90 protein-coding genes, 2 pseudogenes and 2 riboswitches (2 of these 94 running past the window's edge) are annotated in these 115,343 nt (G+C 42.4%); of the genes and pseudogenes, 32 read left to right on the forward strand and 60 right to left on the reverse strand.

Features of this window, described 5'->3' with window-relative positions; all coding sequences use genetic code 11:
* The 3 genes in view from pxpB to QUD85_RS14795 are tightly spaced (each overlapping or abutting the next) and all read right to left on the reverse strand, a layout consistent with a single transcriptional unit that may run on beyond the window.
* Nucleotides 1-483, reverse strand: partial view of a 5-oxoprolinase subunit PxpB gene (pxpB, locus tag QUD85_RS14785; protein ID WP_093328732.1) — the 5' portion only. 237 nt of this gene lie to the left of the window's left edge; the window shows 483 of its 720 coding nt (coding positions 1-483); it begins with the start codon at nucleotides 481-483; its stop codon lies beyond the left edge, outside the window.
* Nucleotides 474-1,199 carry a 5-oxoprolinase subunit PxpA gene (locus tag QUD85_RS14790; RefSeq protein ID WP_093328733.1) on the reverse strand — a complete coding sequence of 242 codons (726 nt, stop codon included), beginning with the start codon at nucleotides 1,197-1,199 and terminating at the stop codon, nucleotides 474-476. Before QUD85_RS14790 ends, pxpB begins: the two co-directional genes overlap by 10 nt.
* Nucleotides 1,196-1,987, reverse strand: coding sequence for a putative hydro-lyase (locus QUD85_RS14795; RefSeq protein WP_093328735.1), 792 nt, complete (start codon nucleotides 1,985-1,987; stop codon nucleotides 1,196-1,198). Before QUD85_RS14795 ends, QUD85_RS14790 begins: the two co-directional genes overlap by 4 nt.
* Before the next feature lie 177 nt (nucleotides 1,988-2,164).
* Between QUD85_RS14795 and QUD85_RS14800 the strand changes: the two genes are divergently transcribed.
* Entirely contained in the window at nucleotides 2,165-3,016 is an 852-nt protein-coding gene (locus QUD85_RS14800; RefSeq protein WP_093328736.1) for a MurR/RpiR family transcriptional regulator, read from the forward strand.
* Nucleotides 3,017-3,028: 12 nt separating this feature from the next.
* On the opposite strand, the gene QUD85_RS14805 is transcribed toward QUD85_RS14800, so the two are convergent.
* The 4 genes and pseudogenes from QUD85_RS14805 to QUD85_RS14820 form a co-directional block, all read right to left on the reverse strand.
* On the reverse strand, nucleotides 3,029-4,192 hold the full coding sequence (locus tag QUD85_RS14805; RefSeq protein ID WP_093328737.1) for an exo-beta-N-acetylmuramidase NamZ family protein: 1,164 nt from the start codon (nucleotides 4,190-4,192) through the stop codon (nucleotides 3,029-3,031).
* Nucleotides 4,189-5,097 carry an N-acetylmuramic acid 6-phosphate etherase gene (gene murQ / locus QUD85_RS14810; RefSeq protein WP_407705101.1) on the reverse strand — a complete coding sequence of 303 codons (909 nt, stop codon included), beginning with the start codon at nucleotides 5,095-5,097 and terminating at the stop codon, nucleotides 4,189-4,191. The genes QUD85_RS14805 and murQ overlap by 4 nt, the downstream gene beginning before the upstream one ends.
* Before the next feature lie 183 nt (nucleotides 5,098-5,280).
* Nucleotides 5,281-6,036 (reverse strand): annotated as a pseudogene (locus QUD85_RS14815) (BadF/BadG/BcrA/BcrD ATPase family protein); the annotation flags it as partial.
* The gene (locus QUD85_RS14820; RefSeq protein WP_093328739.1) at nucleotides 6,033-7,622 is read right to left on the reverse strand and encodes a sodium:solute symporter; all 1,590 of its coding nucleotides are present in this window, start codon (nucleotides 7,620-7,622) and stop codon (nucleotides 6,033-6,035) included. The gene QUD85_RS14820 and the pseudogene QUD85_RS14815, both read right to left, overlap by 4 nt.
* 94 nt (nucleotides 7,623-7,716) lie before the next feature.
* On the opposite strand from QUD85_RS14820, the gene QUD85_RS14825 reads away from it, so the two are divergent.
* The 7 genes from QUD85_RS14825 (at nucleotide 7,717) to QUD85_RS14855 (ending at nucleotide 17,348) form a co-directional block, all read left to right on the forward strand.
* A complete protein-coding gene (locus tag QUD85_RS14825) occupies nucleotides 7,717-9,585 on the forward strand; it encodes a glycoside hydrolase family 3 N-terminal domain-containing protein (protein ID WP_245732088.1) in 1,869 nt (622 codons plus the stop codon).
* Nucleotides 9,585-10,778: an acyltransferase family protein gene (locus QUD85_RS14830; RefSeq protein WP_093328740.1), complete on the forward strand. Its 1,194-nt coding sequence runs from the start codon at nucleotides 9,585-9,587 to the stop codon at nucleotides 10,776-10,778. The genes QUD85_RS14825 and QUD85_RS14830 overlap by 1 nt, the downstream gene beginning before the upstream one ends.
* Nucleotides 10,779-10,780: 2 nt before the next feature.
* Complete coding sequence (locus tag QUD85_RS14835; protein WP_245732089.1) at nucleotides 10,781-13,666, forward strand: FAD-binding and (Fe-S)-binding domain-containing protein; 2,886 nt, start codon at nucleotides 10,781-10,783, stop codon at nucleotides 13,664-13,666.
* A 74-nt stretch (nucleotides 13,667-13,740) separates the two neighbouring features.
* Nucleotides 13,741-14,619, forward strand: a complete 879-nt coding sequence (locus tag QUD85_RS14840) for an N-acetylmuramoyl-L-alanine amidase (protein WP_218139586.1) — start codon at nucleotides 13,741-13,743, stop codon at nucleotides 14,617-14,619.
* Nucleotides 14,620-14,687: 68 nt separating this feature from the next.
* Nucleotides 14,688-15,602, forward strand: coding sequence for a YeeE/YedE thiosulfate transporter family protein (locus QUD85_RS14845; RefSeq protein WP_093328743.1), 915 nt, complete (start codon nucleotides 14,688-14,690; stop codon nucleotides 15,600-15,602).
* Nucleotides 15,603-15,740: 138 nt separating this feature from the next.
* Complete coding sequence (locus QUD85_RS14850; protein ID WP_093328745.1) at nucleotides 15,741-16,154, forward strand: MerC domain-containing protein; 414 nt, start codon at nucleotides 15,741-15,743, stop codon at nucleotides 16,152-16,154.
* Nucleotides 16,155-16,197: 43 nt separating this feature from the next.
* A protein-coding gene (locus QUD85_RS14855) for an IS3 family transposase (RefSeq protein WP_286218627.1) occupies nucleotides 16,198-17,348 on the forward strand; the annotation gives its coding sequence in 2 pieces (ribosomal slippage) (nucleotides 16,198-16,432 and nucleotides 16,432-17,348; 1,152 coding nt in all).
* 256 nt (nucleotides 17,349-17,604) lie between these two features.
* Here QUD85_RS14855 and QUD85_RS14860 read toward each other — a convergent pair.
* Nucleotides 17,605-18,789, reverse strand: coding sequence for a BaiN/RdsA family NAD(P)/FAD-dependent oxidoreductase (locus QUD85_RS14860; protein ID WP_093330556.1), 1,185 nt, complete (start codon nucleotides 18,787-18,789; stop codon nucleotides 17,605-17,607).
* Nucleotides 18,790-18,987: 198 nt separating this feature from the next.
* Between QUD85_RS14860 and QUD85_RS14865 the strand changes: the two genes are divergently transcribed.
* Nucleotides 18,988-20,469 carry a DUF4397 domain-containing protein gene (locus tag QUD85_RS14865; protein ID WP_093330559.1) on the forward strand — a complete coding sequence of 494 codons (1,482 nt, stop codon included), beginning with the start codon at nucleotides 18,988-18,990 and terminating at the stop codon, nucleotides 20,467-20,469.
* Nucleotides 20,470-20,765: 296 nt separating this feature from the next.
* On the opposite strand, the gene ftnA is transcribed toward QUD85_RS14865, so the two are convergent.
* From ftnA to QUD85_RS14910, 9 genes and pseudogenes are all read right to left on the reverse strand, one after another.
* The gene (gene ftnA, locus QUD85_RS14870; protein WP_093330562.1) at nucleotides 20,766-21,293 is read right to left on the reverse strand and encodes a non-heme ferritin; all 528 of its coding nucleotides are present in this window, start codon (nucleotides 21,291-21,293) and stop codon (nucleotides 20,766-20,768) included.
* Nucleotides 21,294-21,427: 134 nt separating this feature from the next.
* Entirely contained in the window at nucleotides 21,428-21,709 is a 282-nt protein-coding gene (locus QUD85_RS14875; RefSeq protein ID WP_093330564.1) for a hypothetical protein, read from the reverse strand.
* A gap of 17 nt (nucleotides 21,710-21,726) precedes the next feature.
* The gene (locus QUD85_RS14880) at nucleotides 21,727-22,200 is read right to left on the reverse strand and encodes a peroxiredoxin (RefSeq protein WP_093330567.1); all 474 of its coding nucleotides are present in this window, start codon (nucleotides 22,198-22,200) and stop codon (nucleotides 21,727-21,729) included.
* A 117-nt stretch (nucleotides 22,201-22,317) separates the two neighbouring features.
* Nucleotides 22,318-23,604: a S8 family peptidase gene (locus QUD85_RS14885; RefSeq protein ID WP_245732125.1), complete on the reverse strand. Its 1,287-nt coding sequence runs from the start codon at nucleotides 23,602-23,604 to the stop codon at nucleotides 22,318-22,320.
* 425 nt (nucleotides 23,605-24,029) lie between these two features.
* Nucleotides 24,030-24,689, reverse strand: a pseudogene (locus QUD85_RS14890) (class I SAM-dependent methyltransferase); the annotation flags it as partial.
* A 190-nt stretch (nucleotides 24,690-24,879) separates the two neighbouring features.
* Nucleotides 24,880-27,003, reverse strand: a complete 2,124-nt coding sequence (locus tag QUD85_RS14895; protein ID WP_093330572.1) for a winged helix-turn-helix domain-containing protein — start codon at nucleotides 27,001-27,003, stop codon at nucleotides 24,880-24,882.
* 131 nt (nucleotides 27,004-27,134) lie between these two features.
* The gene (locus QUD85_RS14900) at nucleotides 27,135-31,295 is read right to left on the reverse strand and encodes a S8 family serine peptidase (RefSeq protein ID WP_093330575.1); all 4,161 of its coding nucleotides are present in this window, start codon (nucleotides 31,293-31,295) and stop codon (nucleotides 27,135-27,137) included.
* A 36-nt stretch (nucleotides 31,296-31,331) separates the two neighbouring features.
* Nucleotides 31,332-35,066 carry a S8 family serine peptidase gene (locus QUD85_RS14905; RefSeq protein WP_093330577.1) on the reverse strand — a complete coding sequence of 1,245 codons (3,735 nt, stop codon included), beginning with the start codon at nucleotides 35,064-35,066 and terminating at the stop codon, nucleotides 31,332-31,334.
* Between the two features lie 354 nt (nucleotides 35,067-35,420).
* A complete protein-coding gene (locus tag QUD85_RS14910) occupies nucleotides 35,421-46,376 on the reverse strand; it encodes a PKD domain-containing protein (RefSeq protein ID WP_286219615.1) in 10,956 nt (3,651 codons plus the stop codon).
* 240 nt (nucleotides 46,377-46,616) lie between these two features.
* Between QUD85_RS14910 and QUD85_RS14915 the strand changes: the two genes are divergently transcribed.
* Nucleotides 46,617-47,273 (forward strand): OmpA family protein, encoded by a 657-nt coding sequence (locus tag QUD85_RS14915; RefSeq protein WP_093330581.1) that lies wholly within the window; start codon nucleotides 46,617-46,619, stop codon nucleotides 47,271-47,273.
* A gap of 42 nt (nucleotides 47,274-47,315) precedes the next feature.
* Here the strand turns inward: QUD85_RS14915 and glmS are convergent, their stop codons facing one another.
* Nucleotides 47,316-49,148 (reverse strand): glutamine--fructose-6-phosphate transaminase (isomerizing), encoded by a 1,833-nt coding sequence (gene glmS, locus QUD85_RS14920; RefSeq protein ID WP_093330584.1) that lies wholly within the window; start codon nucleotides 49,146-49,148, stop codon nucleotides 47,316-47,318.
* A gap of 13 nt (nucleotides 49,149-49,161) precedes the next feature.
* A complete protein-coding gene (locus QUD85_RS14925) occupies nucleotides 49,162-49,923 on the reverse strand; it encodes a DeoR/GlpR family DNA-binding transcription regulator (protein WP_093330586.1) in 762 nt (253 codons plus the stop codon).
* 202 nt (nucleotides 49,924-50,125) lie between these two features.
* Here QUD85_RS14925 and QUD85_RS14930 point away from each other — a divergent pair, with 202 nt between their 5' ends.
* Nucleotides 50,126-50,587 (forward strand): ASCH domain-containing protein, encoded by a 462-nt coding sequence (locus tag QUD85_RS14930; RefSeq protein WP_218139601.1) that lies wholly within the window; start codon nucleotides 50,126-50,128, stop codon nucleotides 50,585-50,587.
* A gap of 34 nt (nucleotides 50,588-50,621) precedes the next feature.
* Here the strand turns inward: QUD85_RS14930 and QUD85_RS14935 are convergent, their stop codons facing one another.
* From QUD85_RS14935 to QUD85_RS15000, 14 genes are all read right to left on the reverse strand, one after another.
* Nucleotides 50,622-51,860 (reverse strand): hypothetical protein, encoded by a 1,239-nt coding sequence (locus QUD85_RS14935; RefSeq protein ID WP_093330591.1) that lies wholly within the window; start codon nucleotides 51,858-51,860, stop codon nucleotides 50,622-50,624.
* Between the two features lie 9 nt (nucleotides 51,861-51,869).
* Nucleotides 51,870-52,487, reverse strand: coding sequence for a CC0125/CC1285 family lipoprotein (locus QUD85_RS14940; protein WP_143047957.1), 618 nt, complete (start codon nucleotides 52,485-52,487; stop codon nucleotides 51,870-51,872).
* 106 nt (nucleotides 52,488-52,593) lie between these two features.
* A complete protein-coding gene (locus QUD85_RS14945) occupies nucleotides 52,594-53,802 on the reverse strand; it encodes an Nramp family divalent metal transporter (protein ID WP_093330596.1) in 1,209 nt (402 codons plus the stop codon).
* Nucleotides 53,803-53,842: 40 nt separating this feature from the next.
* Entirely contained in the window at nucleotides 53,843-55,201 is a 1,359-nt protein-coding gene (glmU, locus tag QUD85_RS14950) for a bifunctional UDP-N-acetylglucosamine diphosphorylase/glucosamine-1-phosphate N-acetyltransferase GlmU (RefSeq protein WP_093330598.1), read from the reverse strand.
* A gap of 237 nt (nucleotides 55,202-55,438) precedes the next feature.
* The gene (locus tag QUD85_RS14955; protein ID WP_093330600.1) at nucleotides 55,439-56,848 is read right to left on the reverse strand and encodes an SPFH domain-containing protein; all 1,410 of its coding nucleotides are present in this window, start codon (nucleotides 56,846-56,848) and stop codon (nucleotides 55,439-55,441) included.
* 645 nt (nucleotides 56,849-57,493) lie between these two features.
* Complete coding sequence (locus tag QUD85_RS14960; RefSeq protein WP_093330605.1) at nucleotides 57,494-59,329, reverse strand: TonB-dependent receptor domain-containing protein; 1,836 nt, start codon at nucleotides 59,327-59,329, stop codon at nucleotides 57,494-57,496.
* A gap of 45 nt (nucleotides 59,330-59,374) precedes the next feature.
* Nucleotides 59,375-59,501: riboswitch (cobalamin riboswitch) on the reverse strand.
* Nucleotides 59,484-60,332: a cobalamin-binding protein gene (locus QUD85_RS14965; protein ID WP_177168912.1), complete on the reverse strand. Its 849-nt coding sequence runs from the start codon at nucleotides 60,330-60,332 to the stop codon at nucleotides 59,484-59,486. (Overlaps the previous riboswitch by 18 nt.)
* Nucleotides 60,332-60,934: a cob(I)yrinic acid a,c-diamide adenosyltransferase gene (gene cobO, locus QUD85_RS14970; RefSeq protein WP_093330608.1), complete on the reverse strand. Its 603-nt coding sequence runs from the start codon at nucleotides 60,932-60,934 to the stop codon at nucleotides 60,332-60,334. Before cobO ends, QUD85_RS14965 begins: the two co-directional genes overlap by 1 nt.
* A complete protein-coding gene (locus QUD85_RS14975) occupies nucleotides 60,903-62,402 on the reverse strand; it encodes a cobyric acid synthase (RefSeq protein ID WP_093330611.1) in 1,500 nt (499 codons plus the stop codon). Before QUD85_RS14975 ends, cobO begins: the two co-directional genes overlap by 32 nt.
* Nucleotides 62,399-63,400, reverse strand: coding sequence for a FecCD family ABC transporter permease (locus tag QUD85_RS14980; RefSeq protein ID WP_245732126.1), 1,002 nt, complete (start codon nucleotides 63,398-63,400; stop codon nucleotides 62,399-62,401). Before QUD85_RS14980 ends, QUD85_RS14975 begins: the two co-directional genes overlap by 4 nt.
* Nucleotides 63,375-64,169: an ABC transporter ATP-binding protein gene (locus tag QUD85_RS14985; RefSeq protein WP_177168913.1), complete on the reverse strand. Its 795-nt coding sequence runs from the start codon at nucleotides 64,167-64,169 to the stop codon at nucleotides 63,375-63,377. Before QUD85_RS14985 ends, QUD85_RS14980 begins: the two co-directional genes overlap by 26 nt.
* Before the next feature lie 88 nt (nucleotides 64,170-64,257).
* Nucleotides 64,258-64,368: riboswitch (cobalamin riboswitch) on the reverse strand.
* Nucleotides 64,369-64,421: 53 nt separating this feature from the next.
* Complete coding sequence (locus QUD85_RS14990) at nucleotides 64,422-65,012, reverse strand: hypothetical protein (RefSeq protein WP_407705081.1); 591 nt, start codon at nucleotides 65,010-65,012, stop codon at nucleotides 64,422-64,424.
* A gap of 577 nt (nucleotides 65,013-65,589) precedes the next feature.
* Nucleotides 65,590-65,979, reverse strand: a complete 390-nt coding sequence (locus QUD85_RS14995; protein WP_143047958.1) for a hypothetical protein — start codon at nucleotides 65,977-65,979, stop codon at nucleotides 65,590-65,592.
* 617 nt (nucleotides 65,980-66,596) lie between these two features.
* Complete coding sequence (locus QUD85_RS15000) at nucleotides 66,597-67,088, reverse strand: VOC family protein (protein WP_093330625.1); 492 nt, start codon at nucleotides 67,086-67,088, stop codon at nucleotides 66,597-66,599.
* 124 nt (nucleotides 67,089-67,212) lie between these two features.
* Here QUD85_RS15000 and QUD85_RS15005 point away from each other — a divergent pair, with 124 nt between their 5' ends.
* Nucleotides 67,213-68,100 carry a LysR family transcriptional regulator gene (locus QUD85_RS15005; RefSeq protein ID WP_093330627.1) on the forward strand — a complete coding sequence of 296 codons (888 nt, stop codon included), beginning with the start codon at nucleotides 67,213-67,215 and terminating at the stop codon, nucleotides 68,098-68,100.
* A gap of 175 nt (nucleotides 68,101-68,275) precedes the next feature.
* Here QUD85_RS15005 and QUD85_RS15010 read toward each other — a convergent pair whose 3' ends face one another.
* Complete coding sequence (locus QUD85_RS15010) at nucleotides 68,276-69,202, reverse strand: LysR family transcriptional regulator (RefSeq protein WP_177168914.1); 927 nt, start codon at nucleotides 69,200-69,202, stop codon at nucleotides 68,276-68,278.
* Nucleotides 69,203-69,312: 110 nt separating this feature from the next.
* Between QUD85_RS15010 and QUD85_RS15015 the strand changes: the two genes are divergently transcribed.
* Entirely contained in the window at nucleotides 69,313-70,311 is a 999-nt protein-coding gene (locus QUD85_RS15015) for a DUF1254 domain-containing protein (RefSeq protein WP_093330632.1), read from the forward strand.
* Nucleotides 70,312-70,347: 36 nt separating this feature from the next.
* A complete protein-coding gene (locus QUD85_RS15020; RefSeq protein WP_093330860.1) occupies nucleotides 70,348-71,865 on the forward strand; it encodes a DUF1254 domain-containing protein in 1,518 nt (505 codons plus the stop codon).
* A 271-nt stretch (nucleotides 71,866-72,136) separates the two neighbouring features.
* On the opposite strand, the gene QUD85_RS15025 is transcribed toward QUD85_RS15020, so the two are convergent.
* Complete coding sequence (locus tag QUD85_RS15025; protein WP_093330635.1) at nucleotides 72,137-72,340, reverse strand: hypothetical protein; 204 nt, start codon at nucleotides 72,338-72,340, stop codon at nucleotides 72,137-72,139.
* 18 nt (nucleotides 72,341-72,358) lie between these two features.
* Nucleotides 72,359-73,048 (reverse strand): pirin family protein, encoded by a 690-nt coding sequence (locus tag QUD85_RS15030; RefSeq protein ID WP_093330638.1) that lies wholly within the window; start codon nucleotides 73,046-73,048, stop codon nucleotides 72,359-72,361.
* 112 nt (nucleotides 73,049-73,160) lie between these two features.
* Here QUD85_RS15030 and QUD85_RS15035 point away from each other — a divergent pair, with 112 nt between their 5' ends.
* From QUD85_RS15035 to QUD85_RS15045, 3 genes are all read left to right on the forward strand, one after another.
* Entirely contained in the window at nucleotides 73,161-74,063 is a 903-nt protein-coding gene (locus QUD85_RS15035; RefSeq protein ID WP_245732127.1) for a LysR family transcriptional regulator, read from the forward strand.
* A gap of 31 nt (nucleotides 74,064-74,094) precedes the next feature.
* Nucleotides 74,095-74,673, forward strand: coding sequence for a TetR/AcrR family transcriptional regulator (locus QUD85_RS15040; RefSeq protein WP_093330644.1), 579 nt, complete (start codon nucleotides 74,095-74,097; stop codon nucleotides 74,671-74,673).
* 76 nt (nucleotides 74,674-74,749) lie between these two features.
* Nucleotides 74,750-75,517: an alpha/beta fold hydrolase gene (locus tag QUD85_RS15045; protein WP_093330646.1), complete on the forward strand. Its 768-nt coding sequence runs from the start codon at nucleotides 74,750-74,752 to the stop codon at nucleotides 75,515-75,517.
* Between the two features lie 54 nt (nucleotides 75,518-75,571).
* Here QUD85_RS15045 and QUD85_RS15050 read toward each other — a convergent pair whose 3' ends face one another.
* Nucleotides 75,572-77,062, reverse strand: a complete 1,491-nt coding sequence (locus QUD85_RS15050) for a hypothetical protein (RefSeq protein WP_093330649.1) — start codon at nucleotides 77,060-77,062, stop codon at nucleotides 75,572-75,574.
* Nucleotides 77,063-77,253: 191 nt separating this feature from the next.
* Nucleotides 77,254-79,980 carry a DNA polymerase I gene (gene polA / locus QUD85_RS15055; protein WP_093330651.1) on the reverse strand — a complete coding sequence of 909 codons (2,727 nt, stop codon included), beginning with the start codon at nucleotides 79,978-79,980 and terminating at the stop codon, nucleotides 77,254-77,256.
* A gap of 550 nt (nucleotides 79,981-80,530) precedes the next feature.
* On the opposite strand from polA, the gene QUD85_RS15060 reads away from it, so the two are divergent.
* Genes QUD85_RS15060 through QUD85_RS15070 form a run of 3 tightly spaced genes read left to right on the forward strand, consistent with a single transcriptional unit; the run spans nucleotide 80,531 to nucleotide 82,017 of the window.
* Entirely contained in the window at nucleotides 80,531-80,917 is a 387-nt protein-coding gene (locus tag QUD85_RS15060) for a GFA family protein (protein WP_093330654.1), read from the forward strand.
* 3 nt (nucleotides 80,918-80,920) lie between these two features.
* Nucleotides 80,921-81,307 carry a DUF3224 domain-containing protein gene (locus QUD85_RS15065; protein ID WP_093330657.1) on the forward strand — a complete coding sequence of 129 codons (387 nt, stop codon included), beginning with the start codon at nucleotides 80,921-80,923 and terminating at the stop codon, nucleotides 81,305-81,307.
* A 38-nt stretch (nucleotides 81,308-81,345) separates the two neighbouring features.
* Nucleotides 81,346-82,017 carry a hypothetical protein gene (locus QUD85_RS15070; protein ID WP_093330659.1) on the forward strand — a complete coding sequence of 224 codons (672 nt, stop codon included), beginning with the start codon at nucleotides 81,346-81,348 and terminating at the stop codon, nucleotides 82,015-82,017.
* Between the two features lie 7 nt (nucleotides 82,018-82,024).
* On the opposite strand, the gene QUD85_RS15075 is transcribed toward QUD85_RS15070, so the two are convergent.
* Both QUD85_RS15075 and gorA read right to left on the reverse strand, forming a co-directional pair.
* Nucleotides 82,025-82,579: a cytochrome b gene (locus tag QUD85_RS15075; protein WP_093330661.1), complete on the reverse strand. Its 555-nt coding sequence runs from the start codon at nucleotides 82,577-82,579 to the stop codon at nucleotides 82,025-82,027.
* Nucleotides 82,580-82,677: 98 nt separating this feature from the next.
* On the reverse strand, nucleotides 82,678-84,033 hold the full coding sequence (gorA, locus tag QUD85_RS15080; RefSeq protein ID WP_093330664.1) for a glutathione-disulfide reductase: 1,356 nt from the start codon (nucleotides 84,031-84,033) through the stop codon (nucleotides 82,678-82,680).
* 184 nt (nucleotides 84,034-84,217) lie between these two features.
* On the opposite strand from gorA, the gene prlC reads away from it, so the two are divergent.
* From prlC to QUD85_RS15115, 7 genes are all read left to right on the forward strand, one after another.
* Nucleotides 84,218-86,260, forward strand: a complete 2,043-nt coding sequence (gene prlC / locus QUD85_RS15085; RefSeq protein WP_093330666.1) for an oligopeptidase A — start codon at nucleotides 84,218-84,220, stop codon at nucleotides 86,258-86,260.
* A gap of 45 nt (nucleotides 86,261-86,305) precedes the next feature.
* Nucleotides 86,306-86,998 carry a DNA-3-methyladenine glycosylase I gene (locus QUD85_RS15090; protein WP_093330669.1) on the forward strand — a complete coding sequence of 231 codons (693 nt, stop codon included), beginning with the start codon at nucleotides 86,306-86,308 and terminating at the stop codon, nucleotides 86,996-86,998.
* Between the two features lie 252 nt (nucleotides 86,999-87,250).
* A complete protein-coding gene (locus QUD85_RS15095) occupies nucleotides 87,251-88,498 on the forward strand; it encodes an HlyD family secretion protein (protein ID WP_093330672.1) in 1,248 nt (415 codons plus the stop codon).
* A gap of 416 nt (nucleotides 88,499-88,914) precedes the next feature.
* Nucleotides 88,915-89,136, forward strand: a complete 222-nt coding sequence (locus QUD85_RS15100) for a hypothetical protein (RefSeq protein ID WP_093330674.1) — start codon at nucleotides 88,915-88,917, stop codon at nucleotides 89,134-89,136.
* A gap of 519 nt (nucleotides 89,137-89,655) precedes the next feature.
* The gene (locus QUD85_RS15105) at nucleotides 89,656-91,791 is read left to right on the forward strand and encodes a peptidase domain-containing ABC transporter (protein WP_093330683.1); all 2,136 of its coding nucleotides are present in this window, start codon (nucleotides 89,656-89,658) and stop codon (nucleotides 91,789-91,791) included.
* Between the two features lie 162 nt (nucleotides 91,792-91,953).
* Nucleotides 91,954-92,196 (forward strand): type II toxin-antitoxin system ParD family antitoxin, encoded by a 243-nt coding sequence (locus QUD85_RS15110; protein WP_093330862.1) that lies wholly within the window; start codon nucleotides 91,954-91,956, stop codon nucleotides 92,194-92,196.
* The gene (locus QUD85_RS15115; RefSeq protein ID WP_093330687.1) at nucleotides 92,193-92,492 is read left to right on the forward strand and encodes a type II toxin-antitoxin system RelE/ParE family toxin; all 300 of its coding nucleotides are present in this window, start codon (nucleotides 92,193-92,195) and stop codon (nucleotides 92,490-92,492) included. The genes QUD85_RS15110 and QUD85_RS15115 overlap by 4 nt, the downstream gene beginning before the upstream one ends.
* 112 nt (nucleotides 92,493-92,604) lie before the next feature.
* Here QUD85_RS15115 and QUD85_RS15120 read toward each other — a convergent pair whose 3' ends face one another.
* Nucleotides 92,605-93,009, reverse strand: a complete 405-nt coding sequence (locus tag QUD85_RS15120; protein ID WP_093330689.1) for an acyl-CoA thioesterase — start codon at nucleotides 93,007-93,009, stop codon at nucleotides 92,605-92,607.
* Nucleotides 93,010-93,212: 203 nt separating this feature from the next.
* Here QUD85_RS15120 and QUD85_RS15125 point away from each other — a divergent pair, with 203 nt between their 5' ends.
* The 4 genes from QUD85_RS15125 to QUD85_RS15140 are packed head-to-tail and all read left to right on the forward strand — an operon-like array spanning nucleotide 93,213 to nucleotide 97,893.
* Entirely contained in the window at nucleotides 93,213-94,607 is a 1,395-nt protein-coding gene (locus QUD85_RS15125; RefSeq protein WP_093330693.1) for a TolC family protein, read from the forward strand.
* On the forward strand, nucleotides 94,607-95,581 hold the full coding sequence (locus QUD85_RS15130) for an HlyD family secretion protein (protein WP_093330696.1): 975 nt from the start codon (nucleotides 94,607-94,609) through the stop codon (nucleotides 95,579-95,581). Before QUD85_RS15125 ends, QUD85_RS15130 begins: the two co-directional genes overlap by 1 nt.
* A gap of 12 nt (nucleotides 95,582-95,593) precedes the next feature.
* Nucleotides 95,594-96,748, forward strand: coding sequence for an ABC transporter permease (locus tag QUD85_RS15135; protein WP_093330698.1), 1,155 nt, complete (start codon nucleotides 95,594-95,596; stop codon nucleotides 96,746-96,748).
* Nucleotides 96,742-97,893 (forward strand): ABC transporter permease, encoded by a 1,152-nt coding sequence (locus QUD85_RS15140; RefSeq protein ID WP_093330700.1) that lies wholly within the window; start codon nucleotides 96,742-96,744, stop codon nucleotides 97,891-97,893. Before QUD85_RS15135 ends, QUD85_RS15140 begins: the two co-directional genes overlap by 7 nt.
* Nucleotides 97,894-97,899: 6 nt before the next feature.
* Here QUD85_RS15140 and QUD85_RS15145 read toward each other — a convergent pair whose 3' ends face one another.
* The 18 genes from QUD85_RS15145 to QUD85_RS15230 all read right to left on the reverse strand — a co-directional run bounded on the left by QUD85_RS15145 (nucleotide 97,900) and on the right by QUD85_RS15230 (nucleotide 113,779).
* Entirely contained in the window at nucleotides 97,900-98,256 is a 357-nt protein-coding gene (locus QUD85_RS15145; RefSeq protein ID WP_093330704.1) for a VOC family protein, read from the reverse strand.
* Nucleotides 98,257-98,264: 8 nt separating this feature from the next.
* Nucleotides 98,265-98,630 (reverse strand): hypothetical protein, encoded by a 366-nt coding sequence (locus QUD85_RS15150; RefSeq protein ID WP_093330706.1) that lies wholly within the window; start codon nucleotides 98,628-98,630, stop codon nucleotides 98,265-98,267.
* A gap of 39 nt (nucleotides 98,631-98,669) precedes the next feature.
* Nucleotides 98,670-99,512 carry a MaoC/PaaZ C-terminal domain-containing protein gene (locus QUD85_RS15155; protein ID WP_093330709.1) on the reverse strand — a complete coding sequence of 281 codons (843 nt, stop codon included), beginning with the start codon at nucleotides 99,510-99,512 and terminating at the stop codon, nucleotides 98,670-98,672.
* A gap of 88 nt (nucleotides 99,513-99,600) precedes the next feature.
* A complete protein-coding gene (gene pgi, locus QUD85_RS15160; protein ID WP_093330711.1) occupies nucleotides 99,601-101,223 on the reverse strand; it encodes a glucose-6-phosphate isomerase in 1,623 nt (540 codons plus the stop codon).
* 214 nt (nucleotides 101,224-101,437) lie between these two features.
* Entirely contained in the window at nucleotides 101,438-101,860 is a 423-nt protein-coding gene (locus QUD85_RS15165) for a F0F1 ATP synthase subunit epsilon (protein WP_093330714.1), read from the reverse strand.
* Between the two features lie 30 nt (nucleotides 101,861-101,890).
* On the reverse strand, nucleotides 101,891-103,276 hold the full coding sequence (gene atpD, locus QUD85_RS15170) for a F0F1 ATP synthase subunit beta (RefSeq protein ID WP_093330717.1): 1,386 nt from the start codon (nucleotides 103,274-103,276) through the stop codon (nucleotides 101,891-101,893).
* 31 nt (nucleotides 103,277-103,307) lie between these two features.
* Complete coding sequence (gene atpG / locus QUD85_RS15175) at nucleotides 103,308-104,168, reverse strand: F0F1 ATP synthase subunit gamma (protein ID WP_093330719.1); 861 nt, start codon at nucleotides 104,166-104,168, stop codon at nucleotides 103,308-103,310.
* A 29-nt stretch (nucleotides 104,169-104,197) separates the two neighbouring features.
* Entirely contained in the window at nucleotides 104,198-105,739 is a 1,542-nt protein-coding gene (atpA, locus tag QUD85_RS15180; RefSeq protein ID WP_093330722.1) for a F0F1 ATP synthase subunit alpha, read from the reverse strand.
* Nucleotides 105,740-105,753: 14 nt separating this feature from the next.
* A complete protein-coding gene (atpH, locus tag QUD85_RS15185) occupies nucleotides 105,754-106,287 on the reverse strand; it encodes a F0F1 ATP synthase subunit delta (RefSeq protein ID WP_093330725.1) in 534 nt (177 codons plus the stop codon).
* Nucleotides 106,288-106,301: 14 nt separating this feature from the next.
* Nucleotides 106,302-106,772: a F0F1 ATP synthase subunit B gene (gene atpF, locus QUD85_RS15190; RefSeq protein WP_093330727.1), complete on the reverse strand. Its 471-nt coding sequence runs from the start codon at nucleotides 106,770-106,772 to the stop codon at nucleotides 106,302-106,304.
* Between the two features lie 48 nt (nucleotides 106,773-106,820).
* Nucleotides 106,821-107,042, reverse strand: coding sequence for a F0F1 ATP synthase subunit C (atpE, locus tag QUD85_RS15195; protein ID WP_089153031.1), 222 nt, complete (start codon nucleotides 107,040-107,042; stop codon nucleotides 106,821-106,823).
* 69 nt (nucleotides 107,043-107,111) lie between these two features.
* On the reverse strand, nucleotides 107,112-107,942 hold the full coding sequence (atpB, locus tag QUD85_RS15200; protein ID WP_093330734.1) for a F0F1 ATP synthase subunit A: 831 nt from the start codon (nucleotides 107,940-107,942) through the stop codon (nucleotides 107,112-107,114).
* A 21-nt stretch (nucleotides 107,943-107,963) separates the two neighbouring features.
* Nucleotides 107,964-108,353 (reverse strand): ATP synthase subunit I, encoded by a 390-nt coding sequence (locus tag QUD85_RS15205; RefSeq protein ID WP_177168916.1) that lies wholly within the window; start codon nucleotides 108,351-108,353, stop codon nucleotides 107,964-107,966.
* 263 nt (nucleotides 108,354-108,616) lie between these two features.
* Nucleotides 108,617-109,498: a ParB/RepB/Spo0J family partition protein gene (locus tag QUD85_RS15210; protein ID WP_093330739.1), complete on the reverse strand. Its 882-nt coding sequence runs from the start codon at nucleotides 109,496-109,498 to the stop codon at nucleotides 108,617-108,619.
* Nucleotides 109,499-109,524: 26 nt separating this feature from the next.
* Complete coding sequence (locus QUD85_RS15215) at nucleotides 109,525-110,310, reverse strand: ParA family protein (RefSeq protein WP_093330743.1); 786 nt, start codon at nucleotides 110,308-110,310, stop codon at nucleotides 109,525-109,527.
* A 53-nt stretch (nucleotides 110,311-110,363) separates the two neighbouring features.
* Nucleotides 110,364-110,993 (reverse strand): 16S rRNA (guanine(527)-N(7))-methyltransferase RsmG, encoded by a 630-nt coding sequence (gene rsmG / locus QUD85_RS15220; protein WP_093330746.1) that lies wholly within the window; start codon nucleotides 110,991-110,993, stop codon nucleotides 110,364-110,366.
* A 56-nt stretch (nucleotides 110,994-111,049) separates the two neighbouring features.
* Entirely contained in the window at nucleotides 111,050-112,939 is a 1,890-nt protein-coding gene (gene mnmG / locus QUD85_RS15225; protein WP_093330750.1) for a tRNA uridine-5-carboxymethylaminomethyl(34) synthesis enzyme MnmG, read from the reverse strand.
* Nucleotides 112,940-113,335: 396 nt separating this feature from the next.
* Nucleotides 113,336-113,779: a flavodoxin domain-containing protein gene (locus QUD85_RS15230; protein ID WP_245732128.1), complete on the reverse strand. Its 444-nt coding sequence runs from the start codon at nucleotides 113,777-113,779 to the stop codon at nucleotides 113,336-113,338.
* Nucleotides 113,780-113,906: 127 nt separating this feature from the next.
* On the opposite strand from QUD85_RS15230, the gene QUD85_RS15235 reads away from it, so the two are divergent.
* Nucleotides 113,907-114,407 (forward strand): prepilin-type N-terminal cleavage/methylation domain-containing protein, encoded by a 501-nt coding sequence (locus QUD85_RS15235; protein ID WP_093330755.1) that lies wholly within the window; start codon nucleotides 113,907-113,909, stop codon nucleotides 114,405-114,407.
* A 282-nt stretch (nucleotides 114,408-114,689) separates the two neighbouring features.
* On the opposite strand, the gene mnmE is transcribed toward QUD85_RS15235, so the two are convergent.
* On the reverse strand, nucleotides 114,690-115,343 hold the final stretch of the coding sequence (mnmE, locus tag QUD85_RS15240; RefSeq protein WP_177168917.1) for a tRNA uridine-5-carboxymethylaminomethyl(34) synthesis GTPase MnmE. Its footprint extends 729 nt past the window's final position; 654 of the gene's 1,383 nt are visible here — the last part of the coding sequence; the start codon falls outside the window, past its right edge; it ends in the stop codon at nucleotides 114,690-114,692.

Below are 115,343 nucleotides of genomic sequence, written 5' to 3' on the forward strand. Positions count from 1 at the left end.
TGCTAATCTTGCCATCGCAATTCGTTCGTCCACTTCACCTAAAAACGCGAAGCCTGGTGCAAAACCAATGGCATAAACTGCGTAACTTTGTTGGCTATGCAGTGCTATGACTTGTTCAATAGATAATTGTGCATGCTCAGCGATGCGCGCTAAATCAGGTGCAACCTGAGCATCATAATAAACAGGCAAAGTAATAATTTTACGCTCATCACTTTTTGTTGATTGCTTGTCGTCGAAACTAGCCGCAATACATTTACTGACAGCAAAATGATCAGTGAGCAACGGATCGTAAGTCACCATTAGCGAACAATAAGAGGGGACCAAATCGACTAACGCATTACCTAACTGTTGTTTGAGGTAGTGGGCTGTCTCGATAATGGCGACTGAATCAACTTGGGCTAAAGACTCTCCAAAATATATGATTAGCGAGTTTTCGCCGGCAATCGACACTTTTAGCTGGCCTTTCGCTGATTTTAACCACATAAAGCCTTAATCTCTTTAACTATTGCAATAGCCTGCTCGTTATCGCCATGTACACAAACTGTATCTGCTTGTATGTGGATAGTTTTACCACTATCCGAGGTGACGCTGCCGTCTTTAACCAATTGCTCTACCTGCGCCAACATAGCGACTTTATCTAGTACTGCACCCGACTGACTGCGCGGGGTTAACAACCCTTCATCTGTGTAACGTCTGTCTGCAAATGCTTCAAACAACAAAGATATTCCATAGCTACTTGCTTCATTTGTTAAGTATTCGCTGTCTGCTGTTGCCAATACCATTAACTTGAGCGGTCTATGGTACTTAGCTAACGCCTTATAGATGGCTTTTCGAGTCGATTCCTGTCGCATCATATCGTTGTACAATGCGCCATGCGGTTTAACATAGTCAATGGAGAGCTCGATGCTCTGTGCCATGCCATCAATCGCGGCTATTTGATACAGCACAAAGTCTTCGATTTCTTGTTCGCTACACTGCATTGATCGTCGACCGAAGCCAACCAAATCGGGGTAACTGGGATGCGCACCAACTGCAAGTCCATGCTGCTTAGCAAGCATCAAGGTTTTCATCATGGTAGAAGGATCGCCAGCATGAAAGCCACAAGCGATGTTGGCCATATCGATATGTGGCATTACCTGTTCGTCCAAACCCATTTTCCATGAGCCAAAGCTTTCGCCTAAATCGCAGTTTAATTTCATATTGTTGCAACCCTTAACGCGGAGTTTTTCAAGTCTGTCACCAACATATACCCTGGACTATGAGTAATGCAACTGCTTGGTTTAGCTGCCATTATCGCCATTTGTGGGGTAACGCCACACGCCCAAAATACCGGTACTTCGCCCTCTTTAATTGTTACGGCATCACCAAAATCAGGCTCATTAATGTGTGCAATACCGAGCGCTTTTGGGTCGCCAATATGAACCGGCTCTCCATGTACCCGCGGAAATTGCTTACATATTTCGACGGCACGTTCAGCATTTTCAAGCGTCATTGGACGCATACTTACCACAAGTGGACCGCTAAATGGGCCCACCGACTCGCAAGCCCTGTTGGTGATGAACATTGGTACATTTTTGTTTTCACTAATATTGCGAATCTCGATACCTTCTTCGAGTAACGCTTCTTCAAATGAAAATGAACAACCTAACAAGAAACTGACATAGTCCTGTTGCCATATAGCCCTGATGTCGGACAGTTCTTCTACAAACTGACCGTCAATAAAGTGTTTGTATTTTGGAATGTCTGTGCGAATATCAACATCAGTACCAAGTGCGGTTAGCGCGTATTCGCCTGCTTCAGACGCTTTGTATATTAGAGGACACGCCTGAGAGTTTTTATCACAAAATACCTCAAAATCGTCTGCATATTGAACCGGTAGTATCACCAAGTTACATTGAACATATCCGGGTGCTTGCCCTGACGTATTCTCGTTAAACTTGTTTTGCTTTATTGCTGCACGCAATAACGACGGATCTTGAAAAAGCATTGTTTACTTGGAGATTTTTGACAAAATGTAGCTCAATATTACATCAATATTGTTCAGTTAGCATTAGCTTGGCGATTTATTTATTACATGATTACTCGTTAATATTGGAATTAATAATTCCATAAGTATCATTTAACTGCTAACATTATCCCATCAATCACATTCTAGGTAGGCGCTGTGTCTGTCCTCGTTAAAATAAGAACAATTAAAGATTCGCTCACTAACAATGAAACAAAGATCGCTGATTTTGCATTGCGCTCGCCTCAGATGATCAAGGACTTGTCGTCTCAAAAACTAGGTGTGTTAGTTGGCGTTAGCCAATCAAGTATTGTCAAATTTACACAGAAGCTTGGCTACAAAGGCTATACCGATTTTAAATTTGCATTAGTTGAAGCGGCCAATCAACAAAGCGATGAAGTCCCGCTTCATGGTGATATCACCACCAGTGATTCATTTTCACAGCTCAACAAAAAGTTACTAGCGAATAAAGTTAAAGCGCTTAATGAAACCTCTGGTTTGAATGAAGCAGATAAGCTTGAACACGCGATAAAAACCATATTGTCTGCCAAACGTATTTTAGTTGCAGGTATCGGTGCATCGGGGTTAGTCGCCAAAGACTTTAGTCATAAATTGCAAAAAATTGGTAAACCTGCCTTTGCCGAGCCAAGTGGTCATATCCAACTAGCAGGCGTTGCTACTTTTGGTGAAGATGATTTAGTGATTTGTCTCAGTGAATCTGGTACTACACCAGATATTGTGGCTGCAGCAGAACTTGCTAAGAAAGTTGGCGCCAATGTAATTTCTATTACCCGTTATAGCGAAAACCCTTTGATAAAATCTGCGGATGTTGCACTTTATACAGTTGCTGAGTCATCTTCTATGAGGCTCTCTTCGATAGTAGCGCGTACCAGCCAAGAGTTTGTTATTGATTTGCTGTTTATTGGGCTAACTCAGACTTCTCGTAAATCGAGAAAGTATGTTGAACAATCCAACCAAGCTGTAGAACAATTTGTAAAACGAAAGAAGTAACAAACTTAGGACTTAACGATATAGTAAGTACTTGTTTCTCATTTGTTTAAATTTAGACAAGCCAGGCTGCCAGCTTGCTTTAATTTGTGCTTCGCTTTCGCCGCTTTCTATCGCTTTGCGGAGTTTATCTGTGCCCGCCAACTTGTCAAAAAAGTCCGGCATGCTAAAAAAGGTCAACTGTTTTTGCTGAAATGCTTGATGCCAACGAATAAGCGGCGCAAGCTGCAAGCCACGCATGGATGAATGGCGTAAATCTTCACCATACAATGTTTTGCCTTCAAGTTTGGGATATTTAGCTGCACCGGCTATAGATCGCGGCGTAAAACTAAAGTCACCCACATAGGCGCTATCATGACCGATTACTTGAAAAGGAAAATCTGTACCTCTGCCTATACTGACAGGCGTTCCTTCAAAGAAGCAAAGCGATGGATAAAGTGCGATTGCTTGGTCATTCGGCAAATTAGGGCTCGGTTTAATGGGCAAAGAATAAGGCATTTCGCGCTGATAATGCTGCATCGCGACCGTATGAAGCCGCAGTGGCTTTTCAGCCTGTAGCCACTTTTCACCAACAATCATGTTGGCGATTTCCGCTACCGTCATGCCGTGTAAAACAGGGATCGGGTGCATGCCAACAAAAGACTTAAAGGCTTCTTCTCTTATTGGACCGTCAACAAAAGTGCCATTAGGATTAGGCCGGTCAAGCACCATAAACGCCACGCCATTTTCAGCAGCTGCTTCCATCATGTAGTGCATCGAGCTGATATAGGTATAAAACCTCAAACCGACATCTTGAATATCAAAGATAACGATATCCATCTGTGCCATAACCTCGGCGCTCGGTTTCTTTTGCTTACCATAAATAGATACGATCGGGATGCCTGTTTTCGCATCCATAGAAGAATCTACTTTTGCGCCAGCATCATGATCGCCCCTAAAGCCATGTTCTGGCGCAAAAATTGTCGTGACATTAACCTGATGCGCCAACAATACGTCAACTAAATGGCGGTTACCTATTACAGACGTTTGATTAACCAATAAGCCTACACGTTTGTTTTTTAACAAAGGTAGGTAACGTTGGATTTGCTCAGCGCCTGTTTGTATCTTTTGGGAAGAAGGGTGCTGAGCATACGCAAGGCACGAGAGAAAAATGGTAAAAAATACGACGCTTAATCTCATTTTTGACAACTTTCGACCGCAGCCCTTAGAAAGCCTTGATGCGTTTCTAATAGCGCTTTTCCATGCGTTGGTTCAACGCCGGTTAAGATATGCAGTATCGCTAATTTCGCTTGATAATCGGTTAGCTCTAACGCTTGCTTAGCAGTTGCTTCGTTGCAATCTGTCGCTTGCATAACGATGCGAATCGCTCTGGCGTATAACTTTTCGTTGCTCGCGTTTACATCGACCATCAAGTTTCCGTAACTTTTTCCGCAACGAATCATGCTGGTTGTAGTGATCATGTTTAGCACCAGTTTCTGCGCTGTACCAGATTTTAATCTGGTAGAGCCGGTTAGCACTTCTGGCCCAACAAGTGGAGCGATACTAATGTCAGCATGTTTGGTGATTTCACTACCAGGGTTACAAGTAACCGCAACTGTTGCACTACCTACGTCACGCGCATAGTCTAGGGCACCGATAACATAAGGGGTGCGACCACTTGCAGCAATCCCCACAAGCACGTCATCTTTACAAAAGTTTATTGCTTTAAGATCGTTAACGCCAAGGAGCTCATTATCTTCAGCCCCTTCAACCGCTTTGCAAATTGCTTGGTGTCCACCAGCAATCAAACCAACCACTTGCTCGGAAGGCACACTAAAAGTAGGCGGACACTCGACAGCGTCTAAAATACCTAAACGACCACTAGTGCCTGCACCTATGTATATCAGTCGCGCACCTTTTTTGAACGCTGTTACTACATGCTCCACCGCCTGTTCGATTTCAGGTAAGCACTTTTCAACAGCCAAGGGGACTAATTTGTCTTCAGCATTTATTTTAGCTAACACATCTTTGGCGCTCATCAAATCGAGCCCCATGGTTTGCGCATTGCGTTCTTCAGACACCATATGATCGAGCTGTTTTAACAGCTCAGAAGTGCCTTGAACGTTGGTTTTGTCTTGTTTGGTAGCCACAATGCGTTGCTTTTCTTTGTTCAATTCTTCAACCTTTCTTTGTGCGAGCAAGCACGCTCCGTCTAGTGAGCTGCCTACAGGCAATAAACATTTGTCTTGAATCGCTTTCGATAAATACGGCAAGGTTGGTTGTGCTAACCCGCCCATCAAGACGATAGGCAGCTGCTCTGCCTGGTGTGTTAATTCAATTAATTTTTCTACGTCTGCTGCATGTTGCCGCACCAATGCCAATGCGACATTGCACCGAGGCGCTAACTTAAACACAACTTCAGCAAGCTCAGCAAAGTTAAATGGCTTAGCATTTCCTAGCCAATTAAGTATTGCCTCTTTGTCATTGCCTAATTTGTCTAGCAGAGCGCCGGTGAGTAAACTGTTTTGTTGCTGCAGATTATCAAGCTCGTCTTGAACCACTTTAACGGCATTAAAGCCAAGCTTAGCGCCGCCACCATCATCGCCAACAGGGAACCCCCAGCCACCAACAATATGCGTTTTGCCTGACGAATCCAAATATGCGCCAACAGAACCGGTACCAATAGCCACAACAGCGACAGGGCGACCATGGTTTGCGCCATACAATGACGTTGTCGCATCACTGACAATATCGAGTGCGGCAAAGGGAAAATCATTAAAAGCTCGTCGCAATTTATGCGCTTGCGACTTATTGCCAGCGCCTGCAATGCCCATAACAACAACCAAATCGCTACTTTTGCACTGCTCGATCGCCAGCAAATCGTCAATTATTTCTTTAATCGTTGCAACTGCGCCGTCAAAGTCATTGGTTAATGAGCTCGCGCCTTTGCGATCTTCAATGCGTTTGCCAGAGACTAGATGATGTAGGCACGCAATCGTTTTAGTGCCACCACCATCGATGCCTAAGATATATTGCGCGCTCATGAAACTGGTACCAATTTAGACGCTTGATTGGTTTCTATACTCGAACCTAGCATACATACTATCCAACCAACGAACGCACCTATACACAACTGATAGGTAAAGCCAAGATTAATCTGATAAGCCTGCGGCATTAAAGCTTCTTGAACATATGGTTGAAAGAAAAGCGTTACCGCAAAGCCACTAATTAATGCCCAAGTTACCGAGCGACTATTACCGCGTTGACTAAACACAGCAGTGAAGAAAACACCCAATAGTCCACTATATGAAAATACCATTACGCTCAGTGCAAACGCCAACAATGGCATGTCACTATACTGCTGCCAATAGAAACATAATACCGCCATACTCGCCAAAGCAAATGCGACCAGTACCATACTCACTTGCCCTGCCTTAACAAAGTGGCTTTCTGAATGCGCCAAACCCTGCTTTTTCGTCCATGGTTTATACAAATCCATCACCAAGACAGAGGACATAGAGTTCAAACCTGAATTTAGTGTCGATAGCGCCGCTGCTATCACACCTATTGTCACAAAACCTTTAATACCCGCTGGAATTTCATTGAGCACGTAAAACATAAACACTGTGACGTTTTCACCCGAGAAAACAGGTACGCTGCCATCGGCAGACATGCCAGCCATTAGGTCAGGTCTTTGGAAATAAATGTAAAGCAGTGAGCCTATTGCGATAAACAGCGCCATGACAGGAATCACAAGCACAACAGACATTAGCATTGCCTTGCTACCTTCTTTTGCTGATTTGCAAGTAAGCACGCGTTGCGTCATATCTTGGTCTAATCCAAACGCTGCAATATTAAGTAGCACAAAACCTGTTAATGCAGACCAAAAGGTAAAAACACCGTTTGCTGTAAAATCGAGATCAAAATTCAATAAGGTTAGTTTTGACGCGCCGCCATCGTCAGGCTGTTGCAGCGCAGTTACTACCGTCGAAAAATCTGCTGGAATGGTAATAATCAAACAATAAAGCACTAGTACAGCAGCACTCACATAGACTATACACTGCAGCACATCACTAAAAATAACGGTTCTTATGCCGCCAATAACTGAATAGATAAGGCCAATAAATGCTAAAAGTACAGTGGCTAACACAACATGATTAGCCGCGATGTCGTTAAATATGATCATAGAAACGGCGATTGCCGCCATATAAAGGCGAGCGCCGCTGGCAAAAACGCGACCGAATAGATAAAGCAAACCAGCACGCTTTTTCGCCGCTTCACCAAATCGCACAGCCAGTAATTCGTAAACAGTGGTCACCTTATGCTGATAAAACCTTGGCATTAAAAACGTCGCTACAAAAAAAGCAGCGATAAAAGCGCCTATATTGGTGACCAGATAGGAAAAGTCGCCTCGATAGCCCTGATCTGGCCCACCTAAAAAGGTTGCAGCCGATTGCGATGTCGCCAACACAGAAACCGCAACAACCCACACGGGCATCGTGTTGCCACCCAAGAAATAGTCTTGCGTATTCGCAGATTTTTTGCGATTAAAATACCAACCTGTTATCGCCAGAATACTCAGGTAAATAGCGAATACTAACCAGTCAGCGAAAGCAAAATGATTGACCATGACTTAATAATTCATAATAATGATGTAGATAAGAATATATAATTCCTTTAGTATAATCAAACGAATAATAAATAATCTTTAGGTAAAGCTTTCCATGCGCAATACAATGCCAGTTTATGCTGTTTTTTCGATTCTTGTTAGCTTGCTTATCCTTGGTTGCAACACTGCAGCTGAGCAACAAGAAAAAGCAGCTTTGCGTGCTGCGCTTGCTCAAAAGATAGCGCTCGATTTTCGCTACTATTGTAAAACTACACCTGCAAAAAACCAGCGCTGCACTATGCCGCTTACCGAACTGCCAGAAGAATTGGCAGATATGATCTCGCGCACAAATTTAGGGGGCGTGATCTTGTTTGCAGAAAACCTCGTGGATATTCCACAAATGGTGAAACTTAATTATCAACTGCAATCTGCTGCCCTAGCTTCTTCAAGTAAACAACCTCTATTTATTACCGTTGATCAAGAAGGTGGGCGAGTAGCACGCGTGCCAAGGCATCTTTCAACCCCTTTTATAGGCTCAATGGGTATCGGCGCAACGTATAAAGCGCACGATGTCGCCTATGCACAAAAAACGGGTACCGTGATAGGACAAGAACTGCATGCGTTAGGATTTAGTGTAAACCATGCGCCAAATGTTGATGTGAATGTAAATCCAGACAACCCTGTGATTAACGTGCGCTCTTTCGGTGAAGATGCAAAGATTGTCTCTATACTTGGCAATGCCCAGCTAATAGCCATGCAACAACAAGGCATTATTGGCACGTTAAAACATTTCCCTGGGCATGGTGACACGCATGTGGATAGTCATACCGGTCTACCTAGAGTGGAGCATACAAAGGAACAGATTAAAGCCGTTGACCTAGCGCCTTTTGCCTATGCAATAAAACAAGGTAATGCCCATATCATCATGACAGCTCACATTCAATACCCAGCATTAGACTCTTCTACCTTTGTTGCCAAGTCGGGAAAAACCATGATTAAGCCAGCCACGATGTCAAAAACCATTTTGACTGATTTGTTGCGCAATGACATGGGGTTTAACGGGCTAATTATCACCGATGCGCTTGATATGGCAGGGATAAGTGAGTTTTTTACGCCTGAACAAGCAGTATTAGAGACGTTTAAAGCGGGCAGTGATATTGCCTTGATGCCGATCGCGATCCGCTCGCCAACAGACATTACACGTTTCGATCAGTTATTAGATTCATTAGTTGATCATGTAGTTGCAGGTGAGCTTGAACCACAGCACATTTTACAATCAGTGAATCGTATCAATTCACTCAAGCAATCTTTCAATATTGCCGCTTGGCATCAAAATCCTTTAGATACGCTAACAGCAAAAGCGACTCAGACATTAGCCAATGATAATCATAAAGCACTAGAGCAAGCGTTAGCGGATGATGCATTAGTGGTCTACAAAGGAGCGGAGCGTATTGTGAAAACAGACCGCGCGCTGATGCTGGTGATGCCCGATAAAACCAAATGTAATGCATTAGAAACCGCTTTAAAGGCGCAGCGCACATGGCAAAAGCTGACTTGTACAACGCTCTATGAAGTTAATGAAAATCAATCGACTGACACGTTTAGTGAATTTGATTCTTTACTGATTGCTTCTATTTCACCTAACCAAAGCGCAGCTGAACTTGGCGGTATGGAAGACTTAAAATATTTAAAAGAAATTAATATGCCGTTAGCACAAAAGCAAACCAAGATCGCTCAGCTGCTCAGGCAGGCCAAAGCGGCTGGAAAGGAAACCCTTTTTGTGAGCCTAAGAGCGCCTTATGAAATGACACACTACGCCGAGAATGCAGATATTCTTATTGCAACGTTTGGCTACAATGCTCACACAGAGCTTGACAGTAAAGGCAATTTAACGGCTTACGGTTTGTCTTACAGCGCGCTCGCGCGATTGCTCAGTGGTGACATCATTGCTAGCGGCTCCTCACCAGTAACGGTAGCGCAATAATGTGGTCTGCATATGTTGAAACAATAAAGAGCAACATTAATCCTAGTCGTTTACTTGCGTTAGATGTGCTGCGCGGCATAACGATTACGGCGATGATATTGGTCAACAATCCTGGTAGTTGGGGCCACATTTATGCGCCGCTGCAGCATGCAAAATGGCATGGCTATACGCCGACAGACCTTATCTTCCCGTTTTTCATCTTTATCGTCGGTATCTCTATTCATATTGTGGTGAATCGAGAACTTGCCATAGGGTCAAGCAAAACGGCTTTATTCAAGCATGCCTGCATTAGAGCGCTGAAACTGTTTACCTTAGGTTTATTCTTAGCGCTCTTTTATTACAACTTTCAGCAAAGTGATTTCGATTGGTGGCAGCAACAAGTAACGCAGATACGCATCATGGGGGTGCTGCAACGCATTGCGCTGGTTTACCTGTTAACCGTATTGATTGTGATGTGGCTAAGCCAGCGCTCGACGTATCTACTCACAGCCGCGATATTGTTATTGTATTGGGCGATGCTAGCATGGGTACCCTATAGCGATGCGACCGGACTCACCTACGTTGGCGAACTTGAGTTTGGCAATAATTTTTCTGCTTTCATCGACCATATGGTGCTGACGCCAGCACACGTTTACTATCCCGAAGCTACACCTTTTGCCTTTGATCCTGAGGGGCTGCTAAGTACCTTGCCTGCCATAGCAACCTGCTTATTTGGTGTGTTTGCAGGAAAATTACTGACCGAAAAACGCTATTCAACCAGCACAAAAGCATGGTACTCGATGATAGTTGGTATCGCTTTGTTAGCGCTAGGTTATATTTGGTCATTACACTTTCCTTTTAATAAACCGTTGTGGACGTCGAGTTATGTCTTAATGAGTGCAGGTTGGGCATTTTTAAGTTTAGCTATTCTGACCTATATTATTGATATAAAGCGCTATCAAAATTGGAGCTTGCCGTTTGTGGTGTTTGGCGCCAATGCAATTTTCTTTTTTATGTTTTCGGGTGTCGTCGCGCGCATTCTGGTGATGATACCTGTTGGCGATAGCCAGCTTAAGGCTTGGTTGTTTAACCATTATTTTGCGCCGCTTTTTGGTAACCTAAATGGTTCCTTGGCCTTTGCGCTCTGTTTTTTACTAGTGTCTTATGGCGTTATGCACTACCTATACGTTCGAAAAATCTTCTTTAAGGTATAACTGTGAGCGAATCTATTTCTCCATCTATCACCCGTTTTGTGCAGTTGTTGCGACCGCAGTTTAACGCTGATGCATTAATCACTGACTATAGTCGACGTTTCGCCTATGGCACCGACGCCAGCTTCTATCGAATGGTGCCAAAACTTATCGTGGTTGTAGATGACATAGCGCAAATGCAATTCTTGTTGCGTTGCGCCTATGTGTGTCATGTTCCCGTGACCTTTCGTGCGGCTGGCACCAGCTTATCAGGGCAAGCAATTACCGATTCTGTACTTATTTTACTGTCTGACAATTGGCAAGATTTATCGGTCAGTGAAGAAGGCAATACGGTTAAGTTACAGCCAAATATTATCGGCGCGAGTGCCAATAGAGCGTTGGCCCCTTACGCTAAAAAAATAGGCCCCGATCCCGCATCTATTAATAGTTGTAAAATCGGCGGTATTGTTGCTAACAATGCCTCTGGTATGTGTTGCGGCGTAAAGCACAACAGTTACCATACGGTTAAGGATATGACCATTGTCTTTGCAGACGGTAGCCTATTAGATACCAGTAATATAGAAAGTATTGGTCAGTTCAAACATCAACATAAAGCACTTGTAGCATCGATAGAAGCGCTTGCACAGCAAGTCAAACACGATAAAGCGTTGAGTCAGCTGATTAGTCATAAATATCGCCTGAAAAACACTACGGGTTACGGCATTAATGCCCTGCGCGATTTTAGTGATGGTATCGACATTATTAAGCATCTATTAGTGGGCAGTGAAGGTACGCTTGGTTTTATTGCCGACGTAACTTATCACACTGTTGATGACCCGCAGCACAAGGCTACCGGGTTGTTTGTGTTTAACGATATTGAAGCCGCTTGTGCACAGATCCCTAAACTTGCGGCGTTCGATGTTAATGCCGTTGAATTATTAGATAAGCGCTCTCTTATGGCGGTTAAGCATCACCACATAATGCCAGAGAATATTGAGGCATTGGCGGAAGATGGCGCAGCCCTGCTAATTGAACTCAGTGGCGACAATGCCAAGCAATTAAAACAAGTTATTGGCGAAGTGAATGCACTGTTTGATATCAATAAATCAGCACTGTTTGAAACCATCGCCTTTACCACAGATCCACAGTTGTACCAGCAATTATGGAATATTCGTAAAGGGACATTTCCTGCCGTTGGTGCAAACCGCGCATCAGATACAACCGTCATTATTGAAGACGTATCGTTTCCTTTAGCGGATCTCGCTGCTGGTGTTAAAGCCTTACATCAATTGTTTGATCAGTTTGGATATAGTGAAGCCCTTATTTTTGGGCATGCTCTCGTTGGCAACTTGCACTTTGTGTTTACTCAACGCTTTGACAGTGACGCGGAGATACAGCGGTACGATCAATTTATGCACGCCGTCGCTCAAGTGGTGGCTAAACAGTTCGGTGGTGCGCTAAAAGCGGAACACGGTACTGGTCGAAATATGGCGCCGTTTGTTGCATTTGAGTGGGGGGAACAGGCCTATCAGTTGATGAAAGAAATCAAACAAACCTTTGATCCAACCGATATTCTAAATCCAGGCGTGATTATCAATTCCAACGCAAACGCGCATATTGAGCACCTTAAACTGTTGCCAAAAGCACACGATATTATCGATAAGTGTATTGAATGTGGCTTTTGTGAATCCGTATGTCCTTCACGCGGGTATACGCTAACACCGCGTCAGCGTATCACTGTTTGGCGCCAAATTGTCTGGCTTGAAACCCAAATAAATCTTCATGATTCACAACATCCAAATTTCTCGCAGTGGCAAACCGAGCTTGATGCTTTATCAAAAGACTATGACTTCCTAGCGATAGATAGCTGCGCAGCTACCGGGCTTTGTGGACTTGAATGCCCTGTAGGTATCAATACAGGGGAGTTTGTTAAAACCATGCGCAGTGAAGTTTTTGCGCAAAAATCGGCGTCTCGATTTGTTTCAAAACAAGTCGCCAACCACTTTGAAGGCACATCAACCATTGCACGCTTTGGGCTAAATACGCTTGGTGTCGCTAAGTCAATCTTGCCCGAAAGCGCGATAGCTGCGACACAAAATGCACTTTCTTCTATTACAGGCAATATCGTTCCTCAATATCATAGTGCATTGCCCAGCGGCGCAAGTCGTTATGCAGCAATACGAGAGGCTAACGGAGAAAACACCGTAGTGTACTTTCCCTCGTGTGCCGGCCGTATTTTTGGTCCTGATCAAGGAGCACAAGACCAACGTTCAATCCAAGCTGCTGTAATCTCGGTGTTAAATAAAGCCGGTTACTCTGTGATTGTGCCTGAGCAATCTGCCAAACATTGTTGTTCAATGCCTTGGTCAAGCAAAGGCGATAAAGAAACGGCTGACAAAGTTGCCGCCGATACCTCACTGATGCTTTTACAGGCAAGCGAACATGGCAAGTTACCCATTATTACCGACGCAAGCCCATGTGCATTGCAATTTGAGCAAAGTGGAGCGATAGAAGTTATAGAATTGTCTGCATTTTTATCAACGCATGTCGTCGATAAATTAGAGATTAATACAGTAGAAGACAGTATCGCACTGCATATCACTTGCAGCACTAAAAGACAGAAAAACGAGCAACATCTCGTCAACATTGCTCGCTTATGTAGCAGCAATGTCGTTATACCAAATGACATTGAATGCTGTGGTTTCGCAGGTGACAAAGGCTTGTTTCAACCAGCGTTAAATGCCAACGCGTTGAAGCCACTTAAAGCGCAAATTCCAGAAGATTGCACTTTAGGCATTTCCAATAGCAGAACGTGCGAAATAGGCTTAAGCAAACACAGCGGTATTAGCTACCAATCGATCATATATCTACTCGACAAAGTGTCGCTATCAAAACAACAAAAGGCGCATTAATGCATTTACTTAGACGTTCATTAATATTATTTATTTGTTGCATATTAGGTGCGTGTGCCACCAAAAAACAGAGCGTGAACCAGCAACATGTTTCTGAAAACTATAATACTCGCGTAAAATTTTTGGTAGTTCACTACACTGTCGGCGACTGGCAATCATCGCTCGATGTGCTAACAAAATCTTACGGGCAAGTGAGCGCACACTATCTGATCCCACAGGAATTTGACGGTAGTTATAAAGAAAAAGAACTCGAAGTCTACCAACTGGTTGATGAAAACCTAAGAGCATGGCATGCAGGTCCAAGTCAGTGGGAAAATAAACAAGGTATTAATGATCAGTCTATTGGCATAGAGTTGGTTAACAGTAGTACCTGTATTTATCAATGGCAAAACTCGACATTGGATCACCGTAATGACTACCTGTGCAATTATCACGACTTTTCACCAAAACAAATAGAGTTACTTATCGAGCTTAGTAAAGGAATATTAGCAAGGCATCCAGAAATAACACCGACTCGCGTCCTTGGTCATAGTGATATTCAAGTTGATCTAAAGTCAGACCCAGGCCCTCGCTTTCCTTGGCATACCTTGTACAAACATGGCATCGGCGCTTGGTATGACGACAACACTGTTGAAAAGTATTGGCGACTATTCACAACGAGTCAGATGCCATCGATAGCCGAGGCACAGTGTGCCTTACAAACTTATGGCTACGGCATAAAGGTAACCACCGAACATGATGAACAAAGCTTCGACCATTTTAGAGCGTTTCAATTGCATTTCAGACCTTGGTTAGTCAATGGCGAGGTTGATGTAAAAACAATGGCTCGACTATGGGCATTGCTAGAAAAGTACTTCCCAGAATCTTTGGGTGTAGACGGCGAATTACTTTCAGAATGCGAACTAATATCACCAACACCCGAAATTCAAGAGGTTCAGCAACAACAAGGCTAAGTGCTGTAATATGTTTGCAACTGCAAGGGTCTATACTTAAGTGTGCAGATCTTTGCTGAGTCTTTAACATGTTAACGTTTATTGCACTGACTCTCGCGTTTACTATTGGCTTTATCGCTCAAAAGATAGGGCTGTGTATGGTCAAAGGTGTCAGGCTTTGGTTTGAAGGTGATAAATCGTTCCTACTCGCTATTTTGTTGAGCAGTACCTTATCTTGGGTATCTGTTTTTATTGCTTATCAGTTTCAATTACCCCTGAGTTTCAATACCTATCAAGCTAACCTAAGTTTCTTTGTTGGTGGCCTATTGTTTGGTTTAGGCGCTGCATTCAACGTAGCCTGTGGCATCTCTACCTTTAACAAGCTGAGTCAAGGCCAAGGCAGAATGTTGTTTACTATCATCGGCTGGATAATCGGTTGGATTTTACTGTCGCACATTCATGTCCAGGCAGATTTAATGGCAAAAATGCTACCTGACTATCTTTTTTATAGTGGCTTCGCTGTTGTTTCTCTAATTTTGATGATTTGGGCGATAAGAGGAAACAAACAACGTTTTACACTGTGGTTTAGCATGATGAGTATTGGCGTTCTAGCCGGCCTTCTGTATCTCATCGAACCAAAATGGACACCGAGTCAGTTACTGCAAGGAATAACCCATCAATTGTTGCCAAACAATACACAAGCAACCTTTCATGCGCTGCAGGTGTTTATTTTGCTCGCTTTGATTTCAGGCATGATTCTCGCCGCTTTTAAAGATGGCACCTTTAAAGTGCAAGTGCCCAGCTTAAAACAAAGTGTTATTCATTTTATTGCCGGCATTTTAATGGGTATTGGCGCAGCACTCGCACTGGGCGGCAACGATACTCAATTACTACTCGCATTGCCTGGCGGTTCACCTGCCGGACTTGTCACCATAATCGCAATACTCATCGGTATTCGAATGGGACAACTAATCAGACGTAGCAAGTGGGTAGCCGCACACTAACACTCAATATGACAAATTTGCGCTGTTGTTGTAAAAATGATTTCCTGTATAATTGTTATATTATAACATTACATGATTATCGACTCGGGCTAATTTCAAAACTAGCTCAATAGCCAAGGCATTACATAAAGGTTAAACATGAAATTACTCTCTACATCCCTCGATAAATGGGCTATCAGCTTTTCAATGCTTTGTGTTTTACATTGTCTTGCAGTGCCGCTGTTATTGATACTCGTCCCTAGCATGAGTGTGCTGCCTCTTGAAAATGAAGCGTTTCACATAGGCATGGTCATAGCGGTAATTCCAACTAGCCTATTTGCATTAACGCTAGGATGTAAAAAACATAAACGAAAAGACTTATTGGCATACGGCTTAGTGGGCTTGTCTCTATTAGTTATCGCATTGGCGTTTGGCGAGAGTCATTTGGGCGAGTTGGGAGAAAAAACCTTAACCGTAATCGGCGCATTGATTATTGCAGCAGCCCATTTAAGAAACTTTTCTCTGTGCCAAAAAGCAGATGCATGCAAGTGTGGTAAGGCCCTAGTTCACTAAACAGTTCTTAGCTTTATAATATATAAAACTAAGAGGTGTAATAATGAGCCGTCAGCGCTATACAGAAGAATTTAAAATCCAAGCAGTCAAACAAGTAACAGAGCAAGGTCACTCGATGACTTCCGTTGCTGAGCGATTGGGAGTCAGCTACAAGTCCATTCATGATTGGGTAAAAAGATATTCCAAGCCCGCCAAGCAGCGTCAAGTAGATGATGCCCAATCTGATGAAATACGTCGCTTAAAAGCCGAATTAAAGCGGGTTACAATGGAACGTGACATCTTAAAGGAGGCCGCCGTGTACTTTGCAGGGGAGTCAAAGAAAAGTACACGTTCGTGAAATCTCGACTCAAGCAATATCCTGTCGAGTTAATGTGTCAGGTTCTTAACATCAACCGCAGTGGTTTTTATGCCTGGCAGAAAAAGCCATTGAGTAATCGTGCAATCGAAGACCAAAGGCTGTTGGGCAAGATTAAACAATTCTGGCTCGAAAGTGGCTGTACCTATGGTTATCGCAATATCACGATTGACTTGAAAAATGATGGTGAGATATGCGGTAAAAATCGCATCCATCGGATAATGCGAACCAATAAAATTAAAGCTATCAGAGGTTACAAACGCCACCGAGGCTTTGGAAATAATAAACAACATCCCGCAGCGCCTAACACTTTAAATAGGGAGTTCAAGGTGAATAAGCCCGATCAAACGTGGGTGACAGATTTCACATATATCCGCACTTACGAGGGGTGGCTATATCTCACGGTTGTGATTGACTTATTTTCTCGAAAAGTCGTTGGCTGGACGATGAAAAGCAGCCCCAAATCTGACCTAGTAATCGATGCTTTACTGATGGCCGTATGGCGTCGAAGACCACAAAGTAAGGTGCTGGTTCACTCTGATCAGGGAGTCCAATATACCTCCTCTGATTGGCGTAGCTTCTTAAAAGAGCACAACTTGGAAGCTAGCATGAGTCGGAAAGGTAATTGCCATGATAACGCCGTGGCGGAGAGCTTTTTCTCATTGCTCAAGAAGGACAGAGTTAAACGTAAGATCTATAAAACCCGTGACGAAGCAAGGGCTGAGATATTTGACTACATTGAATGTTTCTACAATTCAAAAAGAAATCATGGTACAAATGGTGGTGTTTCTCCAAACGAATTTGAGAAACGTTATTTTAAGGAGCTAGAAACTGTCTAGAATTCTGGGGCCTTACCAATCTGCATTTGGCACAAGGCAGTAGTTTTATATAAGTAGTATGAAACAATAATGAAACTCCAAGCCCTTTTACTTTTTTCGCTGAAGCATACACAAGTCGGCAGATTTTTTCTTTAGATAAAAACGAAGACATACCAATTACGCTAAAGGCTATGTTGATCCTGTTGGTTAGAAGGTATTGTATTTTTTATGTCTTCGTTTATGTTACTTAAGTCTTCGATCTAGTTTTCTATTACTACTAAACCGCTTGTCCACAAGCCCAACCGGCGCTCCACGCATATTGAAAATTGTAACCGCCGAGCCAGCCGGTTACATCGGTCACTTCACCAATAAAATAAAGCCCTGCAACTTTCTTGGCTTCAAATGTTTTTGAACTAAGTTCATCGGTGTCGACACCGCCCAATGTCACTTCCGCTGTGCGGTAACCTTCGGTGCCATTCGGTTTGATTTGCCACTGATGTAAGTAATGTGAAAGGGCGTCAATGTCAGCATTACTCAGTTGGTTAATCGCTTTGTCAGTAATTTCTTGCTGACTCACCATGGCTTCTATAAATCGTTTGGGCAATACGGTTGTTAGTATGTTTTTCAGTGATTTTTGCGGCGCATCTTGGCGCCAACCGTTAATCAACTTATCGATTGGTGTTTCGGGTAGTAAGTCTATCGTCACCGCTTCGCCTGCCTGCCAAAATGAAGATATTTGCAGTATTGCAGGCCCTGATAATCCACGGTGAGTAAACAGGATGTTTTCTTTGAAGGTCACACCGTTTTCGCTTGTCACTGTGGTTGGCACGCTAATGCCTGATAAACCATCAAATCGCTCTTTGTCGTGTTGATGTAAGGTGAAAGGTACAAGCGCTGCCGTTGTTGGCAACAAGGCTAAGCCGAACTGCTGTGCAATTTTATAGCCTATCGGTGTCGCGCCAAGTTTTGGCATGGTAAGTCCGCCACTAGCCACCACCAGTGACTGGCATTGGTAGTGATTATCTGTTGTGATCACCTCAAAGCCTTGTTCGGTTTTAGAAACCTTAAGCACTTCTGCACGCATATGCACATCGACCCCAGCCCATTCACATTCGGTCATCAGTACGTCAACAATATCTTGCGCGCCATTGTCGCAAAACAATTGCCCTAATGTTTTATGGTGGTATGGCATGCCATGACGTTCAACGAGCTCTATAAAGTCAAACTGTGTATAACGGCTTAAGCAGGATTTTACAAAATGCGGGTTTTTACAAAGATAGTTCTCTGGTGAGGCATTTTTATTGGTGAAATTACAACGACCACCTCCTGAGATTAATATTTTGCGACCAGGCTTTTTACCCATGTCTACCACTATGGTTTTTCGGCCTCGATAGCCCGCTTGTGCTGCGCACATTAGGCCAGCAGCGCCTGCGCCTATGACTAAGACATCTGTAGAGATCAAAGGTATGCCTCATGATAAAAGATGCGCTTATTATACTGGCGTTTACAGGTAGGCTCTAGCCAATTTTCCACCACCTTTGTCAATACTGTGTCAATGAATGTAAAGCTGTGTAAAGTCCCTGCTTTTGCCCGAACCATTCGTTCATTCTCCGCTCTATGTTGCTGTCTTTCACAGTAAAAATATAACGAGGTATAACATATGGTAACTCACGTAAAATATTATTCTTCTCTGCTTTTTGTTGGTGTAATACTGACGCTACTTTCTGCGTGTAGTGACGATGAATCAACATCTGCTGGACACATCACCTTTTACAACGCATCGAACAACTCGCCGGCACTTTATCTATATATTGATGACGATCTTTCCGATGAAAGTTACGAATACGTAAAGGCGCTAACCAATATTAGTTTCGCTGACATCGGGCGCGGCACCTCAATTGATGCTGCCACCTATCACTATGAGCTTTCTCGAAAAGATGATGACAGTAGTGCACGGGATGATTTGCTGCTTATCGAGCAAGGGCAGGTCGGTATATCGGGACTTTATGAAACACTATTAGTCCTCACCGGAGATATTACTACGCCTATGCTCACTGAATTCCAATATCCGATTATTGAAGATGCTGAAGATGTTGACGAAGGCCGAGCTAATGTTCGGTTTATTCAAACGATGGAATATTCGTCCAACATTGAGGTCTATATTTCCGAAGAAAATGAATCATTCGAGCAAGCAGAATTTGTCAGCACCATGAGCAATCTGTCTTTGTCTGACAATATTAAGTTCGATTACGGCTATTATCTGCTTTATTTGGTTGATAGCAATACCTCAGAAGTGTTGTTTGAATCGGATGCCTTTTATCTAACCTCAGCCGTGCAATACGTGCTTTCTATCCGTCAAAACACGGGCGTAGGTTCTTCCCCATTTATGGTGGATAAGCTTTACAACAGCACCGTAGAAACATTAAGTGAAGTTGACGCTGAATCTTCGTTAGCCCTATACAATGCGGTCCCAGAACATGAGTTACTGCCATCGTACTCTGGCTTACTAGACGGCAGTTTTAGTAACAAAGATACGCAGTATCAATATAGTGGTATCGCGTACCAAGCCATGAGCAATGAACAGGTATTAGAAAGCGGTGATTACGCCCTCTCTGTTAGCCCCAATCAGCAGGAAGACGCGATAGTGGAAAACCTATTTGTCTCTTTAGATAGCAACAGTAAACAAACACTCTTTCTTTATTTAGAAGAAGAATACGTTGACGACGACGGTGACGGCGACTACGACGAAAACAATGATGGTGTCGTTGATGAAATATCTTTAGCTTTGCGTACCTTGTTTGTAACCAACAGCCGTTCACAAAATATTTATGAGCATACGGTGTCGGTGATCAATTTAATTGATACTGACGATATTAGTTCGGTAAAAGTATATTTTGTGCGTAATAATGAAACTATCGCTAGCGCGGATTATTTGAAGAATGCATCGTATGCTTTGCCAACGAATATCACGCTACCAAACAACAGTTATGACGTTTATGTTATTGGCAAACAAGGCACAAGCGACGTATTAATTGCCAATGAAACGCTAACACTCAACGAAGAAAGCCCTGAGTTGTTTCTATTGCTAACCAAAGACTATGCAAACGACAGCCAGTATTCGCTTACATTTACAAGTCAGTAGCCAAATGCTCTAACAACTACATGGCGCTGCTTAATGTAGCGCCTTTCTCATCGTGGCAATGTAAAGAAAGGTAAATTGCAGAATTAATGGGAACTAAGTGATAAAAACGATCTCTATCGTTATAGCGCACATAAATGTTGGAGTAGTATTATGAGTAGAGTTGTTGAACGAGTGAAACAAGAATTGCCTTTTATATTTGTTGTTAGCGTTTTCACTTTTGAGTTGGCATCATTGTCGTCTTCTTTGATGCAATAAAAAAGGCCGGAAAAACCGACCTTTTCTAATTCATTTTAACATTAACCTGCTGGCGTCATGGTAGTTGTTGCACCACCTGCTTTTGCCATTTCAGCTAAATCTTTATCGACAAAGAATAACGCGTGGCCATCGTTGCCTACCAAATTAATTTTATCAAGAATGCTCTTAAACAATGTTTCTTCTTCGTGTTGCTCTGCTACATACCACTGTAGAAAATTGAACGTAGAATAGTCTTTATTCGTAAAGGCATTGTGCGCTAACTCATTAATGCGCTCGGTAATCAAACATTCATGTTTGTAGGTTTCTTCAAACAATTCTGACAAGCTACCAAATTCATGCGGCGGTGCATCAATCGCTCCAAGAATTGGCATCGCACCTGTTTCGCTAACATAGGTAAACAAACGGTTCATATGATCCATTTCTTCTAATGCATGTTTGCGCATAAACTCCGCAGCACCTTCAAAACCATTGTCTTCACACCAAGCACTCATTTGTAAGTACAAGTTTGAAGAGTAAAATTCTAAATTAATTTGTTTGTTCAGTTGCGCTGCCATTTCAGGCTTAATCATGGGGATACCTCAATAAAACGTTTAACGCATTTTAACGTTTTCGTCGCGCCGTTGCTAGAAAAAACACAAAAAACCCAATAAAAACAAAGTGATAGTTAATAAAACTTATTCTCATTTCGCTTTATCTTTTTAACCTAGCGTGCCGATTTTTCATTTTCTAGTGCTTTTTCAGTAATTTGCTCGTACAAATGCACCATTTTTGCGACAAATTCTTGATAATCAGGGTGAGACTCAGCGTAGCGATTAGCACGCTTTGCCAAATCAGCAATTTGTTCCATAAAGGTAATATCGAACTCGTTTAATGTGCCACCATCATTGACGTGCTCTTCTAAATCAAGCAGCCGAGGCAATTGATGCTGTTCAAAGTCAGTTAAAATCGTTTGCAACTTACCCAATTGTTCTTCTGTTAACGTCATGGCTCACCCCTTGTGCGTTATAGTGCGTTTAATACGTGCTCTGCTTTACTTACTTCAAATGATTTTGGTTGCTCAACAAACAAATGTGTCACTTTATTGTTCTCTATAACCATAGCATATCGTTGTGATCGTACACCGCCAAATGCGGCTGTATCGATATCTAGGCCTAACGCCTTGGTATAACTGCCGTCACCATCGGCGAGCATACGAATATGCTCCGCATTTTGCGCGTCGCCCCAAGCCGACATCACAAACGCATCATTCACCGACAAACAGATAATGTCATCTACACCTTTTGCCTTAAACTCATCTGCATGTACAACAAATCCAGGCAAGTGCGCAGCTGAACAGGTTGGCGTAAACGCGCCGGGAACAGCAAATAGAACAACCTTTTTGTTGTCAAAAAGTGTGTTCGATGAATGAGTCACCATATCGCCATCAACCAACTCTTGTAATTGCCCTGCAGGCATTAAATCGTTTTCTTTAATCATAAATCCTCTGTTGCATTCACCAGTAAAGGGATTGCTTAACTCAATTTTTAAACAATAAAAAATGCCAGAAACTATTCTGGCATTCTAATTTAATGGATTATTTTTTAAAAAACGAGATTACAGATTACTCGCATCTAAAAAATCTTCTGTATGTGGGTCACCGGTAGTATTAGAGAAACTGTTTGTGCTTTCAGCTGTTTGCAACAAGATTGCACGCACATTTTCAAACGCAGTACCGTCATTAGATTGCGTTGAAGACGATAAAATTAAAGCGGCAGCGCCTGCAACATGCGGTGATGCCATTGACGTTCCACTAGATACTGTCGTACCACCGCCTACACGCAATGATAGTACGCTTCCACCAGGTGCTGCTATTGCAACAGGTGCTGAGCTATTAGTTGTCCAAGGCGCTTGTTGATTACCCCAGTTTGAAAAACTGTTCCAATCGTCACCTTCTTTCGTTGAGCTTACAGTAATAACGGTATCTGCGTATGCCGCTGGCGTGTAATTGATTGCATTGCTGCCCTCATTTCCCGCAGCAACGACGATAACTGCACCAGCATTTCGAGCATTACACAACGCTTCATGATAGGCGTCGTTACCTGTAAAGCCAGCATTTGTACATGAACCTGAAACACCGCCGCTACCGCCAATAGACATATTTACAACAGCTGCAGAACCTCGGCTAGTAATCTCCGACGTTACCCAATCTAGCGCTGCAATTGTACTTGAATTTGGGCATGACCCTCTGCTTGTACAAATTTTAGCCGCATGAAGTGTAACTTGTGGGGCAACCCCAACGACATCAATATCATTGTCCAACGCCGCTACTGTACCACCAACATGTGTTCCATGGCCGTGGTCATCGTCCCAAGGCATATTACAGCTTTTACCTTTACAACGTTCAAAAGCCATACCGTTACCAATGTTAGCTGCAAGATCTTGATGATCTGAATCTAAACCCGTATCAAGAATATAGACGTGAACTCCATCTCCTTGATTGGTATTTTGATCTGCACCAACTCTATCAATACCCCAAGGAACTTGTTGCGGTTGCGGTGTACTGCCTCCACCACCAGGTTTACCTTTATTGATATGCTTTTCAGCATCAAACTCGATCGCTAATACTTTTGAGTTTTTTTGTAGTGAAGCTAATTTACCCGCTGTTACTGAGGCGGCAAAGCCAAAGTAAGCTGAACCATAGCTATGTTTTACACTTCCTATTCCCATGCCATTTGCTATATTTTTGGCATTTGCTTTATTGTTCTGATGTCCACTGACCGACAAAGCAGGATCTAGCTTAACGATTATATCAAGCTTCTGATCTTCCTTACCTGCATAAACATTCATAGAGGCAATCATTGCCACTAACGCTCCAAACGTTTTTATTATTTTGTTATTCATTTTCTCTCCTGTGAAAATTGTTATAAATTTGTATCAACAATATTAATACAAGGTTAATATAAGGCGAGAATTTGAAAACTGTCTACTTTTTTTGAAAAATGAATGCGACGAGTAAGCTAATTTGCGCTGATGCAGATACTTCTCTATGTTATTCTTTAGTCTTTATTATGTGCTAACCCTAATTTTGTTGGTTTGCATAAATATCCCTTGTCGTGTGCGCTACGTGCGCAATCTTTACAGATAAAACGCGGGCGATCGACAATATGCCTAAGCTCACTAAGGCTTTTTTCGATATCTTTCTTTTTCCACTTACAAAGAGACTTTGCCATATACTCGCAAAATACTGGGTTTAACTATAACTATAGACTTTCTTCTGGCGCTAGCATTACATAAGCGCTTTACCGTTTGATAAAGGCGCATGTTAGCTAAGCTTTTGGGATCGCTTGATTAACGTATACATCAAAGCGATTCTTTTTCATTTTATAGCTGGTTGCGGGGGGCTTACCTGCCAAAGGTTGCGCATAACTAGGGCGCTTAACAACCACGCGATAGGCAGCAATTGCAAGTGCAGGAGACAATAGGGCATCGGCGTCTTCATCACCACCCACTAGTGATTGAAATACACGCATTTCTTTTTTCACTGCCGCCGACTTTTCTTTGTGCGGATACATGGGGTCTAAGTAAACCACATCAATATTATGCTGCGCCGATAACGTTTCTATTGAAGAACCGTTGATTAACGACATATTGGCGATAATATCAGCAACTTCACTACTAAGTTCTGCACGTTCGAGACCATCTTCTAACAGTGCAGCGACCACAGGGTTGCGTTCTATCATGGTGACTTTGCAGCCTAAACTGGCAAGCACAAAGGCGTCTCTACCAAGTCCCGCTGTGCCGTCCAAGACATGTGGCGTAAACCCATGTTTCAAACCAACCGCCTTAGCAATATCTTGACCGCGACCACCACCAAACTTGCGACGATGTGCGCTTGCTCCAGCAACAAAATCTACGCAAATTGCGCCAAGTTTTGGCTCATCAAGTTTAACCAACTCTAATACTTGATCATTCACTCTAAGCAAAAAGTTTAACTGCAGGTGATTAGTGCTTGCAGCTTCGTCGCCGATATATAAAAACTGATGTTTATTAGCAATTTTTTTAGCTTTGTCAGCATCGCTACTATGCTTGTAGGCAACGGCGACATTGTCTTTGCTGGTCATGGCGTTAATCTGTTGGCGAAAAGAAGGCTAAGTGTACCCTAAATGCAGAGTAAATTTAATGCGTTGCTTGATTTAATGGCTGCGCCGAAATTTGATAAATATCAGCATCATTAATGCCAGACAAGGTGATCATAAAGCTGTCATCTGTAGCTGGCGCAATGCCAAAAAAGCGGCGAATACTAGTGCCCAGGTACTTATCAATTAGCACGTCACCATCTACAGAATAATGTCTTATATAATCATGTTGCTCATCGCGAGATACATAGTACAAACCATTATCTTGCCAAAAGAAGCTAGCAAAATCTTGCTTAGCTAATTGCGTGATCACTTTATCAACAGCTTGCGACCTTGGATTATATCGCCACACACCTTTTTGTTGTGGCTTACTAAAGTACAAGTTTCCATCGCCACCCTCGATTATGTAATGGGCGCTTTGATCAAACACCTTGGTCAGCGTATTCGTTGTTAAGTCAAAACGAAAACCAGCGGTGATGTCTTGGTCCTTAGCGGTAAAAAAGACCGATTGCCCATCTCTAGACCAGCTTGGATATTCTGGCTCGATGTCGTTAGGAATTGCTAGTGGCTGAAAGCCATCCTTACTAAAGTTGGCGATAAATAATCTAAATTGATCGGTATTCGGCAATTTCGCGGTGACAACAAATCGATCACCACCCGGGCTAATTGACGGTATACCCCACATATAATTTAAATGTTTGGTTAAATTGGTACTGCCACTGTTGTTCTTAAACCATATATCCCAACTGTCGTCGCGGTTTGAAATAAACAAAATACCTTGATGAAAGGCTGTATATCGACCATAAAGATTGCGTGACGATGAAATAACACGTGATAGCTCTTCTTTGCTATCAAACTTGCGTTGCACAACGAGTTCATTGGATAAATGTTTTGCATAAACCAAGTCACCAGTCACAGGATTCACATTGATATTACTGGGTGTTTCTATGCGAGCAATGGGAAACGACGTTGCATTATCAATATCAAACACTCGCGTAACGTACTGACCGTTTTCTGTCACGCTGGCATATAAGGTATTACTATCTAGCCCAAAGGCTAAACCTGTAATGGATAAACTTTCTTGCAGTAGTTTTTCGGTATTATCTGCTAACGAACGTATGTACAAATGTGCGCTACGTGCTTTTTCTCTAACAAACGCTAGCCGCTCACCAGTATTGGACAGCTCAGGTGAGCTATCGAGCTCACCACTTTGCGGAAAAGTTAACTGGGTATCTTGTCCAGATTCAATATTGTGGCTGTATATTGCTGTTAATCCATCCACCGTTTTCGCATATAGTAGTGCGGTGTCGTCATTTGACCAGGTTAGTGAACGACGAAACGGCGCGTAAAAGCAATTATCGTCTATAAACTTATCCTGAGCAGTGACAATTTCGTATACCCTGACTTGGCAATGACCGGCATCGTCAATACGCATATAGGCAATGGATTGGTCGTTATTGGACCAAGCTGGCGAAGCTTCGTTGGTCGCGACAGATAATAAACGAAGTGATGCGTCTGGGTTTTCCAAGTCTTTGATATAAATCTGACCTTTCTTACCTTCTTGTTTCCAGTAAAACGCCAAATATTTGCCATCATGTGAAATGGTCGGTTGTTCTTCTACACCTTGAAAGTTGGTTAACTTGGAAATGGTTGATTGCTGCGTCTGTGGCACTACCACCTTTTTTTGAGTCAGCGATTTCAGCTCCTCAAAGAATACCCATACGATAGCCAGCGACAAGGTTATACTTGTTGCTAAGATAGCGAGAGCTTTGCGTTTTGATAAGGAAAAGTGAGCTTGTTGTTGCTCGTTTTGTATCTGTGCTTGTTGCCCAAGTGATATTGGCATTTGCTGCAGCACATAACCAACTTTAGGTAGCGTTTTGAATAGTTCATCGCTATCACAACCAAGATCGTTGAAAGCTTTACGTATTTGCCACATAGCATTAATGTAACCACGTTTAGCCACACCTTCATTGCCTTGCCATATCACTTCTATTGCACGTTCGCGTGTTACCGTGTGATGTGGTTCAGTAAGAAACAGCTTCAAAAACTCGAAGACCTTTACAGGCAATTTGATCGACTGCTCGCCGCGACTTAACGTGAGCGCGTTGCAGTCAATGATAATTTCCCCTAACTGATAACAATTTTCGTTGGAATTTGTCATCACAACACCGAGTTTTCCTATTCAAAAAAACGACTTAAGCATATAACACCCCTGAGAAATAATCATTAAATTCAGGGTAAAAAAAAGGCTTCCATGTTAGGAAGCCTTTACGCTTTTTCTAAATCGTTATTTTACCCACGATTGCGGCGCCATAATCCAGCAAGAATCAGTAACATTAGGTAATAAATTGTACCACCGTCACTGCTTGCAACAGGCTCTACCGTTACTGAAAGCGTTTGTGGTAACGAAGATTTGTCGCCGTTGCCACCAACAAATTCAAACGATACTACTGTGCTTTCACTTACTTTTGGTGCAGTAAACATCAATGAGCTAGTACCCACGCCTGTTACCGATACCGTTGGTCCTGCAACTTGTTTCCAAGTATAGGTTGCCATTGGGTTTTCAATAACGCCATCGGTCATCGCTGCAGTCAAGTTAACCTGTTGACCTGCATCTACGTTAGACACCGAACTAGCCACTGAGAACGAAGGACGTCCGTAATGGAAGACAGGCATACCACTTTGGTTAGCAAACATTTCTTCGCCGTCACTCGTGTGTACCGCGCTATAGATAACCGGTGTGATGTCTGCCATACCAACAACGTTAGACGTGTCTTTGCGAAGGGTAAAGCCTACTGCCGCTGCACCAGCTTCACGCGTTACCGTCCAAGTTACTGTATCGCCAGATACTTCAAACTTGGCTGATTTAGCGCCTTTAAGCATTTTCGACGCTGTGTTTTCTTCCGTGCTTAATAGCTCTAGTACTTCAATACCTGTCGCTAATGGCATCGAGAAGCTGTACTCACGGTCTTCACCTGTCTCATTGGCAATAACATTAATTTCAGTCGTTACCATATCGCCTGAAATCACAGGGTCAGCTACTTGAATTTCATCTTCACCACGGTTTAAGTCAACACGAACTGAACCAACATTCTTAGGTAGTTCCGCTGTTGTGCCTAACCAGAATACGCCATGATATTGTTCACCTTCCATCATATCCATATTCCAGGCTACGCGCGTATTCACTTCTTCATTTGCGTCTACGCTACTAGGCACATCAACCATTAACGAATCATCGTCATACTTCACTTGTGTAACAGCAAGTTTTACGTGATCCATAATCGGTGGCACAGCACATTCGAATCCTTCGTCGGCTTCTTGACCTTCGTCACATACCATTTGATTTTCTTCAAGTAATGCCGGACCTTCAGCCCAGTTATGTACAAGTAACCAGTAAGTGTCATTTATTGGGTCAACAATATCGATAACTTCAGCACTTGTAGGGCCTGCGCTGTAATAGCGAATGAAGTCCCACTCATTTGGAATACCCGTTGGGTCGCCACTTAAATCAACATCAATACCAACAAATACGTCAAGATCTGGTGAAGTGGTATCAAGTACTTCTACCACTATTCGTTTAGTATCGGCTTGAATGTTTAGTGGAATCGCATGCACTGTTGCATCCATTTCAACTAACGAATCCATTACCAAACCATTGGTTGCATCGCGCGCCACAGTAAACTCATGAGTCTTCGCTTTTGCAAAACCAGATTTTGTCATTTGCATGTCGCTAGTACCAATAGTACGAATGCCTTTTACAGGACCCGAGTCTTGGTTACGACCGGCTTTGAAAGCCACTTTCTCTGGCGCTACACCGGCAATAAAGTTTACCGTCACTGGTAAAGTTTGTACTGGCGTATTAACGTCATCTGCGGTGATCACAACGCGACCATCGACCCACTCTTGTGCAAGTGCTTGGTTTGCCGTCGCCGTAAAGTTCAACACAATTTCTTCGCCCGCACTCAGAGCAAATGACGCTTTATCAGAAGATATTTCAAAGCCTTCATCAAAATGCTCAAATGAGACTGTCCAATTACCATATTTAGCCGCTTTGAACGTACGTGTCCAAGTACAAGCGATTAGACATTCTCCTTTAGAAAGGCTCGGCATATTCATTTGATGCGGCTGTCCGTGCCAATCTGCGATTTCCTGTTGCTCGTAAGGGCTTGCAAAAGGATTCGCTGCCATATAGCCTGCTTTCGTTTCATTCATCACTAAGCCAGCTTCTATTGCTCGATTCACACGTGCACTACCTGAACCACTAAAGTGATGCTTCGCGCGTACTAGTTCAAACTTGGCATTACCTTCTTCGTCAAGTTGCACATTGCCTTCTTCATCAAACAAGTACACTTTCTCTTTTACATCGGTAAACGCCGTTGTCATTAATGCAGATTGCATTTCAGCTGGCGTCCAATCTGGATGAGCACCTTTCATTAGCAAGTACATCCCAGCCACATGCGGCGATGACATAGATGTTCCAGAGATTTGCATGTAGTTACCTGGTTGCTTATCAATTGCAGCCATACCGTTAGCATGCATGTAGTTACCAATGTTACTCGCAAAGATATCAACACCTGGCGCACCTAGATCTGGCACCAGATAGTCTTTATGAATGCGATCAGGACCACGAGAACTGAAACCTGCCACAATATCGGCTTTTTCTAAATTATTATTAAACTCAGATTCGCCTAAGATTTTCACTTTGTGATCGGCACCTTCCGCTAACCAAGCTAATAGCTTATCGCCATCAGACTTGCTTAAATGAACGGTCGGGATTTCATGCATATCTGCAACAATGTTGTCGGCATTGTCATCAGCATTAATTAAGATCATACCCGCTGCGTTTTTAGATTTAGCCGCAATACTCTTAGATACACGAGACATTGGCACGCCATTGTAGGCACCACCACGACGACACACGACCACTTTACCATCGAGTTGACCCCAAGGAAGCGCATAGCGATGACAGAAGCCTTCGCCACCTAATTGCTCTTGGTAGTATTCGCTCTCAACATCACCCGCATAAACAATTTCGGTATCTTCTGTTAGGGCTGCAGTCATTGCTTTACCTAACATGTCTTCTAGCTCATAGTTACCGCCAGAGAATACCGCTGTTTTGTCGCTAGTGTAGTCACGACCGTGCGTAAACGCTGCTACTGTCGTTAGCCAAGGCGAGTTACCCGGTGAACCAACCGTTTCAGGTCCTGGTCCTGCGTTACCCGCTGATGAAGCAACATGAATACCGGCTTCACGCGCACTTAAAAATGCAAGTGCATCTGCCGCATACCAAGGTGACTGTGCACCACCACCAACAGAGTAGTTAATAACATCCACATTGTTTGCAATGGCATGCTCGATAGCAGCTATTGCCGCTGAATCGCTACAACCGTAGTTAGGGATACATGTGCGGTATGCAATGATATTGGCATGTGGCGCAACACCACTTACCGTCACATTGAACATTGACTGAATCGATTCCCAAGGGTTGTAGCCATTAGGGTCAATCAATTGTGTAAAGCCATAAGGAACATTGTGTACAACATTACCTGCAGCGGTTGCCGCTACGTGAGTACCATGACCTTGGTCATCTTGGCCCGTGCCATAACGCGCGTCAGAGCTTGACACTGAAGTAGTTTTTAAGCCGTCAAAAGAAACAACACCTACCAGTTTGTCGTTACACCACATGGTATTTTCAAGACAGTCACCAAAGTAAACGCCATCACCATACGGGTTAGTGTGGTCGTAACCGTCGCCACCAATATCAGCAAACGCTGGATTAAAGTCATCTGCTGTTGGTGTGCCGCTCCATGAGTAGAATCTCTTCTGATATGAAGCAATACCGGTATCTAGAACACCAATAACTAACCCTTCACCCATGCTCTTTCCTGCAAGCGTTTCATTATTCCAAACCGCTGGCGCACCAACATGGCTAGGACCTACATCCGTTAATAGTTGTTTCCAACCGACTTTTTGTACGCCAATAACACCATCAAGCTTTTGAATAGCTTGTGCTTCTTGCTTATCGATATTTAATACCAATGCATTAAGCGCGATATGGTGGCGGGCTTGCTCAGCAACTTTACGTTGCAAAAGCTTTTCTATGTTAACGAAAGCCGTTTGTTGGCGATCATGAACATATTGTGTGTAGGCAACAGACGCCGCACTCTTTAAGTTTAACTTGCCGCCTTGATTAATGTTTTTATAGTTAGACGCTTGTACATTAGTTGCAGCAAGGCCCTTAATGTCACCTTGATACAAGGATACTGGCGCATCTTCTAACAATACAAAGTACTGTTCGCCAAAAGCTGCTTTTGCTTGTTTACTCTGCAGCTCCGCCTTAACCTGTGAGCTACCGTAATGAGCACGGTCTCCCACTGTTACATCTTGCGCTTGGGCCATTGCAATTGTTGCAAAAGGCAATGCCAGCGCGATCGTAGATAATTTAAATTTCACAATCTTTTCTCCTAGGAAAGCAATGTGCTTTCCTTGTTAACCTTTCACACTGCGGCGCATGCCAAGCAGTAATAACAAACCAACTAACAATGCAGGTGCCGTTGAACCGCTGCTATCGTTGTCGTCTACAAAATCGTCTGCTGGTGCTGGGGCAGCACTAGGGTTAGATACGATTGAAAAGGTTATTGGTAATTCAACATGGTTTTGGCCATCGCTCGCTATGATAGTCGCGTTGTATTGACCTGAAGCTGTAGGTGAGCCACTAAATACACCCGACGGGCTAAGAGATACACCTGTTGGCAAGTTAGTCGCATAATAAGCGACGCCATCACCTTCACTATCTACGAAGCTGCCGGCAATAGAATGTGAAATCGATTCATTGATTTGCCATTCGATGTTAGCAATCTCTTTTACTTGCTTAGGCGCGATGTCGTTAACGTTGTGCACATTGATGGTCACTTTTACGTTGTCTGACGCACGGTTGATATGGTCAACCTGCACTTCCAATACATACTGATGCTGGTTTTCATAATCTAATGCCTCAGCATTGATCACGGTAATTTCACCCGCAGTAGATACAGCAAACGGCTGGCCAGGTAGCGTGTTTAGTAAAAACATATCGCCCAGGTTGCTGTCGCTGTTGTAGAACAAGTCGATTGAATCTCTTTCGATTGTGCCAATAACATCACCATTTTGCGCATTCTCATAAACAGAAAAGGCTTGATTTGTAACAGGTGTTTTATCACTTGAGGTATAAATGGTTAGATAAGACGCATCGCCACCATCTGTGTTGAAATACATAACGCCTGGAGGACAGTCTGGATGAGTTTCCCAGTTACCGATAGAAACGATATTAGGATTACAAGATGCCGTAACGGTACCAACAACACGTGCGGATTCACCTGGTGCAAGCGTTACCATTTTTGACCATGCTAGATCCGAATCAACAAAGTCGTCATCTGCTGGCAATGCTGCTATACCGGCATTGGTCGCAATAAACGTCGTTGCCTCTTCAATACAGTAGTCCGGGTTCCACGATCTTGGTGCACAAGGACCATCCCACCAATTTGGGTAGCCTGGCTCACCCGTGTGATCGATAATTTCTTGACGAAAATCACCGTGAAGCACAGGGTTGTAACGAATAACATTACCATCAACCGGTGTTTGTGCGTCGCGATCGGTAGCAAACTGCCAGCCTAGTAGCTCATTCCAGTCATCTACACTGTCAAAATCATGATGATATAGCTCGTCTATACATGCATTGACAACAACAGTGTCGCCACCTGGCGCAACATATGTGTCTAAACTTGTTTGAGTATATCGTTTGGTTGGATTCCACCACTCAAACTCTTGGCTAAAATCGATGAATTCGGTAATTACTTGACCTTTACCGTTCATGACAACCTGAAAGAATGCCAGTTGCGACTCTTCAGGGGCATTCATATCTAGCCCTAATGGATCGTCATAATACTGATCAGCAATTTCTTTGTTGTATATCGTGAAATAGGTAAGCACAGCACCTGCTTTATCGAAGTGTTCTGCTTGTGGCAGATCAAAACGGTCAAACATTTTTACTGCAACAGATAGTTGCTGTCCTGATGCACACATTTCATTGGGATAAACGCTCGCGCCTGTCTCTTTAATGTGGTTACCTTGCTCATTCAATTTGCCTTGATCACGCGTAACACGCGAAAAAATCATTGGCATCGCAAAATAAGTTTGCTCAGACGTTGATTGGTTAGTGATATCAATGTTTTTAGCTTCTACCCAAAAACCTGATTCATACACCTTGTTAATCCAGTCTTCTGCGGGAAAAGGTAAACTAGATCGTGTGTTTAGATTTTCACGTGAAAACGGTACGTCTGACTTTGGGAATACCTGCCAAGGCATGCTCAACTTAGCGTCATCTTCAGCCGTTTGGTTTTCAAACATCAGCTGACCATTGATAGTCGCCTTCATCCAGTTTTCAATGGAATATTCGTCTGATTTAGAAATTGGCCAAGCGCCTAAAGCATCTGCGCTAACTGTTAATGTAACAGCGAACTCTACTGAGCTACGCGCTGGTACACTGACCATAGGGGGATAAGATAAGCTAACCGCAGCATTTGACTGCTTGTCGCCATAATACTGGTTGCTTAGCTTGTAAGACTGCACATCATCCGTTAAGTTTTTCAAGGTAACAAACTTTGTCACAGATGCCGAAGAACCCGTTTCTACAAAGCCAAACGATAGGTTTGGTTGATAGTTACTGGTTTCCCACAGTACAGATTTAGCTTGTTCCGCTTTCATGCCATCTACTAGGCCTGAGCCCATGAAAGGCACTTCAGCAACGTTGTTAATCTCAACTTGAACATCGCCTACTTCAACAACCGTAGACTGGCCTACAACATTAGCGCTATTCGCTGTGTTGGCAACTAATGCTTTAATCTCGAGCGCGCTTAAGCGTGGGTTTTTCGCCCATGCACGTGCTGCTACACCAGCGGTGTATGCTGCAGCATAGCCACCAGTACCATCAAGTTCACCAGTTTCTGTACCTGTACCAACAAGTGCACCACTAAGTTTTTCAGCAGGGGCTACAACTTCTGGTTTTAAAGACATAGAGCCACGTACCGGGCCTGCAGGTGTAAACGGCGAGAGCGTTGCTAAATTATCATCCATAGCCACTGAACCAACGGTTAGTGCTTCTGGTGAGGCGCCGTTCCAACTTACGTTAAATAAACTATCGTAATAGTGGGTGCCTGCAGACGAAACGACTAAGGTGCCGATACCTGATAAACGGCGAAGATGTTCAATTTGGAAAGTTGCGTGTGAGCCACCAGAGCCCTCTGATTGATAGAAAGCCGCGTTACCAAATGAATTAACCACCACAATGTGTGGGCGATCACTAACGTCACCATCTTGGTTAGGATCAACAATAAAATCGAGCGCTGCGTAAAAATAATCCCATGCCCAATCCAACGTTTTATAAGCAAGAATTTTAGCTTCTGGTGCTTGCTCTAGTACTAACGCTGCCTGTGCTGTGCCAGATGGATACCAACCCAGTTCTAAATTTTGGTCGTCTTTGTTTTCTATTGGGTTGTAGTCAATGGTATGGAAGCCTTCAAACCCTGCAGAAAAATCCATGCCGCCAATAACGGTGGTGGTTGGAAAACCATCCCATGCATTTGAACGGTTGCGCCATGCCATATCATAGGCTTCTGCTGTACCGCTGCCGCCTAAAGAGGCATGCGTGTAATCAATACCATTGCCAATAATAGCAACCGTAATAGCACCGCCAGCATCTTTCACTTCTAGATCTGGATAGGCTTTGTATGCGTGCTCAGCAGAGTAATCTGCTGCCATCGTAGTGGCTAGAATTTCTTTCACATGTTCGTGACTCGCTAGAGAAGCTGCCGCTTCAGCGTTCATTTGCACATGTAAACTGTTATCAACTAAGCGTGCTTTTTTCAAAACAATGGCATTGCCATCAATTGCTTTCATCGCACTAATAAACGCTGATTGTTCAGCATCTATTTTACTTACTATGCTTTTACGGTTATTGCCGAGCGCTGCAAAGCTCTTATCCAAACCGCTTTTATGATTTAAGCGAACAATGTACACACCGTTTAGTTTTTCTTGTGCGTGGTGCAGCACTTTATCGCTATCTTGGCGACCTACCTGCTGGCTTTGCGTAGCAGATAAAGCGCTAACATCGACGCCTTGATCGGCATCATTAGCACTTACTGCAACGCTACTTACCAACAAAGCAAGTGCGGAGTATTTAAAATTCATGTGATCCTCTCTGACTTCTATAAATAACAAACCCGAATTGGGTGCTAGCAAGCAAATGAGCAGTTGTCGTTTTTATTAGCTATCTGCTGCTAGCGAGTTGGAGTTTTTTTAACCCAAACAACGGGATGAAACAGAAATAAAAGGAATTAATGAAAGGTGCAATGCAAGGGCAGTCGTATCTTTATCTTTTTATGGTCTTTTAAAGGTCTATTTTTATTAAAAACAATAGGTTAAAGGATTGAGCCCAATACCGACTTAATGTAATAGATGACTACTTTTTATCTTGTTTTTGACGAATGAACATACAAAAAGGGGCCATTTGGCCCCTTTGAAAAACGCTTTAAGAACACTTTTTTACTTACGTTCTTTTGGCTTTTTATTACGTTGTGCAGCGTCTCGTCTAATGCCGTTAAGCAATAAGAATAATAGAATTAAGATTATCCAGCCAACAGAGATAGAACCGCCGCTAGAACTTGGCTCTGGCGTTACCACAACCACTTCATCTTTGTTAAGAATTTGGAAGCTCGTTGTCATCGTTACGCTATATTCACCGTCCGATACTGTGACTTCAAATTCAACACGCTGATTTTCGGCCACCTCCGGCAATTCAATACTTAGCTGGGCTGATTCAACATTGCTCATCGTCACTTCAACACCCGCTACTTGTCGCCATTGATAACTTAACTCATCGCCTTCTTCGTCGGTTGCAATTGCGTTTAGTGTAACCGAGGTTAACTCATTGAAGTTTGCGGCATGGTTTTCAATTGACACAATTGGCGCAGCATTTACTGGTTCTTCTTCAACAGGATCTTCTTCAATGATTTCTGTCGCGATAACGCCAGGGTCTTCAACAGAACCATTTGAAAGCATGTCAGTATCATTTGGTCCGCCATCTTCAATAATCAGTTGGATACAATTGTTACCTTCCACTAACCCTTGAGATTCAGCTAGGTCATAGACACTGTCGTTAGCGGCAGGGCAGTTACCACTGCTATCTTGCACTGTTGAGCTAATAGCATTGCGCGCGTCTTCTACAAACGTAAACCAGCCCATGGTTTCACTGTATTTCCTGTAAACCGCATTGGCCGGAAGGAACATGTCCTGTTCAAGCGGGATCACTACAGCTACTGTATCACCTTGCTCTGCCAAGCCGTTGATAACAAAATTGTACAGCGGCGTGATAGCGTTGTAGTTACTATCCTCTGCATCTGCAGCGCCCTCGCTGACTAAGCTTGCAAGATCAGTCAGCAAGAATGTTGCGCTATCTACAGTAACGCCAAGGCTCGCCACGACTCGTCCAAGTGTCATTGTTAAACCTGGCTCGGTTTGCATAGACTCGGTATTGCCGTAAAGAGGTAAGCGCGTTGTATTATCGTCGTTATCTAGATAATCAGCGATACCATCGCCATCGCTGTCAGTATAACCTTCTTCACTATCAACGATACCATCATTATCTGAATCCGTTTCGTCATCTAGATCATTTGGCGTTTCAATGTTGAAGGCAATACGTTGGTTAACAGACAACGCTTGTGTTGTATTGTTTTCGGTAACTAAGACATCGATAAAGTAGGTGCCGTCTACCAGTGAACTTGGATCAAATTCAAAGGTAAAATCACTGTCATCAACGTTTTCGTCAAACAGTGCGCTGTCTCCTGCGGTCCACAAAATATCATGAGTATCTTGTTGATTTACGTCAGCAATAGTTGCTTTCACCGTCGCCATACCTGCAGTTGGATCAATCACTGAAACAGACGCTTGGTTTTGCTCTATCGTTAAGGTTAACGTTGGTGCAATATTGTCATTTGTCACAGTCAAAATACTTTGTGATGTTTCACCAATAAATGCGTTGGATACCGAATCTAGATTAACCATTAACGTATCTTCAAAACTCACGTCGCTTGGAATATCTAAAGCAAGCTGCGCAACCTGACCCTCTGTTAACTGAGTGGTTAGTTGGTTATTCACAAAACCATTAACATACAAGGTGTAAGCCACTTGCACAGGATATTCAGGTGCCTTACCACTTAAATTTACATCAAGGGTATATGTTGCACCTGCTTCAACAGCAAACCCTTGCGCTAATGCTGCTTCAGGTAAAATGCGAAGTTCAAGAGACGCCGTCGCCATATTCTGTGCATTGTCGTATGCCACAATATCAATTAAGTGTAGACCAGACTCTAACACCAGATCTTGAGGTATCAATACATCAAACTCGCCATCAACAATATCGAACACAGTAAAGCTAAGATTATTGTCTATCGCCGTAAACTGACCTGTTGCATTAAGCGAAATAGGCGCAATAACATCAAAGACTGGTGCCGTTGTATCAAGTACATAAAGTGTTTGCTCTTTTGTCGATTGATTACCACTAACATCTGTAGCCGTCCAAGTAATAGTATGGGTACCCACTGTGTAGCCCATATCGGTAATATCTGCAGACAAACTTGGGTTAGCATCATTGTCATCAGAAACATTTGGCGATGTAAACGCTACTTGTGTGAATTCACCTGTCGCTTCTACAGTTATATCTTCTACTTCACCAATGATTGGTGCAGTTGTATCTGATTCACCCGGCGATTCTGGATTTTCATCATTCTCGTCCTTAACGCCGTCATTGTCATCGTCATCATCTGCATTGTTACCAATACCATCATTGTCGGTATCTTTGGTTTCCGTTGGGTCGTTCGGGAACGCATCGGCATTATCACCCGTGCCGTCATTATCCGAATCTTGCGACTCAGTTGGATCATTCGGGAAGGCATCCGCGTTATCACCCGTACCATCGTTATCTGAATCTTGTGACTCTGCTGGGTCGTTCGGGAACGCATCTGCATTATCGCCCGTACCATCGTTATCCGAATCTTGCGACTCAGTTGGATCATTCGGGAATGCATCCGCATTATCACCCGTACCATCGTTATCCGAGTCTTTCGATTCCGTTGGATCGGTTGGGAATGCATCTGCGTTGTCACCCGTACCATCGTTATCCGAATCTTGTGATTCCGTTGGATCGGTTGGGAAGGCATCTGCATTATCGCCCGTACCATCGTTATCCGAATCTTGTGATTCCGTTGGATCGGTTGGGAAAGCATCTGCATTATCGCCCGTACCGTCGTTGTCCGAATCTTGTGACTCTGCTGGGTCATTCGGGAATGCATCCGCGTTATCACCCGTACCATCGTTATCTGAATCTTGTGACTCTGCTGGGTCGTTCGGGAACGCATCAGCATTATCGCCCGTACCATCGTTATCAGTATCTTGCGTTTCAGTTGGATCATTCGGGAATGCATCTGCATTATCGCCCGTACCATCGTTGTCCGAATCTAATGTTTCAGTTGGGTCAGTCGGGAACGCATCTGCATTGTCACCCGTGCCATCGTTATCTGAATCTTGTGACTCTGCTGGATCGTTCGGGAATGCATCTGCATTATCGCCCGTACCATCGTTATCAGTATCTTGCGACTCAGTTGGGTCATTCGGGAATGCATCCGCATTATCGCCTGTACCATCGTTGTCAGAATCTAATGTTTCAGTTGGGTCAGTCGGGAATGCATCCGCGTTATCACCCGTGCCATCGTTGTCAGAATCTAATGTTTCAGTTGGGTCATAAGGGAATGCATCCGATTGATCGCCTACACCATCTTCGTCAGAGTCGACGCTTTCAAGTGGGTCGTTCGGAAATGCGTCGGCATTATCGCCCGTACCGTCATTGTCAGAATCTTGCGTTTCAGTTGGATCATTCGGGAACGCATCGGCATTGTCACCCGTACCATCATTATCCGAATCTTGCGACTCTGCTGGGTCGTTCGGGAACGCGTCTGCATTGTCACCCGTACCATCATTATCCGAATCTTGCGACTCCGCTGGGTCATTCGGGAATGCATCGGCGTTATCGCCAACACCATCCTCATCTGAGTCGACACTTTCAAGCGGATCGCTTGGGAAAGCGTCATCTCTGTCAATAACACCATCTAAATCGTCGTCATAACGATTGTCGATTGATATGGTTTGCACTTGATAGTTGTCATCAACGGTAGCAAATACTACTCTTTGATCGGCCGTTTGCGTGGCGAAATCAAACGCGTTGTCAGTTGCCAATGTGGTACGTGAATAGCCGACACCATTTAAGCGCGAATCGAGTTGACCATCAGCTGTCACCTGAACAATTTGCACACCTTTGACACCATCACCAAAATTAACACTACTGGCGATAACAAAAGTGCCGTTGTTTTGCTCAGATAAACTTAATGCATTAAATGAAAGATAATCTGACGTGAAGCTAAAGTAACCATTGTTACCAAAACTAGTATCCAAAGTGCCGTTGGCATTAAACACAACAATGTGTAGTCCCGTTTTATCATCATGTTTGCCATCAAAAAGAATCGCTATACGACCATCATCGAGTTGAATGATATCTTTGTATTTATTACCAACATTTGGGTTTAGTTTACCATTAATACCGAACGCAGTATTTAACTCACCCGCTGTAGTTAATTCTATAAAGCGCAAACTACTCGCCGATCTATATGCAACCAGAATATTGCCATTGGCTTGCTCAAAGAACTTAACGATAGACTCTCTATTGTTGCCGCTAGAAAAGTCAATTACATACTGGCCAATGGCAGCAAACGTTGTATCTTTAGAACCATCACTGTTGAGTTTTCTCACATACCCAATGCCATTAGCCGCTGTATTTTCGGCCGAGTAATAAAGGCTATTGTCGCTTGCTTCAATAAATTTAGGTGAATGCCACTTTGTCGAGCTTGCGACAAAGATACCTGGTGTTGCTTCGTTGGCAAAAGAGCTCGTATCGAATACCCCAGCATCAGAAAAAGACGTAAGCAGAGAACCCTCTTCTTGATAGTTCATTGCCGCTATATAGCCGCCATTGCTCACTCTTGTCATACCGACAATGTAGTCACTAAAGCCATCTACGCTGCTATAGTAGACCCCATCTTCGTTAAACGACGTATCAAGGCTACCATCACTATTAAGTCTTGCAATAAAGCTATAGTCACCATCTTTAAAGGCATCATAGTAATAGCCCGTTAGTAAAAACTTGTCTCCATCTCGATTAATCGAATGCAACTCTACGTCATTATTACTACCGTCTGAGAAGTTATAAAGAGTCAATGCTCCATTATTAACATCGTTGTTTACAGCACTAATCAAGCTGTCTGCATCATTAAAGTCTGTGCCTTGTTTGATTTCGTCGAGGTTAATAATGCCGTCATTGTCATAATCTGCATAGGCATCGCTACTATCTAATGGATCAAAACCTAGGCTAAGTTCTTCGGCATCTGTTAGACCATCGTTATCATCATCGGTATCTGCATTATTGCCTATGCCATCATTGTCGGTATCGACACTTTCAGCGGGATCGTTAGGGAAGGCGTCACTATTGTCACCAACATTGTCGCTGTCTGAATCCAAGTACTCATTAGGGTCATCGTCGAGTGCATCTTCAAATGCCCAATAGCCGTCGTTGTCATAGTCTCGATAAACTTGGCCGTTAAGCAGTAAGACAGGGTGCTGCGCAGATGTTCCAAAGTGCCAAATAGTATTTGACCACGCACTATCATATGGAGTGCTTGGGCAATCTTCATCATTGGTGAATCGAGGGCATTGCAGGTCATAAGTGGTATATGGACGACCTTGATTGTTATAACTTGTACTTTGTGTGGTTTGCTCGGTATCCCAATGTGCATCATCTACCGTTAAAGCAAAACCGTTGCTATTACCCAGCAAGCCACCCGTTTGGGTATTCAATCCGTCAACAGTAGAAACGCCGCCTCTAGCGACAACGCGAGTAAAGTTCGCATCGCCATTAAGCTCTCCAGCAATACCCCCAACAATAGAGGTACCTTCAGCGTTTACCTCAGAATAAGCATCTTGAATGACACTGGTGTTAAGGACATCACCTACTAGGCCGCCCACTTGTGTTGTACCTGAGATATCACCGATAGCAAAAACACGTGTTAAGGAAGAAGATTCCATTTCACCTACTAAACCACCGATTTTGTTCTCTGTACCTGCCGTGTCGACAATGGCATAACTGTCATTTACATAAATAGTTTCAGCATCTCCAACCAAGCCACCAATAGAGTTAGTGCCTGCAAGTGTTCCTTCAAAATGAACAAAATCTAAGGTTGATACACCAGAAAGCTGACCAAATAAACCACCAATGTCTTCATCTTCTGTGTAAATGGTGCCGTATGCGCTAACATTGTCCGCGTCTACGTTGTAAAGTTTGCCAGCTATCATACCTACGTCATGGTCACCAGTAATAGCGCCAATAACCGTGATATTTTGTAGCGTAATTTGCTCTTGTTCATCACCATTTCGACCGATTAATAAGGCGGCATAATCATCGCCCGTTACACTGGTTAAGTCGCCCGCAATGGTTAAATTACGAATAGTGGTAACACCCACTTGTCCAATTAATGCTTGGTAATCTTCAGCAGGGCGATTGATGAATAAGTTGCTTATTGTGTGACCATTACCTTCAAGAATCGCCGAGAAAAACGCAACGTCAGAGCCAACAGGTTGCCAACCTTCACCGCCGTTATAATAGGCTTCGTCAGATAGGTCGCCATCGCCATTGGTATCGAAATCTAGATCAGCGATTAATTCATAACCAATACACCCACTACCATCAGTTAATCCGGCACAACCAGCTGTGACACCATTTAAACTAGTACCTGCTAGGTCATTACGCATAGCGTCCAATTGCGCCAAAGTCGATATTTCGATTAAGCCATCATCGTCAACATCAATATCGTCTTCCGCTGTCGCGCCCGTTGCATCAGAAGGGTATAAGTCTGATTCATTGGCTACGCCATCGTTATCAATATCGGGATCAGAGTTATCGCCAATACCATCATTGTCGGTATCACGCGTTTCATTTTCATCGTCCGGGAAGGCATCAGCATTATCACCTACGCCATCTTCATCTGAATCTTTGTCTTCATTTGGATCATTTGGAAAAACATCCAGCCCATCTGGCGTGCCATCTAAATCTGAATCATGATACGCCACACCATTAATGATAAGCGCTGGATACTGCGTCGTCGTGCCGAAATCCCATTTTTCTGTATTCCAGTTAGCGAAGATGCCTGTATTGGATGTAGGTCCTTGCAGTTCAGCCGTGGTGTAACCTGTTGCATTAAAGCTGGTTGCATTACCGCTTGATTCGGTGTCCCAGTACACTTCTGTTGCGCTACCTAAATCTGAACCTATAGCGCCGTGGGTTTCAAATCCACCTCGTGCTTGACCAGTAGAAATACTATAGCTAATCGACGAAGATGCACTGCTCACACCGCCAATCAATCCACCGGTCCAAATAGTGGCTCTCACATCAACCGCAGCAAAAGCATTAGTAACCGACGACGACGAAAGAACACCGACTAAACCGCCAGCAACACCATCTGTGGTAGTTGCATCGCCTTGCACTAAACAAGTATCTATCGTTGAATTGGCTGCTTTACCAAAGGCACCGCCTGTTTCATGGTCGGTTGAAATTGAAATATTAACTAGGCATTCAGTGACAGTAGTATTGTTGATGTAGCCTGCTATACCACCGTTTTGGGCATTTTGGTTTGAACTTACAATAATGCCGTTGAATGAAACGTTAGTTAACGCGCTGCCGTCATCACCTGCAAGTCGCCCAACAATACCCGCCACATAACGCCCAGCAGAAGTAATATTACCTTTAACATGAGTATTCTTAATCACTGTGTTTTCAGCGAAGCCAAACAGTGCAAAACCGTCGTCAAAATCGGCATTTGCCGTGTCGTTGATATAGAAATTCGAAATCGTAAAATTGTTACCATCGAAAGTACCCGTCAGCGGCGCGCCAAGTTCTCCAATCGGTTGCCAACCACTGTCTGAGTTGTAGGTGTCGTTGTTTAGACCATCACCATTCTCATCAAAATCTAAATCAACTGTTAGCTCATAACCACTACAAACAAGCACGTCTGCATTGTTACCACAGCCTTTAGCAACATCGCCGGAACCATTATTGTAGGCAGTACCCGCAAGGTTAAATCGTATATTATTAAGCTGCTCTAACGTGGCTATATCAATTAAGCCATTGCCGTTTGCATCAACGTCTAAGTTGTCATCAATTCCATCACTGTCCGAATCAATACCATCCGCTAAGGTTTTACCTGGATCGTTCGGATAGGCATCGGCATTATCACCCACACCATCGTTATCACTGTCTGCACTTTCGGTAGGGTCATTCGGGAAAGCATCGCTATTGTCACCAACGTTGTCGTTATCAGAATCTAAATGCTCCGTCGGATCGTTATCAAGCGCATCTTCATAGGCCCAAAAACCGTCGTTATCGGCGTCGCGATATACTTTGCCATCAAACACCAAGGCTGGATATTCTGTCGCCGTACCAAAATGCCATGCTGTCGCATTAAAGTTGGCATAAATGCCGGTATTTGAAGTAGGAGATTGCAGTGCTGATGTAACAAGTGCGCTGCCTTGGTCATTGTATGAAGATACCTGTGCAGTGGCTTCTATATCCCAATAACTATCACTAAGTGTGATTGGAAGAGGGTCTGCATAGGCGACTAACCCGCCTTGATCAGGTGTACCGGGGCCAACCTCTGATACAAAAATATCACCTATTGCGAAACTATTAGCTATGGTTAAGCCATACTCACTGTAACCGATAATGCCAGCGCCGTAGTCGGCAGCGGATATATCCATCGCAGAAAAACTGTCTTGGACGGTATTGTATTCACCGTAACCAATCATGCCGCCGACATAATCTTGCCCGGCAGCATCAAGTGAGCCCATGTTAAAAGAAGTTTCTATAACAGTGTAATAGGCTTCACCAAACATACCACCGACATATGAATTATCGGTGCCAATATATGCTTTTACAAAGCTGTCAGTAACGGTGACGTTTTCAGCCGAACCAGCAATACCACCAACATAGCCACTGTTGTTAATTGAACCCGTAAAACTACTATTTTTGATGCTACTTGATGCGTCGCCATCAATTTCACCAACGAGTCCACCAACACCATAACCAGTTGCAGAGATTTGAGAAGATACGTGACAATTATCAATATGAACGGCTGATGAGCGACCATGTAAACCGCCGATGGCTCTACTACCTGAAATGTCACCTGCAATATGGCAATTGCTGTAGTAGGTGATTTGGTCGTCTGTGGTGTAAGCAGATAGAGCGCCAACAAAAGCACCACCGTTAATTGACATTAAGTTGCCATCTAAGGTGATATTTCGGAAGGTTGCTGCGCTTGATACCGCAACAAAACCAACGTACAGCTCAGATCGATTGATGTATAAATTGGCAAGGGTAAAGCCGTTACCTTCAAAGATTGCGTTAAATGGGTTGTCTCTATCACCAATCGGCAACCAGCCAGCACCGTCATTGTACAAACTATCAAGGCTATCTATAATGCCATCGCCATTGTCGTCAAAGTTGATATCATTGACTAACTCGTAGCCGTTACAAACAGTAATATCATTGCCATTACCACAGCCCGATGCATTGTCTCCAGAGCCATCGTTGTATGCACTGCCGCTGAGGTTATTACGAATATTATTTAGTTCAGCAAGCGTACTAATTTCAATTAAACCATCGCCATCAGCATCAACATCACAAGCATCACCAAGTCCATCGCTATCGCTTGAAAGTTGGCTTGTGTTTGCAATAAACGGACAGTTATCAAAATCGTCTAAAACATTGTCGTTATCGTCGTCGGTATCTGCATTATTGCCTAAACCGTCATTGTCGTTATCTGCCCACTCTGTCGGGTCATTTGGAAAAACATCGGTATTGTCACCAACATCATCGTTATCAGAATCTAAGTATTCATTCGGGTCATTATCGAGAGCATCTTCAAACGCCCAATAACCATCTCCGTCAGCGTCACGATAAACGTTGCCGCTAACAACAATAGCGGGGTATTGCGTGTCAGTACCAAAATCCCAAAAGGTAGGTGACCAATTAGCATAAATGCCTGTATTCGCAGTTGGTGATTGCAAAGCAGAGGTTGTGTATCCAGTGCCTTGGTTGTTAGCACTGATGGTTTGCCCTGTGCTTTCGGTGTCCCAATAAACATTGCTTTCAGTGTAAGGCAGAGGGTCGACATCTGACGCAATACCACCTAAATCAGGATCGACCTCAACTGTTACTGCGAGACCACCTGTCGCATAACTATTTGAAATAGATAAACCGTATTCAGCATAAGCAATTAAACCCGCTGCATGATCGTTAGCAGTAATATCGCCAGAAGAAAAACTGTCGCTAATTGTAGCTGTAGCTCCGTAGCCTATTAAGCCCCCTGCATAACTATCAGAAGACTGAACATCACCTGTAGTAAAAGAATTCTCGATAACAGGATCGTAAGCTCCCCCTAAAATGCCACCAACATAACTATCGCTGCCAGAAACACTACCTAAAACATAACTAGAGGTGACTTTAACATAGTCTGACTCACCGACCATACCACCAACATAGGTAACACCGCTCACTGAACCTGTGAAGCTACTACCTGTGATTGGGCTTACATTGTTAGCATCTGCTTCACCGATAAGACCACCAACAAAATCACCTGTCGCAACGACTTCTGTGGATACATGCGTATTGGCAATACTTATGTCACCAGTAACACCTTGTAAAGCGCCTACTTTGTTTTTACCAGAAACGCGTCCTGCCACACTTAGGTTGGCATAGGTAATTGCATTGTCAGAGACATGGCCACCCGAAACAATACCAACTCTACTTTGACCCGATACCGAGAGTAGTTCGCCAGAAAAAGAAATATCGCGGATTTCTGCGCTATCTAATGAAGCAAATAAACCAACGTTGCTAGTTGATGGTCGATTTATAAATAAATCAATAATGCTGTAACCATTACCATTAAAGATGCCAGAGAACGCGGTCAGGTTAGATCCAATGGGCTCCCAGCCTTCTCCTGAATTGTAGTAGTCGTCGCCTACACTAACAGCATTATCGCCATCGGTATCAAAATCCAAATCGTTGACGAGTTCATAACCATTACAAGCAAGGACAGTAGTACCATTGCCACACCCTGTTGTGACATCGCCGCCACCATCATTGTAGGCCGTACCTGCTAAGTTGTTACGAATGTTATTTAGCTCAGCCAATGTTGATATTTCAATCAGGCCATTACCATCAACATCGATATCAAGGCTGTCTACAACGCCGTCAAAATCAGTATCAATTTCATTTGCCAAGGCAACGGTCGTGGTTGTAGCTAGTCCAAAGGAAAGGAGTAACGAAAGAATAACTTTACACTGCATGTTAAACACCAACATCTACTACATAAATGGTTTTTTTGACATTGTATTAAACAAATGTGGATAAAATGTGGAGAATCTGGACTGAACAGTTCGCAAGTTTATGTTTAGCTTATATTTTTATGTTTTTCAGTGTTTTGTCTTAAACACCTTTAAATACTAATTTTTTCGTATATTGTATTGACCTACGTAATTGCCTCGTTATGATGTCTTTGATTTTAGTAGTAACGAGTATTCCAATAAATGATAAAAATCAGCAAAATTTCCGTATTAATCTCTTCTATTTTCCTTACAACAGCATGCCAAACCACCAATCCTTATACCGGTGAACAAGAACAATCAAATGCCACAACTGGCGCGATTGTAGGTGCGGTTACCGGCGCCATTATTGGCGCAACGACATCAAGTAAAAAAGATCGCGTAAAAGGCGCCGTCATTGGTGCGGGTGTTGGCGGAGCTGCTGGCGCTGGTATTGGCTATTACATGGACGTTCAAGAAGCAAAGCTTAAAGAAAAGCTAAAAGGGAGCGGCGTCAGCGTAAGCCGCAATGGCGATCAAATCGTATTGAATATGCCAAACGCACTTACCTTTAACGTTAATGGTACAACGCTTTCACAAAAGGCAATTGATGTAATAGAAAGTATCGCTCTTGTAGCTGACGAGTATGACGAAACCAAACTTATTGTGATCGGGCATACCGATGCTACAGGTGGCAACGAATACAATTTAAACTTATCAGAAGTGCGCGCCATGCGCGTCGCGGATCAACTACGCAAAACAGTAAGCGCTAAAAGAATAGACAGTTTTGGTATGGGTGAACGCACACCTATAGCAACCAATGACACTGAGTCTGGGCGTGCACAAAATCGCCGTGTAGAAGTAACACTTCGACCGATGTAATAAAAAAGCGGGCATTAGCCCGCTTTTTTCCCCCACTTTTATCTATTCTACAGTTACTGATTTCGCTAAGTTACGCGGCTGATCAACATCTGTGCCTTTGATAATAGCGACATAGTAAGACAACAGTTGCAATGGCAAGGTATACACGATCGGTGCAACGATGTGATCACAATGTGGGATATTGATCACCTTCATTGTGTCATCACTGGTAAAGTTTGCATCTTCGTCAGCAAACACATACATCAAACCACCACGAGCGCGTACTTCTTCGACATTAGATTTTAACTTTTCTATCAAATCATTTTGCGGTGCTACAACAATAACCGGCATTTCGGCATCAATCAGCGCTAATGGGCCATGTTTCAGCTCACCAGCCGCATACGCTTCAGCGTGAATATAAGAAATTTCTTTAAGCTTTAATGCCCCTTCCATTGCGATAGGGTATTGGTCGCCACGGCCCAAGAATAAAGCATGATGCTTATCGGCAAAATCTTCCGCAAGTGCTTCAATCGACTCTGCTAACGCTAATACTTCTTCAAGCTTATTGGGTAGCGCCATTATTGATTTGATCATGGCACTAGAATCGTCATCACTCATGCCTTTGTGTTGACCTAACGCTAATGTCAGCATCAGTAGACCTGTTAATTGCGTGGTAAATGCCTTAGTAGAAGCTACACCAATTTCAGCGCCTGCTTTGGTCATAAACGCCAAATCAGATTCACGCACCAATGAAGAGCCCGGCACGTTACAAATAGTTAAACTTGCGCGGTAACCTAAATCTTTTGCTAAACGAAGTGCAGCTAACGTATCTGCAGTTTCACCAGACTGAGAAATGGTGACTAAAAGTGCATTGTTGGGTACATGCGATTTTCGATATCTAAATTCACTGGCAATCTCAACGTTACACGACACATTTGCGTGCTCTTCTAACCAGTAACGCGCAACCATACCAGAATGGTAACTGGTACCACAGGCAATAATTTGTACATGCTCAATGTCTTTAAAAATATCATCAGCACCTTGACCAAAACTGTCATTAGACAGCGTGTTACCTAAGATACGGCCTTCTAGTGTATTGCGAATTGCAGTTGGCTGCTCATACGTTTCCTTAAGCATGTAGTGGCGAAATTCACCTTTATCGCCAGCGTCATGACTTACTTCTGATTCTTTCGCTTCGCGCTCAACCTTAAGTCCGTTTTTGTCAAGAATAGTGACATCAAAACGAGTCACTTCTGCGACATCGCCTTCTTCAAGAAACGAGAATTTACGAGTAACAGGTAAAAGCGCCATCATGTCAGATGCAATAAAGTTTTCACCTAAACCATAACCAATAACTAAAGGGCTACCACTGCGAGCGACAACAACACGTTCTTTGTCACGACAATCCATAACCACTGTGCCATAAGCACCTTCTAACTGTTGCACAGTTTTTTGTACCGCTTGTAAAAGCGTATCGCTATTTTTTAATTCCAAATGAACCAGGTGAGCGATAACTTCAGTGTCAGTCTCTGAAGTAAACTCGTATCCTTTACTGATAAGCTGCTCACGCAACTCTTCATGGTTTTCAATAATGCCATTGTGGACAACAGCGATCGTTTCACATGAAACATGCGGGTGAGCGTTGTTTTCGCTTGGCGCGCCATGTGTTGCCCAACGTGTATGAGCAATACCGGTACCACCAGAAACAGGGGACTGCGTTAACGCATCAGCAAGTTCTTGCACTTTACCTAGGCGACGTACACGCTGAATACTGTTATCTGCAGCAATAACCGCGACACCAGCAGAGTCGTAACCTCGATATTCCAAACGTCGTAAGCCTTCTACTAATATATCTGCAACATCACGCTGTGCTACTGCACCGACAATTCCACACATGTTTTATTCCTCGTTATGCCAATATCAAATTGATACCGGTTTTTAGTAAATGTTGTTTTAGCTCAGCGCTAAGATCATCATTAGTGATCAAGGTAGTAATGCTGTGCCAAGGTAATTCTAAATTAGGTATTTTTCGCGTCAGTTTTTCTGACTCAATCACGACAATCACTTCTCGTGCAACATCTGCCATTACTTGGCTTAAGCCAGTAAGTTCGTTGAAGGTCGTGGTACCTCGTTCTATATCGATGCCATCCGCACCGATAAACAATTTGTCAAAATCATAGGAGCGTAAAACTTGTTCTGCTACTTTTCCCTGAAAAGCTTCAGAATGGGGGTCCCATGTGCCCCCCGTCATTAATAGTGTAGGCTCATTTTCAAGTTCTCTCAGTGCATTTGCGATATGCAATGAATTTGTCATCACCACCAAACCTTGTTTATCGGACAAACTCGGGATTATCGCAGCCGTTGTTGTGCCGCTGTCGATAAGCACTCTATGATGATCAGAGATTAAATCAGCCGCGGCTTTCCCTAACGCGAGCTTTCGCGCCGAAAGTTGCTCATCATTAGCTTCTTTTATAAATTCCTGCGGCGCAGGTACTGCACCACCAAAACGGCGCAACAATAAGCCGCTGTCTTCCAATACAGCAAGGTCTTTGCGAATGGTAACTTCAGATGTTGAAAAAAAGTTGGCAAGTTCGTCTACGCTGACTTGTCCCTGTAAATTAACTTTTTCTACTATCGTTCTACGACGTTGTTGTGTATTTCTTTTATTCATCTCGAAAGTAAATAAGTTTCAAAACGAAAGTTATTTTAGTAAAACGAAAGAAAATAGCAAGTAATTGACTGCAAAAGTTACAGATTGAAACAAAAGCGCTCGATTGGATAATGTGCTTTACTCCGTGAAAAAGCGAGTTGATGAATTGCTTCATAAAAGGCAGTAAACTGTTTATATAACTCACGTAATCCAACAAATGCTAGTGCACCCATCAATCGCAACACTTACTGCACTTTACAACAAACGCTACAAATCCTCGCTAAAGCAGATACCCGCTTGGCACTTTTGTGACAATGAGGTCGATGCAAATGAATGCGCTGCGCTTGTATTAGCCGGCATAAAGCGAGCAACGTCACCTTCGCTTTGGTGGTATCAAGCCAATGAGGAAGTGCTGCCCAAAGTGGGTGATATAAATATCGTGACCAATTGGGCAGGAGAGGCACAGTGTGTGATCAAAACCACCGCCGTTGCCGTTGTACCTTTCAATGAAGTTAGCGCTGAATATGCTGCTAGAGAAGGCGAAGGTGACAAGTCATTAGCCTACTGGCGCAAAGTCCATTGGCAATATTACCAGCGCGAATTGGCTGAAACGTCTTTTCGCGTGAAAGAAGATATGCCCATCGTGTGTGAAGAATTTGAGGTTGTTTTGGTAATGACGACATAAAAAAGCCAGTGAATTTCACTGGCTTTAAACTTCTCTATTGTGCCGCTGCTATGTCACTATCGGCTTGCTGTTTATTCAGCGCCAGCATAGCATTTAGCGTTTCTTGAGGAATGACACTTATTTCATCATTTTGCTGAAAAAGTGATGCCATCAACGACAGGTATTTGTCTGTATCTTCTGACGCAAAATACAGCTGCGCCAATTGAATCTCTAGCTTGCGCGTATCAACAGGTCCCAGAATATTAGCCGCCAAGGCTTTTTCTTGATAGTTAATCACTTTTTTCACATCGTTAGGATCGTCAAAGTTTTTAACTTTGTTACCCCACATCAATGCAAGTATCTGATTGAGATAAGCTTTGTCATAACGAGTCATTTTAGGCTGATTTAACGCTGTTTCTAGCACTTGAACCGCTTTCTCGTAGTTATCTTCGCCACTGTAGTCTAATGCGCTACTTAGCGCGCTACTCGCTTTCGGTGAGAGATAAATACCACTGTATTTATCAGCATAGAGCTTGAAACTATTGCTGTGTTTTTTGTACAAGTTACGTACAGCAATTGCCGTTGCATAGCGCGATTTTTTATCGTCGCCCAAATTATTATTGGCCAGCGCTCTATAACCTTGGCTCATGCAAACTTTGCTCGCATCGTTGCAGGATAGCGCTTGATATTTAGCCGCTGCTAACAAACGCGCTTTAACCGTTTCTTCATTGTATGAATGCGACAATAAACAGTGATTAATATAAGTAGGTATTAGCCTGTCTGTTGTCTTTGAAAGCGATTGTGGTGTGTCTTTAAGCGGTTGTTCACACAATGGCATTGCGTCGTTGTAGAAATCGACTAACTGAGCAAATTTGTCACTGTAGACCTTTTCCCACTTCTGTTTGTTTTGAGTATATTTAATGTCTAACGCGGGATCTTGCGCTTTTATAAAGTCACGATGCTGCAAATAAACATCATCAGAAGCAATACCATAGGTACCGTCGATTGTTTCGATCGCATACAAAATGATCGCATCTTTGTTTTTCCGTTCAACCAATTCTTGGTATATCGGAACAGCCTTTTGTCTCTCTATTTGAGATTTTTGCTTACTGTAGTAAATCGCCATGGCCATCATGCCTTGAGGTTCACCAAGTAGCATTTTAGGCTCAACATTGGTTTTGATTTTATTTAACCTGTCGTTGTAACTGTATTCATCCCAGTCCTGAGGTAGCGGTATAGTAGACTGGCAACCCGCTAATGCAACCATTCCTGCCAACATAATAAGTTTGCGCATGATGTTTCCTTAAATCATTTTCTTTAAAACGTTAGTCAGCTTTTCACTGTCTTGTGCTTCTATTCTATTGGCTCTGATCGCTGCTTCTACAGCAGCTCGGGCATATATATCGCCTCTGTCTTCAACATCAGAGGTTGGCTTTTTTACGTAAACAGATAACGCGTCAATAATAGTTTTTGCATCTAATACGATGCGAGCTTCTTCAGGTAGTGGCAGGGAGTACATGTTAACCAATGCAGTAGAAGAGTAGGTTGTTGTAGTAGTCACAATAACTGTTGCTGGCTTTAATAGTTGTGCTACATAGTCTTGTTGTTGCGGTAACATATCAAAGGTTACAGGGTGTAAACCTTCGCTATTCTCTAAGTATGCATATTTCGTCGTAGAATTAAGCTCAAAAAATTCGTAGCCGTTGGCTAACGTTAATTCCGCACAACGATAAATCCACATATTCCACACTTGCTGACTTGAGGTGTTGCCGTTGCCGTAAAACGATACAATGTATGAATTGTCGTCGATTTTCTCTTCCGCGTAGCCGCCAGTAAAATTACGTTTATGGTATTGCGTTGTACATGCACTAACCAAGAAAAGTAGTACGAGCGCAACGAATGGCATTCTTCTAATTGACATGATTTTTTTCGCCTAAGCTTATAATTATTTTGGAAAAATAATAAGCATGTACGAAACAATGTCAACTACTACCTTGGATGAATTGCACCCATTCAAGTAGCAAATACTAACCAATAAGCGTTGAAATTTTATACAAAGCCAGCCCTGTCACCGTCGCCACCATGATCACAGCAATAAAGTTATTTTTACTACTATTTACATATTGCCCTAGCACACTGCGTTTGTTCATCACCACGAGTAAAAACAGCGCAATAATGGGTAGCAATAGAGCGTTCATGGCTTGTGCAAATAAGATCGCGGTGAGTGGTTTTGAGCCGACAAAAGCAAAGAATGTCCCAACAACCAGGACGATTAACCATACGCTTCTAAACAGAGGGTGTTGGAAGTCGAGTGGCTTTCCAAGTGCGCCACACACAGCAAAACTAGCCGCTAAAGGCGCAGCTATAGCGCTTGTCATGCCAGCCGAGAACAAACCAACGGCAAAGACTTCATCGGCATATTCCCCTAACATAGGCACAAGCTGCTGCGATATGTTCTGCATAACTAAGGTAGTTTCACCTTGAAAAAAGCCAACTGCTGCAGTTGCCACAATAGCCATGGTGATTAAACCACCTAAAAATATCGCGCCCGCTGTATCTATACGCGATTCATTAATTGCCGTTTCAATGTCACTTTGATTACGCCACTTCTCGCGCGCAGCACTTGCATGTAAAAACAGGTTATATGGCACGACGGTTGTACCAATTAATGCGATGGCGGAAAGCAGGGCACCATCAGGTATGGTCGGCCTAAAAATTCCTTTGGCGATACCGCCAAGATCTGGCGCTACGGCAATACAGGTGGCTATAAATACCAAAGACATCAGCATTACAAAGCCAACGAGCACGCGTTCAAGCGCCTTATATTTACCAAACCAAAGCAAAAGCGCGGCACTTGAACCGATAATTAGCGTCCACCACTGACTATCAAGGGAGGTGACTGAAGCAAGCGACCAAGCAGCCCCAGTGATGTTTCCTGCTTCATAGGCGGCATTACCAATACCAATGGCTGAAATCACCAAAAAGGCGACAAGATATTGGATAATTTTGTGATTAAACGCCTGCGTTAGCGTGTGTGCCAAACTTTGCTTAGTAACAAGTGACAAACGCGCTGCCATTTCCTGCAAAGTAAAGGTAAGTATCAATGAAAAAAACACTGCCCAAAGCAGAGCATAGCCATAATTTGCACCAGCGACACTTGCGGTGGTAATGGTTCCTGGCCCGATGAAGGCTGCTGTGACTAACAGACCCGGACCAAATTTTTTCCAAAATGACATTGCCTTACCTCGTTATTATTGTTGGCAATTGAACGCCTAGTTATTTTTTTGTAGGTCTTGCCCAACCTGAAATATTGCGCTGTTTTGCACGTGCAATGGCTAATTCATCGGTGTCTACAGCCTTTGTGATCACAGAACCTGCACCGGTAGTAGCACCTTCGCCAACAGATACTGGCGCTACAAGCGAGGTGTTTGAGCCAATAAAGGCATTGTCGCCGATTTCAGTTTTGGATTTGTTTACGCCGTCGTAATTACAGGTAATGGTACCTGCACCAATATTAGCGCCAGCACCAATTTGAGCATCGCCAAGATAAGTCAGGTGTCCTGCCTTACTGCCTTCACCAAGCGTTGACTTCTTCATCTCAACAAAGTTACCAACATGAGCGTCTTTTTTGAGTTCAGAGCCTGGGCGGATGCGAGCAAAAGGACCAGCGGAAGCGTCTTCACCAATAATCGCATCTTCAACAATGGAGTTAGGTTTAATCTCGGCGTTTTTACCGATAGTACAATTCTTTAAAATGCAGTTGGCACCAATTTTTGCGCCATCTGCGAGTGTGACATCACCTTCAAAAATACAATTAACGTCAATAATGACTTCTTGCCCCACTGACACTGTGCCTCGAATATCAATGCGCGCTGGGTCCATTAAACTTGCGCCATCTATCATCAGTTGCTCAGCTAAGCGTGCTTGATAGGCGCGTTCTAATGTTGCCAGTTGCACACGATTATTGGCACCTTCCACTTCAATCGCCGTTTTAGGGTGCGCAGTTGCAATAATTTTGCCTTCTGCGTGACAAGCAGCAATAACATCCGTGAGGTAGTATTCGCCTTGCGCATTATTATTGGATAAGTTGCTTAACCAACGTTTTAAATCGCCGCCATTTGCTAGCAAAATACCTGAATTCGCTTCGTTAACAGCTAACTGCTCTGGCGTTGCATCTTTTTGCTCTACAATGCCTACCACAGTGTTGTTGTCTCGAATGATACGACCATAGCCTGTTGGGTCATCAAGGAATACGGTTAATAATGCCATACCATTGTCAGGCTTAGCATCAACCAAAGATTGCAATGTGCTTGCTTGCGTTAACGGTACATCGCCATAAAGCACTAAAACATCTTCATCGTCTTTAATATGGGGAGACGCCATATCAACGGCGTGGCCTGTGCCCAATTGCTCTTTTTGTTCAACAAAGGTTAAATCATCGCCTTGCACTTTGCTTTGCAACAAGTCACCACCAAAGCCGTAAACAAGATAAATATTATCTGCACCTAGCTCTCTCGCGCTATCGATAACGTGCTGAACCATTGGTTTTTGTGCAACAGGATGTAAAACTTTGGGAAGTGAAGAGCGCATACGAGTACCTTTACCCGCAGCTAAGATAACGACAGAAAGAGCCATATAAATTCCATTGATAAGCTTTAATTAACCACATTTTATAGTTCTAACTGTATTTAAACCAGTAAAAACTAACCGTTAGAGCGTACAAAGCGCTACACAATGATACTAGGTGATATAGCAGAGGTTATGTTTTGATAGTGGCATAAACTAATAGTAATTAAGTTTATACTCTCTGGCATATCACTCGTTGCTTACGAGTGATATAAAAAACCCCAGCTTATGCTGGGGTTTTCTTTTTTAGTTGCCTTTCTTCACTTCTCTATCGTAGGCAAGACGTTTCGCAGCATCTAACGTCAGCATTTGCATGAAAGCTTTAGTTTCGCCATCTCCACCAACCGGCGTATCACCGTTACTACCAAAAACATTCATTGGTACTTGGCGCTTAGCGTAAGCAGCAGCCCACAACTTTTGAATCTCGACTTCAGCTTCTAGCTTTTGAGCTAGTGCATTATCGGCCTGAAGAATAACTTTTTTCTGATAGGCTTCTGCATCGGCTAGCGTACGCTTGGTTTCGGCCTCAATCTTCGCTTTTTCATATTGAATTTGAGCTGTCTCTTTTTCTATCATCGCTTGCTCTTTCAACTTTTCAGCCGACGTTATTGCCAATTGCTTTTCCGTTTCAGCTTCTGTAGTTCTTTGGATTTGCTCTACTTTAGCTTGAGCTTGGCGCTCAGCAACTTCACGCTCACCCCTGGCGATTGCCAACAAGCGTTGCTCTTCTTCCTGAATTTTTTGCTCTCGAGCAATCGCGCGATCCGCACTCGCTTTTTGCTTTAATTGCATACGCTCAACAAACTTTTTGTTTGGTCGCATGTCGGTCACACGTGCATCAACTATAGTGATACCAAACACACCAAACTTTTGATTCTTTCGTCTAAAGTTGCCACTTTCGTCACGCTCTTTTCTTACTTCAAAGCTCACTTTGGTTTCATCACCATAACTTAGCTGATCTTCACCCAAAGCGGCATTGGCTGTCGACTTTCCGCGACGCGATGTCGTTGTAGTTACCTCTACTCGTTTAACGATGTAGATACCATCGCTCATCTGATTTTCAAACGAACTATTAAACTCTGTACGGCCACCCGAATAGTATTCTTCTGCACTCATTAAACTTGCCGTTGCTTGTAATGTTTCTTTAAAAGCAGGAATTAATGCGGTACGTAACAAGTTCTCTGGCGAACGATATTCATGTGCTAACTTTAAAAATTGCTCTTCATCTGAAGGAATTGAAAAACGAGCGGTTGCTTCTGCGTCTGCATCAACTTGATCGAGGAACATAATATTAAGTGGTGGTAGTGCCGCACTTGAACCGCCAGTTTCTTTTTCTGCCTGCACACGATCTGACATACCGTTCGCGGCTTGCACCGTCATCGCGCGTTTCCAGGCGTTGTAGCGCCCAAAAGGATAAAACTTATATCCAGGGTCTGAAACCACTTCTTCATTACCCAGCACTGTACGCACGTGGTAGATGTAACCTGGTTCTGCGTAGAAAAAACTATTACTAAATATACCTACCAAAAAGGCTAATACAGTTACACCGCCAGCAGGTTTTTCTAATGGCGTGAGTTTGTCACTTGTGACGAATTTTAATTTTATTGCAATGAATACAACGAATGTGACGAATGCCACAAGAAATGCTGATGTCATAACTATTACTTCCTATGTTCCTTGTTAAATCTAGGCTAGTCTGCGTTATGTCGATCGGTGAGTCAAGCAGGTAAATAAAACTAAAAATGTATTGTTATACGATGTGCTTTAGGTATCCTTACCACAGCTATTTGAAGTCGCTAACTTATTAATAAGAATGAAAGAATTCCAATACGTTTCAATATTTTTTGCATCTATATTTTTAATCTCTATGCTAATAACGGCTTACTTATGGGTTGTCTTTTTTGCCCAAGTCAAAAAGGTCGATATCGATTTGTATGAAAACATTAGGTTTAGCTATTGGAAGCTTTTTGAGCGAGGTTATTACAATTTCGTTTTTAAAAAAGGTTATCTGCAGTATCAAGATGCGCAGGTTAAACGCTACGCACATGCACTTTACAATGTTAGTTATATCGGACAATGGGGGTTCAATTTAGGAATGCTCACGGTGCTCGAGGTCGTACTTTTAAGACAATTAAATTTTCCTATTAGTTAGGAGGTCCCGTATCACAGGTTTTTAGTTCCAGAAAAAACCTAAATACCTACATCCTTGTAGGCATGTACGGGATGACGATGTTTTACTCGCCCCATGCTCCTTTAGCGTAGCGACCCTGTACCGAGCAGCTACGCTGCGTGTCCCAATTCTTACAACTTAAACACTACACCCAAATAAGCCGCGCGGCCTTGAGTGTTGTAGTTATTTACCGTTTGGTACTCTTCATCTGTCGCGTTGGTTATACGGGCTTCCAACTCTACATAGTCACCCACAGGATAACGCGCACTTAGGTTAAGCAAAGAATAAGCGTCTAGCTTGATATCGATAGGGGCAAAATTCTCATCAAAGCCACTGTCATAGCGCTTACCGACATATTGATATTCCATGTATAAACCTAGCTCGCCTATATCAATGCCAAACAGGTAGTTAAATTGATAGTCTGCGCGACGCAATAAATCTTTATCCGTTTGTGCATCTACAGCACTGCCGTAGGTTGCATTAAAGGTATGGCTACCGAAATTGCCGTTGTACTGTGCAACAAATTCAGCACCTTTAAGTTCTGCTTCAGCGACGTTTTGCGGTTGGTAGAAAAAGTTTTCATCAGGTTGCCACTGAATTAAATTTTCTACGTCCGTAGTATACACACTTAGATTAAGATCAAACTTTCCAAGTTGTGAAGTTAGCAAGATTTCATACGACGAAGATGTTTCAGAAACAAGATCTGGGTTACCTGATGAATAAGGTGACGCTGGGTAGTATAAATCGTTAAAAGTCGGCGCTTTAAAGCCCGTTCCATGATTGAAACTTATGCGAGTACTTTCACCAAAATTAATGCCAACACCCGCATTGTAGGTTACTTCAGAATCAATACCTTCAACGTCGTCATAACGCGCCGCCGCTTCAAAGGCAAACAAGTCACCGTTGTAAATACCATGCCCAAACACGCCAATAACATTGCGACTATCAGTGGCATAATCCGTTGTACCAGCAAGCTCTTCTATATAAAAGTCACCACCTACATTGTATTGAAATGCCGACGTAGGTCGCGCATTAAACAGCGCTGATACTTGATTTCGCGTAGTTTCAAATAAGGTGTCAGCGCCACTACCATATTGTGTACTGCTGTTTTGGCTTTGTGCGATTGAGACGCGTGTGGTAGTGCTTTGGGTATCAAAGTTCGCACCTAAAGAATATACGTGGTTGTCTATTTCTGTTTGGTTGTTGCCACCAAAAGCGTTGTCATATTCATTGTCGCCTTTATCAAGTTGCGCTAACCAATCTAACGAGAAGGCAGCACTAAGCTGTTGCTTACCATTAAAAGCAAAAGACGTGTACTCGTAACCGTCTTTGTCAGGTTCTGCTGTAGCTAGAGAATCAAAGCCGTCTGCCTGCTCATGATTAACAGTAAGGTTACTTTGTCCGTCACCATGCTTCAAACCAAGGCCCGCTTTGTATTGTTTGTAGCCCTCGCTACCAAAAGTTGCGCCAGCAAACGCTGAATTTTCTTCAAGCTTACGCGTGAAAATTTGAACAACGCCACCAATGGCATCTGATCCCCAAAGGGCAGCACGTGGGCCACGTACGATTTCAATGCGATCAATAATTTCAGGTGCAATCGCGTTCACATCTGTTGTACCTAAGCTAGCTGAACTAATGCGGACACCATCTAGCAAGTAAAGCGTTTGGTTTGAGTTAGCGCCGCGTAAAAATACCGACGCACTTTGCCCGCGTCCACCATTGCTGGCTACGTCGACGCCAGGTAATGACGTAAGCAGATCAACAAAAGACTTCGGCTGAATTCTTTCAATATCTTCGCGTGTAATAACGGTGACAGAACTTAGCTGTTGATCAAGCGCTAATTCGCTACGCGTGCCCGTTACTGTGATGACTTCTAAGTTTTCTTCAACTGTCTCTGCAGCTGATGCGTTAAACCCTGACAAAAGTGCCAATGTAATTGGCGATAAAGTACAAATTGTTTTTTTCATTATTTCTCATCCTGCAAAGCCCGCCGCAATGCATCAATTAAGTGTGTGTAAGTTATTAACAAGGTAATCGGGCTAAGCTATACAAGCATCACCGTTGCGGGGGCAGCGCCGAATTCTCATCGTCTTCCCCTTGCTAAAACTGAGTGTTTCATATCTATTGATAAATTTTACGTGCGGCATCCATTTTCTCGCACATATCACTAATCCCGCTCAGCATTCTAGGCGTAAACCTATGAACTAAGTCGGCATTGGTGATAATAAATTGCTTATGTTTAACTGCTGGAATATCGACCCAACCGTGCCAAAATTCAGACACATCTTTTGATGTTTCACCTGACATCGGCACCACAATAACCTGTGGTTTTTGTGCGATAACCGCTTCAATGCTCACCTGAGGATAAGGTGTTTTAGTTGCATCAAATATTGTTTTACCGCCACAAATCTCTACTTGTTTTGAAAGCCAAGTGTCACTTCTTACAGTTGTTAATGGCGCATCCCAAAGTTGGTAGAATACCGACAGTGTTTGTTTATTCTGGTAGTCTTGCTTCAACTGGTTTAATGCCGATTCAAATGCCCGCGCTTGCTTTTCGGCATTGACTTCATACCCTGTTAATTGCCCAAAAAGGCGTAGTTCTTTTGCGACGTTTTCAATCTTTGTTGGCGAACTAAAGGCAATGTCGATACCTAATGATTTAATTTTTTCGATGTCTTGCTGATTGTTGCCACCTTGCCACGCGATCACTAAATCAGGCTTAAGTGCCAAGAGTTGTTCAAAATTAACCCCTTTGTAATCACCTATACGTGGAATGTCCTTTGCGCTTTCTGGGTAGTCGGCATGAGCCAAGGTGCCAACAATATTGTCTCCTGCGCCAATCTCATAAAGCATTTCAACAATGTGCGGGGCAAGCGCAACAATGCGCTTAGCAGGCGCTTTTTCATCTGTTTGCGCAGCAAAACAGTTAAATGCAATTAGCCACGTTACGGCGAAAGAGAATAAACGCATTAGTAGTCGAATCCTCGCTGTGCTTTTATGCCGGCATCAAAAGCATGTTTAACGTTTTTTACTTCGCTGACTGTATCGGCCAGTTCAATCAATAGTCGATGTGCACCTCGCCCTGTAACAATGACCGACTGCATGGCTGGGCGATTTTTTATCGCCTCAATAACCTCTTCAACGTCAATATAGTGGTAACTCACCATGTAAGTGATTTCATCAAGCAACACCAGATCAACGCTATCGTCCGCTAAATATTTCTTAGCCTCTTGCCACACTAATTTCGCAGCTAGTGTATCCGCTTCTCTGTCTTGTGTTTCCCAAGTAAAGCCCGTTTTCATCACCGCAAACTCAACATTGTGTTGCTCTAGCAAGTTCCTCTCACCGCAGTCCCAAGTGCCTTTGATAAACTGCACAACTTTTGCTTGCAAGCCATGACCGACAGCACGCGCTACCACACCAAAGCCGGAGGTTGATTTGCCTTTACCATTGCCAGTGATGACCTGAAAAATGCCTTGCTCTGTTTGTGCATTCGCAATTTTTTGATCGACTTTTTCTTTTAGCTTTTGTTGGCGAGCTTTATGTTGCTCGGTGTTTTTTCTTTCTGTCATAGCTATCCATGATCTCGTGTAATTTGTTTATGTCTAAATGGGCCTTTGTTGACGTTGCCAACCTATCGATTTGTTGCTCGCGCACTTCATCTAAATTAATTGCTCGAACACCTTGGTTGTCGCCTAACACCCATTGTAAAACTGCTTCGCTACTTTCTGCCTGATCGAATAGACCATGCCAGTATGTGCCTGCTATTTGATTATCTGCGCTGAAAAAACCTTCATTAATGGACGCCCCATTATCGTTGTAACGAATAAACGGTGTATTAAAGGCTTCGCCCTTAGAAATACCACAATGAATTTCATAACCTGTGACACTGCTCTTGTTTTCGAACCCTTCGATCACACCGCTGCGCTTTTCTAATTGCTTACTTTGCGTCAACTCGGTTTTAAAAGGCGCTAATCCTAGGGTGTTGATAGCATTGATATGTGATTCAACTGCATGAGGGTCTGTAATTTGCTCACCTAGCATTTGCAATCCGCCACAAATACCAAGCACTTTACCGCCGTAGCGCAAATGCTGTTTTATTTGTAAGTGCCACTGCTGTTCGGTTAAAAACGCGTAGTCACTGATCACATTCTTACTGCCTGGCACTATGATCAAATCACAGGCGGGAATATCGGTTTGATATTGCACATAGGTTAAATCGACCGACGGATTCAGTCTTAGCGCGTCAAAATCTGTATGATTACTAATGTGCGGCAGCAGTAGCACAGCAACAGATATTTTCTTTTCGGTCACAATATTTTCAATGTTAACCGCGTCTTCTGCGTCCAACGCCAAATTGTGCAAGTAGGGCAAAACACCCAACACGGGTTTACCTGTTTTTTGTTCCAACCAGTCAAGCCCAGATTGCAATAAGGTTATATCACCTCTAAAGCGATTGATCACAAAGCCAGCAACGCGTTGCTGTTCGCTTTCAGATAATAGTGCCAAAGTACCCACTAAGTGCGCAAATACTCCGCCTTTATCGATGTCGGCAATGATAATAACGGGACAATCTACTTCTTCAGCAAACCCCATATTAGCGATGTCGCCCTCTCGCAGATTGATTTCAGCTGGTGAACCCGCGCCTTCTACAAAGCAGTAATCATAGCGTTGGGCTAGCGTCTCAAAAGAATCAAGTACATGTTCCATCGCTACTTTTTTGTAGTCTTGATAACTCGCGGCTTCCATGTTCGATAGCGCCTTACCTTGCACGATAACCTGAGCACCGGTGTCAGAGTTCGGTTTTAGCAATATTGGATTAAAGTGTACGCTAGTACTTACTCTTGCTGCACTAGCTTGCAATGCCTGTGCTCTACCAATTTCTCCGCCATCGTCCGTTACTGCACTATTCAACGCCATATTCTGTGGCTTAAATGGGGCAACTTTGTAGTTAAGATCGGCGAAAATACGACAAAGTGCAGCAACTAACGTACTTTTGCCTGCGTCTGACGTTGTCCCTTGAACCATTAACGTTTTCATCGTTGTTTGGCCCGTAGAATCATTAAGAAGAAAATACTACCTAACGCTGAGGTGATAACCCCGATAGGCAATTCTTGAGTTGGAATGATACTGCGCGCAAGGATATCAACCCATAACATAAAAATGCCACCAACCAGCGGTACAGCAAGTAACCCTGTTGTTGCCAAAACAGACATAAAATAACGCACAATGTGTGGAATCATTAAACCGACAAAACCAATACCGCCACAATAGGCCACAATAACGGCTGTTAACAGTGCACTTACAACTAGCACTAGTATTCTGAATTTTTGCGGCTGCACACCAAGCGCCAAGGCATGATCGTCACCTAGCAGCAGCGCTTGTAGATGTTTGCGATACACTAAAGTAAATCCAAGCACCACAATCAAAATAGTATTCACCCACAACGCGGCGTATAGCTCTGCTTTTGTAAAACTACCTAGCGTCCAAAACACTATGGTTGCGATTGCTTGCGGGTCGCTCCAATAAAGTAAAAGGCTGGACATTGCTGAAAACATAAATGACAAAGCAACACCAGAAAGTACTAATAATTGAACGTGTGACGCATGCTTTTGACCTGCCACAACAACCAACAGCACTGTCGCGAAGAGCGCGCCAACAAAGGCCGCCAATGGTGAATACATACTGAAACTTATGTTGGTTAGCACAAGCAATACAATCACACCTAATGCAGCACCTGAAGACACACCAAACAAATAAGGATCGGCTAATGGATTACGTGTGATTGATTGCAATAGCAGCCCTGCAAGTGACAAACCAGCACCTGCGCCAAAAGCAATAAGCGTTCTAGGTAATCTAAGCTCATGAATAATTTTTGCTTCTAATCCAGCATCGGCACTAAAGAGCTGCTCAAGCACAACCGCTAATGGAATATCTATGCTGCCTATAGCAATAGAGCAAAACAACGACAACAAAGTCAGGCAAACCAAGAGCAATAGTCGAGTAGAGGTGTTAACGAACATCATTACCACCTTCATAATCGTATCTTACATAAGGAATATTGTTTTCAAGCGAGACCTGAGCATCGACATGATAGACATCCTCAATAAATGAACTAGTAAGTACCTCAGTTGGTGTGCCAACTGCCACTTGCTTGCCTTTATTTAGCAGGACTATCTTATCGCTATAATGCGACGCTAAATTCAAGTCATGAAAAGAAGCAATCACCGTACATTTTTGCGCTTTCAGCAGCGATAATACTTGTACCTGATACTGGATATCTAGGTGAGCGGTCGGTTCATCCAATAATAAAATCTTAGGGCGTTGAACCAATGCCTTAGCAAGCAATGCCCGCTGTTGCTGGCCACCAGATAGAATAGAAAAATCGGTCAATTTTTTATCCAGCAAGCCAACCCGTTCAAGGCACTCGTCGATAAACAACTTGTCTTGCTGTGAGGCACTTTCAAACAAGGTTTTGTGTGGCAACAAACCTAAAGAAACCACGTCGAGTACTGATAAACCGAAGCATTCCGGTGCTTGCTGTGTAACTACAGCAATGGTTTTTGCGCATTGCTTTATTGAAAGACTGTTGAGAGGTTGATTAAAAACGAAGATATTGCCGCTTGACGGTAAAACCGCTCGATAAAGGCACTTTAGTAAAGATGTTTTACCCGCGCCATTAGGGCCAAGCACACCAATAAATTCGCCTTCATTTACATTGAAGTCGATATTATCCAGCACGTTAACTGTGCCTATTTGCCAGCATAACTTTGAAACCGACAATATAGTGTGTTGCTTATCCGCCACAGCGATTCTCTATTTCGAGCGCACAATAAGCAATATGCAGCTTTCGCTGCAGTATAGCCATATCGAGTATTCCCGCTCGTTGGGTTAAACATTTAGGGTGTAACGTGCTGGTATCTGACTTATTCATCAAGAACTTACAGTTGCGGGTACAGTTATGGATTTTCACCATATTCCCAAAACACGTTAACTTAATATTTTAGACGTCTAAACGTCTGTTTTTGGATTATTCGCGTTTTCTACTGAAAAAGCAAGCTAATTTTCATATCCCCAAGGCGTAACAGGTAACTTAACAGGTTTAGTAAGATCAAATGCTACGCGAAAATCACGACCTTCGCGTGTTAAACGATATACGAACTTCTCAGGATAAATATACATATGCCAAGTGTTACCAACCGACTGAGCGATTCCCGTATCGACAAACAACTGCTTTGAATATTGGTCGGCAGGAAATGACTGCGCTTGGTTAAAACCAGCATCTACTGTATGGCCACCATACATGGTAAGCGGATCGTTACTACCATCTTTCTTGCGATGATCATGCTTGAGCATAAGACCTGCGCCCGTCTTTGTAATAATCCAGGTACGTGAGGCATCGGCGCCAACGTGAAACGGGATTTGTAGTTCTTTATCAGTGCACTTTCTTACATGCATAACAAGCGGCTGTTTAAATGCATCGCTCGGATCATTATCAAATTCTACCGTGCCAGCAAATGCCTTGCCGCAGTGTTGTTTAATGGCATCAAAGAAGGTGTCGTGCGTATCAATAGATACCAGAGGCGCTTCTGCGGCTGACGAAGTGAATGAAATCATCAATCCACAAAACAAAAACAAGCGTTTTTTCATCGAATATACTCATAGTTGTGTGTTAACAGACATAGTATAACAATCACGCGCGAATGCTAACTTTGAGCGAACTCCTACAACCAACGTAAGGTTCAATTGAGTTGACCCAAATAACATCTTGTAGATGAAAAACTACAATAGAATGATTAACTTACTTCTCTATTCTACCTCTAATAAATTGTACATTTTCACAAAAATGTAACTAAATTACATTTTTTGGATTTAGAGTAACAAGTCTACATTTATCTATCGGTGGGTGAATTTCAGACAAAAAAAAGCCGAAGATGCGAGCGCGTCTTCGGCGGTTTAGCTATGAGGAGAGCTAGAATATACAATTATTACAACAAGCGTTCGCGTTAGGAACGAGATGAATTATAGAGTATCAACTCTAAGGTTGTAAAGCCTAAAATGTAATTTTTTTTCATATTTTGGTGTTTTTTTTCATTTTGATTACAATTCAGTCAATTTTTGGAACAAAATAACGAAAAAATACGACAATTTAGAAAAGTGCTGCGGGCTGTATGCTGCGAGCTGCGTGCAAATAGATAGCTTGTTCCTAGAAACTAAGCGCTAAGAATTATGCACTCAGTGCACGATATAACTCTCCTAACGTCAAATCGTCATACCATATACTGCCAAAATCAACACGATATTTTCTACCTAAATCATCTGCAAGCGTTTCAAACTCCATCGCGTCAGCATGCCACTTATGAGGGTATAGTGCGCGATAAATTGTTAATAGTTTATCGTTAGGTTCAAATTGAAATTTGTCTTTTTTATCGAAGGCAAACGACTCAACAAAGAGTGTTAGAAAAGCGCGAATATCACTTGCAGAATGCTCAGGGAATTGGGCTTTCCAATTCGCCCCCATGCAGTTACGTTTTCTATATTTTTTAGGAAGAGTATCTTCTCCATAAAGTGACCACACAAGATAAGCAAGCACTACTGAAATTATTAGTTCTATCATAAGTTGCTTAGCCTTTTAGTCGCTCTACTCAGACAGTAAGTTATGTGGTTCATAAGTATAATTTAAATACACTGTAATATACGGTGCAAAACAAAAATAGCGCACAGGTTATATAGTGTTTCCCTTTTCGTACCCCTAAATGCAAAAGAAAAGCCAGAACAGAAAACAGTAAAACATTAAGGACCGCTGAAACGGCTTGTAAAGCATAGTTAGTGCCCATTGGGTCGCCTACTAATAAAATAGCGCTTGGCCACATAGCGAGTCTTGCATAGTCAACCCAAAGAGTGACCACCATATAATTTGAACATGTTTCACATGAATTAATTCCGTACCAAAAGGCTACGAAAATTAGTCCAACCGATGCACCAAGTAGTGCACTATTTAGCTTCCCTTTAAACCTTAGCATCTATAACTCCATTACTAATGTCTCTCATTTTTGCAATGCCGACATCTTAATGGCTGCTTCCTTCTGTAATCTACTGGTAAATAGTTGAAAGTCAAACGAGATCCCGCAGCAAGGTGCGGGATGACGCATGTAAATATCGAATTGTATGCTCTTAGAGAAAACTTAGATCCCTCGTCCTCAGCAGTTTCACTGCATGTCCCTCGTACCTATTTTATTCATAGTCGGATGCGTAAGTATCCTCGTAAGAGTGTGAGTAGAACTCGAATAAGTTGCCAAATGGATCTTCTAAGTAAACCATTTGGGCTTGTTTTAATTCATCTTCAGGGTGGTAACGATGAATGTCCATGCGTACTTTGCCACCAAATTCCTCAACACGCTTAATAGCAGTTTCAAACTGCTCTTTTGGTAACTGTAAACAGAAGTGAAAGATACCAAGACGCGAAAAATCGACATTGTGACGCTCTTCACGATCAACCATTTCAAAAAGCTCTACGCCAATACCATCGGTAGTCACTAGATGAGCAATATTAAAACCTTTGAACCCTTCACCAAATACAGCAATACACATACGTCCAATTGCTGATTCGCGCTCTTCTATTACCTTTGTGTTATTCATCACAACGCGAAGGCCTAGCGCTTTAGTATAGAACTCTACGGCTTTGTCCATATCACCAACCATGATACCTACGTGATTCATCTTCATAATGTGCTCCTAAAAGTTTGTTAAACATGAACTCTGTTTGATGGGAGAATTGTAGGTGGATTAGTTGATTTATAAAAATTATCAAATATTATTATTTTTATAATTTAAATTTATCATATTGCCTATGTTAAATCCTGTTTGGCTAGAAACCTTTATTACCCTTGTTGATACGGGACATTTCACGCAAACAGCCGAAAAGCTGTTTATGACGCAACCAGGTGTTAGCCAGCACGTGCAAAAACTTGAAGCTGCTTGCGGGCATACGTTGATTAAAAGGGATAAGAAATCTTTCACTATCACCGAACAAGGCCAACTAGTTTATCAATACACAAAAGGTCTTTTAAGAGATGAAAAGGTTCTCTTTGAGCAATTAAACTTTGACGATCCCGTGTCAGGTAAATGCAGCATGGCATGTTCAGGTTCCGTCGCATTGATGCTTTTCCCAAGGCTACTGAAACTTCAAAACCTTTACCCAAACATTCACATCAACTTAAAAGCTGCGCCAAATCACCAAATTTTAAGTGATATAAAAAGTGGAAATGTTGACCAAGGTATCGTGACTGATAAGCCCAATGAAAGTTTTTTTGATTTTGAAGAATTAGGGCAAGATGAACTTTGTTTGATATTCCCCGTGGATACAGATGTTAGTAAAAGCTGGAAACAATTACTTTTAGAGTTAGGCCTGATTTCTCATCCAGATGCTGAGCATTATTTATCCTTGTATTTAAAAAAGTGTGAAGAACAAGAGTTGAAGCTACTTAATATCAATGAAATTCCTATTGTTGGGTCAATCAATCAAATTAGCCAAATCTTAGAGCCTTTGACACAAGGTATTGGTTTTACAGTACTGCCTAAAAGTGCAGTTGATAGCTTCCATAGTCCCGGGAGATTGAAGGTTATGCAGCCTAAACTTCCGGTAAAAGAAACATTGTTTTTAGTCCGCAAAAAAAATAGAACGTTACCCGCTCGCTATGATGCTTTTAATTCAATTATTCGCCAAGCATGGGCTTAGGTATTTCATTATTTAATGAAACGTCCTTTGTTAAATATAAGTTCCCGTATCAAGGTTTGGGATGACTAATATTAACCAACTACTTTGTGTTAATAGCGGACTTTAATACTGCAAAGCACAGCAATAAATTGAAGCATAAAGGCGGACTATTGAGTGGCACAATACTTCGACTAGATTATTGAAAACAATAACTAATCTCTTTGGCCAACCAGCTTAACGCTGGCTCTTGTGCCCTGCTACGTAGGCTAAACAATGACATAGGTAGCTTACTCATTTGCAGCTCAGGAGGGCTTTGCAAAAGAGCAATACCTTGCCAATCTGCGGCCTGCTTTAACGTTGCAGCAGTAGAAGCCAAAGAGAAAATACAATTGCTGTCCTTAGTGATTTGCAGCAATGTTTGCATATCGTGGCCATCGTAACGAATCTCTCTTTGCAGGCCTAAACGACTTAAGTGGTAATCAATAAGACCTTGGTCATCTGTATGCAATCCGGGGATAAAATAGCGAAGATGAGGATAGCTTAAAAATCGCTTAAGCGTCATCTTTTGCTGCGTCAATGGGTGACCTTTACGAACTAAGCACAATGTTGTGGCATCAGGCAGCGGTGTCGAGGATAACGACTTACTATCAAAGTCTGCGCTATGCACCACCAGATCAGCAGTAGAAGTTGTTAATAGCTTGGTCGGGTTTTCTACAGCCTCAATGCTACGCAGCTTTACGCCCGGAGCAGACTCTGCCAAACGCCCTATTAAACCGGGTAACCAAAGGCTACTTAGCAGTGAAGGGCAAGCGATAACAAACTGAGCATTAAGCTGTGCCGGGTCAAAACTAACTGGATCTAATACTCTATCAATGCCTGTTAACAAAGGTTGTAACTGCATGTAGAGATCAGTTGCCCGCTGTGTAGGAATTAGGCCGTGTGACTGCCGCACAAATAGCTGCTCATCAAACAACTCCCTCAAACGCTGCAGGGTTCTGCTCATAGCCGATTGGCTTACAAACGCTTTATTCGCAGCCCCTGAAACACTGCCTTCCTCCATAAGCATTTGGAAAGCGACTAACAAATTAAGATCGGCCCTTGCCAGCTGTCTGTAGTTGTACATGATTCCCACCTTATGCATATCACAAATGATTAAGAGTCGTTTGAAGGATATCAGGTTTCTAGCTAATCTACACCCATTGAATGCTTATACTCTGAAACGAGGAGAAACCTATGAAGAAATTACTATTAGCTAGTGTGCTCGCTAGTGTATCGATAGGAACTTGGGCCGCAGAGCCGGTCACAATGGAAAATTATGTTGTCGCTGAAAGTGATTGGTACTTTGCAGGTGTACAAGAGAAGGCAGGCGTTAATCAATGGATTCACGACGAGCCAGTGTCTAAGAATAATCAGCAAGTGATTCGCTCAAATCGGGATGTGGTTTACTCTATTGCTATTGTCGATGTGAGCCAAGGTGCGACTTTTAGTGTGCCAGAATCTAATGAATTTCAGATTATCCATATCATTGATGAGGCCCATCTGTTTCACCAGGTCGTAAGAAATGGTGAATCGCTTGAAGTGAATGCCGAAGATATTGAAGGCGAATATGTTTACCTGTTAGCCAGAACTCGAGACAACGGTGACCTTGAAGATACAAAAGCTCGCCAGCAAGCGCTGAAATTCGAAGCTAAAGCTAACCGCCCATACAAGGCCAAGGGATTTGACGCAGAAGAAGTGATCGCCTTCCGTGAAGAGCTGGTTAGACAGGTCAATTCTGGCGAACAACCGATTTCAGGGCACGATGCCTTCGGTAGAACTTTGGAGGACGTGAACCCTCACAACTATCTTTATGCCGCCGCTTATGGCTGGGGAGGATTACCAATGACTACTGCACAGTATGTACCTTTGCAGGTTGATTCCGCTGCTTGTCAGGTATGGCGGATTGCAAAGCCGGATCTAGATTGGACTAATAATGGCTTTATGTCAGCCACTTTTTATGGCGCAGATGGCTGGATAAAAGTTGATGACTTTTACATCCCACATAGTGAAATGAAAGATGAAGGCGATAGTTTTTCTTTTACAACTAACTGTGCACAGGGACCGAATAACGCTACGGTTGAAAAAGGTGGTAACATACTGATTCGAATGTATTTACCTGTTGATGCTTTGGAAGTGAAAAAGGTTGCCGATACCATGTACAGTGTCAAAGGTCAGATAGTTAGCGAAGATTAGTAATACTTAATGCCACCATTGGCAGAGGATTTAGATATGAAAAAGTTTTTACTTGCGAGCGTTATCGCAACTGCTTCAATAGCGATAGTAGGTTGTAACGATCTCGACAACCAGCAACCAGCTAATGTCAATAATGTCAGCTTAGATAACGCATCACTAATAGGTAACGAATCTATAGTTACACCATATGGAACGATAGGTATTGAGCATAACTATATTACTGATGAAGGCTCTGCCATTTTGTTCGATGCTATGGATATGCAGCGTGCTTCACAAGCTTATATTTGGTCTACGCCTTTGGTTAGCATGATTACTTGGCGCGACGAAATGAATCAAGCCTACAATACCCATAATCGTGGTGAGTTCGCAGTTCTGGAAAGCTACAATGAAAAATTAGGTGTAGTCACTGGAAATTTAACCACCCCGTATATCTTTAGTTTTGATAGCGTGGCTGAAGGGCCGCTTGAAGTTAAATACCCAGCAGGCATGACTGCCGGCGCATTTTTAGACTTTTGGCAGCGCCCTATTGCCGATGTTGGATTAACAGGTCCCGACCAAGGTAAAGGCGGTCACTATATTATCGTCGGCCCTAATGATGACCCAGAAAAGTACAAAGCTCCTGGCGTTCATGTCTTTCAGTCTGAAACCAACAATGTGTTTCTGGGCTTAAGAATTCTTGAAAGTGATCCTGCTTACAGCGAGAAATTTCAAAGTCAGTTGAAAATATCAGCCTATGGCGAAAAACCTGTAGAGATAAAATTTAATGCCGGCTACGACAAGCCTTGGTCAGGTACAGCACCACGAGATTTAAGCTACTGGCAACGCCTACATAAAAACATCAATGAGGAGCCAATAAGAGAACAAGATAAAGTCTGGATAGCCATGTTAGAACCGCTGGGAATTAGTATCGGAAAGCCATTTAATCCCGACGAACGTCAAAAGAAGCTGTTATTAGAAGGTTTAGCCATGGGCGAGTTAATGCTCAGAAATCTACAAACTAACCCGCGCTTTGCTGAAGTCTACTGGGACAATACAAATTGGTATAAAAGTTTTGATTTCACCATTCCACAAATCACCGATACTCGTGTGGAATTAGATGAACGTGCCGTTTGGTTTTATGAAGCCGTTTCAAGTACTGAGGGTATGGTTAACCCCGTTGTTGGCAAGGGCCAAGTATATATGACGACAAAGCGAGATTCGGATGGCAATTTACTTAGAGCGGATAAAACCTACCGCTTAAGAGTACCAGCTGATGTGCCTGTAGGGCAGTTTTGGTCACTAACTTTGTATAGTGAAGAAACCCGCAGACCCTATGAAAATGGAGAAGGGACTATCAGAAGTGTCAGTTTAGATAGCAAGTTAGAAGATTTGGTTAAAAACGAAGACGGTTCGGTAGATTTGTATATAGGTGCCCATGCTCCTAAAGGTTACGAAAAGAACCATATGCAAACAGTGGGAAAAGATGGTTGGTTTGTTTACTTTAGGCTTTATGCACCGCTGGAAGGTTTTTTTGATAAGTCATTTAGTTTGCCTGACTTTGAGAAAATTGATTAAGGTACAGTAAGAAGGGGCTTGTAGCCCCTTCTTCTTTATTATTTATATCAAATCTAAGTGCTGCGCTCATAGAGAGATACCATGTTCTTTGTTCCTATATATTGGATGTCCAGTACCAAAGTACAGGATGACTTTTCCGGGCATAAAAAAACCCCGACGGGCGTCGGGGCAAAAATCAAGGAAACACCGTTTAAGGATAAAAGGTGTACTGATTAGACCTGTACCCTATTCAAAAACTTTCAATATTTGTTAAATTTTTTATAAAAATTTGTTACTTGTTGATAGTAAACAAGTATTTTTGCGCTAATGGCATAACGATGTAACTCACTATAGGTACAATAATAGCGACAACAATCGCTACCTTTTGCCACTCATTAGTCGGCAGTGCAGGCGCCAACCACTTAGGAATAAAATACACCAATGGCACCAGCGCCAAATAGTTAATCAAGGCCATTAGATGTTTGTTTGGCTTCATGGTTTACTATGCTCCGCTTTAGGCTAGCGTCGAAACAACAACCAACTCGCTTGATGCCAGCGCTTTAATGGTTAATCGATCAGCACGAATCAAAACGCCTTCCTCAGCTACTTGCTGTGTTTCGTCATCTTTTATCTCAACTGCGCCTGAAGCAACATAAATCAGAGATTGCTGAGTAAGGGTTAACGATTCTTCGTTAGAGATACGCACAACATCAATCGTGGTGTTACTATCAAACGTTGTTGTTTGTGATTTGTCGCCACCATATATCCGTGTTTTACCCTGTTTTTTGGGCGTATAGTGCTTATAGCCGGCAGGCTGTCCAGCTTCATCAGGGAGTACCCAAAGTTGTAGCATGCGGTTTTTTGTCGCATCAGGGTTAATTTCGTTATGCGAAAATCCTTCGCCCCCAGCGCGTTGCACTTGCACATCACCTGCAACTAGACTCTGGCCATGCTCTAACGAACCTTCGTGCGCCACTTGTCCTTTCATCATGATTGATATGACGTCAATTTCCCTGTGCGGATGCATGGTGGTTTCTCCAAAAGGTTGAAATTGAGCATCTGCTAAATAAACGAAGTTGCCAATACCTTCAAAAGTAAGGGGTGATTTGCGCGCTCTAAAAACACGAGAGTCTGTGACTAGTCGGTGCTCTGTTAAACCTGCGAACCCGCCTAAAGGTAAATCTTTTCTTGCTAAAACTTGCATTGTTACTTCCCAATTAAGTTACATTTGAAACAAGTGTAGTGCGCGTTTATTGTTTAATAAATAGCAACTAACTGATAACATAATCTCATTTTTAACAACAATAAGGTTTTCTGTGGATCTAAACGACATGATGGTGTTTCTAGCTGTCGTAGAAACTGGAAGCTTCACATTAGCAGCTGAGCGACTCGGTATTCCAAAAGCCAATGTAAGTCGGCGGGTAAGCAAGCTAGAAAAAAGTTTAAATGCCGTTTTACTTGAACGCTCGACACGCTCGCAGCATTTAACTGAAGCTGGACAGCGATTTGTTAATCATTGCAAACGCATTCAACAAGAAACTGAGCTTGCTAAGGCCTGTGTGTCTACAACACAAACCGATTACAGCGGACAACTCAAAATTGGTGCGTCGGTATCGATAGGCCATGAAGTGTTAAAGTCGAGTCTGGCGCAGTTCCTAAACTTGTATCCCAAAATTAACATGCATTTGAGTTTGCTTAATCGCCGCGTAAATTTTGTTGAAGAAGGGTTTGATGTAGTTATTCGTGTCGGTAAATTAGACGACTCCAACTTAATCGCTAAAAAGCTTGGCACGGTTGAAAGAAAACTTTTCGCTAGCAGAGACTACCTGAATAATCATGCCCATATCGAAGAGGTGGCCGATCTTTCTCACCATCGCTGGATGCTGATGAACCCACTCAACAACGACCAAAAGCAAACCCTAGTAAATGGCAATCAGCAATGGCAATTTGATCATCCGCCCCGACTCTTTTTAGATGACTTTGCCATGTTAAAACAAAGCATTTTGGATGAGATGGGCGTAGCGTGTATACCTGCTTACATGGTGGAAAACGAAGTACAGCAAGGGTTAATAAAGCCGGTGTTACCACAATGGGGTTTATCACCCGTAGATATTTATGCGCTCTATCCGAAACATCGATCGAACATCGTCAAGGTTGCAGCATTCCTGGAATTTATAGCAACGGTATTTGATACAAAGTTAAACAAAAACACCTATTGACCGAACATTCGTTCTGTTGTTTAATTGCACCATGAAAAAAGAAATTCCACCTAAAAAACAAGCTATCTTTGATGCCACCTTAACCTTGGTTGCGTCACATGGATTGCACAATACGCCGATGTCGTTGATCAAAAAAGAAGCCGGTGTTTCAGCTGGCGCTGTTTATCATTACTTTGAAAGTAAAGAAGCATTGATCAATGAACTTTATGTAACTGCTAAGTCGGAAATCAGTGACGCTGTGATCAGCGAACTAGATTTAGACGCGCCATATGAAGAAAGTTTTTTCAGCTTATGGATTAATGCCTATTACTACTTTGCAAGTAAACCCGATGCCTTAAGTTTTATTGAGCAATGTAGTAACTCACCCATTATTACTGAGCAAACTAAAGCGCAGGTAGTAACCACCTACCAAAAATCTGCAGAGTTTTTTGAACAAGGCATTGCTCAGGGTAATATTAAGCCTTTGCATATCGATGTTATTCACACCCTCATTTATGGCAGCATTGTCAGCTTAATTAAACTCGCCAAAGATCAACCAGAATTAGTTAATGACGAGGTTATTGAGCAAGCCGCTATTTTCTGCTGGGACGGTCTTATCCAACTAAACTAAAGATTCGCTTTACTCGTAATAATAACGAGGGATATTGAATTTACGGAACAAACGAACATTCGCTTTTCAGGTATATATGATTAAAACGACGATACATTTCACTAAGTGTGCACTGATCTTGTTAGTTGGTTTAACTCTAATGTCGGGTTGCAGCTCAAGCCATCATGCGCCAGTGATAGCCAAAAATGAAACGGTTATTGTTGCCCATGGCTTGGCGAGAAGTGCTGGTGCGATGTGGCAACTAGAAGAGGAATTACAAGAGCAAGGCTATCAAGTATGTTTGCTCGATTATGACAGTTTAGGTGAAACTGTAGACGATGTATTAGCCGATACTTCACAACAAATAACCAACTGCTTACCAGAAACCGGTAAGGTGCATTTTGTTGGTCATTCGCTTGGTGGCTTAGTGATAAAAAGCTATTTAAACAAGCATCAAGAGACCTTGCCTAAAGGAGAGCTTGGCGAAGTGATTTTGGCTGGCACACCCAATTCAGGCAGTGAAGTTGCCGACCATTTGAAAGACAGTTTATTGATGGATTGGGGTGGTGATATATCTCGTTCGTTAAGTACAAAACAAATCGCTCTTTGGCAAAAAGAAGCACAAATCGAAAAAGCGGTAGGGGTTATCGCCGGAACTAAACCGTCAAGAATGACCAAAGATTTGTTCTCCGGCAAAAACGACGGTTTAGTTTCTGTTGCATCAGCAAGCGCTGTGAATGTTAAAGATATTATTGAATTACCGATCAGCCATTCAGCGATGCGAAAAGATGACGAAACCGCTAGGCAAATCATCTACTTCTTGTCGCACGGCAAGTTTCAGCACACGACAATTTCGGAAATTTAGATCCTGTATCTTTGCATCTTACGGCATAGTAATTTTAACCATCATTAAAGTTTCTTAAAATTCTGGTACACAGATATCTTCTTTGTTTTCCGCTGGCAACGCTGGAAAACACCAACTATCGTCTTTGAAAAAGACTTTGTCGCCTGTGTAGGGATTAACAAGTTTTGACACAGTTGCTTTATTAATAGCGTTATGAAGTAGAAGCTGAACATCCAAAGAAGCCAGTTGCATATTAAGAGATACTTTGTAACGAGGCCAAACAGTATATAGAATAATAGCACCGGAAATATTCCTGTAATTCCTTATAAAGAACCCTTTTTCATTTGGCCCATCGAGCAGCATCGTTTTATCTAATGATTCAAATTGCTGATAAGAGCTCAATAAATTTTTCTTATTAATATTTTGTGGAATTTTATCTAGATTTAATCGTAAATATAAATCATTTGTCACACTATTTGGCTTGTATAGTAAAGACAATACAATAGGGGAAAAATACTGCTCAATTACACTGCGTCCTTTAAGAAAATTTTCTTCAATGCGTTTCTCTCCGATGTTTATTAACGCTGCAGTATCACTAAACTGAACTTTCCAAAATTTTGGATCAGCATTCACTACTTCAATGGGTAATGAATTAGGTAATAATTCTAAATTGTTGCTCGACTTTTGCGTCTTTGATTGCAACAACCTAAACAAAGGAAGTAAGTCTTGCTCAATCACTAAAAGTGATACTACCGTATGAAGAATTGAATTCGTTTTTAGGAATTTAAACTCCAGCTTAGCTAATCGATTATACAATGCGCTGGCTTCGTTAAGGTTCTCTTCTTCTATTAACAAAACAATTTTTGCTGTAACAACCTTGCTGATGTTTATTCGATCGAAACCTCTACTGCTAACCGCTGTATCATTTACAACGTGCGTATTGTTGAATGATACAAGCGAGAGATACTCTTCGATAGTAGACTGATTTTCTCTGTAGAAAGCGTCAATTTCACTTTTTTTGTTTGATATATTTATTGAACAAGTTGGTTCCGTTAACTCACATAAACCGGCTTTTTCAGCAAACGCCGTAAATGGTGTGATTTTTGGAATATCTCGATTGAAATCTAAAGGAAGATTTGGGTTATAACTCCTTTTAAAAGCTGCTTCATAAGACAGTTTTGCTTCTTCATATGTCGTCGAGCCAAGCGCTAAAAAAGCGATAAAAAGATTATCGTCTAGGTCTTTGTTGTAGCTGAATTCTCTTAGAGTTTCTTGAACACTTGGTAGCAATTGATCATCGACAAACATTTTGTAAATAGCTACAAACAAATTGTTGTTAGAAGCTGATAAGGTTTCCCTCTGTTGAGGTTCTGTATTTTCTTCTGGAGCCAAATTCAAAGTATGAGTGTTATCTTCGTGTTCTTTATCATATTGATATTTGTCGATGATATATTGTGCTTCCGGCACTATATCGTCATCTGAAAATAGGTGATAAAACAAAGCGGCTATCAAAAGAAGTAACGTTGATAGAGCGACATATCCCTTGTTGTTATTGATTAAGTCCATTTTTATTATTCTTTATTTTTAATCAGTGTATAAATTAGTAAAAACTAGATCCCGTAAAACAGGTTTCCTGTTCCCTTAAGCGAAGCGATCCTTATACGCAGGAGATCCCGTGTAACAACATCACGGGATGACGAGGTTTTTCTCGCCCCTTGCTCCATTAACGCAGCGAACATGCGCCATGCACCTAGCCGTTAGTGCGCCTCATCCCAATTCATGCCAATGCCGGCTTCAGCAATTAAAGGCACTTTAAGTTCGGCAGCTTGGTTCATAATGTCGACGATCTTAGCCGTGGTTTCTTCGACGATATCTTGATGAATCTCAAACACCAATTCATCGTGCACTTGCATCGTCATTTTGATACGCGGGTCATTTTGTTCAACAATCCAGGCATCAACGGCAAGCATAGCCTTCTTAATAATGTCAGCGGCAGTGCCTTGCATAGGGGCATTGATTGCCGCGCGTTCAGCAGCTTTTTTACGCATACCATTGCGAGATTTTATTTCTGGCAAATACAAGCGGCGTCCAAATAGGGTTTCTACATAGCCTTTTTCATTGGCTTTTTGTCGCGTATCTTCCATATAAGTTAGTACACCAGGATAACGTTCAAAGTATTTATCCATATACGCTTGTGCTTCATTACGCCCAACACCTATCTGCTTAGATAAGCCAAACGCGGACATGCCATAAATTAGGCCAAAGTTAATTGCTTTAGCACTACGGCGTTGGTTACTGGTAACATCGTCAAGTGCCACATTGAAAATTTCAGCCGCCGTTGCTTGGTGAATATCACGACCTTCTTTAAACGCAGTAAGTAAACCTGCATCGTCAGATAAATGCGCCATAATACGCAGTTCGATTTGAGAGTAATCGATAGCAACCACTTTATGATCTTGCGGTGCAATAAATGCCTGACGGATCTTACGGCCTTCTTCACTACGAATTGGAATATTTTGCAGGTTTGGATCCGTTGATGACAAACGACCCGTTACCGTTACTGCTTGGTTATATGACGTATGTACATGACCCGTCGATGGCGCAATCATCAAAGGGAGCTTGTCGGTATACGTTGATTTAAGTTTACTTAAACCGCGATGCTCTAAAATGAGTTTAGGCAGTGGATAATCTAAAGCGAGCTCTTCCAACACTTCCTCTGCCGTTGACGGCGCACCTTTAGGTGTTTTCTTAATAACTGGAATTTTTAGCTCATCAAACAAGATTTCTTGTAGCTGCTTCGGCGAAGCCAAGTTAAAGGCGCGACCTGCAATATCATGCGCTTCCATTTCTAGTTGCGCTAAACGCGCACCTATTTGATGGCTTTGCTCTGTTAATAAATGATCGTCAATTAATACACCGCCTTGTTCCATGCGAGCAAGTACAGGCATCAATGGCATTTCAATCTCTTTAAATACAGATAGTAATTGCGACTCTTTTTCCAATTTAGGATAAAGCGCCTGATGCAAACGCAAGGTAATATCAGCATCTTCAGCCGCATAAGGCGCCGCTTTTTCTAACTCTATTTGGTTAAAGGTAAGTTGCTTAGCACCTTTGCCCGCAATGTCTTCAAAATGAATGGTTTTATGATCAAGATACTTTTCCGCTAACGCGTCCATATTGTGACGTGTTGCAACACTGTTGTAGCAGTAAGATTCGATCATGGTATCGAGCACTGGGCCGGTAATCGCCACATTGTATTTTGCTAAAACATTGGCATCGTATTTTAAGTTTTGACCTACCTTCACTAACGTATCAGACGCTAACAATGGTTTGAGTTTTTCCAACACCAATTCGCGCGATAGCTGAGACGGCGCGCCAACATAATCATGGGCAACAGGGACATACGCGGCCTTACCCGCTTCACAACAAAAACTTACGCCAACAAGCTCTGCTTTCATGTAATCCAAACTGGTGGTTTCGGTATCAAAAGCGAACGTACCTGCGTCACTTAATTGCGTAAGCCAAGTATCGAGCGTCGCTTCATCTAAAATTGTTTCGTAGTGCGTGTCTATTTTTGCAGGCGTTATTTCTTCGTCTGCTTCTGTTGTTTCACCATTTGCCGCTTTAAGTTCAGCTAACAAGCGGCGTAATTCAAACTTAGTGTATAGCTCTAGCAGGGTATCGGTGTCGGCTTGCTTAGGACCAAGTTCAGATACGTCATAAGGCAGTTCACAATCCGTTTTTATGGTGGCAAGTTCATAGGATAATGGCAGTTGCTCAAGCGCGCTTCTTAGGTTTTCACCAATCTTACCTTTAACCTTGTCGCTATTTTCAATAACGCCTTCCAAGGTACCGTATTCTTTCAACCATTTAACGGCTGTTTTAGGGCCACACTTTTCAACGCCAGGAATGTTATCTACTTTATCGCCCATCAAGGTTAAGTAGTCGATAATCTGATCAGGTTTAATGCCAAACTTTTCTTCAACACCGGCTTCGTCCATTTCCGTGTCTGTCATGGTATTAATAAGGCGAACATGAGGCGTGACCAACTGCGCCATGTCTTTGTCACCTGTTGAAATGACGGTTTCTATCCCTAACTCATTCGCTTGTTTTGCATAGGTGCCAATAACGTCGTCTGCTTCTACGCCTTCAATGACCAATAGCGGTAATCCCATCGCTTCTATAATGTTGTGAAGCGGCGCTATTTGGCTGCGTAAGTCGTCTGGCATTGGCGGACGATTAGCCTTGTATTCAGGATATAAGTCATTTCTAAACGTTTTTCCCTTGGCATCAAATACAACCACTATGTTGCCATTTGGATAATCTTTTTTAAGCGCTTTGATCATATTCAGCACACCGGTAATCGCTCCCGTTGGTTGTCCGTCGCTGGTGGACAAAGCTTGTAAATAAGGGACGTGATATGCACGAAATAGGTAAGACGATCCGTCGACTAAAATAAGAGGGGATAAAGCGTTAGCTGTCATAGTTTGGCTTATAAATATTATGGTGTGCTAAGGATGCCATAAACTGGATTATCTCTCCAGTTTACAACGCCTATTGTGTTCACTGTTTCAGTATGTAGCGGTTAAGCAGGCAGGTTAATGCACCAAAGGCGAATATTCAGACAAAACTGTGGATAACTCTGTAGACAAGCACGACAAATATCCCATCCAAGCGAAAGCTCAAATAGGGGGTTGCTTATAGCAAATCGTTGATTTAATTGAGAAAAGGTTAAACCTTGAATCCGTTTCAATCGATTTTTTTTATTATTCTTAAGTGTGGATAACAGGTAATGCTACCTAGGCTATCTCTCACATTGTATGGTGTGTATTGTCACACTTTTGTCATACAACGGTAAAAAAGACTACTCCTAAAGTTTGAACTTTGCCAGTGGATTTTAGAAATTTTTAAAAGTAAAAAAATGTATGTAAATAACGAAAAAACATAAGCGAGATATGTTAAGGTTTTCAGCACGGCGATTTGTATAATTTTCATACAAGAAAGTTTTTCACTTGTAGCAAAAAAGGGAAAGAGATGTTGGCTCAATATCAAGGCAGTTGCCACTGTGGCAAAATCAAATTTAGTGTGGAGTTACCGCCGCAAATAGAAGTAGAGCGATGTAACTGCTCTATCTGCACTAAGTCGGGCTTTTTGCATGCCATTGTGCCCAAAAGCAAGTTTGAACTACTTTCTGGTGAAGAACATCTGTCGGATTATCAGTTTAACACCAAGGTGGCGCATCATTATTTTTGCAAAACATGTGGCATAAAACCGTTTTATGTACCACGCTCTAATCCTGACGGCATGGATATCAATGTAAACTGTTTAGATGAAAAGCCTCCTCATATCACAATTGTCGACTTCGATGGTCAAAACTGGGAGCAAAATGCCGCATCTTTAGCGCACAAAAGTAGGGAATAAAATATGGAAATTTCGGGTTCATTTACAATTCAATCTTGGGACGAACAAGATCTTCAATCTTTTACCGAGCAAAGCAAAATGGTGAGTGCTCATATCAAGCAAATGTATGAAGGTGATTTGCAAGGTGAGAGTAATGTTGAATATGTAATGGCTTATAAAACTGACGGAACAGCAGAATTTACAGGGTTAGAGCACTTTTCAGGCACCTTAAAAGGCAACCCTGTGCAATGGGTATTCAAACATTTAGGTATGTTTCAAAATGGTATCGCCACTAGCCAATTTACCTTAGTAGAAGATTTAACTGACACGGTTAAGCACACCCTGGCAGGTAGCTTTTCAGCAACACATGGCGGTAAAGCAGATTACATGATACGAGTTAAAAACGCCTAGTTTAGAAAAAAGTAGTCTGGTTATCTTTGCAATCATTAATGCAAACCTCAGTTAAAACAGCCATCAGCTTTTTGCTGATGCTGTGCCTTTTTGCTTGTACGCAGAACAATATTTATATTGCTGACAATCGCAGTACCACTGACGAAATAAAAGCATTAGAGAAAATACTTAAGCAAAAAAAGCGTGATGTAGAAGTTACTGTAATGACGCTAGATGTGGAGAATGAAAAACCGCTCATTCTGTACTCGCCTACTTTTCATAATCAAGCGATGTTAGACGATGTGATGGATGCGTTGTCTGAGCTCGGTTATACCGATGTCGACATGAAAAGCTTTAACCTGTTTAAGCACCGCTATACCGATAATAACTTGGGCATTTACCTACCAGTAAAATACGCACAAACCCTACCGCCTGTAATGCGCACAGACGCCTGCAACAATACCTATGCAACCATTGAACGGGTAGACAATAGTAAGGTAATTATTGAAGTAGAAACAGACGGCGCGCCACGAACCATTCACGGCGACGTAAGGTTTGAATCCGATCGAAAAGGCACCATTTCAACGCCAAATGGCGATATCGTTTTTTCTTTAAACGACCATTTAATCGAAACGCATCGTGGTAACAAACGTGCTGTATCACTTGATATCATCACCTCGCAGCTGCAACCCTTTAACGAGCAGTGCAGCTTTATTACCTTATACGACTAGCCAACTATCATTTACCCAGCATTCTGCGCATGGTGCCGTCTTTATCTATTAAATGATGCTTTAACGCGCCGGCAAAATGCAGCACGATAGCACCAATTAATATATTGCCAATCAAGCCATGCATTTGATGCCCTAATCCAGCTAACGCACCATTAATTGGAATAACCTCTTTAGGGTTGGTTGGGTCAAAATTCATTGGCACTAATTCTAAACCAAAGATGGCAATACCATGGCCACCATATCCCGACATCATCATGCCAGAAACAGGCATCAGCACAGTGCCAATAATTAACACCCAATGGATAAGTTTTGATAGCGTTATTTCTATCATCGAGTATTGGCTAACCGGCTCGGGCCAACCATTTTTCATTCGCCAAAATACACGAGGAACCACAAAAATTAGGATAAGAACACCAAATGATTTATGAATCGGGTAAAGCGCATGATTTTCTGTTTCGGTCATATATACACCAACCGCCAGTAAAATAATCATCATCACGCCCACGATCCAGTGAAGCACAATCGTTTTGCTGCTGAGTTTTTCTTTAGTGTCGAGTTCCATGGTTACTCCTTATATTTTTATACCTTCAGTGTAGACCGTTTTTTAACAGGCATAAAAAAGCCCGCTATCGAGGCGGGCTTTTACAACATATCACAAGGCTATGTCATGGTAACAAACTCTTCTGCAGAGGTTGGGTGAATAGCCACGGTATTGTCAAAATCAAGCTTGGTTGCGCCCATTTTCATCGCTACGGCAAAACCTTGTAGCAATTCATCACTACCAAAACCGATACTGTGTATACCCACTATTTTTTCGTCTGGACCAATAGTTACTAGTTTCATGCGTGTAGGGTCACGATAGTCTTCAGTGATCGCTTGATACAGCGCAGTAAACTGAGACGTGTAGACTTTAACATTATCTTCACCGTACTCAGCGATTGCTTCTTTTTCAGTTAAACCAACTGTGCCAATAACAGGGTGAGAAAACACCACAGTGGCAATGTTCGAATAGTCTAAGTGTGAATCAGGCTTATTGTTAAACAAGCGCTCTGACAAACGACGACCTGCGGCTACGGCAACCGGCGTAAGCTGCGCCTTACCAGTAATATCACCTACCGCATATATACCCGGCACGTTAGTATTTTGGTATTTGTCGGTATGAATTTCACCGTTGGCTTCTACTTTTACGCCTGTCGCTTCAATATTGATTTTGTCAGTGGCTGCTTCTCGGCCAATGGCCCAAATCACTTTTTCTACTGGGCCTACAGATTTACCGTTTTCTAGGTGCACCGTTAACATGCCATCATCATGTTTTTCAATACGCGTTGGCACGCTTAATGTGTGTAAAGTAGGGCCATGCTTTGCCATTTGTTCAACTAAGGTGTCACTTAGCATATCGTCGAAGTTACGCAGTGGCTTTTCTTTTCGCACTAATAAATGCGACTCGCTGCCTAAAGCATGCAATACACCAGCAAGTTCAACCGCAATGTAGCCCGCGCCAATCACAGCAACTGATTTAGGTTGTTCGGTCATTGCAAAAAAGCCATCGGAATCGATACCATATTCCGCACCTTCAATGTTCGGAATAGACGGGCGGCCACCTGTAGCTATAGTAATGTGGTCTGCAGTAATGCGCTCGCCATTGACCTCTACAGTATTTTTATCAACAAACTTTGCAAAGCCTTCAATCACGGTTACACCATTGGCAGCAAAGCCTCTGCCATAAGCGGCATGGATACGCTCGATATACTCTTCGCGATTTTTAACAAGGCGCGACCAAGTAAAGCCTTCGCTTTTTACGTTAAAGCCATAGTCATGGGCGTAGTGGAGTGCGTCAGCTATTTGCCCGGCATACCACATCGCTTTTTTGGGAACACAACCGACGTTTACACACGTGCCGCCAATATATTTAGCTTCAATGACAGCCGCTTTAGCACCATGTTTTGCCGCTCGGTTAGCTGAAGCAATACCACCGCTACCAGCGCCTATGGCTAAATAATCAAAATGTTGAGTCATGTATCTTCCTAATTAAACGCATTTTCATGTTGTTATAAATGGGAGTGTAGCAAAGATATTTCAAGGATCGACCTTCTGTGGTTAACAAATCACTACAATTACACCTTGAAACTACATCCCAATGGACATACTTATATCTGTAATGCATATTCGCACTATAGATGAATTTCAGGAATAGACCCGAATGAGTAATCCTTTATTACAAAATACACCATTACCGCAATTTTCTAAGATAAAACCTGAACATGTACTTCCTGCTGTAGAACAAGCTATTCAAGACTGCAAAGACACTATTAAGCGCGTTTTAGCCGCCAATAGTCAGTACACTTGGCAAAACCTTATTATGCCACTTGAAGAAATTGATGACCGGTTGAGTAAATTATGGTCACCTGTTTCGCATATGAATGCGGTGGTTAATTCCGACGAACTGCGCGAAGCGCACGAAGCCTGCTTACCGCTGTTATCAGAATATGCAACTTTTGTGGGGCAACACCAAGGTCTATTCGAAGCCTATAAACAAATTGCTGAAGGTGAGCAGTATCAAACCTTGTCTGCTGTGCAGAAAAAAGTGATCGACGATGCTATGCGCGACTTCAAGTTATCCGGTATTGCATTGCCAGACGAAAAGAAAAAACGTTACGGTGAAATCGTTACTAAGTTATCAGAACTTGGCAGCAAATTTAGCAATAACTTGCTTGACGCTACTCATGCATTCTCAATTACCATTACTGATGAAAGCGAACTATCTGGTTTGCCAGAAAGCGTTAAAGAAGCCGCGAAAGCACTTGCAGCAGAGCAAGACAAACAAGGCTGGTTGTTTACGCTGGATTTCCCTAGCTATTTGCCGGTAATGATGTATGCCGACAATGGCGCATTGCGTGAAGAAATCTATCGCGCTTTTGTTACCCGCGCATCGGAACAAGGCCCAAATGCAGGCGAATTCGACAACAGTAAAATTATGGCCGACATCCTAGCGTTGCGTCATGAACTGGCACAACTGCTCGACTTCGACAACTTTGCGCAAAAGTCACTTGCCACCAAAATGGCGAATAGCACAGACGAAGTATTAGGTTTCTTAAACGATCTCGCGGCTAAGTCTAAACCGCAAGGTGTAGAGGAAATGGCGGCACTCGAAGCCTTTGCAAAGGAAACGTTTGGCATTACAACGCTCGCACCTTGGGATCTACCTTACTACAGCGAAAAACTAAAACAGCAACGTTATGCTATTTCTGATGAACTACTTAGACCATATTTCCCCGAAAATCGCGTAGTTTCAGGTTTATTTACTGTAGTTTCTAAGCTGTTTAACGTAACTATTGAACAACGCGACGACATAGATACCTGGCACAAAGATGTGTCGTACTACGACATTAAAGACAGCACTGGCAGTATCCGTGGCTCGTTTTATCTAGATTTATATGCCCGTGCGAAAAAGCGTGGTGGTGCCTGGATGGATGAATGTGTCAGCCGCCGTAAAACGCTCGACAATAGCATTCAGCTACCTGTAGCTTACCTTACTTGTAACTTTAATAAGCCGGTAGGCGACAAACCTGCGCTATTTACCCACGACGAAGTGGTTACTTTGTTCCATGAGTTTGGTCACGGTATTCACCACATGTTAACGCAAGTAGACGAAGGCGCTGTATCGGGTATTAGCGGTGTACCATGGGATGCCGTAGAGTTGCCAAGCCAATTTCTTGAAAACTGGTGTTATGAACCAGAAGCACTTGCCTTTATTTCTGGGCACTATGAAACCGGCGAGGCTCTGCCGCAAGAGTTGCTCGACAAAATGCTAGCCGCTAAGAACTTCCAATCAGCGTTGCAAATGCTAAGACAGCTAGAATTCAGCTTGTTCGATTTCAACATGCATACCAACTACAACCCAGACGTTGGCGACGAAATTCAAGCAGTGCTAGACCAAGTACGTGCACAATACGCTGTTGTTAAAGCGCCCGATTTTAATCGTTTCCAACATAGCTTTGGCCATATCTTTGGTGGCGGTTATGCGGCAGGTTATTATAGTTATAAGTGGGCTGAAGTATTATCAGCAGACGCCTTTAGTCGCTTTGAAGAAGAAGGTATTTTCAATACCGACACAGGCGCAAGCTTTCTACATAACATCCTTGAAAAAGGCGGTAGTGAAGAACCTGCCGAGCTATTTAAAGCATTTAGAGGACGTGAACCACAAATTGATGCCTTGTTGCGTCACAGCGGTATCAGTGCATAATCATAAGAAGCGGCTCAGGCCGCTTTTTTATTAACGGGAATTATTATGGCGTTAGAATCTGTAGACAGTATTTTTCAACGTGCCGCCGAGCGCAAAGGCGGTGAACACAAGCTCCTTGCCCTAATGGGTGAAGGTAATAACGACAAATACATCGCAAAGCTGGGCGACGATCGCTTGTTAGCCGAGTTTACTAAAAAGGTCTTTCAGTCAGGCTTTGTTTGGCGCGTGGTTGAAAAAAAATGGCCCGATTTTGAAGAAGTATTTTTTCACTTTGATATCGAGAAAATATTAATGATGCCGGAAGAAATGCTCGAACGAAAAGCCAGCGACGAGCGCATTATTCGCAACTACAACAAAGTAAAAACCATTAAACAAAATGCGCAAATGATGTTTGAAGAGCAGCAAAACGGACATAGCTTTGCTGAATTCGTTGCTAATTGGCCCAGCGAAGACATTATCGGTTTATGGGCATACTTAAAGAAACACGGTGCTCGCTTAGGCGGTAATACCGGCCCTTATGCCTTGCGCACTATCGGTAAAGACACCTTTTTGCTCAGCCGCGACGTAGAGGCCTATTTCCGCGCCAGCAAGCTTATCGACGGCGGCCTACAAACCAAGAAAAGTTTACATGCCATACAAGACACATTCAGCACCTGGCAGCAGCAAAGTGGTTATTCACTTTCCCAACTCAGCCGCTTAGTGTCATATGCCACTGGAGATAATCATATTCAGTTGTAAAGATAGCCGCATTTAGCGGCTATCTTATTTACTTTAAACCTCGTTAATTATCCATAAACACCTAAATAAGTTTATTAATAGATCATTCGTCTAATTGTTTAAAATTTTTTATTTATATATATCAAAACCTTATCCACTTAAGAATCAACAAAACTTAAAAAATGTAAAAAAATATTTGGCAGATCAAAAATTTCTTGTCTACAGTCAATACACAGGTCTAGAACGTGAAGTATTCAAAAGGAATTGGATGTTATGTCATTGTTTAGAAAGGAAGTTTTTGAACACCAGTACAAAAACAAATTGGTTGGAGATATTCCACTTGCTCAGCCATTGTCGCTCAATTTAACGATTGCTTTATTCATCTCTCTCATCTGCTTAACTTTTTGTTTTTTAGCATCATCTAGCTTTGCTCGCAAAGAAACAGTATCAGGTTACCTCATTCCCTCTAAAGGCATCATCAATGCCTATGGCCAGTCCGCCGGGATCATTGAAAAAATCTTAGTTAAAGAAGGCGAGTTCATTCAAAAAGGCCAAGTTTTAGCAACGATAAAAAATCAGTCCAACAATGTCGATGGTAAAGACAACTATGCATTTGAATTAGAACAACTTGATCGACAAAAACAATTACTCAGTTTGTCGATCGAACAACATGAATTGGTCCACAACCAAAACACTTTGCAGCTCTCTAGCCAAATTGATAATGCAGTGCGCGAAAACAAGCTACTGAACAACCAATTAAACCACCTTGATCAAACCAAAAAATTGCTGACACAACAACATAATCGTTTGCTAAAGCTAAGCGCAGCTCAGCATTTATCAAGAATAGAATTGGATCGCCATACACAAAAATTATTAAGTATTTCTAATGAAATCGAGCGAACTAAGTTGCAGCAATTATCCTTAGCAAATCGATTACAAGCGGATAGAAGTCAACTCTTGTTGGCGCCAAAAAATTTGGCAATAGCAACCAGTGCTTTGAAAAGACAACTAGCTGCACTTGAACAGCAAATCCAAAATGTAAGCACTAGTAGTCGATACTCTGTGATAGCCCACCAATCAGGCTATGTGGGCGCAATTCAAATGCGCGAAGGGCAGTATTTAACACCACGCAAACCGATTATTAAGTTAATTCCTAAAGACGCGCAGCTGATAGCAGAATTACTAGTACCAAGTCGCAGTGCTGGCTTCATCAAATCAGGTATGCAAACCAAATTAAGCTTTGATGCCTTTCCTTTGCAAAGATTTGGCTTTATGGAAAGTCAGCTATCAAGCATTGACAAGGTATTGTATCAGCAAGCAGATGAACAAATGCCAGTGAGTATTAGAGAGCCCTTTTATATCGTAAGAGCAACACTAGCTCATCAAAGCTTGGAAGCTTTTGGAAAATCATTCCAATTAAAAAGTGGCATGAAGCTACAAGCAGATATTGTTTTAGAGGAGCGCACTGTATTGCAGTGGCTACTCGACCCAATTTTAAGCGTTAGCGCAAAGTTGGGATAAGAATTCCGCTGTATCTTGCTATAGGAAGCAAGTAAAAACAGGGAATAGATTAAACGGCGCAATAGCAAGGAGCAAACGAGACAAGGATGTCACTGTATTGCCTGTTTAATCGAACTCTTCAAGGACGAAGAGTGTTGTATCCAAAGGAGTTGGAAGAAGTATGTTAGCAAGGAAGCTTTTAGGCACATGGAATGCCAGTACTTCTAATTACAGCGCCGATGGACATTGGAAGTCTACTAACAGCTCTTGTCCGCTGTTAGCAGAAAAGGAGATGCTTTAGTAACTGTTGTAATAGTCGCCAGGACGGTGATACGCACAGTGCACGAAAGGGATCGGCTAAAGCATATTTTCTATGGCTGCTCTGTAAGGAAAAGCTTAATTAACAATCGGCCATGCCGATACAAGGAATGTTAAAAATGAAAGAACTAAATATGGAAGAAGTTCAAAGTGTTAGTGGTGGTACAGATCCTATCCAAGGTTTTACTTGGGGAGGAGCAATTGGAACCGTTGCAGGAGCTGCTGCAACAGGTTCATCAGTCGGAGCTACCAGAGCTGGCATTATTGGGGGAGCGCTGGGTTTCTCTTTTGGTGTTGGCTATGGTATCGGTACTTTGATCTACGATAACTTAATCAAGTAAACAATTGCTGCAGCCTTATAGGCTGCAGATAACATTTTTTAGAGCTTATTATGACTAAATTAAAAGCAAAATCATTAGCTTTGTTAGGAAGCATTTTGAGTCTTTTGTTTATGCTAATAAACCTATTCGATGCAAATTTTTTGTTTTACATCTATTTTTCTTCATCGCTTTTTTTCTATTTTCTATATTTGAACCCGGGTATCTTAGTAGCATCTAAAGCGGATGAGTTAGATAGTCTTATAACTCAAACTAAAGCTAAGTACCTGTTACTGGGTACCTTTATATCATTAGCTATTGGCATGTATGAGTATTTCTTTTAACGATGTTTTGTCAGGGACATCAATTTTAATAGGCATACAAGTCATCTTTAGTATTGTTTCAACTTTTATACAATCTGGAGAATTTGGCTTTGTACTGGATAAAGAGCTATGGCCCTGGTTTTTTATCATTTCTTTTTTCTTTAATTGGTTACTAAAGAGAGAAAAAGACTCAAACTAAAAAACATACTGGACAAAGACTATGGACGGTCGCGTTAAGTTAAATTTTAAACTCAAGAAATCGGTACCTGTCGTTTTGCAAACGGAAGTTGCAGAATGTGGGTTAGCTAGCTTAGCTATGGTAGCTGCCTTTCATGGATACTCAATAGATTTACCGAACCTACGCAAGCTTTTTTGTGCCGGCCAGCAAGGCATGAATCTTCAACAAATGATTGAGGTAGCCGGTAAGCTAAACCTTGCTTCGAGACCCCTGCAATGCCCAATCGATGAGCTACACAAACTCAAATTACCTTGTATTTTACATTGGGACTTAACGCATTTTGTTGTGTTGACTAAAGTATCTTCCAACAAAAAGCATGTAGTAATCAACGATCCTGCGATAGGGCGCAGAAAGCGATCAATTGATGAGCTAAGCAAACACTACACCGGCATATGTTTAGAATTAACACCTACCAATAAATTTAAAAAGAAAACAGCAAAACAAACCATGCGGTTAGGGCAGCTTTGGGGCAAATTAACAGGATTTGCATCGGGACTCTCTAAACTCTTTGCTTTGTCTCTATTGATACAATGTTTTGCGCTGCTATCGCCTTATTATATGCAATGGGTTGTAGACGAAGTTATACCTAGCTATGACAAAAATTTGCTCGTGGTCTTAGCTTTTGGCTTTGGCTTACTATGTTTAGTTAATGTGATCTCTACGGTATTGAGAAGCTGGCTAGTAGTAAGACTATCGAGCACGCTAAACCTGCACCTTGGCATTAATGTACTTAGTCATTTATTAAAGTTACCCATGTCCTTCTTTGAGCGGCGCCATATTGGCGATATTACCTCTAGGTTTGGCTCACTCGCTCAGATTAGAGAACGTTTAACTAACGGTTTTGTTGAAACGCTGGTAGATGGCGTAATGGCTGCATTAGTTATCGTCGTCATGTTTTTTTACTCAACAACGCTTACTTTTATCGTGTTAGCCAGCGTTTCTTTGTACGTGCTGTTTAGGCTTTCTTTGTATCCTAAATTTCATAGAGCAAATGAAGAGCTAATCCAAACAAAAGCGAAAGAGCACACTAATTTTTTAGAAAATGTTAGAGCGATCCAACCAATCAAACTCTATGGGCATGAACCACAAAGACAAGCTATTTGGCAAAATAAGTATGTTGAAGTAGTTAACAATGAAATAAAGATCGGTCGATTAAAAATAACCTTTGATGCCTTCAATCAACTACTTTTTGGCTGTGAGAACGTACTCGTTATCTATGTCGCTACCATACTAGTGCTATCTGGGCAGTTCACTATTGGTATGTTGTTAGCCTTTATTGCTTACAAAAAGCAACTGACCACGCGTTTGGCTAATTTGGTAGAGCAGCTCATTGAATTCAAAATGATGAGGCTTCATTTAGCCCGCCTTTCAGACATCACCCTTGCTAAACAAGAACAATATCAAGAAGGCACAGGAATACAAAAACCGCATGGCCAAGTAACCCTGAAAGACGTCGCTTACAATCTACCTAATGGCGAAACGCTATTTAGCAATGTGAACCTTAACGTTGAGGCAGGGCAAGCGATTGCAATATCTGGTCCATCGGGAAGTGGCAAAACCACGCTGCTGAAAATAATGCTTGGACTAATACAACCAAGCGCAGGCAAAGTGCTTTTAGACGGCACTGACATAAAACAAATCGGCTTAACACACTACAGGAAAGTAGTCGCCGTGGTAATGCAAGAGGATCAATTACTCAATGGCAGCATAATGGATAACATTTGCTTTTTCGATGCTCAACCTAATCCACTTAAAGTAGAAAAGTGCGCACAGTTAGCCAATGTTGCCAACGATATTTTAGCTATGCCGATGGGATTTAATACCTTAGTTGGCGATATGGGAAGTACCTTATCCGGTGGTCAAAAACAACGAATACTGCTAGCGCGGGCTTTGTACAAGGAACCCAAAGTTTTGTTTCTTGATGAAGCTACAAGTCATTTAGATCAGGATAACGAGTCGAGCATTAATAATCATATTGCATCGCTCAATATGACAAGAATCAGTGTCGCACATCGAACTGAAACCCTGAACAGCGCCGACAAAATCTATCACTTAGAACACGGCGTGTTATCGCAAAACAAATTGGATACTGAATCACAGCTTATACAACGCCAATGAGATCCTGTGTATATACAAGGGATGACTTAGGACTAAACTTACAAAAAATTGATTATGGATACTCAAAAAGGACGCAAAACTGATACAGCTTTTTGGCCTACGACTATTGACTACCAACCCAAAAATACCATAATTAGGTATATATTGGTATTGGAGGAAGTTATGGCTAAGAACACAAGTATTACACTAGGCGATCATTTTGACAGTTTTATTGCGAATCAAATTCAAAGTGGTAGATATGGTTCAGCCAGTGAAGTCGTAAGATCGGCACTTCGTTTATTAGAATCTCAAGAAACAAAGCTCAATAGTTTGCGACGCATGTTAGTTGAAGGTGAAAACAGTGGTATAGCTGACTACGATCTTGAGTCTTTTATCAATGAGCTGGATGACGAGTTGAAAATGTGAACCTATTTCTACTGTCGAATAAGGCAAAAAATGACCTGGGAAATATAGCTTTGTTCAGTTATCACCGCTGGGGAAAAGAGCAAAGAAACATATATATCAGACAATTCGATGAAGCTTTTGGGTTACTCGCCAAAAACCCTTCTATCGGTATCCCATGTAATAACATTCAAAAAGATTTCTACAAATTCCCACAAGGCAGCCACTTAATTTTCTATAAGCTAATTGATAAAAATAGTATTCATATAATTAGGATATTGCACAAAAGCGTGGATGTTTCCGCAATCATTGAAGATTAATTCTAGCCCGCACGCCGCTCTAATCTGCCATCAAAACCAGTCATGCATCTCAAACAAGTACATAAAAAGGCTAGCAACCGCTAGCCCTTTTTAAACAATTAATCGAGAAAAACTACGACAATTGCGAAGCCAATCGCGCTTTAATCTCGCCATCTATTTCAACAGGTTTCCCTGTTTTTTGATCAAGCACAACAAAGGTGATATCAGCATCTGCAACGACAGTGTCTGTGCCGTCAATGGTCACTTCTTGATGAAAAACAGCACTTTTGCTGCCAATTTTTGCCAGCTTAGTGGCAATGTTTAAGGTTTGCCCCATGGTGGCGGCACTTCGATAATTGATATTGATATTAACAATTACCCAAGCTAAACCTGCTTTTGCGAAGTATTCGATATCGCCTGTTGTTTCAAGCGCGGCCCAGCGTGCTTCTTCTAAAAACTCTAAATAACGCGCATTGTTTACATGCTGATAAATATCTAAGTGATAACCACGCACTTTGATTTGGGTTTGGTGAATCAAGATTGTCTCCCAAGGTAAAATTTGCAGGCGTGATTTTAGCCTAAAATCCTTAAAAATGTAGCTATTTAGCGAAAAATGAACCTGTTTTTACAAAACTACGTTTTATTTTTAAACGGCGCTGTTGCTTAGCGCTTACATTAGAACCAGTGCCGTGTTAGATTAAAACGTAAACACGATGTAAAAAAATAGGTAAACATTACAGCATGTATCGTCCAGGGTTATCTTTCGTCTTCTTCGTTGCTTGTGCTTTCGCCAGTAAAGCGCACAGTGAAATGCTGAGCTTTCAACAAGCTTGGCAAATGGTGCTGCAACACAACGATGCACTAGCAGCAGAGCGCGCCAATATTGAACGAGCTACCAACGTTGAAGATGCCTTTAGCGATTTAAATTTACCTACTGTTAGCCTTAATGCTGCCTTCACCCGCTTGGATAGAGATGTACAAGTTAAACCGTCTGATCTTATCGCCAGCATGCCAATTGCCGATGTAAACGCTGGCTTAGGCATTGATGTAGACAACTTAGATGGGCTGTTTACGTCAACGCTAACCGAGCGAGACTTCTTTACCAGTTCGGTCACGGCACTTTGGCCTATTTATACCGGTGGTAAAATCTCGGCAGCTCAAGATATTGCAAGCCAACAAACCCTAGAAGCAAGCTATTTGTATGAGCTTAAAAAACAAAAAAGCTTTCAAGACCTCACCAAGTTTTACTATGCCGTTGTGCTAAGTGAACAAATCCTACAAACCAAGCAAGCCTATGAGGATGGGTTAGCGAAACACTTAGATAACGCGCAAAAAATGGAAGAGCAGGGCCAGCTTGCAAAAGTGGAACGGCTGCAAGCGGAAGTGTCGTATGACAGGGCAAAAGTAGCGCGTCAAAAATCGCAGAAAGATTTGGAAATCGCCCATATTGCACTCACTAAGCTGGTTAAATCAGAATCAACAGTTGAGCCAACATCAGCCTTGTTTATTAATGAAACACTGCCGGAAATGTCTGCGTTTAAACAAAAAACGGTCGAACACTATCCCGGCTTAAAAATTATAGAAGCAAAAGAAGCGCAAGCTAACAGCGTAATAGAAATAGAGAAGGGAAAGTATCACCCTGAAGTGTTCTTCTTTGGTAACTACAATTTATATGAAGAAGATAACTTTGCCTCTGAAATATTACCGGATTGGGAAATAGGCGTAGGTATTAAGGTGCCTATATTAGATACCTCTGGCCGTTCTGGTAAAAAGAAGGCGGCGTACAGCCAAGTCATGCAAGCACGCTATTTAAAAGCACAAGCAAAAAGCGATTTAACGGTGCTGGTGGAAAAAGTCTATATGGAAGCCGAGCAGTCACTGGAAGAATACAACGGGTTAGCTTCTAGCCTTGCTCTTGCCGAAGAAAATCTAAAACTAAGGGAAAAAGCATTCGCACAAGGCTTATCTACATCGCTTTCTGTGGTTGATGCTCATATTTATCTCGCCAGTATTCGCTCTGAAAGGCTTTATGCTGCTTACAAATACGTGGTATCGCTAAGCGAACTCGTATCAGTTAGTGGCGAAATACAAGCCTTTTCTCGCCTGCAAAACGAACAAGGAGTACCTGTAAACTAATGAATTATCTCAAACAAATACTCTTACCGTTAGTGATTATTAGCTTGGTCGGCTGGCTGTTTTACCACTTTTATTTGGCTTATCAAAAGCCCGTCGATCGCATTCAAGGGCAGATAGAAGCGCAGCAATATAGTGTGTCATCTAAAATTGCTGGCCGCATCAATAAAGTCTTAGTGCGTAAAGGCGATATCGTTGAACGCGATCAATTGATTTTTACCATGCTTAGCCCCGAAATAGACGCAAAACTAGCTCAGGCAACTGCCGCTGAACGCGCTGCTGGCGCGGTAAAAGAGCAGGCAGATGCAGGCGCACGGAAACAAGAAATAGCCGCCGCCGAAAGCCAATGGCAAAAAGCAAAAGCCGCGAAAGAGCTGATGGAAAAAACCTTTACGCGCTTAGACAATCTATTTAAGGAAGGTGTTGTTTCAGAGCAAAAACGTGATGAAGCCTTTACACAAATGAAAGCCGCACAGTTTAACGAAAAATCGGCTTATCAAATGTACCAAATGGCACAAGAGGGCGCTCGCGCAGAAACCAAGAAAGCGGCAGCAGAACAAGAGCAAATGGCTGCTGGTGTGGTCGCTGAAGTGCAGGCATACCAAGAAGAAACACAGATCAAAAGTTGGCACAGTGGTGAAGTAGCAAACGTATTACTGCAAGAAGGTGAACTAGCGCCACAAGGTTTCCCTGTAGTAACTATTATCGATATAAGTGATGCTTGGGCCGTCTTTCATGTGAAAGAAATAGACCTTAAACGTTTTGAAATTGGTACTAAGCTCGATGTACTTATTCCGGCGCTTGGTGACACCCCTTATTCGTTCGAGGTATCACATGTAGCGGTGATGGGTGAGTTTGCCACATGGAAAGCCACGTCTAACAATCAAGGATTTGATATAAGAACCTTTGAAATAGAAGCTCGACCTACTCAACCCATCGCAGGGCTTCGTGTTGGTATGTCAATGGTTGTTGAATAAGCGCCAGCATCAATGAATACGTTTAGTCAGGGACTTCGGACCTTTTATCATTCGCTTAAAGCTGATAAATGGCTGTTTGTGCTGACGTGTTTCGCGCCAATGTTAATGAGCTTAATCATATGGCTTATTTTTTCTGCACACTTTGCTACGCAGTTGCCTGTCGCCGTTGTCGATCAAGACAAAACAACAATGTCTCGCGCGCTTATACGGTACTACGATGCCAGCCCAACAATATCGATAAACAAAACTGTTGAAGATATCAGTAGCGCACAAGCGTTAATGAACAAGGGTGATGTTTACGCCATTATTATTATCCCCAAGTATCTAGAGCGAGAAACAGTTAAAGGTAGCTCGCCTACGGTCACTACTCGGTATAACAGTCAATATGTGCTGATCGGTAAACTGATAAAGTCGGCATTAGTGCAAGCCCACGGCACGTTTAATGCGATGGTCGAAATAATTAGAAATACTGCCGCTACCCATGGCAACGTCGCGCTTGCAATGAGCGAAGCACTGCCCATTAATCAACAAATCACCTCGCTATACAATGGTAAAAATGACTACGCACAGTTTTTAGTTGCGGCTGCTGTTCCCGCCCTATGGCAAATTATTATTATGGCAGCCACTGTGTTGTTTCTCGAAAAGAACAAAGGGCAATTATTAGTACAGAATCAAGCCAGACGAAAAACCTTTTGGCTGCTTATTAAAGGGTTACTCCCTTTTTCAGTATTGTTTTTTGCCCAAACCTTATTGTTTTTCATGTTTGCGTTGATGTATGCCAATTGGCCCTTTAATGGCAACTTCGCCATTATGATAACGGCCTGCTTTATAGCAACCATCGCTTGCCAGAGCTTAGCGGCTTTCTTGTATAGTATTACCCTTGATGCAGCACGTGCCATGAGTTTGGTCGCGGGTATGGCAGCACCTGCATTTGCTTTTATGGGGATTACCTTTCCAAGTAGCGATATGCCTGTACTCGCGCTAATTTGGAGAAGCTTACTACCAGCTTCCCACTATATTGAGCTGCAAAATCAACAGATGAACTACGGCACAGTGTTGTTTTCCACTTTTAGTAATCTGTTGTCTCTCTTTGCCTTTGCTGTGTTACTAGTTGCAGCAAGTTATATTTTCTATAAACGACAGCCACAAGGTGAAACGCAATGTTAGCCTGGAGTAAGCTGTTTAAAGCCGAATGCAAAGCCATATTTAGCAATGTACCTTTACTGGTAACGGTATTTTTTGGCGTAGTATTTTATTCTTTTTTATATCCCTTGCCGTATGCCAAACAAACGCCGCACAACCTGCCAATTGTAGTTGTCGATAAAGACAATTCAGCGCTTAGTCGACAACTGATTCGTATGATTGACGCAACGCCTGAAGTTAACGTGTTGTCCACGGTCAATTCAGTTGCAGAAGCACAAGATAGCTTGGCGCAAGAACAAACCAAAGGCTATTTGATTGTGCCTAGCCACTTCAGCAAACAGTTAATTATGGGAGAAATACCAACATTAAATTACGGCGGCGACGGTTCATTGTTTTTAGTTTTTGGCACCATAGTGGAGGGGATCTCTTATTCCGTTGGTACGCTTACAGCGTCAATAAAAGTACAACAATCGATCATTGCTGGCGACAACATTAACCATGCAGTAAAGGGCTATGATGCTATAAAACTTGATTTAAAGCCGGTTTATAATCCCACGATCGGTTATCAGAATTACGTCGTGCCTGCGGTGTTTATCTTGATACTACACCAAACCTTACTTATTGCTGTAGGTCTTGTCGGCGCCGATCAAAAGCGCAGTAAAATCGACATTACTGCGACCAAGCCATATTGGTTGATAGCGCCACTGTGGCAGTTATTGTTAGTACGGTTTGTTATGTTTGTCGCCATTTATATACCGCTATCAGCTTATTACCTTGGCGCAGCTCTGGTTTATTATGATGTACCAAGGCTCGCAGATATGGGTGATATAGTTTTAATTACTCTGCCATTTCTACTTGCGGTTATCGCGTTAGGTATTTGCTTGGGTTGTTTAATCGATAAGAAAGAGAATGTAACGCTAGTGGTGCTATTGTCTTCGCTACCATTGGTATTTTTAGCCGGATTTATTTGGCCTACCGAGAGCATTCCACTACTGTTAAATGCCTCTGCTCAGTTTATTCCATCGACGGCAGCAATAAGCATGTATTTGCATAGCAACCAAATGGGTGCAGGCTTAAGCCAGGTGATGACACAGATTCATCAATTATGGGCGTTAGTATTATTGTATGTGTTGATCAGCTTTTACTTGCTAAGCAAAGCTCGACAATAACCAAAGTTATTTATCAGACCACACCGCTAATTCGTTGCCACTCGGTTCGGTAAAATGAAAGCGTCTGCCGCCAGGAAACTCAAAAATATCCTTAACAATGTTTCCACCATGGCTTTGAATAGCAAGTAAGCAAGCGTTTAAATCTTCATGATAAAGCACAATCAGTGCGCTGCCTGTAGCCGTCTGGGCTGACATATCAGCGCGATAAAAGCCCCCCATCAGGCCTGAATTGTCAAACGCGGTGTAATCGGGACCAAAATCAGTAAATGACCAACCAAACACCTGCTCAAAGAATTGCTTGGTAATGGTTAAGTCAGCTGCGGCAAATTCAACATAATTAATTTGGTTACTTACTAAGCTCATAAAAAATCCTAAATAGCCGGTTTTTCAGTACTAAAATAGACACGTGCTAGTAATAAAGACACACCAAAGTAGGCGATACCAAACAACACAAAATCAGCAAGTGATGGGTCTATGGTGACAAAGCTCAAACAACAAATATGGCCGATAAGTCCAATGGTACACATTAAGTAGAAAAAGCTTCTAAAAAAGCGCATATCTACCGTTAACACTGATAACAAAGTAAACACGGCAGCAATAATCGAGATATATACATTACTGAGCGTTGCGCTAAGGTTGCTGATATAAATAAACGTACCAACAAAAGACCACAAATGTAGAAAAGTGAAGGGCAGGCCATCGGCATAGTTTGTTGTTCTTATTGTGACTCTCGCCATGATGTTTTAAATCCTTGTTACTGCTCAAAAAAAAGAGCGTTATGCCGCTCTTTTTTGTTTAACTAAACACACTAGAAATCTATCTTTAAAATCGGAGGAATACAACGATAATTTGCGCGGAGATTCTTGCGCTAACGCTACACCATTTGGTAAAAAGCATGGCCTATTAAAGCTCACTTTTAACTCGCCAGCGTTCTCTAACTGGCTTTGGTCCATATTGGCAAGCATCCAATGTACGTTGTACATACCATGCATAAGCGATGTTTTTAAACCAAACATTTTTGCAAAAATAGCGTGTAAGTGAATTAAATTATAATCGCCTGACACTTTTGCATATTGCCAAGCAATGCTTTGCTCCACCTTGTGCGTTGCCATTACGTCATCTACGTTAGCTTCTTTGCTATTAGCATTAGCTGTTTTAGCCGACTTATATTGCTTGTTCTTATCCAAAATATGATTAACGTTTTCAAGCGTTACTTCGCCATCTTGAATCATCGACGTTTTCAACTGATACACTATACCTTTATCGCTTTTCACATAGTTTTCCATGGTCACTTGAATATCGGTTTTCTGTGTCCAATCATGCGCTTTAATAAATTTAAAGTGGCTAGCAATGTGAATAAGCCCAAGCAGCGAACTCGGGTTTTTACTTTGCGAAAAGGTTAAACCAACGTAAGGGTAAGCGATCAAAAACATGTAGGTAGGCAACACTTCCTGGCAGTTAAAGAGCTTTTTAAATGCGATGATTTTTTCTGGATCAGGAGCGATGTCTTTAAACGTGCGGGTACAAGGTTCAAACGCATCCAGCGGATATTTTTTTCGTGTAGCGACCGACCACAAAATTTCACTTGTCGAAGGTGCTGTTGTATCTAGGCTTTCCATATTAACACCCTATTAACACTTAATAGCGCTAAGATAGCAAAATTTCCGGCTATCGAAAAGTAAAAAGGGCGATTAATCGCCCTTAGTTTTATCGTTTTCTGAAGATTTCAATCAACGCATTGGTTGATGCGTCATTGTCTAACGCTTCGTCTTTATTGACCAATTTGCTTAGCACTTGGTTGCCTAACGCCTTACCAAGTTCTACACCCCATTGATCGTAAGAGTTAACATCCCAAATAACGCCCTGCACAAAAACTTTGTGCTCATACAAGGCAATTAAGCTACCTAACGTTTTAGGATCTAATCTATCAAAAATCAGCGTATTGCTTGGTTTATTACCTGGCATTTCTTTATGTTGAGCAAGCGAGTCGATTTCACTTTCATCCACTTTACCGGCTAGGTTGGCTTTAATTTCCTCAACCGTCTGTCCTGCCATTAACGCTTGTGTTTGACCAAAACAATTACTTGCTAGCATGGCATGATGATCAGCAACATCGTGGTGCGGATACAAAGGCAACATAAAGTCTGCCGGAATAATTGTCGCGCCTTGGTGAATTAACTGATGGAACGAGTGTTGACCATTAGTGCCTTCGCTACCCCAAATAATGGGCCCAGTTTCATAATTAACGACGGTATCTTGTTTAGTAACAAATTTACCGTTACTTTCCATGTCTAACTGCTGCACATAAGCAGGTAATCCACGTAAGTAATGATAGTAAGGCAATAACACGTGAGACTGAGCACCAAAGAAATTACGGTACCAAATACCAAGCAATGCCATGATAACCGGCATATTTTGCTCTAAAGGCGCATCGCAAAAGTGTTGGTCCATGTCGTAAGCGCCCTGTAAAAACGCTTCAAAGTTGTCGTAACCAATACCTAATGCCAAAGGCAAACCAATTGCTGACCATACAGAATAACGACCACCAACCCAATCCCACATAGGGAATACATTTTCTGGGTCAATACCTAACGCTTTGGCTCCTTCAACATTGGTTGATACACATGCAAAGTGCTTGGCTATGTGCGCTTCGCCCGCCTGTTCAACAAACCACTGTCTTGCGCTTTGCATATTACGCAGCGTTTCTTGAGTTGTAAGCGTTTTTGATGAGGTAACAATTAAGGTTGTTTCTGGATCAAGTTTGGCAACCACGTCCTGCATATGACAACCATCAACGTTAGCAACATAATGAACCTTGATATGGTTTTGATAAGGCTTAAGCGCCTCAGACATGATTTTAGGACCTAAAAAGCTACCGCCAATACCAACGCTTATCACATCGGTGAACGCTTTGCCGGTATAGCCTTTAGTTTCGCCTGATACGATACCATTTACATAAGCTTTGATTTTAGCCAATGTTTGTTTGATAACGGGCATCACGTCTTCGCCGTCAACCTTAACTTGGTTGTCGCCAAAATGTCTTAGTGCTGTATGCAATACTGCGCGTTTTTCAGTAGAGTTAATTTTCTCACCGGCAAACATACCATCGCGGGCGCCACTAATATTGGCCGCTTTAGCTAGATCGATAAGAAGTGCGAAGGTTTCGTCTGTAATACGGTTTTTAGAAAAATCTAAGGTAATACCCGACGCTTGCATAGAAAATTGCAAAAAGCGGTTATCGTTTTGCGCAAAAAGATCACGCATGTGCGTGTTTTTAATTGATTCAAAATGGCTTTGAAGTGCCTGCCACTGACTAGATTCAGTTAACATAAGACCCCCACTTGCATATAGCAGAGCTATACCAAGCTTTATTTACTAGTTCTCCCCCACTAGTTGCTCGTATTATGACACAAACGAAAATAAATGCGTGCTTAAAATAGTACAAAAACACTTTCAAGGGATTGGGTGGATAAAAGCGATAAAAAAAGCGGCTTAATAGCCGCTTTTTAACTTCACTAAAACTTAGTGCTTAATTGAATAACGCTTAAAGTTTTTTCTTAAGCGCTTGGATTGCACGTAGTTGTGCTACAGCACGAGCTAGTTCAATTGCAGCTTCAGCGTAATCAACGTTACCGTCTTGAGCATTCATTTGCTCTTCAGCGCGTTGCTTAGCTTCTTCTGCAGCTGTTTGGTCTAGGTCGTCTGCACGCGTTGCTACGTCAGCCAAAACAGTAACACCGTTTGGCTGAACTTCTAACATACCGCCAGATAGATAAAGAACTTCTTCTTCACCACCTTGCTTAACGATACGTGCCATACCAGGTTTTAGTGAGGTCAGCAAAGGTGCATGACCAGGCATAACACCTAGTTCACCTTCGCTACCAGTGATCTGTAATGATTCAATGCGACCAGAAAATAAGCTTTCTTCTGCACTTACTACATTAAGATTTACCGTCATTGCTGCCATGTTGACCTCCTAAGCTAGTTTCTCAGCCGATTACATTGAAGAGGCTTTTTCAGCCGCTTCTTCAATGCTACCTACCATGTAGAAAGCTTGCTCTGGTAAGTGATCGTATTCACCAGCAAGGATTGCTTTAAAGCCACTAATTGTGTCTTTAAGTGGTACATACTTACCTGGAGAACCAGTAAATACTTCAGCAACGAAGAACGGTTGAGATAAGAAACGCGTGATCTTACGAGCACGGTCAACTGTTTGCTTATCTTCTTCAGATAACTCGTCCATACCTAGGATAGCGATGATATCTTTAAGTTCTTTATAACGTTGAAGTACTGACTGTACGCCACGTGCAACTTCATAGTGCTCTGTACCAACTACTAGTGGGTCAAGCTGACGTGAAGTTGAATCTAGTGGATCGATTGCAGGGTAGATACCTTGCGCAGCGATGTCACGGCTAAGTACAACTGTTGCATCTAAGTGAGCGAATGTCGTTGCTGGAGATGGGTCAGTTAAGTCATCCGCAGGTACGTATACCGCTTGGATTGACGTGATTGAACCCGTCTTAGTTGACGTGATACGCTCTTGAAGTACACCCATTTCCTCAGCAAGTGTAGGTTGGTAACCTACCGCTGATGGCATACGACCTAGAAGTGCAGATACCTCTGTACCCGCTAGTGTGTAACGGTAGATGTTATCTACGAAGAAAAGTACGTCACGACCTTCGTCACGGAACTTCTCAGCCATAGTAAGACCAGTCATCGCAACACGAAGACGGTTACCCGGTGGCTCATTCATTTGACCGTAAACTAGTGATACTTTGTCTAGTACGTTTGATTCACTCATTTCGTGATAGAAATCGTTACCCTCACGAGTACGCTCACCAACACCAGCGAATACTGAGTAACCACTGTGCTCGATAGCGATGTTACGGATAAGTTCCATCATGTTAACGGTTTTACCAACACCAGCACCACCGAATAAACCAACTTTACCACCCTTAGCGAATGGACATACTAAGTCGATTACTTTGATACCAGTTTCTAGTAATTCGTTTGAGTTTGACTGATCTTCATACGAAGGAGCTTCACGGTGGATTGACCAACGCTCTTCTTCGCCGATTGGACCAGCTTCATCAATTGCTTCACCCAAAACGTTCATGATACGACCAAGGGTTTCTTTACCCACTGGTACTTGAATTGGGTTGCCTGTGTTTTCTACTGTCAGGCCACGACGTAAACCATCAGAAGAACCCATAGCGATTGTACGTACAACACCACCACCTAGTTGTTGTTGTACTTCCAATGTAAGACCGCTTAGGTCGCCTTCTGTTATGTTTAACGCGTCATATACCTGAGGTACAGCATCTTGTGGGAATTCTACATCCACAACTGCGCCAATGATTTGGACGACTTTACCTGTACTCATGTTTATTCCTCTTTAAAGTTTAAACCTGTGCCTATACCGCAGCTGCACCAGCAACAATCTCACTCAATTCTTGAGTGATGCTTGCTTGACGCGCCTTGTTGTATACCAATTGTAAGCTGTCGATAATATCGCCAGCATTATCAGTTGCAGCTTTCATCGCTACCATACGAGCAGCTTGCTCACATGCTAGGTTTTCTACTACACCCTGATATACCTGAGATTCAATATAACGAACCAACAATTGATCAAGTAATGCTTGCGCATCTGGCTCGTATAAATAATCCCAACGATGTTTGATTTCGTCATCGTCAGACTTAGGCAAAGGTAAAAGTTGATCGATACTAGGCTCTTGCGTCATCGTGTTAACAAATTTGTTATACACAACGAAAAGCCTGTCTATATCACCGTTGTCATATGCATCTAACATCACCTTAACGCTACCGATAAGGTCTGTTACTGATGGTTTATCACCTAAACCAGAAACTTGTGATGTAACATTAGCGCCCATATTGTTGAAGAAGGCAGTAGCTTTAGAGCCAACAACACCAAATTCAACTTCTGCACCTTGTTCCTGCCATTTGGCAGCATCTGCTAATGTCTTTTTGAACAAGTTAATGTTCAAACCACCACACAAGCCACGGTCGGTAGAGACAACGATATAGCCTACGCGCTTAACCTCACGCTCTTCCAAATATGGATGGCGATATTCAAGGTTACCTAGCGCGATGTGACCGATCACATTTCGCATATTTTCAGCGTATGGACGAGAAGCAGCCATCGCGTCTTGTGCGCGACGCATCTTACTGGCTGCAACCATTTCCATTGCGCTGGTGATCTTCTGTGTATTTTGTACACTTCCAATCTTCGATTTTATCTCTTTAGCGCCGGACATGACTATTCTCTCCGAAAAGGGTTAACTAATTACCAAGTTTGCGTAGCTTTGAAAGATTCAATAGCTTCCGTCAAACCAGCTTCGATGTCTTTATCGTAGTCACCTTTTTCGTTGATCTTAGCCATCAACTCAGCTTTCTCGTTATTTACATAGGTATGCAAAGCTGCTTCAAAATCAACAACTTTGTTAATTTCGATGTCAGTTAAGAAACCTTTTTCAGCTGCAAATAATGATACCGCTGTTTCAGCGATAGAAAGCGGGCTGTATTGCTTTTGCTTCATCAATTCAGTTACGCGTTGACCGTGCTCTAATTGTGCACGAGTAGCGTCATCAAGGTCTGATGCGAATTGAGCGAAAGCAGCAAGTTCACGATATTGTGCAAGTGCTAAACGGATACCACCACCAAGTTTCTTGATGATTTTAGTTTGTGCAGCACCACCAACACGAGATACCGAGATACCAGCGTTAACCGCTGGACGAATACCTGCGTTGAATAAGTCAGCTTCAAGGAAGATCTGACCATCAGTAATCGAGATTACGTTAGTTGGTACGAATGCAGAAACGTCACCCGCTTGCGTTTCAATGATAGGCAATGCAGTTAAAGAACCTGTTTTACCTTTCACTTCACCGTTTGTGAACTTCTCTACGTATTCTTCGTTAACACGTGCAGCACGTTCTAGTAGACGTGAGTGCAAGTAGAAAACGTCACCTGGGTATGCTTCACGACCTGGTGGACGACGAAGTAGCAATGAGATTTGACGGTAAGCAACAGCTTGCTTAGATAAATCATCATATACGATTAATGCGTCTTCACCGCGGTCACGGAAGTATTCACCCATTGTACAACCAGAGTAAGCTGATAAGTACTGAAGTGCCGCTGCTTCAGAAGCAGATGCTACAACAACGATAGTGTTTTCTAACGCGCCGTGTTCTTCTAAAGAACGTACAACGTTAGCAACCGTTGAAGCTTTCTGACCGATAGCTACGTACACACACTTAATGCCTGTGTTCTTCTGGTTAATAATTGCGTCTAATGCGATCGCTGATTTACCGATTTGACGGTCACCGATGATAAGCTCACGTTGACCACGACCGATTGGAATCATTGAGTCGATTGACTTGATACCAGTTTGTACTGGCTCATCAACCGATTTACGATCGATAACACCTGGTGCAACAACTTCGATTGGAGAGTAGCCATCGTTTTCGATTGGGCCTTTACCATCGATTGGTTCACCTAGTGTGTTTACTACGCGGCCTAATAAGCCACGACCTACTGGTACTTCCAAAATACGGCCAGTACCTTTAACTTTTACGCCTTCAGCAAGGTCCGCGTATGGACCCATAACAACAGCACCTACAGAATCGCGCTCAAGGTTAAGTGCGATAGCGTAGCGGTTGCCTGGAAGTTCGATCATCTCGCCTTGCATTACATCGGCAAGACCATGGATGCGAATGATACCGTCTGTTACAGAAACGATAGTACCTTCGTTACGAGCTTCACTAACTACGTCAAATTGGTCAATACGATTTTTGATCAATTCAGCGATTTCAGTGGAATTCAGTTGCATGCTCTGTTCCCCAGTTAAGATTGCATTGTTGTAGCTAAGCGATCCAGTTTACCTCTAACTGAACCATCGATTACCATGTCACCAGCTTTAATAATTAAGCCAGATACAACAGCATCGTCTACTACACAATTTAGCTTCACTTTACGTGCCAAACGCTTTTCAAGCGCGGCGCTTAATGATGTTTGTTGTTCCGCTGTAATTTCTACAGCAGATGTAACATCCACAGTAATTTCTTTTTCATACTCAGCTTTAAGTTCAATATATAACTGAGCAACCTGTGGTAGCACCAACAGACGTTCGTTTTCAGCCATAACTTTAATTAAGTTTTGGCCTTTCTCGTTGAGCTGCTCGCCACAAACTTTCAAGAATAAATCTTGTGCTTGTTCAACAGACGCGCCACCTGAAAGGTAGTTGGCCATCGTGTCGTTATTTGCTACTTCAGCAGCAAATACTAACATTTCTAACCACGCGTCAACGGCGTTTGCTTCAACAGCAAAATCGAACGCTGCTTTAGCGTAAGGGCGAGCAATAGTTGTCAATTCAGACATAGCTCATCTCCCTCTTAAAGTTCAGCAACTAATTTGTCTAAGATGTCGCTGTGTGCAGCGGCATCAATTGAGCGCTCAAGAATTTTCTCGGCACCTACTACAGCAAGAGTTGCTACTTGTTTACGCAGCTCTTCTTTAGCACGGTTACGCTCAGTCTCTATTTCTGCATGGCCAGAAGCGATGATTTTCTCACGCTCAGCCTGTGCTTTTTCTGCAGCTTCTTCAATCATTTGATTTTCGCGCTTTTTAGCAGCTTCAACGATTTCAGCAGCTTGTGCTTTTGCTTCTTTAAGTTGCGCAGCAGCTTTTTCTTGAGCAAGCTCAAGATCTTTAGCAGCGCGGTCAGAAGCAGCAAGACCGTCAGCAATAGTTTTTTGACGCTCTTCGATAGCAGCCATTAGTGGCGGCCATACATACTTCATGCAGAAAAGTACAAATACAACAAATGCGATTAATTCATAAATTAATGTAGAGTTAATGTTCATTTGTGTACCTCCTATATCTAGTAAATTCGCGGATTAACGTAGTGACTCTTATGCACCAACAGCGAATAGTAGATATAAGCCAATACCAACACCGATCATAGCGATCGCATCGATAAGACCAGCTACGATGAACATCTTAACTTGAAGTTGAGGTGCTAGTTCTGGTTGACGTGCAGCAGACTCTAGGAATTTACCACCTAAAAGACCGAAACCAATCGCAGTACCAAGAGCACCTAAACCGATTAGTAAAGCAACAGCGATATATAACATATTTATCTCCGATTATTTAAAGTAAGTTATAAAGTAAAAATTAAAAAAACTCTTTCTAAGACCGCTAAATTAGTGGTCTTCATGTGCCAAGCTCAAGTACACGATGGTTAACATCATGAAAATGAATGCTTGCAATGGTAGAACTAATAAATGGAACGCAGCCCACATAAAGTGCGGTCCAAATAATGACCATACGCCAAGTGTTGCGATCAAGATGAAGATCAATTCACTCGCGTATAAGTTACCGAACAAACGTAGTGCCAACGACACTGGACGAGCGATCAAAGTAACGGTTTCAAGAATAAAGTTCACTGGGATAAATGCCCAATGGTTGAACGGCTGCATAGTTAGCTCTTTAGTAAAGCCACCAAAGCCTTTCACTTTAATTGAATAGTAGATGATAAGAATGAATACACCGATACTTAAACCGAACGTCATGTTCATATCAGTAGTAGGTACTGATTTGATGTAAACGTCATGTGGATCCATACCCATAGTTGTTGCACCAATCCAACCAGCGATGGTAGGAATAAGGTCAACTGGTATCCAGTCCATAATGTTCATTAACAATACCCAAACGAATATCGTTAAAGATAATGGCGCAATTAATGCGTTTTTACCGTGAAAAGTTTCTTTCACACTCTTGTCGACAAATTCAACGACCATTTCTACCGCACACTGAAGTTTTCCAGGTACGCCAGTTGTCGCTTTTTTAGCTACAGAGCGGAAAATCATAAGAAAGGTCAGACCCAATACCAAAGACCAAAGCAAGGTATCGATGTTTACTGTCCAGAAACCGGCGTCAGCACATGCTTTGTTAAAAGCGATGTTACCGTCAACTGTACACATCTTAGCGTTAGTCAAGTGATGTTGGATGTAAGAACTAGTGTCTTGTGCCATCTTCTATCCCAATTATTAAAGTTAATTAAACGTAAACTTGTTATTTATCGCTAGCAGCATGGGGGCTACCAACGTCAAAAAATAGGTTGCAAAAAAAGGTATCGGCTCAATCGAGAAAAAACGAAATGAAATCGCAAATAATACAGCCGTTAATACCAATTTTAATTTTTCACCCATAAAAAACGCATCGATTACTTTTTTTGATGCGCTAGCGCCTGCAAATTGAAACGCTTTATAAGCAAAAATAATACTGGGAATAATCGCAACGAATCCACCAATCAAGGCTGATTGACCTGATGGTGTTCCCCAGTAAATAAAATTTATAACACTACAAAGAACAGTAACAAGAAGGGCAATAAGTATTTGTTTTATCGCGAATTTTCTACCTGGCTGTACGAGCTTATTGGCCAAGGAAAACTCCTTTATCTGTTTCGTCGTTAATGTCTTAATTTACATGACTAAAATTAGACATATAAATGTTTGGCGCAAGTATACTCTTTTTGCTATTTATTGCAACAAAATAGGGCATTTGCTTCACCTCAACAGTGCAAAAAACAAGCACCTTTTTGTAATGAACAATTTACTCTATAGGCAAATGTTAAATTGATGCTAACCAAGGCCTAAAATGGGCCAAAAAAATAGGAACCGAAGTTCCTATTTTATGTAATCGTGTTTTATTTTATTCGCGACAAAATGCCATCGAGTTGTTCAAGGTTAGCATAGTTAATCACAAGTTTACCTTTACCTTTTTGGTTGTGGCTAATTTGTACGGCACTACCTAAATGTTCAGATAACTTTTGCTCTAACGCTTTGGTGTCTGGATCTTTTTCTTTAACCACTTTTTCCACCGGGCCAGCTTGCACTTTTTTGATAAAGGCTTCTGTTTCTCTTACCGTTAAGTCTTTGGCCACAACCGTTCTGGCTGTTGTTGTTTGCTCGTCACCTTCAAGCGCCAACAATGCGCGTGCATGACCCATTTCAATGTCGCCATGTTCAAGTAAGGTTTTTACTTCACCATTCAAGTTGTTTAGACGTAGCAAGTTAGTTACTGTGGTACGTGATTTACCTACCGCTTCCGCCACTTCTTGATGGGTTAATTCAAATTCTACCAATAATCTTTCAAGCGCGACCGCTTCTTCCATCGCATTAAGATCTTCACGCTGGATATTTTCAATCAGCGCCATCGCAACAGCGGCTTCATCTGGCACATCTTTCACTAAGCAAGGAACTGTATCGATACCCGCTAACTGTGATGCGCGCCAGCGGCGTTCACCGGCAATAATTTCATAAGCGTCTTTACCTACAGGACGCACCACAATCGGTTGAATGATACCCTGTACCTTGATTGAACTAGACAGTTCCTCTAAGGCTTCAGGAGACATATCTTTGCGTGGTTGGTACTTACCCGGCTGTAATTGCTCAATCGGTAATTTTTGCAGTTCATTTTTAGCTGCACCAGCATTTGCATCTTGGCTGTTTGATGGGCTACTAGCAGCTGGTGTGGTTAGCAGAGCGTCTAATCCTCTGCCTAAACCTCTTCGCTTTGACGGGCTCATAATTATCCTTGGTCGTTTACTGCAGCTTACGCAGCACTAGATTGATTGTTTTCACTGCGACGAATAATTTCGCCCGCTAGTGCTAAATAGGCTTTTGCGCCTGTTGACGATTTGTCGTAATACATTACTGGCGCGCCAAAACTCGGTGCTTCAGCTAATCGTACATTGCGTGGAATAACCGTGCGATAGACTTTTTCGCCAAAATGATTTTTTAATTGTTCTGATACGTCGTTGGCTAAACGATTACGCGGATCGTACATAGTGCGAAGAATTCCTTCGATATGTAAGTCACCGTTTACTACGCTAGTTAGTTTAGAAATAGTATCCATTAGCGCCGTTAAACCTTCTAATGCGTAGTATTCGCATTGCATTGGTACCAGTACGGAATCTGCGGCGGTCATCGCATTAACGGTTAACATGTTTAACGAAGGAGGGCAGTCGATAATGATGAAGTCATATTCATGCTTTATCGTGTCTAACGCCATTTTTAAACGTTGTTCACGGGCATACATTTCCATCAATTTGATTTCACAGGCCGTTACGTCAGTGTTGGCAGCGATAAGATGATAAATACCCGCCGTTTCTTTAACAACGACGTCTTCAAAAGGCTGTTCTTCAATCAGTAATTCAAAGCAGGTTGCCGGCACCTCGTATTTGTCGACACCACTACCCATAGTAGCGTTGCCTTGAGGATCAAGATCAATTAACAATACTTTGCGTTTTGTTGCTGCTAAAGAGGCAGCTAAATTTACGGAAGTTGTTGTTTTACCTACGCCACCTTTCTGGTTGGCAACCGCGATAATTTTTCCCACAATACCCTCGGTAATAATTCTAATAATTGGGTTAATGCACAGTGTATACAGCGCTAATCGTTTCTTTTTAAGGTCAGCACATGTCGCTCACCCGTTAGCCCTGGTACCTTTATTTCGTTACTGTCTACTAGTGAAATGCTAGCAGGCAATTGTGTAATTTCTTCTTCTGGGTAAACACCTTTAAGTGCATAAAACACACCGTGAGTCGGCGACACCAAATGATGACACCATTGCACCATATCTTGTAGCGATGCAAATGCTCGACTTAACACACCGTCGAACGGTTTTTCCGGCGAAAACTCTTCTACCCGAGATTTAACCGGGGTCACGTTAGATAATTTTAATTGATAAACTACCTGACGAAGAAAAGTGACACGTTTACCTAGACTATCTAATAATACAAAATTGCGATCAGGATACAAGATAGAAAGTGGAATTCCTGGTAATCCAGGTCCAGTTCCAACGTCGATAAAGTGATTTCCGTTGAGATGTTCGCCTACCATTAAACTGTCCATAATATGCTTGACAAGCATGTCCTGCGGGTCTCTCACGGAAGTGAGGTTATATGCTTTATTCCATTTATCGAGTAGCAATACATACTGAACAAGTTTTTCAATTTGTTGCTCAGAAACTTGCAATGAGGTTTGGGCAATGAGGTCCGTTAATGTGGCATTTAAATTCATGTGTTTTACTCAAAGAAAAAGCGCTTTACGCGCTTTTCCTAAACATTCATGTTGAATTAGGCTGATTTGCGAAGCAATCCATGTTTTTTCAAGTATACCAGTAATAGCGATACTGCTGCAGGGGTAATACCCGAAATTCTTGATGCTTTTCCAATGGTCTCTGGTTTCGCTTCAGTAAGCTTTGCAACCACTTCGTTAGACAATCCAGAAATTTGGCTATAGTCAAAATCAACCGGAATAAGCGTATTTTCATGACGCTTTTTCTTGGCAATATCTTCTTGCTGACGATCGATATAACCCGCGTATTTAATTTGTATCTCTACTTGCTCAGCCGCTTGTGTGTCTTCTAGGGCAGGGCCAACGCCTTCAACCGCCATTAACTCACTGTATTTTACTTCAGGACGACGGATTAAATCTTCTAAGCTCGCTTCACGGCTAATCGGTGTTTTAAGCAATGGATTGATTTCGTCCACTGCTGGATGATCTTTGGTGATCCAAATTGATTTTAATCGTTGACGCTCTTGCTCAATGTTTTCCATTTTCTCATTGAAACGTGCCCAACGGTCGTCGCCAACCAAACCAAGCTTACGACCAAGTTCAGTAAGGCGGATATCCGCATTGTCTTCACGCAGTAGCAAACGGTATTCAGCACGAGAGGTAAACATGCGGTAAGGTTCTTTTGTCCCTAAGGTCGCAAGATCGTCAATCAATACGCCTAGGTATGCTTGATCGCGACCTAAGGTGAAATCTTCTTTGCCTTGAGCGCGGTTTGCGGCATTGGCAGCAGCTATTAACCCTTGTGCGCCGGCTTCTTCATAGCCTGTAGTACCGTTTATTTGACCTGCAAAGTATAAGTTTTCAATGAACTTGCTCTCTAGCGTCTGTTTTAAGTCTCTTGGATCAAAGTAATCGTACTCGATAGCATAGCCAGGACGCGTAATATGAGCATTTTCAAACCCTTTGATCGAGCGAACTAAATTCATTTGCACGTCAAACGGTAAACTTGTTGAAATGCCGTTCGGGTAAACTTCATGGGTAGTTAAACCTTCGGGCTCAACGAATATTTGATGCGACGATTTGTCTGCAAAACGCATGATCTTGTCTTCAATAGACGGGCAATAACGAGGGCCAACGCCTTCAATCACGCCAGTATACATTGGCGATCTGTCTAATCCTTCACGGATGAAATCATGTGTTTGTTCATTGGTATGCGTGATGTAACAAGAAATCTGTTGTGGGTGGTCTTCTTGTGATCCCATAAACGAAAACACCGGAGTTGGTGTATCGCCAGGTTGTTCTTGCATCACTGAAAAATCAAGGGTTCTAGCATCTAATCTTGGTGGCGTACCTGTTTTTAAACGATCCATTCTAAACGGCAGATCTTTAAGGCGCTGTGCTAATGTCACACTGGCAGGATCACCTGCTCGCCCACCTTGATAGTTGTTTAAGCCAATATGAATCTGGCCAGCAAGGAATGTCCCAACCGTTAATACAACTGTTTTCCCTTTAAATTTCAAACCCATTTGCGTAGAAACGCCAGTAACGCGATCGTTTTCAATGATCAAATCGTCTACAGGTTGTTGGAAAATAGTCAGGTTTTCTTGATTTTCTAAATAGTTTCTAACGTAAGATTTGTATAACAAGCGATCTGCTTGCGCTCTGGTTGCGCGTACAGCAGGGCCTTTACTAGCATTTAAGGTACGAAATTGGATCGCAGCGTGATCAATTGCTTCAGCCATTAATCCACCAAGTGCATCGATTTCTTTGACTAAATGACCTTTACCAATGCCACCAATAGCTGGGTTACAAGACATTTGTCCAAGCGTATCAATGTTGTGCGTAAGCAATAGCGTTTTACAGCCCATACGCGCTGCTGCTAAACAAGCTTCTGTGCCTGCATGTCCGCCGCCAACAACAATTACGTCAAATGAATCTTGATACCACATATACCGTTAAAATCTTAAAGTTAAAAAAGAGACGTATTTTATCTTTTTTTAAGCGTGAGGGGAATGATCATTTTAGGAAAAAGATCATGTTGGGATCCTAAATAATATATAAAGATCTATATAAAGATCTTGTTATTATTATTTATTAAGTAAGCCTATTTCTGTGGGTAAGTACATTTAGCTATTGGTTTATAACACTTTTTTCGAGATCATTAATTGTGATCAAACTTTGATCTTCTAGCGAAAAACCTTTGATCAAAACGGTGTTTTATCCACAACCAGAATTACAAAAAAATACATTCACTGAATAATAACGGGAAATACAGCAGTTATAACAAGAGTTATACACAATACCTTAAAATTATGATTAAGTTTGTGAATAACTCTTTAGTAAGATCACTTAAATAGATCAATATGCTGCGCTAACCAGGTTTCAGCTAACGCTTCGGGATCTATATCTTCTGCCATATCGAGCAGTAAAGTATCGGTTATTTTTTTACAACCCTTTGATAGTAATAGTTTTTCTAAGTTTTTCCCGGCATGACAGAAAGTGTCGTAATTGCTGTCCCCTATGGCAACGACCGCAAAGTTAAGATCAGCCAATGGTTCTTCGCTGTGAGTAAGATCTTCAACGAACTGTTCAATGTTCTCTGGGAAATCACCATTGCCGTGTGTAGAGGTGCAAAGTAACCAGCACTGTTTATCTGAAATAATGTCTTCAAATGCTGGTGAAAAGTGCAGTTGAGTTTCAAGAGAATGTGTTTCAAACACAGATTGGCATGCTTCTGCTACATATTCTGTGTTACCTAACATGCTGCCAACGATAATTTGTATTGCCACTAAATGGTCCTGCATGGGTTATTGACGTTGTTGTTAGTTTATCACGCGATTAATACTATCTCTGCTATTGTTTCGTAGTTTTGTACGATCTATCATCAGTTTTAGCATAGCGAATTTAGACGGTGTTATGAGAGTTAAAGGCTTTACCCTAATAGAATTGATAGTAGTTATTATCGTTATAGCTGTGCTTGCAGTAACGGCACTACCTCGCTTTGTGAATATTCAAACTGACGCGCGTATCAAAGTCATTCAACAAGTAGAAGTCGCGACACAACAAGCCAATGACTTCTTATTTATTAAAAGCCAAATGCCTAGCTTTTCTACTGTTCCTGTAGCCAATAGAGCCGATCTTATTGATGTAGATGTTGATGGTGATGGCTCAATAGATTTAGGGGCAGGTGTTGATATTCGTTTAAAGAGGTTTTATCTAGACAATACTGACATTGTTAAGCGTATTGGTTTTCCAGAGGATTTTGTTGTTGAAGAAGAGGGTATTTCAAATACCTTTATTGGTTATGACATTGATGGTGATGGCCAAGTTAAAGACGACAATTGCTATTTTGACTATGAGCAAGCAAGCGGTCCCACCAGCCCGCCAATTTATATTTTGGTGACCAGTGGTTGCTAAGAATGTTTTTTGAGATCGCCTGCGGCTTAAAGGAGCGACCCTTCACTAACTTTCCTTGTGCTCCCTTAGCAACGTGCTTAAGGTTTTGTCATGACGCTTGCACTATGCTTCAACATGCCCTTATTTGTTAAGATCCTGCATCATAGTGCAGGATGACGGGTTATTCTCGTATCTCGTTTCAGGAGGCTAGAAACTAAGTTCTAAATACTATAATTGATTCGTTGCTTTAAAAAATGCCACTGTTCCTTTTTCCCTGTCCCCTCAAGCGGAGCGACCCTTCACTTACTTGCCAATACAAAATGAAGAGAAGATCTTGCCGAGTAAATCGTCGCTAGTAAATTCACCGGTTATTTGCGACAGCTCTATCTGACATAAACGAAGCTCTTCAGCGAGTATTTCCCCTGCCATAAAAGATTCAAGCTGTGCTAAGCCTGTTGTGAGGTGATTGTAGGCGTTGTCTAAAGCTACTAAGTGACGTCTGCGTGCCATAAAGCTACCTTCAGTGCTGCCCTGATAACCCATGATTTCTTTTAAGTGATCAGTTAGCAGTGATATGCCTTCTCCCGTTTTTGCGGATAACGTAATGATACTCAAGTCGTCTAACTGTGCTTGATGGATCACGTCGCCGCTAACATCAGCTTTATTTCTAACTACAGTAAGGCCCATATTGTCTGGTAGGCGTTCAATAAACTCAGGCCATATTTGTTTAATATCTAAACTTTCTTCGGTTGAAGCGTCGACCATTAACAAAACTCGGTCAGCCTGATTAATTTCTTCCCAGGCGCGCTCAATACCTATTTGTTCTACCACATCAGCACTGTCTCTTAAGCCCGCTGTATCGATTATATGCAAAGGCATACCATCAATATGAATTTGCTCAGAGAGGACGTCACGAGTTGTGCCTGCTATGTCTGTAACAATAGCGGTTTCTTTACC

The organism is Thalassotalea agarivorans, from assembly GCF_030295955.1.
Lineage (GTDB): Bacteria > Pseudomonadota > Gammaproteobacteria > Enterobacterales > Alteromonadaceae > Thalassotalea_D > Thalassotalea_D agarivorans.

What these genes read in the sequence shown, in the direction of transcription:
- QUD85_RS14795 (WP_093328735.1), bottom strand. Translation starts at nt 1,987, where the DNA reads ATGCTTTTTCAAGATCCGTCGTTATTGCGTGCAGCAATAAAGCAAAAC.
- mnmG (WP_093330750.1), bottom strand. Translation starts at nt 112,939, where the DNA reads ATGTGGTATCAAGATTCATTTGACGTAATTGTTGTTGGCGGCGGACAT.
- QUD85_RS15030 (WP_093330638.1), bottom strand. Translation starts at nt 73,048, where the DNA reads ATGCAAGTTTTAGCAAGAAAAGATTTACCTTTAGGCGGGTTCGCAGGT.
- QUD85_RS15140 (WP_093330700.1), top strand. Translation starts at nt 96,742, where the DNA reads ATGTTAGCCTGGAGTAAGCTGTTTAAAGCCGAATGCAAAGCCATATTT.
- QUD85_RS14915 (WP_093330581.1), top strand. Translation starts at nt 46,617, where the DNA reads ATGATAAAAATCAGCAAAATTTCCGTATTAATCTCTTCTATTTTCCTT.
- QUD85_RS14905 (WP_093330577.1), bottom strand. Translation starts at nt 35,066, where the DNA reads ATGAATTTTAAATACTCCGCACTTGCTTTGTTGGTAAGTAGCGTTGCA.
- QUD85_RS14935 (WP_093330591.1), bottom strand. Translation starts at nt 51,860, where the DNA reads ATGCGCAAACTTATTATGTTGGCAGGAATGGTTGCATTAGCGGGTTGC.
- QUD85_RS15165 (WP_093330714.1), bottom strand. Translation starts at nt 101,860, where the DNA reads ATGGCAGCAATGACGGTAAATCTTAATGTAGTAAGTGCAGAAGAAAGC.
- QUD85_RS15005 (WP_093330627.1), top strand. Translation starts at nt 67,213, where the DNA reads ATGTTAAATCCTGTTTGGCTAGAAACCTTTATTACCCTTGTTGATACG.
- QUD85_RS15145 (WP_093330704.1), bottom strand. Translation starts at nt 98,256, where the DNA reads ATGAGCTTAGTAAGTAACCAAATTAATTATGTTGAATTTGCCGCAGCT.
- cobO (WP_093330608.1), bottom strand. Translation starts at nt 60,934, where the DNA reads ATGACAGAAAGAAAAAACACCGAGCAACATAAAGCTCGCCAACAAAAG.
- atpH (WP_093330725.1), bottom strand. Translation starts at nt 106,287, where the DNA reads ATGTCTGAATTGACAACTATTGCTCGCCCTTACGCTAAAGCAGCGTTC.
- QUD85_RS15010 (WP_177168914.1), bottom strand. Translation starts at nt 69,202, where the DNA reads ATGTACAACTACAGACAGCTGGCAAGGGCCGATCTTAATTTGTTAGTC.
- rsmG (WP_093330746.1), bottom strand. Translation starts at nt 110,993, where the DNA reads ATGAATTTAAATGCCACATTAACGGACCTCATTGCCCAAACCTCATTG.
- QUD85_RS15000 (WP_093330625.1), bottom strand. Translation starts at nt 67,088, where the DNA reads ATGAAGATGAATCACGTAGGTATCATGGTTGGTGATATGGACAAAGCC.
- QUD85_RS14845 (WP_093328743.1), top strand. Translation starts at nt 14,688, where the DNA reads ATGTTAACGTTTATTGCACTGACTCTCGCGTTTACTATTGGCTTTATC.
- glmS (WP_093330584.1), bottom strand. Translation starts at nt 49,148, where the DNA reads ATGTGTGGAATTGTCGGTGCAGTAGCACAGCGTGATGTTGCAGATATA.
- QUD85_RS15235 (WP_093330755.1), top strand. Translation starts at nt 113,907, where the DNA reads ATGAGAGTTAAAGGCTTTACCCTAATAGAATTGATAGTAGTTATTATC.
- QUD85_RS14850 (WP_093328745.1), top strand. Translation starts at nt 15,741, where the DNA reads ATGAAATTACTCTCTACATCCCTCGATAAATGGGCTATCAGCTTTTCA.
- QUD85_RS15125 (WP_093330693.1), top strand. Translation starts at nt 93,213, where the DNA reads ATGTATCGTCCAGGGTTATCTTTCGTCTTCTTCGTTGCTTGTGCTTTC.
- QUD85_RS14830 (WP_093328740.1), top strand. Translation starts at nt 9,585, where the DNA reads ATGTGGTCTGCATATGTTGAAACAATAAAGAGCAACATTAATCCTAGT.
- QUD85_RS14925 (WP_093330586.1), bottom strand. Translation starts at nt 49,923, where the DNA reads ATGAATAAAAGAAATACACAACAACGTCGTAGAACGATAGTAGAAAAA.
- atpG (WP_093330719.1), bottom strand. Translation starts at nt 104,168, where the DNA reads ATGTCCGGCGCTAAAGAGATAAAATCGAAGATTGGAAGTGTACAAAAT.
- QUD85_RS15130 (WP_093330696.1), top strand. Translation starts at nt 94,607, where the DNA reads ATGAATTATCTCAAACAAATACTCTTACCGTTAGTGATTATTAGCTTG.
- QUD85_RS15075 (WP_093330661.1), bottom strand. Translation starts at nt 82,579, where the DNA reads ATGGAACTCGACACTAAAGAAAAACTCAGCAGCAAAACGATTGTGCTT.
- QUD85_RS14885 (WP_245732125.1), bottom strand. Translation starts at nt 23,604, where the DNA reads ATGAATAACAAAATAATAAAAACGTTTGGAGCGTTAGTGGCAATGATT.
- QUD85_RS15015 (WP_093330632.1), top strand. Translation starts at nt 69,313, where the DNA reads ATGAAGAAATTACTATTAGCTAGTGTGCTCGCTAGTGTATCGATAGGA.
- QUD85_RS15150 (WP_093330706.1), bottom strand. Translation starts at nt 98,630, where the DNA reads ATGGCGAGAGTCACAATAAGAACAACAAACTATGCCGATGGCCTGCCC.
- QUD85_RS14805 (WP_093328737.1), bottom strand. Translation starts at nt 4,192, where the DNA reads ATGAGATTAAGCGTCGTATTTTTTACCATTTTTCTCTCGTGCCTTGCG.
- QUD85_RS14875 (WP_093330564.1), bottom strand. Translation starts at nt 21,709, where the DNA reads ATGACGTTAACAGAAGAACAATTGGGTAAGTTGCAAACGATTTTAACT.
- QUD85_RS14980 (WP_245732126.1), bottom strand. Translation starts at nt 63,400, where the DNA reads ATGAAGGTGGTAATGATGTTCGTTAACACCTCTACTCGACTATTGCTC.
- atpE (WP_089153031.1), bottom strand. Translation starts at nt 107,042, where the DNA reads ATGTTATATATCGCTGTTGCTTTACTAATCGGTTTAGGTGCTCTTGGT.
- QUD85_RS14895 (WP_093330572.1), bottom strand. Translation starts at nt 27,003, where the DNA reads ATGACAAATTCCAACGAAAATTGTTATCAGTTAGGGGAAATTATCATT.
- QUD85_RS15070 (WP_093330659.1), top strand. Translation starts at nt 81,346, where the DNA reads ATGCAAACCTCAGTTAAAACAGCCATCAGCTTTTTGCTGATGCTGTGC.
- gorA (WP_093330664.1), bottom strand. Translation starts at nt 84,033, where the DNA reads ATGACTCAACATTTTGATTATTTAGCCATAGGCGCTGGTAGCGGTGGT.
- QUD85_RS14790 (WP_093328733.1), bottom strand. Translation starts at nt 1,199, where the DNA reads ATGAAATTAAACTGCGATTTAGGCGAAAGCTTTGGCTCATGGAAAATG.
- QUD85_RS14945 (WP_093330596.1), bottom strand. Translation starts at nt 53,802, where the DNA reads ATGTCATTTTGGAAAAAATTTGGTCCGGGTCTGTTAGTCACAGCAGCC.
- QUD85_RS15095 (WP_093330672.1), top strand. Translation starts at nt 87,251, where the DNA reads ATGTCATTGTTTAGAAAGGAAGTTTTTGAACACCAGTACAAAAACAAA.
- QUD85_RS15100 (WP_093330674.1), top strand. Translation starts at nt 88,915, where the DNA reads ATGAAAGAACTAAATATGGAAGAAGTTCAAAGTGTTAGTGGTGGTACA.
- QUD85_RS14960 (WP_093330605.1), bottom strand. Translation starts at nt 59,329, where the DNA reads ATGAAAAAAACAATTTGTACTTTATCGCCAATTACATTGGCACTTTTG.
- atpD (WP_093330717.1), bottom strand. Translation starts at nt 103,276, where the DNA reads ATGAGTACAGGTAAAGTCGTCCAAATCATTGGCGCAGTTGTGGATGTA.
- QUD85_RS15040 (WP_093330644.1), top strand. Translation starts at nt 74,095, where the DNA reads ATGAAAAAAGAAATTCCACCTAAAAAACAAGCTATCTTTGATGCCACC.
- glmU (WP_093330598.1), bottom strand. Translation starts at nt 55,201, where the DNA reads ATGGCTCTTTCTGTCGTTATCTTAGCTGCGGGTAAAGGTACTCGTATG.
- QUD85_RS14965 (WP_177168912.1), bottom strand. Translation starts at nt 60,332, where the DNA reads ATGCGTTTATTCTCTTTCGCCGTAACGTGGCTAATTGCATTTAACTGT.
- pgi (WP_093330711.1), bottom strand. Translation starts at nt 101,223, where the DNA reads ATGTTAACTGAATCTAGTCAGTGGCAGGCACTTCAAAGCCATTTTGAA.
- QUD85_RS15060 (WP_093330654.1), top strand. Translation starts at nt 80,531, where the DNA reads ATGTTGGCTCAATATCAAGGCAGTTGCCACTGTGGCAAAATCAAATTT.
- QUD85_RS15050 (WP_093330649.1), bottom strand. Translation starts at nt 77,062, where the DNA reads ATGGACTTAATCAATAACAACAAGGGATATGTCGCTCTATCAACGTTA.
- QUD85_RS14820 (WP_093328739.1), bottom strand. Translation starts at nt 7,622, where the DNA reads ATGGTCAATCATTTTGCTTTCGCTGACTGGTTAGTATTCGCTATTTAC.
- atpA (WP_093330722.1), bottom strand. Translation starts at nt 105,739, where the DNA reads ATGCAACTGAATTCCACTGAAATCGCTGAATTGATCAAAAATCGTATT.
- QUD85_RS14990 (WP_407705081.1), bottom strand. Translation starts at nt 65,012, where the DNA reads ATGAAAAAACGCTTGTTTTTGTTTTGTGGATTGATGATTTCATTCACT.
- prlC (WP_093330666.1), top strand. Translation starts at nt 84,218, where the DNA reads ATGAGTAATCCTTTATTACAAAATACACCATTACCGCAATTTTCTAAG.
- ftnA (WP_093330562.1), bottom strand. Translation starts at nt 21,293, where the DNA reads ATGATTAAGCCTGAAATGGCAGCGCAACTGAACAAACAAATTAATTTA.
- QUD85_RS14910 (WP_286219615.1), bottom strand. Translation starts at nt 46,376, where the DNA reads ATGCAGTGTAAAGTTATTCTTTCGTTACTCCTTTCCTTTGGACTAGCT.
- QUD85_RS14865 (WP_093330559.1), top strand. Translation starts at nt 18,988, where the DNA reads ATGGTAACTCACGTAAAATATTATTCTTCTCTGCTTTTTGTTGGTGTA.
- QUD85_RS14955 (WP_093330600.1), bottom strand. Translation starts at nt 56,848, where the DNA reads ATGACATCAGCATTTCTTGTGGCATTCGTCACATTCGTTGTATTCATT.
- QUD85_RS15045 (WP_093330646.1), top strand. Translation starts at nt 74,750, where the DNA reads ATGATTAAAACGACGATACATTTCACTAAGTGTGCACTGATCTTGTTA.
- QUD85_RS15110 (WP_093330862.1), top strand. Translation starts at nt 91,954, where the DNA reads ATGGCTAAGAACACAAGTATTACACTAGGCGATCATTTTGACAGTTTT.
- QUD85_RS14975 (WP_093330611.1), bottom strand. Translation starts at nt 62,402, where the DNA reads ATGAAAACGTTAATGGTTCAAGGGACAACGTCAGACGCAGGCAAAAGT.
- QUD85_RS15105 (WP_093330683.1), top strand. Translation starts at nt 89,656, where the DNA reads ATGGACGGTCGCGTTAAGTTAAATTTTAAACTCAAGAAATCGGTACCT.
- QUD85_RS15065 (WP_093330657.1), top strand. Translation starts at nt 80,921, where the DNA reads ATGGAAATTTCGGGTTCATTTACAATTCAATCTTGGGACGAACAAGAT.
- QUD85_RS15135 (WP_093330698.1), top strand. Translation starts at nt 95,594, where the DNA reads ATGAATACGTTTAGTCAGGGACTTCGGACCTTTTATCATTCGCTTAAA.
- QUD85_RS14995 (WP_143047958.1), bottom strand. Translation starts at nt 65,979, where the DNA reads ATGATAGAACTAATAATTTCAGTAGTGCTTGCTTATCTTGTGTGGTCA.
- polA (WP_093330651.1), bottom strand. Translation starts at nt 79,980, where the DNA reads ATGACAGCTAACGCTTTATCCCCTCTTATTTTAGTCGACGGATCGTCT.
- QUD85_RS14880 (WP_093330567.1), bottom strand. Translation starts at nt 22,200, where the DNA reads ATGATTAAAGAAAACGATTTAATGCCTGCAGGGCAATTACAAGAGTTG.
- atpB (WP_093330734.1), bottom strand. Translation starts at nt 107,942, where the DNA reads ATGGCACAAGACACTAGTTCTTACATCCAACATCACTTGACTAACGCT.
- QUD85_RS15090 (WP_093330669.1), top strand. Translation starts at nt 86,306, where the DNA reads ATGGCGTTAGAATCTGTAGACAGTATTTTTCAACGTGCCGCCGAGCGC.
- QUD85_RS15210 (WP_093330739.1), bottom strand. Translation starts at nt 109,498, where the DNA reads ATGAGCCCGTCAAAGCGAAGAGGTTTAGGCAGAGGATTAGACGCTCTG.
- atpF (WP_093330727.1), bottom strand. Translation starts at nt 106,772, where the DNA reads ATGAACATTAACTCTACATTAATTTATGAATTAATCGCATTTGTTGTA.
- QUD85_RS15020 (WP_093330860.1), top strand. Translation starts at nt 70,348, where the DNA reads ATGAAAAAGTTTTTACTTGCGAGCGTTATCGCAACTGCTTCAATAGCG.
- QUD85_RS15025 (WP_093330635.1), bottom strand. Translation starts at nt 72,340, where the DNA reads ATGAAGCCAAACAAACATCTAATGGCCTTGATTAACTATTTGGCGCTG.
- QUD85_RS14825 (WP_245732088.1), top strand. Translation starts at nt 7,717, where the DNA reads ATGCGCAATACAATGCCAGTTTATGCTGTTTTTTCGATTCTTGTTAGC.
- QUD85_RS14940 (WP_143047957.1), bottom strand. Translation starts at nt 52,487, where the DNA reads ATGTCAATTAGAAGAATGCCATTCGTTGCGCTCGTACTACTTTTCTTG.
- QUD85_RS15155 (WP_093330709.1), bottom strand. Translation starts at nt 99,512, where the DNA reads ATGGAAAGCCTAGATACAACAGCACCTTCGACAAGTGAAATTTTGTGG.